This window comes from Ruegeria sp. HKCCD6604, assembly GCF_013110635.1.
Taxonomy (GTDB): Bacteria; Pseudomonadota; Alphaproteobacteria; order Rhodobacterales; family Rhodobacteraceae; genus Ruegeria.
The window spans coordinates 1-112906 of record NZ_WVQW01000010.1 but is presented as its reverse complement, the minus strand read 5'-3'; the positions used below and the strand labels follow the sequence as shown (position 1 = coordinate 112906).

At 58.4% G+C, this 112906-nt stretch carries 112 protein-coding genes (1 of these 112 cut by a window edge); 66 read left to right on the top strand and 46 right to left on the bottom strand.

Annotated features, from left to right (window positions below; translation table 11 throughout):
• Positions 1–1042: the 5' portion of an aldehyde dehydrogenase family protein gene (locus tag GS614_RS19050; protein WP_171727082.1), read on the bottom strand. The gene continues 401 nt to the left of window position 1, outside the view; the window shows 1042 of its 1443 coding nt (coding positions 1–1042); its start codon is at positions 1040–1042; its stop codon lies beyond the left edge, outside the window.
• A 103-nt stretch (positions 1043–1145) separates the two neighbouring features.
• Between GS614_RS19050 and GS614_RS19045 the strand changes: the two genes are divergently transcribed.
• The 3 genes from GS614_RS19045 to GS614_RS19035 all read left to right on the top strand — a co-directional run bounded on the left by GS614_RS19045 (position 1146) and on the right by GS614_RS19035 (position 6606).
• Positions 1146–2030: a LysR family transcriptional regulator gene (locus GS614_RS19045; protein WP_171617404.1), complete on the top strand. Its 885-nt coding sequence runs from the start codon at positions 1146–1148 to the stop codon at positions 2028–2030.
• Between the two features lie 116 nt (positions 2031–2146).
• A complete protein-coding gene (locus GS614_RS19040; RefSeq protein ID WP_171727081.1) occupies positions 2147–5422 on the top strand; it encodes an adenylate/guanylate cyclase domain-containing protein in 3276 nt (1091 codons plus the stop codon).
• A gap of 20 nt (positions 5423–5442) precedes the next feature.
• A complete protein-coding gene (locus GS614_RS19035) occupies positions 5443–6606 on the top strand; it encodes a hypothetical protein (protein ID WP_171727080.1) in 1164 nt (387 codons plus the stop codon).
• On the opposite strand, the gene GS614_RS19030 is transcribed toward GS614_RS19035, so the two are convergent.
• Positions 6603–10202: a flavoprotein gene (locus GS614_RS19030; protein ID WP_171727079.1), complete on the bottom strand. Its 3600-nt coding sequence runs from the start codon at positions 10200–10202 to the stop codon at positions 6603–6605. The genes GS614_RS19035 and GS614_RS19030 overlap by 4 nt on opposite strands.
• Before the next feature lie 331 nt (positions 10203–10533).
• On the bottom strand, positions 10534–12111 hold the full coding sequence (locus GS614_RS19025) for a DUF5928 domain-containing protein (protein ID WP_171727078.1): 1578 nt from the start codon (positions 12109–12111) through the stop codon (positions 10534–10536).
• 143 nt (positions 12112–12254) lie between these two features.
• Here GS614_RS19025 and GS614_RS19020 point away from each other — a divergent pair, with 143 nt between their 5' ends.
• Positions 12255–13073 carry a sulfotransferase family protein gene (locus GS614_RS19020; RefSeq protein ID WP_152459706.1) on the top strand — a complete coding sequence of 273 codons (819 nt, stop codon included), beginning with the start codon at positions 12255–12257 and terminating at the stop codon, positions 13071–13073.
• A 155-nt stretch (positions 13074–13228) separates the two neighbouring features.
• On the opposite strand, the gene GS614_RS19015 is transcribed toward GS614_RS19020, so the two are convergent.
• Positions 13229–13606 carry an NUDIX hydrolase gene (locus GS614_RS19015; protein ID WP_371809418.1) on the bottom strand — a complete coding sequence of 126 codons (378 nt, stop codon included), beginning with the start codon at positions 13604–13606 and terminating at the stop codon, positions 13229–13231.
• 179 nt (positions 13607–13785) lie between these two features.
• Positions 13786–15618: a dihydroxy-acid dehydratase gene (ilvD, locus tag GS614_RS19010; RefSeq protein WP_171120089.1), complete on the bottom strand. Its 1833-nt coding sequence runs from the start codon at positions 15616–15618 to the stop codon at positions 13786–13788.
• Positions 15619–15725: 107 nt separating this feature from the next.
• Here ilvD and GS614_RS19005 point away from each other — a divergent pair, with 107 nt between their 5' ends.
• The 4 genes from GS614_RS19005 to GS614_RS18990 all read left to right on the top strand — a co-directional run bounded on the left by GS614_RS19005 (position 15726) and on the right by GS614_RS18990 (position 18665).
• Positions 15726–16289: a helix-turn-helix domain-containing protein gene (locus GS614_RS19005; protein ID WP_152459708.1), complete on the top strand. Its 564-nt coding sequence runs from the start codon at positions 15726–15728 to the stop codon at positions 16287–16289.
• Positions 16286–16555 (top strand): hypothetical protein, encoded by a 270-nt coding sequence (locus GS614_RS19000; RefSeq protein ID WP_171206416.1) that lies wholly within the window; start codon positions 16286–16288, stop codon positions 16553–16555. Before GS614_RS19005 ends, GS614_RS19000 begins: the two co-directional genes overlap by 4 nt.
• Before the next feature lie 71 nt (positions 16556–16626).
• On the top strand, positions 16627–17481 hold the full coding sequence (gene sseA / locus GS614_RS18995) for a 3-mercaptopyruvate sulfurtransferase (RefSeq protein WP_152459710.1): 855 nt from the start codon (positions 16627–16629) through the stop codon (positions 17479–17481).
• Positions 17481–18665, top strand: coding sequence for an amino acid aminotransferase (locus GS614_RS18990; protein ID WP_171727076.1), 1185 nt, complete (start codon positions 17481–17483; stop codon positions 18663–18665). The genes sseA and GS614_RS18990 overlap by 1 nt, the downstream gene beginning before the upstream one ends.
• A 70-nt stretch (positions 18666–18735) precedes the next feature.
• On the opposite strand, the gene GS614_RS18985 is transcribed toward GS614_RS18990, so the two are convergent.
• Positions 18736–20058, bottom strand: coding sequence for an ammonium transporter (locus tag GS614_RS18985; RefSeq protein ID WP_152459712.1), 1323 nt, complete (start codon positions 20056–20058; stop codon positions 18736–18738).
• Positions 20059–20091: 33 nt separating this feature from the next.
• Positions 20092–20430 carry a P-II family nitrogen regulator gene (locus GS614_RS18980; RefSeq protein WP_152459713.1) on the bottom strand — a complete coding sequence of 113 codons (339 nt, stop codon included), beginning with the start codon at positions 20428–20430 and terminating at the stop codon, positions 20092–20094.
• 258 nt (positions 20431–20688) lie between these two features.
• Here GS614_RS18980 and GS614_RS18975 point away from each other — a divergent pair, with 258 nt between their 5' ends.
• The gene (locus GS614_RS18975) at positions 20689–22863 is read left to right on the top strand and encodes a transglycosylase domain-containing protein (RefSeq protein ID WP_152459714.1); all 2175 of its coding nucleotides are present in this window, start codon (positions 20689–20691) and stop codon (positions 22861–22863) included.
• 76 nt (positions 22864–22939) lie between these two features.
• Here the strand turns inward: GS614_RS18975 and leuB are convergent, their stop codons facing one another.
• A complete protein-coding gene (gene leuB / locus GS614_RS18970; protein ID WP_171120093.1) occupies positions 22940–24043 on the bottom strand; it encodes a 3-isopropylmalate dehydrogenase in 1104 nt (367 codons plus the stop codon).
• A 91-nt stretch (positions 24044–24134) separates the two neighbouring features.
• Between leuB and GS614_RS18965 the strand changes: the two genes are divergently transcribed.
• A complete protein-coding gene (locus GS614_RS18965) occupies positions 24135–24662 on the top strand; it encodes a redoxin domain-containing protein (protein ID WP_171727075.1) in 528 nt (175 codons plus the stop codon).
• Positions 24663–24665: 3 nt separating this feature from the next.
• Here the strand turns inward: GS614_RS18965 and GS614_RS18960 are convergent, their stop codons facing one another.
• Positions 24666–25559 (bottom strand): LysR family transcriptional regulator, encoded by an 894-nt coding sequence (locus GS614_RS18960; protein ID WP_171727074.1) that lies wholly within the window; start codon positions 25557–25559, stop codon positions 24666–24668.
• An 84-nt stretch (positions 25560–25643) separates the two neighbouring features.
• On the opposite strand from GS614_RS18960, the gene GS614_RS18955 reads away from it, so the two are divergent.
• Entirely contained in the window at positions 25644–26552 is a 909-nt protein-coding gene (locus GS614_RS18955) for a sugar nucleotide-binding protein (RefSeq protein ID WP_171171866.1), read from the top strand.
• On the opposite strand, the gene GS614_RS18950 is transcribed toward GS614_RS18955, so the two are convergent.
• The 6 genes from GS614_RS18950 to GS614_RS18920 form a co-directional block, all read right to left on the bottom strand.
• Positions 26544–27572, bottom strand: a complete 1029-nt coding sequence (locus GS614_RS18950; RefSeq protein WP_171727073.1) for an endonuclease/exonuclease/phosphatase family protein — start codon at positions 27570–27572, stop codon at positions 26544–26546. The two genes, GS614_RS18955 and GS614_RS18950, sit on opposite strands and share 9 nt — an antisense overlap.
• Positions 27569–28399, bottom strand: coding sequence for a hypothetical protein (locus tag GS614_RS18945; protein WP_152459720.1), 831 nt, complete (start codon positions 28397–28399; stop codon positions 27569–27571). The genes GS614_RS18950 and GS614_RS18945 overlap by 4 nt, the downstream gene beginning before the upstream one ends.
• 332 nt (positions 28400–28731) lie before the next feature.
• Positions 28732–29337: a 3-isopropylmalate dehydratase small subunit gene (leuD, locus tag GS614_RS18935; RefSeq protein ID WP_171171859.1), complete on the bottom strand. Its 606-nt coding sequence runs from the start codon at positions 29335–29337 to the stop codon at positions 28732–28734.
• 42 nt (positions 29338–29379) lie between these two features.
• Complete coding sequence (locus GS614_RS18930) at positions 29380–29934, bottom strand: HdeD family acid-resistance protein (RefSeq protein ID WP_152459722.1); 555 nt, start codon at positions 29932–29934, stop codon at positions 29380–29382.
• A gap of 37 nt (positions 29935–29971) precedes the next feature.
• The gene (leuC, locus tag GS614_RS18925) at positions 29972–31375 is read right to left on the bottom strand and encodes a 3-isopropylmalate dehydratase large subunit (RefSeq protein WP_171727072.1); all 1404 of its coding nucleotides are present in this window, start codon (positions 31373–31375) and stop codon (positions 29972–29974) included.
• Positions 31376–31418: 43 nt separating this feature from the next.
• Positions 31419–31514, bottom strand: a complete 96-nt coding sequence (locus GS614_RS18920) for an isopropylmalate isomerase (RefSeq protein WP_224857982.1) — start codon at positions 31512–31514, stop codon at positions 31419–31421.
• Positions 31515–31629: 115 nt separating this feature from the next.
• Between GS614_RS18920 and GS614_RS18915 the strand changes: the two genes are divergently transcribed.
• The 4 genes from GS614_RS18915 (at position 31630) to GS614_RS18900 (ending at position 34508) form a co-directional block, all read left to right on the top strand.
• The gene (locus GS614_RS18915) at positions 31630–32982 is read left to right on the top strand and encodes a mechanosensitive ion channel family protein (protein WP_171727071.1); all 1353 of its coding nucleotides are present in this window, start codon (positions 31630–31632) and stop codon (positions 32980–32982) included.
• Between the two features lie 164 nt (positions 32983–33146).
• Positions 33147–33506: a ribosome silencing factor gene (gene rsfS, locus GS614_RS18910; protein WP_058276550.1), complete on the top strand. Its 360-nt coding sequence runs from the start codon at positions 33147–33149 to the stop codon at positions 33504–33506.
• Positions 33507–33550: 44 nt separating this feature from the next.
• Entirely contained in the window at positions 33551–34021 is a 471-nt protein-coding gene (rlmH, locus tag GS614_RS18905) for a 23S rRNA (pseudouridine(1915)-N(3))-methyltransferase RlmH (RefSeq protein ID WP_171120101.1), read from the top strand.
• Position 34022: 1 nt separating this feature from the next.
• Complete coding sequence (locus GS614_RS18900) at positions 34023–34508, top strand: flavodoxin family protein (protein WP_171120102.1); 486 nt, start codon at positions 34023–34025, stop codon at positions 34506–34508.
• Positions 34509–34511: 3 nt separating this feature from the next.
• Here the strand turns inward: GS614_RS18900 and GS614_RS18895 are convergent, their stop codons facing one another.
• Together GS614_RS18895 and GS614_RS18890 are read right to left on the bottom strand one after the other, a co-directional pair.
• Entirely contained in the window at positions 34512–34859 is a 348-nt protein-coding gene (locus GS614_RS18895; RefSeq protein WP_171331677.1) for a hypothetical protein, read from the bottom strand.
• 35 nt (positions 34860–34894) lie between these two features.
• Complete coding sequence (locus GS614_RS18890; protein WP_152459727.1) at positions 34895–35605, bottom strand: DUF599 domain-containing protein; 711 nt, start codon at positions 35603–35605, stop codon at positions 34895–34897.
• A 79-nt stretch (positions 35606–35684) separates the two neighbouring features.
• Here GS614_RS18890 and GS614_RS18885 point away from each other — a divergent pair, with 79 nt between their 5' ends.
• The 7 genes from GS614_RS18885 to GS614_RS18855 all read left to right on the top strand — a co-directional run bounded on the left by GS614_RS18885 (position 35685) and on the right by GS614_RS18855 (position 44261).
• Positions 35685–37133 carry an FAD-linked oxidase C-terminal domain-containing protein gene (locus GS614_RS18885; protein ID WP_171727070.1) on the top strand — a complete coding sequence of 483 codons (1449 nt, stop codon included), beginning with the start codon at positions 35685–35687 and terminating at the stop codon, positions 37131–37133.
• Between the two features lie 24 nt (positions 37134–37157).
• The gene (locus GS614_RS18880; protein WP_171727069.1) at positions 37158–38258 is read left to right on the top strand and encodes an FAD-binding protein; all 1101 of its coding nucleotides are present in this window, start codon (positions 37158–37160) and stop codon (positions 38256–38258) included.
• A gap of 4 nt (positions 38259–38262) precedes the next feature.
• A complete protein-coding gene (gene glcF / locus GS614_RS18875; protein ID WP_171727068.1) occupies positions 38263–39576 on the top strand; it encodes a glycolate oxidase subunit GlcF in 1314 nt (437 codons plus the stop codon).
• A 119-nt stretch (positions 39577–39695) separates the two neighbouring features.
• Positions 39696–40487, top strand: a complete 792-nt coding sequence (locus GS614_RS18870) for a trypsin-like peptidase domain-containing protein (protein WP_171727067.1) — start codon at positions 39696–39698, stop codon at positions 40485–40487.
• Positions 40484–41299 (top strand): serine protease, encoded by an 816-nt coding sequence (locus GS614_RS18865; protein ID WP_171727066.1) that lies wholly within the window; start codon positions 40484–40486, stop codon positions 41297–41299. The genes GS614_RS18870 and GS614_RS18865 overlap by 4 nt, the downstream gene beginning before the upstream one ends.
• Positions 41300–41422: 123 nt before the next feature.
• The gene (locus GS614_RS18860; protein WP_152459732.1) at positions 41423–41890 is read left to right on the top strand and encodes an Hsp20 family protein; all 468 of its coding nucleotides are present in this window, start codon (positions 41423–41425) and stop codon (positions 41888–41890) included.
• A 145-nt stretch (positions 41891–42035) separates the two neighbouring features.
• Complete coding sequence (locus GS614_RS18855) at positions 42036–44261, top strand: tetratricopeptide repeat protein (RefSeq protein ID WP_171727065.1); 2226 nt, start codon at positions 42036–42038, stop codon at positions 44259–44261.
• Positions 44262–44370: 109 nt separating this feature from the next.
• On the opposite strand, the gene GS614_RS18850 is transcribed toward GS614_RS18855, so the two are convergent.
• On the bottom strand, positions 44371–45846 hold the full coding sequence (locus tag GS614_RS18850; RefSeq protein ID WP_171727064.1) for an NAD-dependent succinate-semialdehyde dehydrogenase: 1476 nt from the start codon (positions 45844–45846) through the stop codon (positions 44371–44373).
• 283 nt (positions 45847–46129) lie between these two features.
• On the opposite strand from GS614_RS18850, the gene GS614_RS18845 reads away from it, so the two are divergent.
• The 7 genes from GS614_RS18845 to GS614_RS18815 all read left to right on the top strand — a co-directional run bounded on the left by GS614_RS18845 (position 46130) and on the right by GS614_RS18815 (position 53579).
• The gene (locus GS614_RS18845; protein ID WP_171727063.1) at positions 46130–47209 is read left to right on the top strand and encodes a hypothetical protein; all 1080 of its coding nucleotides are present in this window, start codon (positions 46130–46132) and stop codon (positions 47207–47209) included.
• 222 nt (positions 47210–47431) lie between these two features.
• Positions 47432–48550, top strand: a complete 1119-nt coding sequence (locus GS614_RS18840; RefSeq protein WP_171727062.1) for a hypothetical protein — start codon at positions 47432–47434, stop codon at positions 48548–48550.
• Between the two features lie 57 nt (positions 48551–48607).
• A complete protein-coding gene (locus GS614_RS18835) occupies positions 48608–50539 on the top strand; it encodes an ATP-binding protein (protein WP_171727061.1) in 1932 nt (643 codons plus the stop codon).
• Between the two features lie 9 nt (positions 50540–50548).
• Positions 50549–51322, top strand: a complete 774-nt coding sequence (locus tag GS614_RS18830; RefSeq protein ID WP_171727060.1) for a hypothetical protein — start codon at positions 50549–50551, stop codon at positions 51320–51322.
• Positions 51319–52656, top strand: a complete 1338-nt coding sequence (locus GS614_RS18825; RefSeq protein WP_171727059.1) for a DUF6638 family protein — start codon at positions 51319–51321, stop codon at positions 52654–52656. The genes GS614_RS18830 and GS614_RS18825 overlap by 4 nt, the downstream gene beginning before the upstream one ends.
• Before the next feature lies 1 nt (position 52657).
• Positions 52658–52924, top strand: coding sequence for a hypothetical protein (locus GS614_RS18820; protein ID WP_171120117.1), 267 nt, complete (start codon positions 52658–52660; stop codon positions 52922–52924).
• Between the two features lie 10 nt (positions 52925–52934).
• Complete coding sequence (locus GS614_RS18815; RefSeq protein WP_171727058.1) at positions 52935–53579, top strand: DUF1523 family protein; 645 nt, start codon at positions 52935–52937, stop codon at positions 53577–53579.
• Between the two features lie 54 nt (positions 53580–53633).
• Here the strand turns inward: GS614_RS18815 and GS614_RS18810 are convergent, their stop codons facing one another.
• The 6 genes from GS614_RS18810 to GS614_RS18785 form a co-directional block, all read right to left on the bottom strand.
• Positions 53634–54728 (bottom strand): flagellar basal body P-ring protein FlgI, encoded by a 1095-nt coding sequence (locus tag GS614_RS18810; protein WP_171120118.1) that lies wholly within the window; start codon positions 54726–54728, stop codon positions 53634–53636.
• Entirely contained in the window at positions 54725–55732 is a 1008-nt protein-coding gene (locus GS614_RS18805) for a flagellin (RefSeq protein WP_171120119.1), read from the bottom strand. The genes GS614_RS18810 and GS614_RS18805 overlap by 4 nt, the downstream gene beginning before the upstream one ends.
• 2 nt (positions 55733–55734) lie before the next feature.
• Positions 55735–57186, bottom strand: coding sequence for a flagellar hook-associated protein FlgK (flgK, locus tag GS614_RS18800; protein ID WP_171727057.1), 1452 nt, complete (start codon positions 57184–57186; stop codon positions 55735–55737).
• Between the two features lie 32 nt (positions 57187–57218).
• Positions 57219–58514: a flagellar hook protein FlgE gene (locus GS614_RS18795; protein WP_171727056.1), complete on the bottom strand. Its 1296-nt coding sequence runs from the start codon at positions 58512–58514 to the stop codon at positions 57219–57221.
• A gap of 91 nt (positions 58515–58605) precedes the next feature.
• Positions 58606–59445, bottom strand: a complete 840-nt coding sequence (locus tag GS614_RS18790) for a flagellar motor protein MotB (protein ID WP_171120122.1) — start codon at positions 59443–59445, stop codon at positions 58606–58608.
• Between the two features lie 85 nt (positions 59446–59530).
• Positions 59531–60823 (bottom strand): FliI/YscN family ATPase, encoded by a 1293-nt coding sequence (locus tag GS614_RS18785; protein ID WP_371809419.1) that lies wholly within the window; start codon positions 60821–60823, stop codon positions 59531–59533.
• Positions 60824–60955: 132 nt separating this feature from the next.
• Between GS614_RS18785 and GS614_RS18780 the strand changes: the two genes are divergently transcribed.
• The 9 genes from GS614_RS18780 to GS614_RS18740 are packed head-to-tail and all read left to right on the top strand — an operon-like array spanning position 60956 to position 65500.
• The gene (locus GS614_RS18780) at positions 60956–61342 is read left to right on the top strand and encodes a FlgB family protein (RefSeq protein WP_171617378.1); all 387 of its coding nucleotides are present in this window, start codon (positions 60956–60958) and stop codon (positions 61340–61342) included.
• Positions 61343–61353: 11 nt separating this feature from the next.
• The gene (flgC, locus tag GS614_RS18775) at positions 61354–61740 is read left to right on the top strand and encodes a flagellar basal body rod protein FlgC (protein ID WP_170345698.1); all 387 of its coding nucleotides are present in this window, start codon (positions 61354–61356) and stop codon (positions 61738–61740) included.
• A gap of 12 nt (positions 61741–61752) precedes the next feature.
• The gene (gene fliE / locus GS614_RS18770; RefSeq protein ID WP_171727054.1) at positions 61753–62043 is read left to right on the top strand and encodes a flagellar hook-basal body complex protein FliE; all 291 of its coding nucleotides are present in this window, start codon (positions 61753–61755) and stop codon (positions 62041–62043) included.
• Between the two features lie 4 nt (positions 62044–62047).
• A complete protein-coding gene (locus GS614_RS18765) occupies positions 62048–62320 on the top strand; it encodes a flagellar biosynthetic protein FliQ (protein ID WP_171727053.1) in 273 nt (90 codons plus the stop codon).
• Complete coding sequence (locus GS614_RS18760; RefSeq protein WP_171617376.1) at positions 62320–63030, top strand: flagellar hook-basal body complex protein; 711 nt, start codon at positions 62320–62322, stop codon at positions 63028–63030. The genes GS614_RS18765 and GS614_RS18760 overlap by 1 nt, the downstream gene beginning before the upstream one ends.
• A 21-nt stretch (positions 63031–63051) precedes the next feature.
• On the top strand, positions 63052–63837 hold the full coding sequence (gene flgG, locus GS614_RS18755) for a flagellar basal-body rod protein FlgG (RefSeq protein ID WP_171206385.1): 786 nt from the start codon (positions 63052–63054) through the stop codon (positions 63835–63837).
• The gene (flgA, locus tag GS614_RS18750) at positions 63837–64253 is read left to right on the top strand and encodes a flagellar basal body P-ring formation chaperone FlgA (RefSeq protein WP_171206384.1); all 417 of its coding nucleotides are present in this window, start codon (positions 63837–63839) and stop codon (positions 64251–64253) included. Before flgG ends, flgA begins: the two co-directional genes overlap by 1 nt.
• On the top strand, positions 64253–64984 hold the full coding sequence (gene flgH, locus GS614_RS18745) for a flagellar basal body L-ring protein FlgH (RefSeq protein ID WP_171364230.1): 732 nt from the start codon (positions 64253–64255) through the stop codon (positions 64982–64984). Before flgA ends, flgH begins: the two co-directional genes overlap by 1 nt.
• Before the next feature lie 9 nt (positions 64985–64993).
• A complete protein-coding gene (locus tag GS614_RS18740; RefSeq protein ID WP_171120138.1) occupies positions 64994–65500 on the top strand; it encodes a flagellar basal body-associated protein FliL in 507 nt (168 codons plus the stop codon).
• 33 nt (positions 65501–65533) lie between these two features.
• Here the strand turns inward: GS614_RS18740 and GS614_RS18735 are convergent, their stop codons facing one another.
• The 8 genes from GS614_RS18735 to GS614_RS18700 form a co-directional block, all read right to left on the bottom strand.
• Positions 65534–65920 (bottom strand): hypothetical protein, encoded by a 387-nt coding sequence (locus tag GS614_RS18735; RefSeq protein WP_171727052.1) that lies wholly within the window; start codon positions 65918–65920, stop codon positions 65534–65536.
• Positions 65917–67005: a flagellar type III secretion system protein FlhB gene (gene flhB / locus GS614_RS18730; protein WP_171727051.1), complete on the bottom strand. Its 1089-nt coding sequence runs from the start codon at positions 67003–67005 to the stop codon at positions 65917–65919. The genes GS614_RS18735 and flhB overlap by 4 nt, the downstream gene beginning before the upstream one ends.
• On the bottom strand, positions 67002–67775 hold the full coding sequence (locus GS614_RS18725; protein WP_170345688.1) for a flagellar biosynthetic protein FliR: 774 nt from the start codon (positions 67773–67775) through the stop codon (positions 67002–67004). Before GS614_RS18725 ends, flhB begins: the two co-directional genes overlap by 4 nt.
• Positions 67772–69799, bottom strand: coding sequence for a flagellar biosynthesis protein FlhA (flhA, locus tag GS614_RS18720; RefSeq protein ID WP_216601210.1), 2028 nt, complete (start codon positions 69797–69799; stop codon positions 67772–67774). The genes GS614_RS18725 and flhA overlap by 4 nt, the downstream gene beginning before the upstream one ends.
• 69 nt (positions 69800–69868) lie before the next feature.
• Positions 69869–70567 carry a transglycosylase SLT domain-containing protein gene (locus tag GS614_RS18715; RefSeq protein ID WP_371809417.1) on the bottom strand — a complete coding sequence of 233 codons (699 nt, stop codon included), beginning with the start codon at positions 70565–70567 and terminating at the stop codon, positions 69869–69871.
• Between the two features lie 73 nt (positions 70568–70640).
• Positions 70641–71069 carry an Lrp/AsnC family transcriptional regulator gene (locus GS614_RS18710; RefSeq protein WP_152459759.1) on the bottom strand — a complete coding sequence of 143 codons (429 nt, stop codon included), beginning with the start codon at positions 71067–71069 and terminating at the stop codon, positions 70641–70643.
• A gap of 52 nt (positions 71070–71121) precedes the next feature.
• A complete protein-coding gene (locus GS614_RS18705; protein ID WP_171727049.1) occupies positions 71122–72441 on the bottom strand; it encodes an MFS transporter in 1320 nt (439 codons plus the stop codon).
• A gap of 3 nt (positions 72442–72444) precedes the next feature.
• Positions 72445–72702, bottom strand: a complete 258-nt coding sequence (locus GS614_RS18700) for a metal-sensing transcriptional repressor (protein WP_171206378.1) — start codon at positions 72700–72702, stop codon at positions 72445–72447.
• 133 nt (positions 72703–72835) lie between these two features.
• On the opposite strand from GS614_RS18700, the gene GS614_RS18695 reads away from it, so the two are divergent.
• The 7 genes from GS614_RS18695 (at position 72836) to ptsN (ending at position 77619) form a co-directional block, all read left to right on the top strand.
• The gene (locus GS614_RS18695) at positions 72836–73450 is read left to right on the top strand and encodes a ribonuclease D (RefSeq protein ID WP_171120154.1); all 615 of its coding nucleotides are present in this window, start codon (positions 72836–72838) and stop codon (positions 73448–73450) included.
• Positions 73447–74415: an SIS domain-containing protein gene (locus GS614_RS18690; RefSeq protein WP_171120156.1), complete on the top strand. Its 969-nt coding sequence runs from the start codon at positions 73447–73449 to the stop codon at positions 74413–74415. Before GS614_RS18695 ends, GS614_RS18690 begins: the two co-directional genes overlap by 4 nt.
• An 11-nt stretch (positions 74416–74426) precedes the next feature.
• On the top strand, positions 74427–75026 hold the full coding sequence (gene lptC / locus GS614_RS18685) for an LPS export ABC transporter periplasmic protein LptC (RefSeq protein WP_171727048.1): 600 nt from the start codon (positions 74427–74429) through the stop codon (positions 75024–75026).
• Positions 75027–75029: 3 nt separating this feature from the next.
• Complete coding sequence (locus tag GS614_RS18680; RefSeq protein ID WP_371807913.1) at positions 75030–75521, top strand: LptA/OstA family protein; 492 nt, start codon at positions 75030–75032, stop codon at positions 75519–75521.
• Positions 75521–76279 carry an LPS export ABC transporter ATP-binding protein gene (lptB, locus tag GS614_RS18675; RefSeq protein ID WP_152459766.1) on the top strand — a complete coding sequence of 253 codons (759 nt, stop codon included), beginning with the start codon at positions 75521–75523 and terminating at the stop codon, positions 76277–76279. The genes GS614_RS18680 and lptB overlap by 1 nt, the downstream gene beginning before the upstream one ends.
• 252 nt (positions 76280–76531) lie before the next feature.
• On the top strand, positions 76532–77095 hold the full coding sequence (gene hpf / locus GS614_RS18670) for a ribosome hibernation-promoting factor, HPF/YfiA family (protein WP_171120161.1): 564 nt from the start codon (positions 76532–76534) through the stop codon (positions 77093–77095).
• A gap of 59 nt (positions 77096–77154) precedes the next feature.
• Positions 77155–77619 carry a PTS IIA-like nitrogen regulatory protein PtsN gene (gene ptsN / locus GS614_RS18665; RefSeq protein ID WP_117872900.1) on the top strand — a complete coding sequence of 155 codons (465 nt, stop codon included), beginning with the start codon at positions 77155–77157 and terminating at the stop codon, positions 77617–77619.
• A 55-nt stretch (positions 77620–77674) separates the two neighbouring features.
• Here ptsN and GS614_RS18660 read toward each other — a convergent pair whose 3' ends face one another.
• A complete protein-coding gene (locus tag GS614_RS18660; RefSeq protein WP_171120163.1) occupies positions 77675–78190 on the bottom strand; it encodes a CAP domain-containing protein in 516 nt (171 codons plus the stop codon).
• A 169-nt stretch (positions 78191–78359) separates the two neighbouring features.
• On the opposite strand from GS614_RS18660, the gene GS614_RS18655 reads away from it, so the two are divergent.
• Positions 78360–78959, top strand: a complete 600-nt coding sequence (locus GS614_RS18655) for a L,D-transpeptidase (RefSeq protein WP_152459769.1) — start codon at positions 78360–78362, stop codon at positions 78957–78959.
• Positions 78960–79098: 139 nt separating this feature from the next.
• Positions 79099–79281, top strand: coding sequence for a hypothetical protein (locus GS614_RS18650; protein ID WP_117870963.1), 183 nt, complete (start codon positions 79099–79101; stop codon positions 79279–79281).
• Between the two features lie 72 nt (positions 79282–79353).
• On the opposite strand, the gene hemH is transcribed toward GS614_RS18650, so the two are convergent.
• Positions 79354–80403, bottom strand: a complete 1050-nt coding sequence (gene hemH, locus GS614_RS18645) for a ferrochelatase (RefSeq protein ID WP_171727047.1) — start codon at positions 80401–80403, stop codon at positions 79354–79356.
• A gap of 55 nt (positions 80404–80458) precedes the next feature.
• Entirely contained in the window at positions 80459–81289 is an 831-nt protein-coding gene (locus GS614_RS18640) for an SAM-dependent methyltransferase (RefSeq protein WP_171727046.1), read from the bottom strand.
• On the opposite strand from GS614_RS18640, the gene GS614_RS18635 reads away from it, so the two are divergent.
• Genes GS614_RS18635 through GS614_RS18620 form a run of 4 tightly spaced genes read left to right on the top strand, consistent with a single transcriptional unit; the run spans position 81240 to position 83613 of the window.
• The gene (locus GS614_RS18635) at positions 81240–82034 is read left to right on the top strand and encodes a ComF family protein (RefSeq protein WP_171727045.1); all 795 of its coding nucleotides are present in this window, start codon (positions 81240–81242) and stop codon (positions 82032–82034) included. The two genes, GS614_RS18640 and GS614_RS18635, sit on opposite strands and share 50 nt — an antisense overlap.
• A 38-nt stretch (positions 82035–82072) precedes the next feature.
• Entirely contained in the window at positions 82073–82330 is a 258-nt protein-coding gene (gene grxC, locus GS614_RS18630; protein ID WP_152459773.1) for a glutaredoxin 3, read from the top strand.
• Entirely contained in the window at positions 82330–83160 is an 831-nt protein-coding gene (locus GS614_RS18625) for a carbon-nitrogen hydrolase family protein (RefSeq protein ID WP_171727044.1), read from the top strand. The genes grxC and GS614_RS18625 overlap by 1 nt, the downstream gene beginning before the upstream one ends.
• Before the next feature lie 12 nt (positions 83161–83172).
• A complete protein-coding gene (locus GS614_RS18620; protein ID WP_171120173.1) occupies positions 83173–83613 on the top strand; it encodes a MarR family winged helix-turn-helix transcriptional regulator in 441 nt (146 codons plus the stop codon).
• A 4-nt stretch (positions 83614–83617) separates the two neighbouring features.
• Here the strand turns inward: GS614_RS18620 and ubiG are convergent, their stop codons facing one another.
• Positions 83618–84364, bottom strand: a complete 747-nt coding sequence (gene ubiG / locus GS614_RS18615; protein ID WP_171727043.1) for a bifunctional 2-polyprenyl-6-hydroxyphenol methylase/3-demethylubiquinol 3-O-methyltransferase UbiG — start codon at positions 84362–84364, stop codon at positions 83618–83620.
• 48 nt (positions 84365–84412) lie between these two features.
• On the opposite strand from ubiG, the gene pip reads away from it, so the two are divergent.
• From pip to infB, 6 genes are all read left to right on the top strand, one after another.
• Entirely contained in the window at positions 84413–85390 is a 978-nt protein-coding gene (gene pip, locus GS614_RS18610; RefSeq protein ID WP_171727042.1) for a prolyl aminopeptidase, read from the top strand.
• Positions 85387–86208 carry an ABC transporter substrate-binding protein gene (locus tag GS614_RS18605; protein WP_171120179.1) on the top strand — a complete coding sequence of 274 codons (822 nt, stop codon included), beginning with the start codon at positions 85387–85389 and terminating at the stop codon, positions 86206–86208. The genes pip and GS614_RS18605 overlap by 4 nt, the downstream gene beginning before the upstream one ends.
• Positions 86209–86368: 160 nt before the next feature.
• A complete protein-coding gene (gene rimP / locus GS614_RS18600; protein WP_010442531.1) occupies positions 86369–86959 on the top strand; it encodes a ribosome maturation factor RimP in 591 nt (196 codons plus the stop codon).
• Positions 86959–88578, top strand: a complete 1620-nt coding sequence (gene nusA, locus GS614_RS18595) for a transcription termination factor NusA (RefSeq protein ID WP_171120181.1) — start codon at positions 86959–86961, stop codon at positions 88576–88578. The genes rimP and nusA overlap by 1 nt, the downstream gene beginning before the upstream one ends.
• Positions 88579–88600: 22 nt before the next feature.
• On the top strand, positions 88601–89224 hold the full coding sequence (locus tag GS614_RS18590; protein ID WP_171727041.1) for an RNA-binding protein: 624 nt from the start codon (positions 88601–88603) through the stop codon (positions 89222–89224).
• Positions 89225–89232: 8 nt separating this feature from the next.
• Complete coding sequence (gene infB, locus GS614_RS18585; protein WP_152459782.1) at positions 89233–91707, top strand: translation initiation factor IF-2; 2475 nt, start codon at positions 89233–89235, stop codon at positions 91705–91707.
• A 69-nt stretch (positions 91708–91776) separates the two neighbouring features.
• Here infB and GS614_RS18580 read toward each other — a convergent pair whose 3' ends face one another.
• From GS614_RS18580 to GS614_RS18555, 6 genes are all read right to left on the bottom strand, one after another.
• The gene (locus GS614_RS18580) at positions 91777–92604 is read right to left on the bottom strand and encodes an alpha/beta hydrolase (RefSeq protein WP_171727040.1); all 828 of its coding nucleotides are present in this window, start codon (positions 92602–92604) and stop codon (positions 91777–91779) included.
• A 3-nt stretch (positions 92605–92607) separates the two neighbouring features.
• Complete coding sequence (locus GS614_RS18575) at positions 92608–93492, bottom strand: tryptophan 2,3-dioxygenase (RefSeq protein WP_171727039.1); 885 nt, start codon at positions 93490–93492, stop codon at positions 92608–92610.
• 64 nt (positions 93493–93556) lie between these two features.
• On the bottom strand, positions 93557–94585 hold the full coding sequence (gene tdh, locus GS614_RS18570; protein WP_171727038.1) for an L-threonine 3-dehydrogenase: 1029 nt from the start codon (positions 94583–94585) through the stop codon (positions 93557–93559).
• Positions 94586–94604: 19 nt separating this feature from the next.
• The gene (locus tag GS614_RS18565) at positions 94605–95555 is read right to left on the bottom strand and encodes a PLP-dependent cysteine synthase family protein (protein WP_171727037.1); all 951 of its coding nucleotides are present in this window, start codon (positions 95553–95555) and stop codon (positions 94605–94607) included.
• Positions 95552–96739 (bottom strand): glycine C-acetyltransferase, encoded by a 1188-nt coding sequence (locus tag GS614_RS18560; protein ID WP_171727036.1) that lies wholly within the window; start codon positions 96737–96739, stop codon positions 95552–95554. Before GS614_RS18560 ends, GS614_RS18565 begins: the two co-directional genes overlap by 4 nt.
• Before the next feature lie 110 nt (positions 96740–96849).
• Positions 96850–97413: a helix-turn-helix domain-containing protein gene (locus tag GS614_RS18555; protein WP_171171757.1), complete on the bottom strand. Its 564-nt coding sequence runs from the start codon at positions 97411–97413 to the stop codon at positions 96850–96852.
• A 116-nt stretch (positions 97414–97529) separates the two neighbouring features.
• On the opposite strand from GS614_RS18555, the gene GS614_RS18550 reads away from it, so the two are divergent.
• Positions 97530–98705, top strand: coding sequence for an acetyl-CoA C-acyltransferase family protein (locus GS614_RS18550; RefSeq protein WP_171666654.1), 1176 nt, complete (start codon positions 97530–97532; stop codon positions 98703–98705).
• A gap of 96 nt (positions 98706–98801) precedes the next feature.
• On the opposite strand, the gene ubiB is transcribed toward GS614_RS18550, so the two are convergent.
• Positions 98802–100331, bottom strand: a complete 1530-nt coding sequence (gene ubiB, locus GS614_RS18545) for a 2-polyprenylphenol 6-hydroxylase (protein ID WP_171727035.1) — start codon at positions 100329–100331, stop codon at positions 98802–98804.
• Positions 100332–100334: 3 nt separating this feature from the next.
• A complete protein-coding gene (ubiE, locus tag GS614_RS18540) occupies positions 100335–101087 on the bottom strand; it encodes a bifunctional demethylmenaquinone methyltransferase/2-methoxy-6-polyprenyl-1,4-benzoquinol methylase UbiE (RefSeq protein ID WP_171727034.1) in 753 nt (250 codons plus the stop codon).
• 86 nt (positions 101088–101173) lie between these two features.
• Between ubiE and mutM the strand changes: the two genes are divergently transcribed.
• The 6 genes from mutM (at position 101174) to recF (ending at position 107798) form a co-directional block, all read left to right on the top strand.
• On the top strand, positions 101174–102025 hold the full coding sequence (gene mutM, locus GS614_RS18535; protein ID WP_171171749.1) for a bifunctional DNA-formamidopyrimidine glycosylase/DNA-(apurinic or apyrimidinic site) lyase: 852 nt from the start codon (positions 101174–101176) through the stop codon (positions 102023–102025).
• Between the two features lie 66 nt (positions 102026–102091).
• Positions 102092–102868 (top strand): enoyl-CoA hydratase, encoded by a 777-nt coding sequence (locus GS614_RS18530; RefSeq protein ID WP_117870917.1) that lies wholly within the window; start codon positions 102092–102094, stop codon positions 102866–102868.
• A 221-nt stretch (positions 102869–103089) separates the two neighbouring features.
• Complete coding sequence (gene rpsT, locus GS614_RS18525) at positions 103090–103353, top strand: 30S ribosomal protein S20 (protein WP_152459792.1); 264 nt, start codon at positions 103090–103092, stop codon at positions 103351–103353.
• A gap of 555 nt (positions 103354–103908) precedes the next feature.
• Positions 103909–105294 carry a chromosomal replication initiator protein DnaA gene (dnaA, locus tag GS614_RS18520; protein WP_170345655.1) on the top strand — a complete coding sequence of 462 codons (1386 nt, stop codon included), beginning with the start codon at positions 103909–103911 and terminating at the stop codon, positions 105292–105294.
• A 225-nt stretch (positions 105295–105519) separates the two neighbouring features.
• Complete coding sequence (gene dnaN, locus GS614_RS18515) at positions 105520–106641, top strand: DNA polymerase III subunit beta (RefSeq protein WP_171727033.1); 1122 nt, start codon at positions 105520–105522, stop codon at positions 106639–106641.
• A gap of 59 nt (positions 106642–106700) precedes the next feature.
• On the top strand, positions 106701–107798 hold the full coding sequence (gene recF / locus GS614_RS18510; protein ID WP_171727032.1) for a DNA replication/repair protein RecF: 1098 nt from the start codon (positions 106701–106703) through the stop codon (positions 107796–107798).
• Here recF and GS614_RS18505 read toward each other — a convergent pair.
• A complete protein-coding gene (locus tag GS614_RS18505) occupies positions 107795–108361 on the bottom strand; it encodes a carboxymuconolactone decarboxylase family protein (protein WP_171641906.1) in 567 nt (188 codons plus the stop codon). The two genes, recF and GS614_RS18505, sit on opposite strands and share 4 nt — an antisense overlap.
• Before the next feature lie 100 nt (positions 108362–108461).
• Here GS614_RS18505 and GS614_RS18500 point away from each other — a divergent pair, with 100 nt between their 5' ends.
• Positions 108462–109034 (top strand): TetR/AcrR family transcriptional regulator, encoded by a 573-nt coding sequence (locus GS614_RS18500; RefSeq protein WP_171727031.1) that lies wholly within the window; start codon positions 108462–108464, stop codon positions 109032–109034.
• Between the two features lie 114 nt (positions 109035–109148).
• Positions 109149–111566 (top strand): DNA topoisomerase (ATP-hydrolyzing) subunit B, encoded by a 2418-nt coding sequence (gyrB, locus tag GS614_RS18495; protein WP_171233629.1) that lies wholly within the window; start codon positions 109149–109151, stop codon positions 111564–111566.
• 238 nt (positions 111567–111804) lie between these two features.
• Here the strand turns inward: gyrB and GS614_RS18490 are convergent, their stop codons facing one another.
• Entirely contained in the window at positions 111805–112476 is a 672-nt protein-coding gene (locus GS614_RS18490) for a hypothetical protein (RefSeq protein ID WP_171727030.1), read from the bottom strand.
• Positions 112477–112906: the final 430 nt, after the last annotated feature.

Below are 112906 nucleotides of genomic sequence, written 5' to 3'. Positions count from 1 at the left end.
CACAGGCCAGCTCGGCGCCTTCGGTTTTGCCCAGTTCGACATAGGCAAGGTTTTCATTCAACTGCTGCTGGCTGACGACCGGACCCATCTGGACCCCGTCCTCCAGCGCGTGGCCGACCTTGATGGCCTGCGCACCGGCGACCAGTTTTTCGACGAAGGCATCATGGATGCCGGCGTGAACGACCAGACGCGACGAAGCCGTGCACTTCTGACCGGTGCCGCCGAATGCCCCGCCCAGCGCCAGCGTCACCGCCAGATCCAGATCGGCATCATCCATAACGGCCAGCGCGTTCTTGGACCCCATTTCCATCTGCACCTTGGTCAGGTTCTGGATGGCCGCAGTAGCAATGCCCTTACCCACGGGAACCGATCCGGTGAATGAAATCGCATTGACCTTGGGGCTTTCCACCAGACGCTGACCGATGGAACGGCCCGAGCCCATCACCAGGCTGAACAGACCCTTGGGGATGTCTTGCCGCGCGATGATTTCGGTCAGGGCCACGGCCGAGGCAGGGGTGATGTTGGCGGGTTTCCAAACAACCGCGTTGCCATAGCAAAGCGCCGGGGCGATTTTCCACGAAGCCGTTGCGGTGGGGAAGTTCCACGGGCTGATGATGGCAACCACGCCAACAGCCTCGCGGCGCACGTCAACCTCGATGTCCGGGCGCACGGAATCGGCGTTCTCTCCGATCTGTCGCAGACATTCGGCCGCATAGTAGGTGAAGAACTGACCGGCGCGGTAAACCTCGCCCTTGCCCTCGGCCAGCGGTTTTCCTTCTTCACGGCTCAGCAATGTGCCGAGTTCCTCGGCGCGGGCCATCAGTTCATTGCCGATGGCGTTCAGTACGGCCTGCTTGCGCTCCAACCCGTAAGCCGCCCACTCCAACTGTGCCACACGCGCCTGATCCAGCGCAGCCTCAAGCTGATCGGCACTGGCCTGCGCGAATATGCCGACCAGATCGCTCAGATCCGATGGGTTGCGGTTTTCGATTTCGCTTTCGCCGGCCAGCCATTCGCCGGCAATCAGATTCAGTTTGGTCACGTCAGGCCCCAAATTCGCAAATTTCAGTTTGCGAAAGAATGGAACTTGCCGGCGACATCAGTCAAACTCAAATAACTTTAGAAAACTTCAGAAAGATTGAAGCATGGCCGTGAAAATAGAAATGCTGCGGTGCTTTTGCACTGTGGCCCAAACCGGAAACCTTACCGAGGCAGCCAGCCGTTTGGGCCGCACGCAATCCGCGGTCTCAATGATGTTGAAACAATTCGAAGAGCATCTTGGCAAGAAACTGTTTGAAGGCGAACGGAAAAACCACCTTTCACCGCTGGGTCAGCAAGTTCTCGAGCTTGCGCTCAAACAGGTGCGGGATTTCGATCAGGCCGTTCAGAATATTGAACTGGCGGCACAGGCCGAGCATGGGCTGATCCGTATCGTATCCGTGCCGTCCGTGGGGGCGTTGGTCTTTCCTGCCCTGCTGGATCATATGACGTCTCGCTTTCCCGGCCTGAAGATCGAGCTGCGCGACGGAGATTCGCAGCAGGTTCTGGATGCGGTTGCCGGCGACACGTCTGATATCGGGATAGCGTCAGGCCACTTTCCGCTGAATGGGGTCAGTGCAGAGCCGCTGTTTCAGGACCGTTTCGGCTTGGTTGCAGCGTCCGATCATCCGCTGATGACACGGGCGGAACCGCCAGCCATTTGCGATCTGGTGGCTCAGCCTTTCGTGCGAAACGCCTTGTGTGACTTTATCGAGTCCGCGCCTTTCCGAGAGATTTTGGACAGGGCCGAGGTTACCATCCACAACACGCATTCCCTGATCACGACTGTCAGGGCAGGCCAGTGGATCACGGTCCTGCCGCAGACCGTCGCGCAATTCATTCCGGACGCAGTCGCCTTTCGTCCGATTTCAGATTTGCCGGACAGGCGCGAGGTGTATCTATACGTTCGGGAAAGGTCGCGATTCCGAGAAATCTCGGAGGCCTGCCGTTCATTTGTCCTGTCGAGTGGATTTGGAAATTCAAGCCTGTGAATGCATCAAAAGGGGATTAACCCTGCTCAAAATCACAAATTAATTTGGTTTTTGCAGACTCACGTCCGCTGCCATGCTAGGTTCTCGTTTGAAGTGGGGGACTTCAGAGGGGCGATATGTCTCAAGACCTGAGGGGCTGGTTGAGCGCAAATGGATTAAACGAGTACGCGCAGGCCTTCATTGATAACAAGATCGACTTTTCCATTCTGCCTGACTTGACGGCCGAGGATCTGATCGAAATCGGTGTGACCGCTGTCGGCGATCGTCGGCGGCTTTTGCGTGCCATCGAGCAACTTGATTCCTCGCAGATCGCCGCAGAGCCTGAACCCGCAGCGCCGCACGAACCTGCGCGGCGGCAGGTCACGGTGATGTTTGCGGACCTGACCGGGTTCACGAAAATGTCCAGCAAGCTGGATGCCGAGGATCTGCACGCGCTGCTCAACCAGTTCTTCAGCAAAGTGGACAATGTGGTCGAAAAATACGGCGGACGCATCGACAAGCATATCGGTGATGCGGTCATGGCCGTTTTCGGAGCGCCGATCTCACATACCAATGACACGGAAAGGGCAGCACGGGCCGCAGCTGAAATTCATGCGGTTCTTCCGACGTTATCACCGCCGCTGTCCTGCCATATCGGTATCTCTTCGGGTCAGGTCATCGCCAGTACGACAGGCAGCCAGTCGCACACGGAATATACAGTGACAGGGGATGGGGTGAATCTGGCGTCTCGGCTGACAGATATCTCAGGGGGCGGCGAGACTCTGGTCTCACATGACATTCAACGCGCGCTGGGCCCGTTGTTCGTGGGCGAATCCATCGGGGTCAAGGCGATCAAGGGGCTGAACGAGCCGGTTGAGGTCTGGCGTCTGGACCGGCTGGCCAGGAACATTCGGACCAGACGGCACAAATTCATCGGGCGCGAGCGCGAGATGTCGATTTTCTCGGCCACATTCGACCGATGCCAACGCCATGGAAAAGGTGAAGTGCATATCGTTCTGGGCGAACCCGGAATTGGAAAAACCCATCTGTCCGAGCAAGTGGCGGAACTGGCGACAAGCCTGTCGTACACGATCCACAACGGCGTTGTGATGGATTTCGGCGCGCGCGAAGGTCATTCAGCCATTCAGACCGTTGCACGCAGCATTCTGGGGCTTGAAGCGTCGGACGGGGCGGAAACCGGGGCGGCCGTTGCTAAAGAGGCCATTGCCAAAGGCTGGGTCAGCCCTTCCAACGCTGCGCATCTCAATGCTTTGCTTGAACTCGAGCAGGATCCGGGCCTGGCCGAGGTCTATGCGGTGATGGACAACAAAACCCGTCTGCGGGGGCGGCGTCAGGTGCTGGAGGAGCTGCTTTCCGCCAGCAGTCGGGAATCGCCCCTGCTTATTCAGATTGAAGACATCCACTGGGCGACGCCCGACATCCTGGCGGCGTGTTCTCATATCGCCGCGGTGACGCGGAACACGCCCTGTGTGTTGATGATGACCAGCCGGGCCGAGGGCGATCCGATCGACAGAGACTGGCAGATGGCCACGGATGGCGCGCTGGTGTCAAAACTGGAACTGGCACCGATGGGAGAAGAGCACGTCAGGCAACTGGTCGAGGAGTTCCGGGCCATCGATCGCGACTTGCTGGAAACATGCGTCCAGCGCGCCGGTGGAAATCCGTTGTTTCTGGAACAGCTGTTGCGAAATACGGATGTGCTCAAACAGGAAACTGTGCCGGGCAGTATTCAGGGTATCGTTCAGTCGCGATTGGATGCGCTGGATCGCGCCAGCCGAACCGCCATTCAGGCCGCATCGGTTCTGGGTCAACGGTTCTCGCCCGAAGTTCTGAATTTCATTCTGGGTGAAGGGCATCTGGATACAAGCAACCTGATCCGCTCGGCGTTGATCCGAGAGGCAGGGCCCGATTTCATGTTTACCCACGCGCTGATCCGGGACGGGTCCTATGCAACATTGGTCAAATCCGAACGTGCCCGTCTGCACCGACAGGCGGCTCAGTGGTTCGAAGACAAGGATGCAACCTTGCGCGCCCAGCATCTGGACCGGGCCGGGGCCAATAACGCGGCACAAGCCTATCTGGAAGCAGCCGACAAATTGATTCAGGCCTTCCGGTTCGACGATGCCAGCCCGCTGATCGAGCGTGCTTTGGAATTGCCGTCCCCGGCGGGTGTCCGATTTGACCTGCTGTGCGCGCGGGGCGAAACCCATCGGTTGCAGGGGTTGTCAAACGAAGCTTTGGACGAGTTCAAAGACGCCGCCCGTTTGGCTGAAACAGACGAGCAAATCGCCCGGGCCCATATCGGGCTTGCGCAGGCGGCGCGGCAAGCAAGCCTGTATCAGGACGCGCTGGAAGCGCTCGACACGGCCGAGGCAGCAGCACAGCGCTGCGGGTCCGAGGAAGATGAGGCCCAGATAAGCTATGTGCGCGGCAACGTCTATTTCCCGCTGGGCCGGAACAAAGAAGCGCTGAAGGCCAACGAGCGGGCGCTCTCGCTTGCCCGCAAGCTGGAATCCCCGCGCCTTGAGGTTGGGGCGCTGAGTGGATTTGGCGACGCCAATTTCATGAAAGCCTCGATGAAGACGGCGGCGGGGTTCTATACCCAAGCCGCTGAAAGGGCGCGCGAAAAAGGGCTGGTTCGGGACCTTGCGGCCAATCTGCACAATCTCAGCGTGGCACGCAGCTATACTGGGGATGTCGGGCAGGGCCGAGCAGATGCCAATGAGGCGATTGAAATCTCGCAGACCTATTTCGCCTTCGTTCCGGAATGTGTCGCGCAAACATGCCTTGGTGTGGCCGAGACCTTTCTGGGCAGCCTCGACCGTGCGCTGGAAGCCTTTGGCGTTTCTGCCGAAATCGCAGAGCGCGTGGGCGCAAAACGCCTTGAAGCGCAGGCGTTGGAACATCTGGCCAGAACGCAGGTTTATGCTGGTCAGGTCGGGCGCGCACGTGAAACCGGTCTGCGAGCGGTCGAAATTGCGCTTGAACATGGCCGCAACTTTGTTGGACCCAAGGCCCTTTCAGCCCTGGCGATGGCCGAAACGGACCCGGATGAGCAAACGCGCCTTTTGAAACTGGGTTCCGAGATCATCGCCGAGGGATGTGTCGGCCACAGCCATCTGCACTTTTTCCCCGATGCCAGCGCCGTCATGCTGGCGCGTGGTGATTGGGATGCCGCACTTGAATATGCGGATGACCTTGCCGCGTTCACCAGGAACGAGCCGTTGCCGATGGTTGACCTGTCCATTCGTCAAACACGGCTGTTGGCCGAGAGCGGAAGGCAGATTATTCCACCGTCAGAGCATAGCGGTTTTGCCGGTATGACCGAGCATTTTGCCGCGATGGGCATTACCCAATCCTTGCTGGGCCGCGCGGATTTTCTGACCGGTTAGGCGGCAAGGCAGGAGGCTGAATGAGCGTCGAAAAAAAGGTTTGGCTTATCTCTGGCCTGCTGACCTTTGGGTTGGCCGCTTTGTTGCTCAAGCTTTGGATCGAACTGAACCACTTCGAAGGAGACCCGACGCAACTGCCTGACCAGGCTGCGGTAGATGCATATCTGTGCAAGCTGGACGTTGCACCGGACTACCGTTTGAGAACGGGGATTTTCATAAAGTCTTTCAGCTTTCTTGGTGCCAGCGATATACAGCTTACCGGCTATATCTGGCAGCACTACAAAGCAGGTGAACATGACGCGATCCTTCCTGCCGAAGGTGAGGCCGGGTTTCTTCTGCCCGAAGCGGTCGATACGGCAAACGGCCTTATCGAACAGGCCTATCGATTGCCGCAACCCGACGGCGTTTTGATTGGTTGGTATTTCGAACAAACTCTGCGCCAGAGCTTCGACTACACCAGTTACCCCTTCGATCACAAAACGGTTTGGGTACGGTTCTGGCCGACCTCTTTTGAGGTCAATGTCGCGCTGGTGCCCGACTTTGAGGCTTATCCGGCGACCGGACCGGATGACATCTTTGGGATCGACAACCGGATCGTGATGGGCACGTGGGAGCGTGAAAACACCTATTTCGATTACAAGTTGTCAAATCTGGATACGACGCTGGGCATACGACAGAACGCATACCAAACCAACGCGCCCGAGTTGCATTATAACTTCGTTATCAAGCGCAATTTCGCAAACGCGTTCATCGTGCACATGATTCCATTGCTTGTTGTGGTGATGCTGCTGTTCGGTGCGATCATGACCGTCACGCGCCGCGAAGGTCTGGTAGAGCGGCATGACTTCAGCACGTCCAGCGTGATCGGCACCTGTTCGGTTCTGTTCTTCGTGATCCTGCTGGCCCATGTGCAACTGCGCGAAGGATTCGCCGGATCGCCCGTGATCTACATGGAGTCGTTCTTTTTCCTCATGTATTTCATGCTGCTGGCGGTTTCGATCAACACCTACCTTTTCGCGTCCGAGGCGGTGCCGTCGCTGCGGATCATCCATTATCGGGACAACCTGATTCCAAAGGCCAGCTTCTGGCCCTTCGTGCTGCTGTGCATGGTGGCGATCACGGCCTATAATCTCAGCATCAAGGACAGTTCCGAACCGCCACCGATCAGCACGCGAGAGTGTTAGGCCACCGGTTCAAACCCGGGTTTGGGTTCGCCTTGCGCCATATCCAGCGTGTAGTCGCTCACCACTTCGGACGTACCCTCGCGCCAGCTTTTCAGGTATTTTTCCGGATCCGCGATCACATAGGCATATGCGGGTTTCATCGCCCCGTCGATGACGACGTTGATTTTCTTGCGCACATAGACATTCTCGGGTGAGCCGGGGCCGTGATACCCTTCCAGCCTGTCCAGTTCGCGGAGACCGGATTCGGTGACACGGTAGACCTCTCCACCCACTTGCTTGCCCATCCCCTGCTGATCCACAAGGGTTGCCATGCGATGCAGATACCCGCAGTTGGGATTGTCGCAGAATGGTTCCTTCGGGATGATCAGGGGCATTGGTTGCCGGGTGCGCGCCGTTCCCACGAATTCATTCAGGACCGCGCTGTGTGCGTCATGATTGGGGAACCCCTGCTTCAGTGATCCATAGGTGAAATACAGGTAAGAGGGTTCGTTCACCGCCACGAAGCTTTCGTCACGCCCCTGTTCGGGGTCTGCCATCTTCAGGTTGTGATCTTGCGCCCAGGCGTCCAGCATGGAACGGATTTCCGGTTCGATCTGCATGCCCTGAACGAATTCGATGCACGGGGTCGCATCCATGTCTTCAGCCCGCAGCAGGATTTCCACCATCTTCGGTGCCTTGTTCATCACCGCCACATGCAATGCGGTGAACCCGTGATCGTTGACAATGTTGACGTCGATATCCCTGTCGATCAGGTCTTGGGCAGCCTCATAATCCGGCCTGCCCAGATCATGGCCGCTTTCGCCCAGTTCGCCTTCACCGCCCGCCGCATAGTGCAACAGTGAATCTCCATGGGCCTCGTCCACGATGTTGACCCCGACGACCCCTTCGTCGATAGCACGGAACACGCGTTTCCATTCGTTGATGTCATCGGCGGCAGCGGCCTCGCGCGCCCATTTGCAGACGCGATACTTCTGGTCGTCCAATTCCTCGAACGCATCCGCCAAAGCTTCCATGATCTGGTCCGGCGTTGCCATCATGCCGATGCCCATCCGGCCGTTCGACAGGCGGCCTTCGCGCGGTCCCACGAAATCGACCCCAAGCGTCTTAAGCTTGTCGACGTTGTTCTGCGTGGTGATATTGTTCCACATATTCGTATTGCACGCGGGGCAGAGGATCACGGGTTTCTTCTGGTATTGCCAAGCCACGAAGACCGAGGTCAAAAGATTGTCGGCGATGCCATTGGCAACTTTACCCATCGTGTTGCAGGTGATGGGGGCCACGATGACGCAATCTGCCCAGTCACACAGTGCCAGATGCGAGGCGCGCACCGGCATGTCGAAATTCAAATAACGGAAATTCCACTCGTCATCATCGCGGTAGTAGTCATTGTGGGTGATCTTGGCGTCGATCCGTTCGGCACCGAAATCCCGAAAGAATTTCTCGGCCGAAACAGACGGGATCAGTTTCACGTTATGCCCCGCGTCGACAATACGTTCGACAAGCTCGGGGATCTTGTCCGCCGCCGACGACCCGCAGGCACAGAGCAATACGTTTCGCTTTCCGGCGTTCACTTGATTCATCACCCCCTTGGGGTAGCCGAACGGGTTCTTCTCAAGGCTTGGGGTTTCATTCAGTTCGGATACCGGCAGCCCTTCCTTGCGCATCCTGGCCTGCAATTCACCGGCCTGGATCATGTCTACGATATCTTCCAGCTTTTCACTTTTGCTGATGCATTTCCCTTTGAAAAACAAATACGGCACGTCCGGTCTTTCGCCCAGCGTCACCAGTTGCCGCCGCATCCTGATCATATTGGGATCGCGCCCGCCCACGTCGATCTGCTTGACGGTTGTTGCCCCGATATTCGAAAGAATGCTGCGCAGCATATAGGACCACGGGTCCTCGTCCTCGTAGAACAGAACCATCGTATTGTGCTTGATGATGCTGGCAACATCGCTTGGGTTTTCGGGCGGTTCGACCTCTTCGATCACCAGCAATGCAGGGTCTTCGAGATCCCGCAGACCACGGAAAATGTTGCCCCGCGGCGCTTGCCAGACCTGCGAGGTTGCCGGACTCATATCGACTATGGTCACAACGTCTTCATCCTCGTCATAGTCTATGCACAGGCACCAGAACTCTTCGAGCAACGCAGTTTCCCGGAACACGTTGTCCGGCGGGCGGATCGCCTCGATCCCGGTGACGCGATTGAAGTCGATGTTGATCATCAGGTGGCGATTGCTGTCGGGGGTCAGGCTTTTCAACTGCGCCTTGAACCAGTCTTCGGGGGTTTGGATTGATTTGTCGTCGCGGGTCTCAAAGCTCTGGAACGAACTGCTCAGATGCAGGTTCTCGGATTGTCTGATATACTTTTCGACCATGTCGTGCATGTCTTTGGCGGTGGCGACCCGGCGGACAGTATCCGTGAACGACACCTGGGCCGCCCGCAGCAACTCGTCCTCGTCCACCCTGTAGTCGCCGTGAATGGCGAGGCTTTCCACCAAAACGCCGATCGAGTTCATGTTGGGCGTTGCCCGGCGGAACAGGTTGCGGCGTTTCTTGGGATCTTTCGCCAGATAACGTGTGCTGTCGACGTAATTGCACCGCTGCTTGAAGGTCTTCAGGTGCGTCTTGACCGCGGCCCGTGCCGAAAACCGCAAAAGGCCGCGGGACCGCATCGAGGTTCCGTCACGATCCGACATGGCTTGCCACAACCGTTCGACGGTTGTCACCCAAAGCTTGCCGTATTTCTCAGGGTGCACATCCATCATATGCACCAGCCCCGTGCTTGGATTGCACTTGGCGATGACGGCAAAATGGCCGCCGGGCATAGTCTCGTTGCCATGGGCAAGACCGACCTGGAAATTCGCCACCAGAATGTCGTTGTCACCGCCCAGCCGGTTGGATTCGTCGATCGCCTCAAGCAGCAGCGGCACATTGGTTGTGTCTGCGTCCATGAAATAGGCCTGAACCTGAACCCTCTCGCGCAGCCCCTGCGTGTGAATGTAGGTGCAGGCGACGTCAAAAAGCTCGCCCAGCGAGATTCCGTCGTTCACGACAAAGGACGAGGGCAATGCGCATTCGCGGAAGATGTCATTCACTTCGCAGCTGAACCCCAGCGCCGACATGCTGAGAGCGGCCGCCGTGACACTGCAACAATTGATCGGCTGCTGAAAATTCTGCAACTGAACGCTGACCAGATCACCAAACATCGTTGCAAAACAGGGTTGCCGGACGCTCTCTGGTATCTGAAGCCAGTTCTGGCTGGATAGATACGCCAACCGGGTTCCATCCAGCGCAAGCGCTTCAAGGCTGACAGGGATATCCGAGATCTGAAGGTGTTCTTCATAGAAGTAATCACCGACATCCGCGCTGGCCAATGGTTTCCCGTTCTGGCGCAACTGAACCACGCCACGCAGCACGATATACATGCCGTTCGCTGGCAGAACCGCGTTTCCGGTCACCTCGATACATTCGAATTGTGGGTTGATGACGGCTGGGTCGGCGATCTGAGCCTTGCCCGGAAGAACATCATATATCATCTTCCAGTCTGCGTCGCTTGGGGTGTAAGGTCTGGATTTGGAAATTTCATCTATGGTCACAACTGTGTCCCCCCGGAGTTGCGTTGCAATACTTCAATCTTCGGTCAGCCAGTGCCTCTGGTTCTTCGAAGCTCGGACACCGGTCATTCAGAATAAAAGACCTGCCTGTTATCTGTGTTTGTTCCTGGCAAGGGCCGTGTTGCTGATGGAAAAAGTATGAACAAAATGGCCCAATTGGCTGCACAGTATCCGATATTTGAATAAAAATCACGAGTGCAGTTGCGGCGGCGGCTGCTGCCTTGCGTGGCGGAACACCTGCCATCCGCGATTTGGATTGCGCGGGTCACGGGTGCCAGCCTTTGGGCAGACAATCTGTGAAGGGCTTTGGGGATCAGTCGAGGAAAAGGTAATCCAACTGCATGATGGCTTGGGCTTTGTCGTCACCAACCCCAAGAAACTTGGCAATAACCGCTTCATTGTCGGCGCGCGGGGCAGTTTCCCGCAGGCGCAGGTAATTGTCCAGCCGGGCGGCGCGGATCCGTTCGGATTCATAGCCCAGATCGTTGCGAAGGGTCGGCAGCAAGGAAGCAACGGTTTCCGTTGGGCTGTTGTCTCCGGCCAGCCCGACGCGACGCGCGTGGCCGATCAGATAGTCGTCCGAGTATTCGCATTCGATCTCAAGCACGTGAGTTTTGGCCTGGTCGCCGCAGAAATCCTCGAGCGCGTCAAGATTGGCCGGGTCAAGGCACAGCACCAGCTGATCCGAGCCGAAACTGTCGAACAACAGGCGCAGAACGGCGCGCCGGTGACGAGAGCGCTTGGTCAGTGTGGATTCGATCCCGCCCAGGTCCGGCAGCAACGTATTTTCTTCGTTGAACAGGTATTCTACGCAAGGAATACCCGTTTCAGATGCGATCTGATCGACGAGACGTTTGGCGACATGCCATTTCTTGCAGACGATCACGAACAGTTCCCGTTCCGGGCCGAGTACGCTTCCGGCTTCCCAGAAGCGTTGTCCGAACCGGCGGCCGATGCGCCCGCGGCCGGTGAGAAACGCGTACAGATTGCGCCCCTCGTTCGAGATCGGGAAATCGACACCCTCACTGGCATAGAGCGAGCCGAGCCGGGCCTTCAACTCATGCGCCTCTGCGCTGATCTTGCGTGCGAACAGATAATCCTGGCCCAGCAACATGTCATAATGGTCATTGTAGAACGTGACCGGCATTCCATAGTCCGAGAACATCAGGAATGTCGGCGTTCGGTTTTCAATCTCGTTTTTTGGGATCAGGTGACGCACCAGCGTCTGAAAGAAGGTTTCATCAGGGATCCACGTGGTTGAAAAAAAACGGATCACATCCCGGCGCTGACGCAGGAAATCCAGAATCATTTCGACGGTTCTGCGACGCAGGCACCACCATTGGCTGCCGATCATCATCTGAATGTCGTGGGGGATGTCCCGCGTCAGACCGAGGCGCTTTTGCAATTCATAGGCGGCATAAAACAGCTTGGACTGCGTGCGCTCGTTGAAGTAGTGGCGATAGATCAGCCGGTCTTCCTTCATGCCGGTCTTGATCCAGTTGCTTTCAAAGAAATCGTGACTTTCGATGAAATCCTTGTCGTTATCGTCGAGGTAACGGTGCGTGTATTCAGCGGTTTTAATCGCCATGCAGTCACCCGACAGCATGTAGAAATGTGTGGCGCGGGGGAAATTTTCCACGGCGGCTTCCAGGGCGTTCAGCGTGGCCCGGACCAGCGACCATTCTCCCCAGCCGCATCTGACGCGTTTTTTTGCAAAGGTCACATTGGGGTTCTGATCCAGTGCGGAACGAATGCGCTCATAGGCTTCGGCGCTGGCGCTGGCGTCAAAATGGATGGCCATGCAATCGCCGACAGCGGTCAGTTGTTCGGCCTGTGCAATGATGGCTTCAGGGTCCTTGTGACACAGCAATATATAGGCGACTTTTGCCATTGAGATTACGCAATATCCGTTTCTGCCTGATTTCAACCGTGATACTGAGGATGAACGATTGAATAAACAGAATAATTTTGGTTCTTTGTAACCAAAAGCTGGCGTGTCGGATCGAGACCTGGCCAGCGGAGGAGGCACAGCAGATGGGGTTTCCCGGTACCTGGATGACCGAGAGCGAAAGCATGGTGTACCGCGTGGTGCCCAAATGTGCCTGCTCGACCATTGGTCAGATCATGTATTTCTCGGATCATGGTCAGTTCTTCGACGGTGATATCCATGATGCCAAGGACGGCATGCACAAATGGGCATTTGATCAGAGCCAGGAGCTGATCTCGAACAATGTGCGCAATCACGCGTCCTATTCGTTCACTTGCGTGCGCAATCCCTACACTCGCATCCTCAGCTCATTCTTTGACAAGATCTGTGGCATTCAGCGCAACGGCAAGAGATACCGCGGCAATCTGGTGCCGACGCTGATCTATAACTACGGGATCGAAGTGGGCGGCGACGACGGCAAGGGAGAGTTTGACCAGATCGCCAGCTTCCGCCGGTTTCTGCTGTTTGCGCGTGATACGATCCGGTGGCGGCGCCCGATGGACCCGGACATTCACTGGTCTGCGATGTCAGGCCACGTGTCCACTTTCATCGTGAACGGCGGTCACTATGACCGGATATTCTGGACAGAAGCGTTCAATGACGGGATGCAGGATGTTCTGGACAATGTCGAGCTGAAGCACCCGGTCAATTTGTCCGAGATTCCACGGTTCAATGAATCCGAAGGGCACGGGCCAAAACGTGCGCATCCGGTCGAGGATTACTTTGACGATCTGTCAATGCATCTGGTCTATGAGATCTACAAGCAGGATTTCGAGCTGTTCAAATACGACTTCGAAAACCCGGCGAACAAGATGCCGATCGGTGAAATCGATCTGGACGAAATCCACGCCAAATTGGGCGACTGACGGTGGGGTGCTCCCGCCCGTCGTCGATATTTCTTGCGAAACATCTCCTCCGGTTGGGCCCGGCGCCGCGCGTTGCGCGGCGCCGGGCCCAAGGCCAAACGTGGCATCAGCGAAGCTGATGGTGCGATTTGGGCGCGGGAGGGTCTTTTTGCGTTTCAGTCTGAGCTCAGGTGCTGTTTGAGACCGTTGGGAAAAAGCTGCGGTCCGTCACGTGTGCCCAGTTTGCGGATGTCGCGCCAACGGGCGGTGCAGATTACCCCGTAGTCTTCGCGGAACGTGATGGGTGCATCCGGCAATTCTGCTGGATTTGCAAGGCGCACGTCCGCAGCGAAAATGATCTCATGCCCAAACGATCCTTCGTGGGTGTAGATGTTTTCGAGCACCAGCGGCGCATCTGATACTTCGACATCAACTTGGAGTTCTTCACGAAACTCGCGTTTCAGCGCAACTTGCCAGGTCTCGCCAAACTCGATGCTTCCGCCAAGCGGGTGCACACCTTTCAACAAGTTGTCGTCGTCACGAACATCTGCCACAAGCAGCCGGGGTCCCCGCCAAAGCAAGCCAATGGCTGTGACACGAATACTATTTTGTGGACGCCAGATAGTCATGTCTCAGCACCGGAACAGCTGATTGGACGGAAGAAGGCCCCGCTGATTTTGAATAGCGAGGCCTTTGAAGCTATTGCGGTTTTGATGATTTGAAAACCAATTCGTCAGACTTGACGCACAGCACCTTTCGCAGCGCTTGTCGTCAGCTTGGCATAGGCCTTGAGCGCAGTGGACACTTTACGTTTGCGCGGCGCGGCGGGCTCCCACCCCTTTGCGTCCTGTTCCGTGCGGCGGGCGGCCAGCTCTTCATCCGAAACCGCCAGATGAATGGTGCGGTTGGGGATGTCGATCTCGATCGTGTCGCCATTCTGAACCAGACCGATTTCACCGCCTTCTGCCGCTTCGGGTGAGACGTGGCCGATCGACAGGCCTGATGTGCCGCCCGAGAAACGGCCATCGGTCAGCAACGCGCAGGCTTTGCCAAGTCCTTTGGACTTCAGATATGACGTCGGATATAGCATTTCCTGCATCCCCGGGCCTCCGCGCGGGCCTTCATAGCGGATGACGACCACATCGCCTTCTTTCACCTTGCCCGTAAGAATGTCGTTGACCGCCTGATCCTGACTTTCGCACACGTAGGCCGAGCCAGTGAATTTCAGGATATTGGCGTCCACGCCGGCGGTTTTCACGATGCAGCCGTCGCGGGCGATATTGCCGAACAGAACGGCCAGACCACCATCCTGGCTGAACGCGTGTTCTTTCGAGCGGATCACGCCGCCTTCGCGGTCGGTGTCCAGTTCCTTGTACCGGTTGGACTGGCTGAACGCCTGTGTGGTGCGCACACCGCCGGGGGCGGCCTTGAACAGCTCCTGCGCCTTTGGATTGTTGGCGACCTTGATGTCCCAGTTGGCGATCGCTTCACCCATTGTGGCCGAATGTACCGTGTTGCATTCCTCGTGCAGCAGGCCTGCGCGGCTGAGCTCTCCGAGGATCGAGAAGATACCTCCGGCGCGGTGGACGTCTTCCATGTGCACATTTTCGGTGTTGGGCGCGACTTTGCACAGGCAGGGAACGCGGCGGCTCAGGCGGTCCATGTCGGACATGGTGAAATCGACGCCACCCTCATGCGCGATGGCCAACAGATGAAGCACCGTGTTGGTGGACCCGCCCATGGCGATGTCGAGGCTCATGGCGTTTTCGAATGCTTCGAAGGTGGCAATCTCGCGTGGGAGAAAACCTTTTTCATCCAGATCATAATGGCGCTTGGTGATCTCGACGATGCGGCGGCCTGCCTCAAGGAACAGCTCTTTGCGGTCGGCATGTGTCGCCAGTGTCGAGCCGTTGCCCGGCAGAGCCAGGCCCAATGCTTCGGCCAGACAGTTCATCGAGTTCGCAGTGAACATGCCAGAACAGGACCCGCAGGTCGGGCAGGCATTCTCTTCGATGTGTTGAACCTGTTCGTCGGTGAATCTGTCGTCCGCCGCGGCGACCATGGCGTCGACGAGGTCGATTTTCTTGGCATCCAGATCTGCGATATCGATCTTGCCGGCCTCCATCGGCCCGCCCGAGACAAATATGGCAGGGATGTTCAGGCGCATCGCGGCCATCAGCATGCCGGGGGTGATCTTGTCGCAATTCGAAATGCAGACCATCGCGTCGGCACAATGCGCGTTGACCATGTATTCGACCGAATCCGCAATGACTTCGCGCGAGGGCAGCGAATACAGCATCCCGTCATGGCCCATTGCGATGCCGTCATCCACCGCGATCGTGTTGAATTCTTTTGCAACACCACCGGCGGCCTCGACCTCGCGCGCAACCATCTGACCCAGGTCCTTAAGGTGGACGTGACCGGGCACGAACTGGGTGAACGAGTTGACGATGGCGATGATCGGCTTGCCGAAATCATCGTCTCCCATGCCGGTGGCGCGCCAAAGGCCGCGTGCGCCAGCCATGTTGCGGCCATGGGTTGAGGTTCTGGATCGGTACAATGGCATGATGCTGTTTCCCTGTTGCCTCGGGTTGCATGTCTTGGGGTTCGTACGTTATAGCGCACGTACCACATGTGCGCTATAACGCACAAGAGGATTCGCGGGACGACGAGATGAACTCTGACGATATAACGCTGAAACTGCGAGACGTGCGCGCGGCATCGGGCCTGAGCCTGTCGAAAGTGGCCGAGATGACGGGCGTGAGCAAAGCTATGCTGGGGCAGATCGAGCGCGGCGAATCCAGCCCGACCATCGCAACGCTGTGGAAAATTGCCAAGGGGTTTCAACTGCCGCTCAGCGCGCTGATCGATACGATGAACGGGGATCCTTCGGTTTTTCAGACCGTAACTTTCCCCGGCACGATCGAGGTCAAGATCGTCTTTCCATTCGATCCCGCTCTGGGGGCCGAGACGTTCCACGTCAACCTCAAGCCGAACCAAAGCCACGAGTCGCCCGCCCACGCGACAGGCGTGACCGAGGAGGTCTTTGTTCTGAACGGCACGCTTGAGATCCTGCGCGGAGACGAGTGGGTTTCCCTACAGGCCGGGCAGGGGTTGCGTTTCGCGGCCGATCTTCCGCACGGGTATCGGGCCGGTCCAACGGGGGCGGCCTTTCTGAACATGCATCATTACGCCCAACACACCGAATTTGTAGAGAACGGCAAGGCCCATTCATGACCGCATTTTTCGACAGCCTGACCATCGTCGACGCCATCGGCTCTTTCGGGGCCTTGATCGTGGTCGCCGCGTATTTCGCAACACAGATGCGGATGATGAACTCGGATGATCTGGCCTTTCCGGTGATCAACCTGCTGGGCTCGGTGCTGATCGTCTATTCCCTGCTCCAGAACTTCAATCTCGCATCAATGTTGATCGAAGGGTTCTGGATTCTGATCAGCCTCATTGGGATTATCCAACATTTCCGCCTGCGCAGCGTCAAGTGAGCGCTATCCAGCCTTGAACCCCTATGCCGCCGGGTATAGGGAAAAATCAAGCGCGCTTAGGGGAGGCTTTGATGCAGGACGATCCAAAAACCCTCGTATCCACCGAATGGCTGGCCGCGCATATGAAGGATCCGGATCTGCGGATTCTGGACGGGTCGTGGTACTTGCCCGCGCAAAATCGTGATGCACGGGCGGAATATGACGCAGGCCACATCCCCGGGGCGCGGTTCTTTGACATAGACGAGATATCAGATCACCGTTCCGACTTGCCGCATATGGCGCCTCCGGTCGAGAAATTCATGTCGCGCCTGCGGGCGATGGGTGTGGGCGACGGTCATCAAGTCGTGGTTTACGATGGTGCTGGGCTGATGTCGGCTGCGCGCGTCTGGTGGCTGTTCCGTCTGATGGGGCAGGAAAACATCGCAGTTCTGGATGGTGGATTCCCCAAATGGCAGGCGGAAGGGCGCGAGGTTGAAGACCTGCCGCCGGTCATCCGTGATCGTCATATGACCGTCCGGGTGCAAAATCAGCTTGTCCGGGATGTCACGCAAGTTTCCGCCGCCGCCAAGCTGGGTGATCATGAGATCATCGACGCCCGCTCTGCCAGCCGGTTTTCCGGGGCCGAGGCCGAACCGCGCGAGGGGCTGCGCTCGGGGCATATTCCGGGTTCACGCAATGTCCCCTTTGGCCAGTTGCTGAACGCCAATGGTACCATGAAGTCGCCGGAAGAGTGCCGCGCCATATTCGAGGCCGCGGGCGTCGATCTGTCGAAACCGGCGATCACCTCGTGCGGGTCTGGCGTGACCGCCGCGATCCTCAGCCTTGCGCTTGAGCGCATGGGCAAGAAAGACCACTCGCTTTATGACGGCTCATGGGCTGAATGGGGCGCCTTCCCGACCCTGCCCGTCGCAACCGGAGAGACCTGATGTTCGAGAACCTGAAACCGCAGCCTGCCGACAAGATCCTGGCGCTGATGCAGATGTACCGCGAAGACCCGCGTGATCAGAAGATCGACCTGGGCGTCGGCGTCTACAAAAACGCGGAAGGCATCACCCCGGTCATGCGCGCCGTCAAAGCGGCCGAGCAGCGCGTCTGGGAAGAGCAGGAAACCAAAGCCTATACCGGGCTGGCCGGCGACCCGGCCTATGCGGATGCGATGATCGGGCTGATCCTCGGCACGTCGGTTGAGCGCGGCAACATCGCCGCCGTGGCGACACCGGGCGGCACCGGCGCCTGCCGTCAGGCCTTCGAGATGATCCGTATGGCCAACCCGTCGGCCCGCGTCTTCGTGTCGAACCCGACATGGCCGAACCACTTGTCGATCCTGAACTACCTGGGGATCGAGACGGTTCCATACCGCTATTTCGATGGTGACACACGTGGCGTCGATTTCGACGGCATGATCGAAGACCTGAAGACCGCCAAGGCGGGTGACGTGGTTCTGCTGCACGGTTGCTGCCACAACCCGACCGGCGCCAACCTCAACATGGTTCAATGGCAGGAGGTCGTGAACCTGATCAACGCACTTGGCCTCGTTGCGATGATCGACATCGCCTATCAAGGCTTCGGCGACGGTCTGGAAGAGGATGCGCAAGCAACACGTCTGGTCGCGTCTTCGGTCAAGGAATGCCTGATAGCGGCGTCATGCTCGAAGAATTTCGGCGTGTATCGCGAACGCACCGGTTTGCTGATGGCCATCAGCGCCGATGCCGGGCAGACCGCTTTGAACCAGGGTACATTGGCATTCCTGAACCGCCAGAATTATTCCTTCCCGCCCGATCACGGTGCGCGTGTTGTGACCACGATCCTGATGGACGAAGCCCTGCGCGCCGACTGGATGGCCGAACTGGAAGAGGTGCGCCTGTCAATGCTGGGCCTGCGTCGCCAACTGGCCGACGAACTCCAGCGTCTGAGCGGTTCGGACCGCTTCGGTTTCATCGCCCAGCACCGCGGCATGTTCTCGCGCTTGGGTGCGGCCCCGGAACTGGTCGAGAAACTGCGCGTTGAACACGGCATCTACATGGTTGGCGACAGCCGCCTGAACATCGCCGGTCTGAACACCAACACCGTTCCGATCCTTGCGCAGGCTATTGTCGACGTCGGCGTCTGATTTTCAGGCATTGCCAAACAAGAAACCCGGGCACGAATGCCCGGGTTTTTTTGTTTGGGTGGAAGTGGGCTCAGCCTTTCGAGAACTCGGGATAGGCTTCCATGCCCAGTTCGCCCATGTCGAGCCCGTTGATCTCTTCTTCCTCGCCCACCCGCAGGCCGACGGTGGCCTTGAGGATTGAGAACAGGATGAAGCTGACCACGAAGACGAAGATGCCGATGGCCGCGAAGCCGATGATCTGGGTCACGAAGGACGCATCACCGTTGGTCCATGCCACGATGAAGGTGCCCCAGAAGCCTGCGATCAGGTGAACCGGGATGGCGCCGACCACGTCATCAATCTTCATCTTGTCCAGCAGCGGCACGGTGTAGACCACGATCACGCCGCCGATGCCGCCGATGATCAGCGCCTGGAACAGCGACGGTGCCAGCGGTTCAGCGGTAATCGAAACCAGCCCGGCCAGCGCGCCGTTCAGAACCATGGTCAGGTCGACCTTGCCATACATCACCTGCGTCAGGATCAGGGCGGCGACGGCACCGGCGGCAGCGGCCATGTTGGTGTTGGCGAAGATACGGCTGATATCGGCCATGTCTCCGATCGTGCCCATGGCCAGCTGCGAGCCGCCGTTGAAGCCGAACCAACCCAGCCACAGGATGAACGTCCCCAGGGTTGCCAGCGCCAGGTTCGAGCCGGGGATAGGCACAACTTTGCCTTCCTTGTTGTATTTACCGATGCGCGGGCCCAGTACGATGGCACCGGCCAGAGCTGCGAAGCCACCTGCGGCGTGAACCAGGGTCGAGCCGGCGAAGTCGCTGAAGCCCATCTCGGACAACCAGCCGCCACCCCACTGCCAGGACGCTTCGATCGGGTAGATGATGCCTGTCAGGACGATCACGAAAAAGAAGAAGGGCCACAGTTTGACGCGCTCGGCCATAGTGCCCGATACAATGGACGCGGTGGTGGCGCAGAACATCAGCTGGAAGAAGAAATCCGATCCGACGGACGCATAGGACAGGTCGGTTTCGACACCTTCCAGACCAACCGGTTCCAGTGACGTTGGCGAGAACGCGCCCAGAATGCCGGTGATGGTCCAGCCGTCGCCCGGATACATCAGGTTGAAGCCCACCAGCCAATACATGATGGCTGCAAAGGAAAACAGGCCCATGTTCTTGATCAGCTGCATGGCAACGTTCTTGGAACGCACCAGGCCGGCTTCGAGCATGGCAAAGCCCGCAGCCATCCAGAATACCAGAAAACCGCCGACCAGAAACAACAGCGAAGTCAGGATGTATTGGGTATGCTGCGCAGTCTCGCCGGTGGCCTCTTGCGCCAGGCCCATCTGCGGCAGCGCGACGATCGCCGCGGCAGGAATGAGAGATTTCATCAGGTTCATGTTCAGTCCTCGAATGATTGTCGGTCGCGGCGCCTACAGCGCCTCTTCGTTGGTTTCCCCGGTCCGCACGCGCAGCGCCTGCTCGACATCGAGGACGAAAATCTTGCCGTCGCCGATCTTTCCGGTCTTGGCGGTTTTGGTGATGGTCTCGACGATCTGGTCGGTCATCGCGGCAGGCACCACGATTTCCAACTTGATCTTGGGCACGAAATTCACCGCGTATTCGGCCCCCCGATAGATTTCGGTGTGGCCGGATTGCGAGCCGAAGCCCTTGATCTCGGTTACCATCATGCCGCGCACGCCGGCCTCGGTCAGTGCCTCGCGCACCTCCTCCAGCTTGAACGGCTTGATTGTCGCAATGATCAGTTTCACGTCTTTCCCCTCTGGTTCTCCGGTGGAACCGGTTTGTTTGCACCTGCAGAAAAATGCGCGACTGATCGTGGTAAGAAACGGCTCTTGAGGGCCAAAGGATCGCCAAACGGCGAAAAATTGCACATTATTTGCACAAAATAGGCACGCTGATTAAATAATAGGCAGTATTGTGAGGGGAAATTTCGGAAATTCGGACCTCTACATACTCAGATCACCGGGGTATGGTGGCGCAAAAGAAAACCCGGGCAGAGTTTGAGCATGACTGAGTCCAAGCGACGCAAGCCGAAACTGGTTGCGGATAAAAGGTACCCGTCAAAGGGTCGTAAACCGTCGGCATCCAAGCGCCCGGCGGGCAAGAAGGCGACGGCTCGCAAAACCACCTCACGCAAAACTGCGCGCAAAAAGACGCGCAAGAGATCGGGGGGCAAAGGCGGCGGCATCTTGCGTCGTTTCTTCCGTTGGGTCTGGCGCATGGTCTGGGGTCTGACCTGGCGGGTCGGAGCGGTCGTGGCCATCCTGATCGCCTTGGCGGTGGGTGTCGTCTATTCCTCGTTGCCTGACTTGGATGCCTTGTTGGACGGCCGTGCGCGCGGGTCTGTCACGCTGCTGGACCGCGACGGCAAAGTGTTTGCCTGGCGGGGCGACCAGTTTGGCGGGGTGATCACTGCTGATACGGTGTCGCCGCATCTGAAAAACGCCGTCATCGCGACCGAGGACAAACGGTTCTATCGCCATTTCGGGGTCAGCCCGCGCGGTGTGGCAAGCGCCGTGCGTATCAACCTGAGCGAAGGGCGCGGCCCGTTGTCCGGGCATGGCGGGTCAACCATAACGCAGCAAACGGCCAAATTGCTGTGTCTGGGCGTGCCTTATGATCCGACAGAATGGGAATCAGAGGCCGCCTATGAAGCCGATTGCCGTCAGGGATCGCTGTGGCGCAAGGCCAAAGAGGCCATTTATGCAATGGCGATGGAGGTGAAATACTCCAAGGATGAGGTTTTGACGATCTACCTGAACCGGGCTTTCCTTGGTGCAGGCGCGCGCGGGTTCGAGGCCGCGAGCCAGCGGTACTTTGGCAAGTCCGCCGCCGAAGTCTCGCCGGCCGAGGCAGCGATGTTGGCCGGGCTGTTGGTTGCGCCCACACGCTATGCGCCGACGAACAATCTGCAACGGTCGCAGGACCGGGCCCGCCTTGTAATCGGTCTGATGGAGGATCAGGGCTATCTGACCGCTGCGCAGGCCAGCGAAGCGCGGGCGCGCCCGGCCCAACTGTCCGAGGCGGCGGCTGCGCGGGCCGGGGGGTATTTTGCAGATTGGGTCATGGCCAGCGGGCCCGAGTTCTTTACCCGCAACACGACCGAAGATGTGGTGATCCGGACCACCTTGGATCAGCGCATTCAGACCTCAGCGGAAGAGGCGCTGAAATTCATCTTTCAGGAAAAAGTGCGCGAAGGATCAAAGGCACAGGCGGCCATTGTGGTGATGTCGGCCGACGGTGCGGTGCGCGCGATGGTTGGTGGGCGCAAGACACGCGTGTCTGGCGCGTTCAACCGGGCGACGCAGGCGTTGCGACAGACGGGATCATCGTTCAAGCCATTCGTCTATGCCACCGCGCTGGAACTTGGATATTCGCCGCTGGATACGGTGATGGATGAACCCTATTGCGTCGATATTCCGGGGTCAGGCCAGTGGTGCCCCAAGAACTACACCAACAAGTATTATGGGCGGGTGACCTTGGCGGATGCGCTGAAAAACTCGCTGAACATACCGGCGGTGAAAGTGGCCGAGATTTCCGGCCTGGACAATGTTCGGACGGTCGCCAGCGGCTTTGGGATTGCCAGCGACCTGGCACAGGGGCCTGCGCTGGCGCTTGGTGCATCTGAAAGCACGTTGATCGAGATGACCGGGGCTTATGCGGGCATCCTGAATGGTGGGTCACAGGTTGAACCTTATGGGCTGACCGAACTGAAGCTGCTGGGCGACGAAACACCCGTCATGGTCACGACGACCGGTATTGGCGAGAGGGTGATCAATGAAAAGGCTGCCAAACAACTGACCTGGATGATGGAGCGCGTGGTCTCTGAAGGAACCGGCGGGCGGGCCAAATTGCCCGGCTGGCAGGTGGCGGGCAAGACCGGCACGACCCAGGCCGCGCGCGATGCGTGGTTCATCGGGTTCACGGCGGATTATGTGACCGGGGTCTGGATGGGGTATGATGACAACACGCCCTTGTCCGGCGTGACCGGTGGTGGCTTGCCGGCCGAGATCTGGAAAGAAACCATGCTGCGCGTGACCGAGGGCATGACGCCCACGCCCTTGCCGATGATGGCGCCGGAACCACCGGTTCAGGTTGCCCAGCCGCAGCCCCGCCGAAAGCGCGGAGGTTTTGCCAATGACATCAACAATCTGCTGAAGAACATTTTCGGCGGCAACTAAAGCAATCTCGAAACGCCAAAACAAAAAAAAGGCGGTGCCCGGTGCACCGCCTTTTGTTTTTTCTTACTTTCGTTACTCAGACGCTTGCGTCCAATGCAGATAGGATCGCGTCGCCCATTTCGCTGGTCGAGACGGGCTGAACGCCCTCATCCGCAAGCAGGTCGCCGGTGCGAACGCCGTCGGCCAGAACTTTCTCGATCGCAGCTTCCAGCCGATCGGCTTCCTCACCCTGATCAAAGCTGTAGCGCAGAGCCATCGCAAAGCTGAGGATACAGGCGATCGGGTTGGCTTTGCCCTGACCCGCGATATCGGGGGCGGATCCGTGTACGGGCTCGTACATCGCCTTGGGGCGTCCATTGGCCATCGGAGCGCCCAGCGACGCCGACGGCAGCATACCCAGAGACCCGGTCAGCATCGCGGCGCAGTCGGAGAGGATGTCACCGAACAGGTTGTCGGTCAGGATCACGTCGAACTGTTTCGGCGCGCGCACCAGCTGCATGGCACCGTTGTCGGCGTACATATGGCTCAGCTCAACTTCGGGGTAGTCAGCGGAAACGCGGTTGACCACTTCGCGCCACAGGATGCCCGATTCCATCACGTTGGCTTTTTCCATCGAGCACAGCTTTTTGTTCCGGCGCATCGCCAGTTCAAAGGCCGAGCGTGCGGCGCGTTCAATCTCGGATTCGGTGTAACGCTGGGTGTTGATGCCGACGCGTTCATTGCCTTCCTCGAAGATGCCGCGCGGTTCACCGAAGTAGACGCCCGAGGTCAGTTCGCGCACGATCATGATATCCAGACCGGCAACGATGTCTTTCTTCAGCGACGAGAAGTCAGCCAGCGCGTCAAAGCACTGGGCCGGGCGCAGGTTCGAATACAGGTCCATTTCCTTGCGCAGGCGCAGCAGGCCGCGCTCGGGCTTGAGGCTGAAATCCAGATCGTCGTATTTCGGACCACCGACAGCGCCCAGCAGAACCGCGTCGACCTCTTGCGCCTTGGCCATCGTCTCATCGGACAAAGGCTTGCCGTGGGCGTCATAGGCGGCACCGCCGACCAGATCCTCGCTCACGTCAAATTGAAGACCGCGATTGGCGCCGAACCAATCGATGATTCTGCGCACTTCGGCCATGACTTCCGGGCCAATTCCGTCTCCGGGCAGGATAAGGAGCGAAGGGTTGGACATGAAGGGTCTCCTTGCGTTTTGTTGCACAGGGCCTAGCGTCTGCGTTGCATCGGGTCAATGAGACGAACCTGCCAAAACAGAAGGAAAACACATGCTGACTCCTGGAAATCTGGTTCCTGCGCTGAAAATCGAAACTGTTGCCCATGGCAGCTTCGATCTGGACGCGGACAAGGGCGAAAACGGGACGCTGGTGATTCAATATCGCGGGCTGCATTGCCCGATCTGCATCAGGCAGATGGCCGAGGTCGAAGCGGCGCTGGATGACTTTGCGGCGCTGGGCGTCGAGGTTATCATGATCACCACCGATACAGCCGAGCGCGCGGCGGAAACCGCCGAAAAAGCCGGAGCGTCGCGCCTGCGTGTGGGTCACAGCCTTCCCCTGTCCGCCGCGCGGGATGATTGGGGTCTTAACATCTCGACCAAGCGCGAAGGCAGCGCCGAACCGGACCTGTTCGCAGAGCCGGGGCACTTCTACATCGCACCCGACCGCACGCTGTACTATGCATGGCAACAGACCACGCCTTTCGGTCGCCCGTCCATGTCGGATATTGCGGGTGGTTTGAAATTCACATTGGGCAACAACTATCCCGCGCGTGGAACTTATACCGGTCCGCTTTGACCCTCAAAGAGCGGCTTTGAGCCCTTCTGCCAACAAATCCCAGACTCTGCGGATGCGCGGGGTCTGGCGCATGGCCTGAGGTGCGGCCAGCCACACGGGTAGAATCGGGATGTCTACATCCAGCGGCAGGATTTCCACGTCGGGGTCAGCTTGGGCAACCTGTACCTGGCTGAAGCCTATGCCACAGCCCGCCCGGATCAGTTCCCAATAGGCGCTTTGCAGGTCACAGCGGGTGGCAAAGCTGTCGCGGCTGGCGGGCCATCCCTTTTCACGCATGGCCCTGATGATTTCCTGGTTCGCGTCAAACCCCACCAGGTCATGCGTAAACAGTTCTTCCGGCGTCTTGGGGCGCCCCTTCCGGTCCAGATAGGACTTGGCGGCACAAAAACACAGCGGCACATCCCCGAGATAGCGGGAAATGAGATCCACCTGAGCAGGGCGATACATACGCACGGCGATATCCGCCTCGCGATAGAGCAGATTCTCGGTGGTGTCGGTGGCCACCAGTTCAAGCTGAATCGTGGGTTCCTGCTTGCGGATGGACGCCAGTATCGGTGGCAGCAGTTGATGCGAGGCAAAGACCGATGCGGTGATACGCACCGAACCTTCAAGCTGTTGCGATTGCCCCGCGGCGGCAAGACTGAACGCGGTCATGGCGCTGTGCATCTGCTGGGCCATCGGCAAAAGCTGTGAACCCGCTTCGCTGAGTTTCAGACCACGCGCGTGGCGATCGAAAAGAGAGACGCCCAGCTCGTCCTCGAGGTTTTGGACCTGCCGCCCCAAAGTGGGTTGGCTGCGATTCAGATGCCGTGCGGCGGCGGACAGCGATCCCGTCTCGGCCACGGCCAGAAAGCATTGGATCAGAGACCAATCTGCATGTGTCAGAGCTTTGTCCATTCAGAAATGAATACACGTTCTGCAAATTGCGGCAATTCCTTGCGCGAAGTGAATGGCTAGATTGATCTCAGTCAGGAGGTAAACATGGCACAATCTGCACTGGTACTGGGCGCAACAGGTCGTTTTGGGCGCAATGCAGCCCTGGCGTTCAGGTGCGCGGGCTGGGATGTGACGGAATTTGACCGCAGGTCTGATTCGCTGTCACAGGCTGCGCGCGGCGTGGACGTCATCGTGAACGGGTGGAACCCGCCCTATCCCGATTGGGCACGCGATGTGCCGGTGCTGACCAAACGAGTGATAGATGCGGCCTCAGATACGGGGGCGACCGTGATCGTGCCGGGCAATGTCTACGTATTTGGTGGAAATACGCCGGGTCCATGGTCGGGCGGGACGCCGCATCGGGCCACCAACCCTCTGGGCCGGGTTCGGATCGAGATGGAAGAGGCCTATCGCGCGTCAACCGTGCGCACCATCCTTTTGCGCGCCGGGGATTTCATCGACACCAATGCATCCGGAAACTGGTTCGATCAGGTCATGATCAAGCGTCTTTCGCGCGGTCAGTTCGTTTACCCCGGCGATCCGCACGCGCCGCACGCTTGGGCCTTTCTGCCTGATCTGGCCCGCGCCGCCGTCGCGCTGGCTGAGATGCGGCAAGACCTTCCCCGTTTTGGCGATGTTCCCTTTGAAGGGTACACTTTGACCGGGACGCAGATGGCTCAATCGCTTTCGCAAGTCACCGGCCGGCCGGTTGCAGTGCGACGCATGAATTGGTGGCCGCTGCAATTGGCCCGCCCGTTCTGGCGCATGGCCCCTCATTTGATCGAGATGCGGTACCTCTGGCACGTGCCGCATCAATTGGATGGCGGCTATATGAAAGAATTGCTGGCCTCGTTTTCTGAAACGAACCTGGAGGATGCCTTGCGTTCCGCCATTCCGCCCCAACGTGCCGCTTCATCGTCAACAGCCGGGAACGGGGGCGAGGTTCTAGGGTAGGATTATGTCAACCCAGACCAGTCGATGTCTGCTGGCGCGTCGGGCACTGTCGTACAGCGTGTCACCTTCCACGGGCCAGACAATGCCGGTTTCCACGATTTGCAGATCACTGGATGGCAACACGTAGTCAACGCGCATTTCCCCGGTGGCTTTCCATTCGACCGTTGCTGATGACCCCGATGGGTCCATTGGCATCGGGTCCTGCACCTTGGGATCGGTCAAAAGCGCGCGAATGGCCTGTTTGTGGCCTTCTCCGCGGCTCGGGTCGAGATTGGCGTCCGCAGCTATCACGAAGGGGCCTTGAGGAACTGGCCCCAGACCGCCATTCAACAAAACCGACCACAGGCGAATCTCATCCCCGTTGCGCAGACCGTTGCGATCCTCGGGTCCGTCAAAAACCGGTGGGGCGGCGTGAAAGGTCATCAGGCTGAATCGCCCCTGCGGGGTTTCGATGGGAAGAACCCAATGCACGGTCGAGGACAGGCGCTGAATGTCGTGCGCAGCTTCAGACGGGAAGGGAAGCCCATCACTGCGTGGCAAAGCAGCCCCAGGCAGATCTTTCCACCGCAGATCGGTGTAATCCTGAACGTCATCGGTCATGATTTCGAAACGGGACAACACCGCCACCCCTCCATGGCCGGTGAACTTCCCCCAGCCCTGCGCGTCGCCGGGGCCTTGCGTTTTGCCATCACCGTCCAGATCCAGCGGCGTTTCCAGCCCAGCATTTGGTTGGGCGGAAAAGTGATAGGGGAAATCCAGGCCCGCCTCGCGCAGTTTCTCGGACAGGGCGCTCAGGGCCGCGCCTTCCAGATCCCAGTCGATGCCTTGCAGGGCAATGACATCAGGTCGCGCAGCGGCAATGACCTCGACAACGGCTTCAACCTGCGCATCATCCCGCTGGATGTCGCGCAGCAGCAGGCCGGGACCGTTTCTGCTGAGTTCAGTGTTGTAGGTGGAGATGCGATAAACCTCTGCCTGCACCGATAAAGGCAGCAGCAGCAGGGCAAGGGCACGGATCATGCGGCTTGCGTTGTCTCGCTAGTCGAATAGGCGCGGCGCTTTTCTACGATCAGACCCGCGATGCGAAGCGTCGCCATGCCGCGCATGATCATGCTGGCGGGAAGGAAGGCCCAAGCGCACATGGTCCAGATCAACGTTTGCGGATTGCTCAGCGAGATCGGGGCGACGACGCTACTCATGAGCTTGATGACGGCCGGAATGAGGAAGGGAAGCAGAACACCAATGCAGATATTCAGGCGACCATCGCGTTGCAGGCGGGTGACAACATCGCCGCCCTTGGTGGGATCAAACAACGGTAGATTGGTCCAAACGTTGAAGGCGCCATTACCCGTGGGCCAGCCACGCACTTTGACCGCATAGGCAAAGCTGGCGACGGTGACCAAGGCGGCCACATAGGCCACACTGGCTGCGATCCGAACCAATTCGATCAACGGCTGACCCGCATCCAAGGGCAGCATCAGCACGATCAACCGAACCGGGGAATAGGGAAAGTCCGCGACATTCGCGACGGCCAGACCCGCGGTGTAGGCAAACGCGGTCAGCTCAGTCGGCTCATAGGCGTTTTTGCAAACCAGGGTCAGAAAGGTGACCATCGACATCAGCCCGACAAACCGCAGACGGTTCACCGGCGGCGCATCGCGAAATTCAATAAAGCTGGGAAAGGCAGAATTGTACTCGGCGAATGTCAGGATGAACGCGAGAATCGCGAGGAAGACCAGAATCTCGGTCCCGTTCGTCGATGATACAGGCAGGTACAACGCGGGTGTCAGCACCATCAGTGCCACAAGTATTCCGCGTATCGCCGCCCCTGTTGTGCGCGCAATCACTATCCGAACCCTTTTTCAAACCGGATAAGTCGATCTTCGCCGACTTACATTCCAACTTGTGCCCATCGTCTCGAGTTTTTGACGGATGCCTCTTTAGCGCCAACATGGACGATAAGCGGCATTTCGCTCAAGACAGGGTGCAGAAAACACGTGATTTCGGGCAAAATGATGGCGCAACTGGTGCGGGATTGCATCATTTTCGACGCAAATCCGACGTGTATCTCAATGTGAGACCAAGATGTTGTGGTTCTGGTAAAATCAACCCCAAGAATGAGAACGGGGCCGCCTTGGCGACCCCGTTAGGTTGAGTATCCAAAGAATCGGCTAAGGCCTTACACCCAGGGGCGGGCCTGACTTGCGTGATCCTCGAATTTGTCGATGTGGTGATCTTTCTCCATGGTCAGGCCGATATCGTCCAGACCGTTCAGCAGACAGTGCTTGCGGTGCGGATCGATGTCGAATTCGATCACGACCCCATCCGAAGTGGTGATCTGCTGATCTTCCAGGTGCACGGTCATCCGGGCGTTCTCTCCCTTATGTGCGTCTTCCATCAGGATCGCGTGGTGTTCTTCTTCGACCACGATCGGCAGGACGCCGTTCTTGAAGCAGTTGTTGAAAAAGATGTCGGCAAAGCTGGTCGAGATCACGACTTTGATGCCGAAATCCTTGATCGCCCAGGGTGCGTGTTCGCGCGACGAGCCGCAGCCGAAATTGTCGCCGGCGACCAGAATTTCGGCCTCGCGATAGGCGGGTTTGTTCAGGACGAACTCTTCGTTTTCCTGCCCGTCATCATGATAGCGCATTTCATCAAACAGCACGACGCCAAGGCCGGACCGTTTGATGGTTTTCAGATGCACTTTGGGAATGATCATATCGGTGTCGATATTGATCAGTGGCATCGGGGCGGCCACCCCGTGGACTTTTTCAAACTTTTCCATGTCTGCACTCCTGCAGGAGAGGGCCGCGCCCGTATCCCGCGATTAAGCTTCTTTCGCTTCTGTTGTTTCGTCCTTGGGTGCGTTCTTGACGAAGAACGCCATGAACACCAATCCGAACCCGTTGAACAGCATCTCGATGCCCAGCAGGATACCCAGAAGGCTCAGCAAAGCTGCGGGTTCGCTGCTTGCATAAGACCAGATGATACCTGCGAGGATGATAGACAAGATGCCCGAGATCATCGTGGGCCAGAAAAACTGTGTTCCTTTCATCTGGAACGACAGAATGACCCGCGCGATGCCACCTGCCATGAACAGGATCAGCATCACGGTCGCCAGCGTCAGTGTTCCCTGAAGCGGATGATCCAGAAAGGACCAGCCCAGGAACAGCATGACCGCACCCATGATAAGTGACAGAATCTTGTTGCCTGTGCCTTCGACGGTGAAACCGCCGACCACTTGCATCGCGCCTGCAATCAGCAGCAGCGCACCGGTTACGACCGTTACGGCAAGCGAAGCCGCAATCGCATTGCCCAGCGCAAAGACGCCGAACGCAATTGATAGAAGCCCCAGCAGGAGCCATTTGACCCAGTCACTCATTTGTTCAATCCCTCAAATATCTAGATATGAGGGCACCTTACATCAATTCACGGACGTCTGTCAGCCGTCCCGTGATTGCCGCTGCGGCAGCCATTGCCGGGCTCAGCAGATGTGTGCGCCCGCCCCGGCCCTGACGGCCTTCGAAGTTGCGGTTCGAGGTCGCGGCACAGCGTTCGCCCGGTTGCAACTGGTCGGGGTTCATCGCCAGGCACATCGAACAGCCTGCCAGACGCCATTCGAACCCGGCCTCTTTGAAGATGTCGGCCAGGCCTTCTTCTTCGGCCTGGGCGCGGACCAGCCCCGAACCAGGCACGACCATGGCGCGCATCCCGTCCTTGATCTTCTTGCCTTTCAGGATTTCGGCCGCGGCACGCAGGTCTTCAATGCGTCCGTTGGTGCAGGACCCGATAAAGACGGTGTCAATCTCGACATCGCTCAGCTTCTGACCGGCCCTCAGACCCATGTATTCGATTGACCGGCGGGCCGCCTCGACCTTGCCGCCTTCGAAATCCTCGGGGTGCGGCACGGTTGCAGTGATCGGCAGAACATCCTCGGGGCTAGTGCCCCAGGTGACGACAGGCGCGATGTCTTCGCCACGAATCGTGACAACCTTGTCGAAATGCGCGCCTTCGTCGGTGTAGAGTGTTTTCCACCAATTCATCGCGGCTTCCCACTGCGCACCTTTCGGCGCATGCGGACGGCCTTTGACATATTCGAACGTGGTCTCATCCGGTGCAATCAGCCCTGCGCGTGCGCCGCCTTCGATGGCCATGTTGCAGACGGTCATGCGGCCTTCCATCGACAGGTTGCGGATGGCTTCACCGCAATACTCGATGACATAGCCGGTGCCGCCGGCGGTGCCGGTTTCGCCGATCACGGCCAGGGTGATATCCTTGGCGGTCACGCCCGGCTGCAATTTACCGGTGATTTCCACCTTCATGTTCTTGGATTTCTTCTGGATCAGGGTCTGCGTGGCCAGAACGTGTTCGACCTCGGACGTGCCGATGCCGTGGGCCAATGCGCCGAATGCGCCATGCGTGGCGGTATGGCTGTCGCCGCAGACGACGGTCATGCCCGGCAGGGTCCAGCCTTGTTCGGGGCCGACGATGTGCACGATGCCCTGACGGACGTCATTCACCGGGTAGTAGTGAATGCCGAAATCCCGGGCGTTTTTGTCCAGCGCTTCGACCTGAATGCGCGATTCCGGGTTTTCAATACCGTTCACCCGATCCGGTGTGGTCGGAACGTTGTGGTCCGGCACGGCAATGGTTTTTTCTGGGGCGCGCACTTTGCGGCCTGCCATGCGCAGGCCTTCGAACGCCTGCGGGCTGGTGACCTCGTGGACCAGATGGCGGTCGATATACAGCAGGCAGGTGCCATCATCGGCTTCGTGCGCGACATGGGCATCCCAGATCTTGTCATAGAGTGTTTTGGGGGACATGTGTCCTCTCCCGTATGTAATGAGAAATAGCTGGCGAGTTGGCTCAGGCGACGGGTAGGCGCGCCAGGACCGTGCGGGCAGCCCCAAAGAACCGTTCGCGCAGACGCGCGCGGTCTTCCAGATTCTGTTCTTGGGCCACATTGAGTCTCATGCGGTTCAGATATACCGCGCCTTTGCTGCAATCAAGGTTCAAAACTGGTGTCAGACTTGCATCGCCTAGCATTGCTGTCCAAGCTGCCGTGCAGGAGGCGCGTATGAACCAAGACCTGATCCCCAGCTCGCTGACAGACCTTTACAACAACATGGTCGCGGGGTTCTCTTCCGAGCTTCAAGAACTGGTCGAGTTGGTGGTTACGCCGGGCTGGCGGCAGTATCAGTTGGTCATCATCCTTTTCCTTTGGGCGCTGGCTTTCCTTCTGAAAGTTCTGACACAGCCGCGATGGGATGCTTGGACGCGCGCACGCACCGGATGGCCGAAATGGCGGCTTCGCACCATGGTACAGCTGATGCAGCGGCTGACACTGGTCTATTTCGTGCTGCTGTCCTGGCTCTTGTACCAGGTAATGCAGCATGTCACCTGGCCGTCGCGCAGTTATCTCATTGGGATCATTGCAACTCTGGCAACTGCGTGGCTGGCGATTGCACTGGTGGCGAGGCTTGTCCGCAACCGGACGCTGCGACGGATATTCAAGTGGGCAATGTGGGTCTATGCAACGCTTGTTGCGTTGAATCTGACGGATGACGTGGCCGAATTCCTCGATGGGGTCGCGATTTCCGTCGGTGACCTGCATATTTCCTTGCTGGGTATTCTCAAGGCCATCCTGCTGATCGGGGTCCTGTTGACGCTGGCCCGCATCGGCACCCGCGCGGCCGAGCGTGGATTGCAGAGCAATGACGACATCACCCCGTCCATGCAGGTGTTGTTGGCCAAGGGAATTCAGGTGCTGCTGTATGGCGCGGTCTTTCTGGCTGCGATCCGCACGCTGGGCTTCGATCTGACCGGCATTGCGCTGTTGTCGGGCGCGATCGGCGTGGGCATCGGGTTCGGCCTGCAAAAAGTGGTGTCGAACCTCATATCGGGGATCATTATCCTGATGGATCGGTCGATCAAGCCAGGCGATGTGATCTCGCTGGGCGATACGTTCGGTTGGATCAATGCGCTGGGCGCACGCTATGTCTCGGTTGTCACGCGGGACGGGCGGGAATACCTGATCCCGAACGAGGACCTGATTACCAACCAGGTGGTGAACTGGTCGCATTCCGACAAATTCGTGCGGTTGGATCTGGATTTCGGCACCAGCTATGAGGATGACCCCCACAAAGTGCGGGCAACGGCGATCCGGGCTGTAAAGGCAGTGACCCGCGTATTGAGTGGCGGAAAACATGAACCGGTTTGCCATATCACCGGTTTTGGCGACAGCAGCGTGGATTACGTTCTGCGGTTCTGGATCAGCGATCCGACCAAAGGGCTGACCAATATCAGGGGAAATGTCTATCTTGCGCTGTGGGATGCGTTTCAGGACGAAGGCATCTCGATTCCCTTCCCGCAGCGCGAGGTTCGGCTTTTGTCGGAAAACGCAAACATGCAACAAATCGCAGAAGAGTGATCAACCCTGCGCGGGGCCGGACGCGCTTTCATTGAAATGTTGCATTCCCCTTGTTACTTTATTAGTACCCCGGCGCCGGGGTTTCACGGCGCGCAGCAAAGGAGGACTATGTCCTGTCACTACATACACAGGCGGGTTTGCCTGCCGAAGACGGGTCCCGTGTAATGGCCCACTCTCAGTCAATCAGCGACAAGCTGCTTGAGCGTATCCTTTCCTCACTTTCCGATGACAAGGCCGAAGACGTCGTGCAGATCAACCTGCAAGGCAAGTCGTCTGTCGCGGATCACATGGTCATTGCTTCGGGTCGGTCGACCCGTCAGGTCTCGGCCATGGCGGAAAAGCTGACGGATCGCATCAAGCAGGAATTCGGTTTCACCTCGAAGGTCGAAGGCAAGGATGCCGGCGATTGGGTGCTGATCGATACGGGCGACGTGATCGTCCATATCTTCCGCCCCGAAGTGCGCGAATTCTACCAGCTGGAAAAGATGTGGCTGCCCCAGGGCGGCAGCGCCTCGGCGAACTGAGGCGCCATCCCGGCCCGTATTGAGGGGCCGGAGGCGAGAGAGATATGCGTATCAGCATAGTTGCGGTCGGGCGATTGCGCTCCGGACCGGAGAAGTCCCTGCTTGATGATTACCTGACCCGCTTTGACCGGACCGGCCGTGGCCCGGGCCTTGGTCCCGCGCGGGTGATCGAGGTCGAGGACAAGAAAAACGCAGGCATGGGGGCCGAAGCCGCGTTGCTGCGCAAGGCGCTGCCCAAGGGCGCGGTGATCTGTACGCTGGACGAACGCGGGCGCGTGATGTCCTCGCCCGATTTTGCCAAGAAACTGGGTAGTTGGCGCGATGCGGGGCGGCAGGATCTGGCGCTGATCATCGGCGGAGCGGACGGAATAGACCCTGCTTTGCGGGCGGAGGCCGACTTTTCCATCTCGTTCGGGTCGATGGTCTGGCCTCATATGCTGGTCCGTGTGATGCTGGCCGAGCAACTGTATCGGGCCGCGACCATTCTGTCAGGTGGCCCCTATCACCGGGTCTGACATGGCGCAGCTTCTGATCGTTTATCATTCGCGCACAGGTGGTGCCCGGCAGATGGCCGAAGCGGCGGCTGAATCGGCGCGGGCTGAAACCGAGGTTGAGCTTGTGCCTGCGGATCAGGCGGGGCCGGAGGATGTGCTGGCCGCCGACGGCTACATCTTCTGCGCGCCAGAGAATCTGGCGGCGATCTCTGGCTTGATGAAGGAATTCTTCGACCGCTGTTATTACCCAGTTCTGGGACAGATCGAAGGTCGTCCATATGCGCAGATGATTTGCGCCGGGTCGGACGGAGAGAATGCAGCCCGCCAGATCGCACGGATCGCCACTGGATGGCGGTTGAAAGAGGTCCAGTCGCCGCTGATTGTCTGCACGCACGCGCAAACGCCCGAGGTCATTCTGGCCCGAAAAACCATTCCGGAAGATCAGCTGGATCGGTGTCGCGAGATCGGCGCCGCGTTGGGTGCGGGCCTGGCCATGGGGATTTTCTGAAGGTCAGTTCAGTTCGACCAACGTCGTGTCTGCGTTCCAGCCATCCACATTGCACCGGGCCTGAATCTGCACCTGTGAAACGTTTTCCGGAATCACCACGCCGCCAAGCGAGCGGGTAAAAGGTTGTTCTGTCTCATGCGGGTGGTGCAGCACCCGCAGTCCCAGTTCATTCCCGTCCATGTCCAGAACGCGCCAGCCGTCGGCGTAATGATCCCAGCCTGTATCGGGATGCCGGATCGTCACGTCGAACCGCCATGTGTCACCGGTGGCACTGGCGCGGACCTGTTCGATTGTCGGCGGGTCGGCAAGGGCAGGTACAGCCAGAAGGGCGCTGAGAATCACATAACGCATGGTTCGAACCTAGGGTTTAATGCCGCGCTTGGGGATCACGTCTCTGTGTTCGACGTTTGGGCCATGAGGATCGCGCGGGAATGCGATGCAAACTCGCGGCGATACAGGACACCGAATGTGATCATCGTGCCCAACACCAATGCCATCGGTCCAAGAAACCACGCCAGCGAAGCAAGGGCGAAATAGGTGGCGCGAAGACCGCGGTTGAAGCTTCGGGCGGCGGTCACGCAGATCTCGGCCGCCTGACCGGCCCGAGGATAGGCGTTTGGGTCTTCAGGATCGTTTGGAACCGAGGCCATCAAAACGGCGCAATACCCAAAAAGGCGATGGGCCCAGACGTATTTCAAAAAAGCATTGGCCAGCAGCAGGACAACCACAAGTATCTTGATTTCCCAGACCATCGCCGGTGCGCTGCCGATGGCAAGATCCGTCGCCACCCCGGCCAATCGTTCGGTATTGCCCAACAGGGCCAGACCGCCCCCGATGGCAATCATCGTGGTCGAGGCGAAAAAGGTGCTGCCTTGCCGCATGGCAGCCACGACCTGTGCATCGAACATCCGTGGCTGACGCGTCACCATCTCGTGCATCCAGTCGCGGCGGTAGCCATCCATCACAAGGGCGACGGACGGCTTCTGTGGTGACGGGTGTTCGATCTTCCATCCGATCCACAGCCACGCACCCAGCAATATTGCAATGGCAGCATAATCCAGAGGGGAAAATAGGGCGGCACGTTCGATCCAGGTCATGGCGCGACAGTACGACCGGACATCGGAACTTGCCAGAGTGGTAAATTGGTAATATTATTTTACCAAAGGGAGGGATGCCATGGAAATGCCAAAGCCAAGCCCGGACGTACTGAACCGGAAAAGCGCGATCGTTTCGCGGCTGTCGCGGGTTTTGCCGGATACGGCAATTGTCCATGATCCGGCTGAAACCCGAGCCTATGAGTGCGATGCCCTGACGGCTTACAAATGCCCGCCGATGCTGGCCGTGCTGCCGTCGAGCACGCAGGAAGTCTCGGACGTTTTGCGCATCTGCCATGAAGAAGGCGTGCCTGTCGTGCCGCGCGGTGCGGGTACGTCGCTGGCCGGCGGGGCATTGCCAACGGCTGATTGCGTCATTCTGGGCGTCGCGCGGATGAATGAGGTGCTGGAGGTTGACTATGACAACCGTTTCATCAGGGTGCAGACGGGCCGCACCAATCTGAGCGTCACCGGCGCGGTCGAGGAGCAAGATTTCTTTTATGCGCCTGATCCTTCCTCGCAACTGGCATGCGCCATTGCCGGCAATATCGCGATGAATTCAGGCGGCGCGCATTGCCTGAAATATGGCGTGACAACGAACAACCTTCTGGGCGTGACCATGGTGATGATGGATGGCAGTGTCGTCGAGATCGGCGGCGCGCATCTGGATGCGCCCGGTCTGGACCTTTTGGGCGTCATTTGCGGCTCGGAAGGTCAGTTGGGCGTGGTGACCGAAGCAACACTGCGCATTCTGCGCAAGCCCGAAGGCGCGCGGCCGGTTCTGATGGGGTTCGACGACAACGAAGTCGCGGGTCAGTGTGTTTCTGACATTATCAAATCGGGCATTCTGCCGGTCGCGATCGAGTTCATGGACACGCTGTGCATAAAAGCCTGCGAAAACTTTGCACACGCCGGCTATCCCGACTGCCATGCGCTGTTGATTGTCGAAGTGGAAGGGTCGGAAGCCGAAATCGCCCATCAACTGTCGAAAATCATCGAGATCGCCAAGCGCCACAACCCGGTCGAGTTGCGAGAAAGCCAGTCAGCCGAAGAAAGCGCAAAAATATGGCTTGGCCGGAAATCCGCATTCGGCGCCATGGGGCAGTTGAACGACTATATGTGCCTTGACGGTACGATCCCGGTGTCGGCCCTGCCGACGGTGCTGCGCCGTATCGGCGAGTTGAGTGAAGAATTCGGTCTGCCTGTCGGGAACGTTTTTCACGCAGGGGATGGGAACATGCATCCGCTGATCCTTTTCGATGCCAACAAGCCGGGTGATCTGGAAAAATGCGAGGCATTCGGGGCCGAAATTCTGAAACTATGCGTGGACGAAGGCGGTTGTCTGACCGGTGAGCACGGCGTTGGCATCGAGAAGAGGGATCTCATGTCGCATCAATATGCGCTTGCCGATCTTGAAGCGCAGATGGCGGTCAAGGACGTTTTTGACCCCAAATGGCTGCTGAACCCTGCCAAGGTGTTTCCACTGAACGTTTCGGAAACCCGCCGCCACGCGCAGATTGCTGCCGAATAACAGGATCTAATAACGGATTTTGCCATGAAACCTGAATCAGAATCTGAACTGGCCGACATGGTGGCCGGATTGAAAGACCCTGTTCGCATCGTCGGTGGCGGAACGCGCGCGGTCACCGGTCCCGAAGCGAATATCGAAACCGGGGCTCTGCGTGGCATTTCGCTTTACGAACCCGGAGCACTTACTCTTGTGGCCAAGGCCGGGACATCATTGGCAGAGATCCAGGCCGTGCTGGAAGCGGAAGGTCAGCAACTGGCGTTTGAGCCGATGGATCACCGCAGTTTGCTTGATACTCAAGGTGAACCAACGATCGGCGGTGTCGTCGCGGCCAATATCTCGGGCCCGCGACGGATTCAGGTCGGTGCCTGCCGGGATTTCCTGCTGGGTGTGCGTTTCGTCGACGGGCGCGGGCAGGTGGTCAAGAATGGTGGGCGAGTTATGAAAAACGTCACCGGTTATGATCTCGTTAAATTGATGGGTGGGTCTTGGGGAACACTGGGAATTCTGACCGAAGTGTCGTTGAAGGTGCTGCCCAAGCCGGAAAGAGTGGCGACTTTGTCCGTCGCCGTTCGGGATGCCGGCAGCGCGGTGAAAGTTCTTTCCGCTGCGTTGAAATCACCTTTTGAAGTGACGGGTGCCGCCTATGACCCGGCGGGTGGAAATGCCCTGCTTAGGGTTGAGGGATTTGCAGAGTCGGTGACGTACAGGATCGGTCGGTTGACCGCCTTACTGGCAGATTTTGGTGAGGTGACAGACGAGGGAGACGCCACAGCGCTTTGGACCGGGATCCGCGACGTTCACCCATTTCAGGGCAAGGACGGGGACGTCTGGCGGCTTTCGGTAAAACCGAGTGACGCGGCGGAGATTTCGGCGCGCGCCGAAGCGGATCAAGCGCTGTTTGACTGGGGCGGTGGTCTTGTCTGGCTGCGGGTCCCGGCTCTCACGGATGTGCGTGCCCGGCTTGGCGAGTTTTCAGGTCATGCCACTTTGGTACGATCCGACCACGACACGATCAGAAAACTGGGGCGATTTCATCCGGAACCCCCATCAATATCGGCTCTGACAAAGGGCTTGCGTGCGAGATTTGATCCTCGGGGTTTGTTCAACCCGGGGCTGATGGGATAGGGCGATGCAGACAAAATTCACCGATGAGCAATTGCAAGACCCGGCAATCCAGCGCTCGAACGAGATTCTGCGAAACTGCGTCCATTGCGGATTTTGCACGGCCACGTGTCCGACATATCAGGTGCTGGGAGACGAGCTCGACAGTCCGCGTGGGCGCATCTACCTGATCAAGGACATGCTTGAAAACGAACGTGTGCCCGACGAAAAGACGGTCAAGCACATCGACCGCTGCCTGTCCTGTCTGGCGTGCATGACCACTTGCCCGTCAGGTGTGCATTATATGCATCTGGTCGATCACGCGCGTGAATATATCGAGGCCAACTACAAGCGTCCGCTGACGGATCGGGTGTTGCGCTGGGTTCTGGCGCAGATCCTGCCTTATCCGATGCGGTTCCGTTGGGCCCTGATCGGGGCCAGGCTGGGCCGTCCTTTCCGGTTCCTGATGCCTGATGCCCGGCTGCGCGCGATGTTGGAGATGGCGCCCAAGCATATCCCGCCTGTCAGCCGCAACGATGATCCGCAGAGTTTTGCGCCCGGCGGCGAACGAAAAATGCGGGTGGCGCTTATGACGGGCTGCGCGCAAAGGGCGCTGAACACCGATATCAATGACGCCACGATCCGCCTGCTGACTCGATTGGGGTGCGAGGTCGTGATCGCCGAAGGTGCCGGGTGTTGCGGAGCTTTGACCCATCACATGGGCAAGGTGCAAGACAGTCATATGGCGGCAAAAGCCAATATCAGAGCCTGGAAACGGGAAATGGACGGTGATGGGTTGGACGCCATAGTCATCAATACCTCCGGCTGTGGCACCACCGTGAAAGATTATGGACACATGTTTCGCAATAACCCGCTAGCCGAAGATGCGGCGCGTGTGTCTGCAATCGCCATGGATATCAGTGAACTTCTGATCAAGTTGGATCTGCCGACGGGCGAAAACCAAAACCTGACCGTCGCCTACCATGCAGCCTGCTCATTGCAGCATGGGCAGAAGATCAAATCTTACCCCAAAGAATTGCTGAAACACGCGGGTTTCTCGGTTGTCGAACCCGCCGACAGTCATTTGTGCTGCGGCAGCGCGGGAACGTACAACCTGATGCAGCCGGGAATATCGGGCCAGTTGAAACAGCGAAAAGTCAGAACACTTGAGGCGAAAAAGCCTGATATCATTGCCGCCGGCAATATCGGGTGCATGATGCAGATCGGTTCTGCCACGCAACTGCCGATCGTTCATACGGTAGAGTTGCTGGACTGGGCGACGGGCGGGCCAAAGCCACCGGCCTTGCACAGAAAAGGCAACGCCGTTCCTGTCTTGCGGTGAATCGTGCTGATGCCAGCGCGCATCATTTTCCAGGGAAATACCTTTGGTGCCTGACCGCCCTATTTTCGCCCAACGCGGCACGTAGGACAAAAGCTTCGAAGTGAGTCTCGGAGAACCGCGTGCGCAACTGGATCAAGGCGATCGTGCTCTGTGTCTTGCCATTGGCGGCCACGGCGCAGGACACCGGGCTGGAAAGCCTGGATACGTCGGATTCCGGGCGCGAGTGGATGGCTGTCGGGCGGTTGGATATCGCCGGGGCAGGGTTTTGCACCGGAACGCTGGTGTCGCCGACGCTTGTACTGACTGCGGCGCATTGCCTGTTCGACAAGAGATCCGGTCAACGGATCAACCCCGCGGATATCGAGTTTCTGGCTGGGTGGCGTTTGGGACGTGCGTTGGCCTATCGGACCGCGCGCCAGGCAGTGATCCATCCGGACTACCAATATGGCGTCGATTCAACGGCCGACCGGGTAAGCGCGGACGTGGCCTTGATCGAGCTGTGGCAGCCGATCCGTAATACCGCCGTCATTCCATTTGAGTCGGGCGATCAGCCCAAACGTGGCGCTGAAGTGGGCGTTGTGTCTTATGCGCATGACCGGTCAGAAGCTCCGTCGCTGCAACAGGTCTGCTCGGTCATGAACCGGCAGGCCGGGGTTATGGTCATGTCCTGCGACGTTGATTTCGGGTCTTCGGGGGCACCCGTTTTTTCTTTCACGGGCGCGCGCCCTCAGATCGTATCGGTGGTTGCGGCCAAGGCCAGCATGGACGGCCAAAGTGTCGCAATTGGAACCGCGGTTGAGCATTCGCTGCAATTGCTTCGTGACGAACTTTCTGCGGGGCGGGGATTTGGGCTTTCCTCGTCCGGATCGGGAACGAACAAGAACATAGGCGCAAGGTTCATTCGACCATGATGAGAGTCTTCTGGAGCCTGTTATTGGGCCTGAGCGTCTTGGCAACAGCGCCGCAAGCGCAATCCAACAAGCGCAAGCTGACCGACCGGGATGACCTTTATGGTTGGGAGGCTATCGGTCGGCTGGATGTCCGCGATGCCTCGTATTGCACCGGCACGTTGATCGCGCAGGACATTGTGCTGACCGCAGCCCATTGTGCGGTGGATCGTCGTACCGGGAAGACTTATGTGCCCGAAGACATCACGTTTCGTGCAGGCCTTAGCAACGGCAACGCCTTGGCCGAGCGTCAAGTCACGCAAATCGCCCTTCATCCCAGCTATGGGGCGCAGAACCCGCTGTCGCACCAAGGTGTCCAGTTGGACGTGGCCCTGATGCGGCTGAACGAGCCTATCCCGTATTCGGTCGCCGACCCTTTTGCGCTGCACAGCGGCCGTGTTCCGGGCAACGAGATCAGCATTGCCTCGTATGGGCGCGGACGGTCCGAGGCGATCACCCGAGAACGGTCGTGCCGTATCATCGACCGCAGGCAGGGTCTGATCACCTTTGATTGCGACATTACTTTCGGGTCTTCCGGGTCTGCAATTCTGGCGAAAAACGGTGCGCGCTGGCAGATCCTGTCCGTGGTATCGGCAGTAGGGACGAACGGCCGTAGAAAGGTGGGGTTTGGCATGGAGCTTGACGGGATCGTCGCCGAGCTCAAGGCCATCATGCGGCGCGACGCACCTCAGCCCAAGGCGTCGATCCGCCGATTGCAGGTCGGGTCCGGTAAGTCAGGATCTGGTGCGAAATTCATCAGTTCTGGCGGGGGTTGAACTCGGCGAAATCGCTACCCATGTGATGTGTATCGGACCGCCACAACGGGGTCCGGTACCTGAAATCGCCCGTCCAGTCGGAGGGCACTTATCGCAAATCGCTCAAGAATGAGGATATGACACATGCGTACGTTTGATTTTGCACCGCTGCACCGCGCCACCATTGGCTTTGACCAGATCGCCGACATGATGGATCGCGTTCTGACCAACGATGGGGCCCAGCCCAGCTATCCACCCTACAACATCGAAAAAACCGATGTCGACACCTACCGGATTTCGGTGGCCGTTGCCGGTTTTTCGGAAAACGACCTGACCGTGGAAGTGAAAGAAAATTCACTTGTCGTGGCAGGTAAAAAAGCCGCCGAAGACAAAGAGCGCACCTATCTGCACCGTGGCATCGCCACCCGCGCGTTCGAGCGTCGGTTTGCCCTGGCGGATCATGTCCGCGTCACCGGTGCGAGCCACGAAAACGGTATGCTGAACATCGAACTGAAGCGCGAGGTTCCGGAGGCTCTGAAACCGCGCCGGATCGAGATCACCTCGGCCAAAGCCATCGAGAAGGATGTGGTGGACGCCAAAGCCGTGAACTGAGGCTTCTGAATATCCCGCGGCAGTTCACTCCTCCCGGACTGCCGCAACACACGCCCCGCGTTCCTCCAGACGCGGGGCGTTGTGTTTTTGGGCGTGTACGAAAATTGGTTCCCAGCAAATTATCCGCCTGATAGTCTTCGGTATTATGGAAAGCCGACCAAAACGTCGACTAGCAGCTATCCTGGCAGCCGACATCGCCGGCTACTCAAGATTGGTTGGTCTGGACGAAGAAGGTACCATCGCAAGGCTTCGCCTGATCCGCAGCGACGTCATAGAGCCGGCGATCGCCCGGCATTCAGGGCGCATCGCGAACACTGCGGGAGACAGCTTTGTGATCGAATTTCGCAGCGCCGTCGATGCGGTTCACGCTGCCGTGGAAATTCAGGCCGACCTTGCAAAGAGAAACGCGGGTACCGATCAAGATAGCGTCATCACGTTTCGGATCGGCCTGAACGTCGGCGATGTGGTTTCGAACGGGGATGACATCCTTGGCGACGGGGTGAACGTTGCCGCGCGGCTTGAGGCACTGTCAGATCCCGGTGGTATCATTGTTTCACAATCCATCGTCGGTTATGCGCGCAACAAAGTGCCCTATGGTTTTGCCCCGATCGGGCCACAGAACGTCAAGAACATCGCAGACCCAGTTCAGGCCTTTCGCGTAGAAGCGGAAATTTTGCCTTCACCGCGAAAAAGCCGCACACTGAGGAAATCCCGCTGGCTGCCGCTGGCGGCTCTGCTCGTGATGTTGGCGGCTGTTGGGCTTTTTCTGACGAAACCGTGGAAGACTGGCCAATTGCGCGCCTCAGAGGCGCAGATGGTTTACCCTTTGCCGGATCTACCTTCCATCGCAGTGTTGCCGATTGCGAATTACACCGATGACGCATCCAAGGAAATGCTGATCAACGGTATCTCTGAGGATTTGATCACGGACCTGTCCCGAATATCCGGATTGTTCGTCATCGCCGGCAATTCATCCTTCGCATACCGCGACAGGAACATAGATATCGCTCGTTTCGCCGAAGAACTTGGGGTTCGCTACGTCGTTGACGGCAGCGTGCGACGTGCGGATGAAGATTTCCGGATCAACATTCGCCTGACCGACACATTGAACGGGCGATTGATCTGGGCGGACAGGTTTGATGGCGCGATTGATGACATCTTTGAAGTGCAGAAAACTATTGTTCTCGCAATTGCTCAGGAGCTGGATCTTCCGCTCGACCCTCAAAGCCGGCAAGCCATCGAAAGCGTGGAAACCCAGACCATTGCAGCACGCGAGGCCTTCCAGCGCGGGTGGGAGTTGTATTCGCAGTTCAACGAACAGGACAACCTTGCGGCAATTCCCCATTTTGAAAAGGCCGTGGAATTGGACCCGGATTATGGGCGTGCCTGGGCGACGCTTGCCCTGGCGCATTTGCGACCGCACATCTTTCATCATTGGAATGGGTTTGCAGAGTCAGGCGCGCAAATGCATATCGGCCTGTTTTACAGATATTACCGGGATGTGATGGAGCAGGACACCGCCCTGGTGCACGTTATCCGGGCTATTGTCAGTCTCAACCTTCCGGATTGGGACAGTAACCTACGGGTAGGTCGGGGGACGGAAGAAGCCAGACGAGAAGCAGCGAAAGCCATCGCGCTGCAACCCAGCGACCCCGAGGCGCATCTGACGATGGGATGGGCGCTGATTGCAGCCGGTGAGCCCGAGGAAGGATTGGCCTTTGTACAGGCCGCGACCCGGCTGGATCCCAATTATCCCAGCCACTACGCGCTGTTTGAAGCGGCGGCTCTTTACGCATTGAATGACCTGACGGGTGCGGCAGATGTGATCGAGAAAGAGTTGAACAGAAATCCGCAGGCAACTGAACTGATGCCATTTGCAGCCTCGGTTCTGGCCCTGAATGGAGATCGACGTGCGGGCAGGGCCATCATCGACCGATGGCAAAAGGGCAAGCATGCCGGTGTCATACAGGACGCTGTTCAGAATTACTTTTTCATCATTCGCTGGGTCGGTGAGAACCAACATTTGAACGCCCGGCTGAACGACGGGCTGCGTCTGGCGGCGTTGCCTCCGGAAAAAACCATAGCAAGTCTGAGGGCGGATCTGTCACGGGGGGATGCCAAAGATCAGAGGACGGCAGCCCAATCGCTGGCCCTGTTCGGTCCCGAGGCAGAGCCAGCGGTGCCGGAATTGATCGCGCTTCTTGAAAGCCCGTCGGTGTTTGTCCGCAAAGAGGCAGCTATTGCATTGGGGAAAATTGGTGGCGCGGCGTCCTCTGCATTGCCCGCGCTGGAAGCCATGGTTGACGGTTCGTTGCAGGGAAAGTTCGCGACCCGTGCAATCGAACAAATCCGCGACAAGTCCGCAGAATAGCCGTGTCAGCGTCGACTGGGCCGCCGCCATACACACTCAAAACACGACGCGATTGCGTTTCCGGACGCGGCGTCTCTGCCCACCGCAATGGGACAGAGACCGTATTGGATCAGACCGACATGCAGACGTACTTCATTTCCAGATAGTCTTCCATGCCGTGATGGCTGCCTTCGCGGCCCAGACCGGATTGCTTGACGCCGCCGAACGGGCCCAGCTCGGTCGAGATGATGCCGGTGTTCACGCCGACGATACCGTATTCCAAGGCTTCGGCCACCTTGTAGACGCGGCTCAGGTCCTTGGCATAGAAATACGAGGCCAGACCAAAAATCGTGTCATTGGCCATGGCGATCACGTCGTCTTCGTCCTCGAATTTGAACAGCGGGGCCAGCGGGCCAAAGGTTTCGTCCTGCGCCACCAGCATGTCCTGCGTCACGCCGGTCACGATGGTTGGCTGGAAGAACGTGCCGCCCAGATCATGAGGCAGACCACCAGTCAGAACCGCGCCGCCCTTGTCGGTCACGTCCTTGATATGTTCCTCGACCTTGGCGACCGCGTCGGCGTTGATCAGCGGGCCGGTGGTGGTGCCTTCGGTCAAGCCGTCGCCGATCTTGAGTGCCTCTACTGCCGTTTTCAGTTTGGCCGCGAATGCGTCATAGACGCCGGCCTGCACATAGATACGGTTCGCGCAGACACAGGTCTGGCCATTGTTGCGGAACTTGCACAGCATCGCGCCTTCGACGGCGGCATCCAGATCGGCGTCGTCGAACACGATGAACGGTGCGTTGCCGCCCAGCTCCATCGAACATTTCATGACCTGATCGGCTGCCTGGCGCAGCAGGATGCGGCCCACTTCGGTCGATCCGGTAAAGGTCAGCTTGCGCACACCGGGGTTTTCGCAGAACTCCTTGCCGATCTCACCGGCCTGCGACGAGGGCACCACGTTGAACACGCCCGCAGGTACGCCGGCCTGTTCCGCCAGCAGCGCCAGTACCAGCGCCGACAGGGGCGTTTCGGTGGCCGGGCGCGCCACAAAGGCGCAGCCAGCGGCCAAAGCCGGGCCTGCCTTGCGGGTGATCATCGCGTTGGGGAAGTTCCAGGGCGTGATCGAGGCCGCAACGCCGATCGGCTGCTTCATCACCATGATCCGCTTGTCGCGCTGATGGCCGGGAATGGTCTCGCCATAGACGCGCTTGGCCTCTTCACCGAAGAACTCGATGAAAGACGCGCCATAGCCGATCTCGCCGATGGCTTCGGCCAGGGGTTTGCCCTGTTCAGCGGTCAGGATCTTGCCCAGATCCTCGGCGTTTTCCATCATCAGATCGAACCAGCGCCGCAAGATGGCTGCACGTTCCTTGCCGGTCAGTTTGGCCCATTCCTTCTGCGCGGCTTCGGCCTGTGTGATTGCTCCGGCGACCTGAGCGCGGCTGACGTCTGCCACTTCGGCGACCACATCGCCCCGAGCGGGGTTTGTGACTTTGAACGTGCCATTGTCACCGTCTACCCAGTGACCGCCGATATAGGCTTTGGTTACAAGCAATTCGGGGTTCTTCAGGATTGACTTCAGATCGGTCGTTGCGTCCAGCATGATAAGCCTCCAGCGTGAATTGGGTTGCGCGCACCCAATCAGGTGATGTCTCAATTGTCTATGGCCACTCTGGATGTGGAATCAATCCAGATTTGATCAAAAAAATACTTAACAAGTTAAATTAATCGAGTCACCCGAAATCTGCGCGTTTCATTGGCCGGTCTCGCCTTTCTTTTTGCCAAGGAGTTTGCCAAAGTCTGAGTGAATTTTGAGACCCGGGGATGTAAATCAGTGTAACATTCCCTATCTTATTGGGTAATAGAAGAAAAAAGGGATAGAAGCGATGTCGAACCAGCAATTCGAAGCGTTGATAGAAGAGACTCAAGCCAAAGTACGCGAAAGCCAGTCTCAGATCGAAGGGCTGACTTCGCGCATTGAAGCGGCCCGTGCCAAGATCGGCACCGCCGAGGCGGATATCGACATCGAAAACGCCACGCTCGAGGATGTGCACGCCCATACCGAGGTGATGAACGCCAATATCGCCGAGCTGATCATGGGGCTGGACGACGTCACCAGCGCCTTTTCCAAAGATTTTGACGAGATGCGTTCGAAAACCGGGTGGGAGTCGTTTGTCGGCATCTTCTCGAAAGGTAAATCCGAGTCGATGCGGCAGGAGCGGATGCGCACCGCCAATATCGACGACAAGCTTCAGGACCTGATCGCCAAATCCGACGTGATCGTCAAACTGCTGCAAGGGCAATTGTCGGTGTTGGAAGAGCAGCGCGTCAAGGTCGAGGACAACCTGACCGTCACGCTGGACGATCGCGAGGCGACCGTGGCGGAACTCGAGGCGCTGCGCGCCGAGATTCAGGGTATGGATCCGACGATCATCACGCTGGAAAACAAGATCAGCGTCGAACAGGACGCCGCCGCGCGCACCCAGCTGGAAACCGAACTTGCCGAGTTGAACAAACAATACAACGCCAAGGTTCAGGAAGAACAGGTCAAGTTGGCCAAATCCCAAACGCTGGAGCGTTACATCGAAAAGGGCAAAACCTGGGTCGATTCACTGCAAAACCAGGCGGCGACGCAGATGGTGCTGATCAACAAGCTGCAAACAGACACGCAACAGCGCGTGGTGCTGTATGATGCCCTGACCAAATCGCTGAAAACCGCGCAGCAGCAGGACGTGGCCCACCGCATCAACGAGATCGGCGTGCAGACGGATCAGGAGGCTCAGACGGCGATGGCCGCCATCGGCACCGCGACCAACCAGAAGATGGCCGACATGCTCGAGGCGCACGAGGACCACATGGTCTTTGCCCGCGACGTGCTGGAGAAAAAGGCCAAGGCGGATGAGCGCTTTGCCCGCCGGTTTGCTTCGATTGTCGAGAAGCATGATAAGAATTTGTATGGCGGATGAAGATTTCGGAAATGAGATTAATTGGGCGACCGAGATCAGTGCCCGAATGGACTTACCAAATGGTTGTGGCAACTTTGTTTGTGCTCGGCCTAATTTGGATTTGGCCGGAATCAACAGCTAACTATGTTGGAATATACGCGGCAGTCTGTGTCGGTAGCCTAGTCAATTTTTACCTTATTGTTAAAAATAACAAAAAGGGGAAACCTGAAGAAGTCGCCGAGGATGACTGACCCCACCAAAGACCATGTCGGCCTGACCGACACTTTCGCCTCGCGCCGCTATTTCCGCAAATTCGAGGTGATCACCGTCCACCTCCTGCGCGTGGCTGCGACGATGGAGGCCGAGGGCGCGATCAGCAAACAAGAGGTTCGGATCGTGTCGCGCTATCTCTCGGGGCTGCTCTACACCTTCCGTGCGCTCAGCATGAAATACCTGCTGGTGGGGCGCGATACGGGGCGGTTCTTTGGCAGCCTCGCCATGGACAAGCGCGACAGCGGGTTTCCGGTGGCGGCCGAGTTGTTGACCATGGCCAATGACGCGCAGCAGGCGCAGGTGCATCTGGCGAACATGCCCTCGGAAGAGGATCTGAAAACCGACATGGTGCGGACAATTATTGGCGACCGGGAGATTCCCACCAAGCTGCAATTCGCGCTGTCCCAAAGGCTCTATTACGAGGAATTGTTGAAAGGTCAGCTGTTCTGGGCCCGCAACGATCCCGAATGCCACTGGATCGGGAATGAGGGCGAGCGGCGCAAGTTCCTGATCCACTGGGCGGTCTATGACAGCCAGATCAACCTGCCCGTCATCTATCTGATGCAGTTGGAGGACAGCGGCAAAACTGCCCTGCCCAAGGATCAACGCCGCTGGCCCGAGGTACAGGCGCATCTGATGGCGCAAAGCTTGGGCGGGCTGAAACTGGTGACGATCGCCAAGGGGTTCGATCAGGATTTCGACGACCTGCACCCCAAACACATGCGCCGCATCCATGTGGGCCCGATGTATTCCTCGGCCTATACCGAGCAATCCGGCCCCCTGCGGCAGGTGTTGGAGGACGCACAGGCGCCCGAAGGTCAGGATTGGGCGCTGGCCTGGACCACCGAGGAGCTGGAAAGCGAAGAGGTGATCGAAGAACGCGCCGGTTGGTTTTCCACCGTCGAACGCGAGGTCTTTGCACTGGACCCGTTCGGCGGGCAGGGGGCCGAGACTGGGGCTACGCGCACCCAGCGGTCGATCATCCTGCCCCAGCGGCCGTTTCAGGTGCTGGCCGAGCGCAACCCGCCAGGCTTTGCCGATGTGCGCAAGTTCGTCGTCAGCAAGACCGGGCAGGTGCTGAGATATTGAATTTTCCGCCTCCGGCGGGAGAATTTTTGAAAAGATGAAGCAAGGGCGGTTATTGAGATGAGTTTGACGTCAGATCAGATGGAATTGCGCGAAGACGACATTCGCAAGCATTATCCCGCAGCGACCGCCCTGTTGAACGGGTTCGAGCATGCACCGCGGATTGCCAAACCCGTTGAGGCCGCCGTCGAACGGTCTCCGGGTGTGTCGACGGGGCGGCGGTTTCGGTCGACGACACCGGGTTTGGTGACACGGCGCACGGTGCGCGCGGATGGGGTGCATCTGGTTGAACGAATCGAGGCGTCGGATGATGGCGATACGCTGGTCTCACCCCCGCAGGCGACTGCGCAGCAGGCCATCCGGCGCGCGATTGCCATCGCTCTGGCCGTGGCCGAGGCCTATACGGAGCAGACGCCGTTGGCCGATCTGAAACGTGCCAATTTGGCCGGGGATCTACCTGCCGCGCGCAAGACTGAATTCTCGGAATTGCTGACCGCCGAGGCTTTGATCACGCTCCATACGTTCGGCAACGCGCTGGCCTATCTGATGTCTTCGCATCTGGGCGAAACCACCGTTGATCTCGGTGAGATCGAAGAAGTTCTGACCGACAATGGCCAGCTTGCCCTGCATGGCGCGCTGTGGGAGCTGGATCAGGTGCTGGCCAAACACGCCCCCGACGACGCCCATCTGATCGCGGCTACCAGCGCTTATGCCGAACAACTGATGGAAAAGGCCGCCCTGCGTGCAGGGTCCGCAGGCCATCTGGCCCCGTTCCAGAATGCTGCCTGGCATATCGAGGCGGATGACCTGACCATCCGGGGGTTTGAGCCGGCCTCAAAAGCCAAATCCACCACGCTCACTATGACGTTCAAGAAACCGAATGAGGTGGTCGGCAACCATATCGCCAAATATCAGGCCATGAAACTGGCCAAGATGGTGATGGCCTACGACTTCGACCGCCGCCTGAACCCGTTCGCGGAACTGGGCGGGTTCATCTTTACCTTCATGGGCGACGGCAAGCCGGGCACCGGCAAGACCACCCTGATCCAGATGATGGCGGGGCTGATCAATGATTATTGCCAGAACGCGGGCTATCCGTTCCGCTATCAGAACCTGAGCACCGACAACATCGACAGCTATCAGGGCAAATCCGGCCAGAACGCCAAGGCGTTTATCAACACGATCATCGACCCCTCGGTAATCGGCTTCGGCACCATCGACGATATCGACCAACTGGCGGGTAAGCGCGGCGACCGGCAGTCGTCAGCCGGGCAACTGGAAATCACCGCCGTGCTGATGGAGAGCTTTGCGGGCGCCAACACCGTCGTGCGCGGCAACTGCACCTTTGGCATGTTCTCGAACTACCCCGAGAATGTAGATGACGCCCTTCGCCAGCGGGCGGGCGCGCGGTTCCTGGTGGACGGGCCGCAAACGCGCGAGGATTACATCGACATCCTGCACCTGCTGATGGGCCGCAACCACGACATTCCGCTGGGCGAGCACGAAGCCTATGCCGCGCAGGAAATCAAAAAGGCCGTCGTCGCCAGCTTCGAAAGCCATTCCCGCCCGCATGAGGACGCCTTGCTGCAGGTCTATGACAGGGTCTCGGGCGAGATCGGTAAGATGGACACGATCGCCAAGCTGGGCACCTACCTCAAGGCGATTCAACAGGCGGATGAGCGGTTCACCGGCCGCGCGATCAAGAACATCACCGACGCGGTCAAGGTCCGTGCGATGGATTTCGAACTGCCCGACGAATGGATGGAGAACCCGGACCTGTTCCTATTCCGCGACTACGACACCAAGAAGGCGATGATCGAGGACCTGCGCCAACCGATCACGGTCGAGATGGTGATCCAGGAGATCAACCGCTATGCCGACAGCGAGTTCCGCTATGCCGACAAGAGCGACGAGGTCGCCATCGAGAACGCCGTCCGCGAGATGGGCCGGATGGAAGAGGCCAAGCGACGGTATCTGGAGGGGAAGGGGTAGAATTCATTTATGAAAGCAATTGAGAAAATAGTCGAAATCCCAATCTATTGGGACGACCTGAAATCGCTTTCACTTGACGAGAAAGCCCTTCTTGCGTTGGCAAGCTACGCCGCTTCTGAGTCTAATACGATTAGCAAGCTGTACTTGTTTTCCACTCACAAGATGACGGGGGACGAAATCGTGGACTCGGCGATTTCAATTCAAATCATGGTTTTGCTAAGATACTGGTCTGCAAAACTCTTTGAGTTTTTTGAAAGCATCTCCGAGATATCCAATTCCCGCGGTACAAAAGACGATAACGTTATTCGTCTCGCCAAGGAATCCTTCGATGCGTTTTCAATACTTGAAGAACTTCGTGGATACGAAATTGCCCGCGCCATAAGGCACGAAGCTACCAATCACTATTCCTTCAAGGCCGCCAAAAAGAACATCGGTCACGTTTCAGATCGAGCGAACTGCAAGCTATACTTGCACAACAAAGATGGGAACTCATGGTATCCATTTGGCGAAGAAGTAATGTTTAGTGGGCGTCTAAACCGAGCCGGCGCATCCCTTAGGACTAAAGAGGAAAAAACCCAGCTACTGAAAGACTGGTTGGACTGGAACCTGAGTGCGACACGGTGGGCTAACAAAGCATACGAGTTGATCGCAACCGAATTGGTTTTGGATCGCTTGCCGGATAGAAACGCGAGACAAAAATTGCTATGGTTAGAACCCGAGCTTGTGGGTGAAATTGAAGGGCGAAAAACACCGGTCTTTCTGAGAAACGGGGTAGGCAGATGATCCGCCTCATTGAAAAAGGCCTGATGTTCGGCAATCTCGTCCACATCTCCAGCCCGGCTCTGGTCGAGCGGTATAATCGCGCGTTGCAGCATCTGGCGGGCAAGACCACGGCGCTGACGGATTTCCATGTGGATATCTCGGGCTATTCGCCGGAGGTGGGGATTGAGCTAGGGGATGAGCTCTACCTAAACCCCAACGGGGTCAACCGGCAGTTCATCCTGCTGACAACCGAGCAGAAACGCGCGCCTCTGTTGAACGTCAAATTCTCGACCTCGCGCGATATCCTGCGGGAATTCATCGAGATGAACGAGGCGCAGCTGTTCGCCCTGACCGCCACTGATGCGGTGGCCGGAGAGTTGGTGAACTCAGTCTTCAAACTCACCACACCGCGCGACCTGTTGAACCTGCGCAAGATCGAGATCGAGGCCGACACCACAGGCGGCACCCTGCGCAAGGCGCAGCAACTGGCGGGCATGGTCGAACGGTTCAAAACCGAAGAGGACGCCTGGTTCGACGATGTGCTGATCGCCAAGATGATCGAAACGGCCAGGGAAACCGGCGACGTCACCCGCAACCCGGTGCGCCTGCGCCATACGGATTTTGAGCAGCGAAATTTCTGGACGGCACATTTCGGTGGGCTTTATCTTTTTCCCGATGTTGATCACCCGGCAGCGATTTGCATGGGTGAAAAGCCTGACGACCTGCCGATCAAATACACGTTTGATCTGTCGCAGCGGAACCAGATCGCCAAATTTCTGGACTACAACGATCTGGTTGAGCCCATCGTCAAGGCGCGCGGCGTGGATGCGGCCGCGATCCTGCAACAGAAGATGGATTTCCTGACCGTCGATGCGGCGGCAGATGCCGATGTCAACCTGACCGGGCTGGATCGCAGCGACATGCGGCGGTTGGCCCGGAACCACGCGGATCGCCTGCCGCAGGCCTATCACGGGCTTGCGCAACTGCTGCGCTGGGCAAGTGACGGGGGTCCGTGGCCGCGCATCACCTCGGACCACCCGGCCTATTTCTACACGCTACGCGCCGCCGATACGCCGAACCGCGATCTGGTGAACATGCTGTTGTCCGAATTGGCCCCGCTGGACCCGCGCCAGATGTTCATCTGCCACAAAGAATTGTTCTACCGAACATATTCGGGCTGGCCCGAGAGCAAGAAGGCCTATGTGGCCGACTTCCTTGCGCGCGAATATCAGGTGGACAAGCAAGGCGCCCGCGCCGCCCTGTTCGGACATGAGCCGGATATGAGCGGCGACGATCGCGTCAGCGATGACATAATTGCCCGGGTCGGTCCGTGGGGTTCGGTGAGGAAAGGTTGAAATGATTGGATTGTTGCGCCTTTTGCTGATCTTGCTGGTGATCCAGACGATTGCCTATGTCGGGCTGTCTTTCTATTCGCGCGGCATACGCCGGCGCAAACTGGAGAACTGGTGGGACGAAAAGGGCAAGACGGGCAACAAAGAAGCCTTTGTCGAACGCGGATTGCATGTGTATGACAACTCGTTTCGGCGTAAACTGATCCTGGGTGTCTATATCGTGCCGTGGGTGGCGATCGGCGCGCTGATCTACATCGTGAATTACATGTGAGGGTTTAGGCATGGCCTATGTGAAATGGGCGTTCATTATCATTTTCTGGGGTGTGATTGCCGTGATCCTGCAATATTCTCTGCCCCAGCATGACATTGTGCGCATCGTCAACACCTATGAAGAACGGCAGGATCTGAATGACTGGACCCGGATCTTTTGGTCAGAGCCGGAAGATCAATCCACCAGCCTGTCCAACCGGGATGTGCAGTTCATTCAGGCGGTGCGGGCCAACGGAAAACCCATCGTGTACCGAAATGAGGATACCGGCTGGGGATGGCCCCCGTATTTCAAGTTCGACACGGCGAACCTGTATACCGAGGCCAATGATGCGAAATCCACCAAGGAAAACCCGAAATGGGTGGTCGTAACCCACTACGGGTGGCGCAACGAATTCATGTCGATCTTTCCCAACGCCATTTTCATCAAAGACGTTGAAGGGCCGGATGTTCGGATCATTCCCTGGTTCAATATCATCTTCCTGACGATCTTTGCGGCGTTCGTCTGGGCGATATGGGTGCGTTGGCGCAGGTTCCGGCAAGCACGGATTGATCCGATGATCGAAAACGTGGAAGATGGCCTATATGCGGCCGGTGACGCCATAGAAGAGCGACATAACAGATTTCGGCGCTGGCTGGACAGCTGGAAATCGAAATAGATACAAGCTTTGGTGGGCGTGCCAGCAGCACGCCTATCCCGCTGGCGGTGCCTTTCACCTGACGATGAATTCCGCATGCAGCGCGCCTGCTGCCTTGATCGTTTTCAGAATGTCGATCATGTCCTGAGGCGAGACCCCAAGCGCGTTCAGACCTGCGACAACCTCGGACAACGTGGTGGCCTCGGGGATTTCGGCGAGGCCGGTTCCCTCTTCTTCCTCGATACCTGCGATTGTACGTGGCACGACCACTGTTTCACCTCTGGCGAACGGGTTGGGCTGCACCGCAATCGGTGCCTCCTGAACCGTCAGAGTCAGGTTGCCTTGAGACACCGCAACACGCGAAATTCGGACCTCCTGCCCCATGACAATGGTGCCAGAGCGCTGATCGACAACAACGCGCGCTTTCGATTCAGGCTCGACCAGAATGTTTTCGATACGCCCTATGGCGTGGGCTGTCGAAACCGCCTGCGTCGCCGCGACGTTGATCTCAACCGTGCCGGAATCCCGCATGATTGCCACAACTCTGTTGAACTCGGTGTTTATCGCGGTTTCGATGCGCGCGGCTGTGGTGAAATCGGGCTCTCTGAGTGCAAGGCGCATTTGAGTGAGAGTTGACAAATCGAAGTCAATTTCACGCTCGACCCTTGCACCGGATGGGATCACGCCCGAAGTTGGCACCCCACGCACGACCGAGGCTGCCTCTCCTTCAGCCGAAACGCCACCTGCAAGGATTGTGCCCTGCGCGACCGCATAGATTTGGCCATCGGCTGCGTTAAGCGGGGTCATGATCAATGTTCCACCCAACAGGCTGCTTGAATCGCCTATGGCTGAAACCGTTACATCGATTTGCCCCCCCACCCGTGCAAAAGGCGGCAGGCTGGCCGTGACCAATACCGCTGCCACGTTTTTGGGCCGAAAATCCTCACCGGTGACGTTGACCCCAAGACGTTCGAGGATGTTGGACATGATTTCTTCGGTGAAAGGCGCGTTTCGTAACCCATCGCCGGTTCCGTTCAAGCCGACCACCAGGCCGTAACCCACCAGATCGTTGCCGCGTACACCGTCAAAATCCACGAGGTCCTTGAGACGGATTGTCCCAGCCCAAGCCATGCCGGGAAGGAGAAGCAGGAGAAAAATCAACGCCCTCATCTCAGAAAGTTCACCAGCGACAGGCTCGCATTGCGAACGGTTACGGAATACAGGCTTTCCAAGTGAAATTGCACCGTTTGCAGTTTCGCTGCCGTCTCATAAGGATCGGCCGCGATCAGTTCGTTTCGGCTGAAATCCAGGCTGGTTCGGGCCGACGAATTGCGTGTTGCCGCCTCTTCGATGCGGGCTTCGGCCGCACCGACTTTCGCCCGGAGCTTGACGGTGGCATCCTGTGCGTTGGCCAGATCAACCCCTAACTGCGTGAACAAAGCGGTGCGTTGATCGGGCGAAAGTGCCAATGCGCTGTCGGTGGCCAGCGCAGCAACGGCGACGTCCCTGAGTGCGGCCTTGAACGCCGGGTCCGTTGCCGTGATCGGCAGCGTCACGCTTTCATTTTCCGAAATCTGCATCGGAGACAGGGTGCTGTTTGACCCCTGATAAATCACGGCGTCGAAACCGGCTGGGTCATTGAACCAGTTTTCTGCCGCCAGCCTGATATCAGCGACCGTGGCAAGCCCCGTCAACTGCGATTTCAGCGCCGTCAAAAGATCGTTCGAAGATTGCAGGGGCGACACATCGGTGGCGGTACCGGAAAACAGGCTGCGCCCTCCTACGCGCGTGTTCAGTGCCGAGATCATCGTGTCCAGTTCATTCTTCGCCTGTTGGGACGCTTGTTCATGATTGACGGGCTGATTGGCAGTTCCGTAAGCCAGCAAAGACGCGGTCATGTCTCCGACCGAATCTCCGAAGGTTTTCAGGCTCAGTTGCATGGTATCGGTAAACAGGGCCGCTTCGGACGTTGCGATGCCAAAGGCGTCGAGTCTGGCGAGGCTGCGGTCGAGATCCAGAATTTGCGAATAATCCCCGCCAAGCCGCCCCGACACGTCCTGTACCCGCCCGGTGGACATTTCATAAGACAGGGTTTCGATCTGGGTTTTGATATCTGTTGCGCGGGTTCGCAAGGTCATTCCTCGCGCCAAATCGCCGATAGAAGTGATATTCATGGTCACAACCTCAGAAGAGTTTCCATAAGCTCGTCAACAACCGAGATGACACGAGCGTTTGCGGCATATGTCTGTTCGACCTGCATGAGCCGCTGTAGTTCCTGATCGGTATCTACTCCCTGCGCGGCCTCGATCTGCGCCATTTGCTGCTGGAAGCTGTTTGCAAAAGTCTTGCGTTGATCTGCGGCATGGGCGTGTGCGCCCGCTTTCGACAACAGGGCCTCGGTCAACTCGGCAGCGCGCATGTTTCCCGTGCCGAACAGCCCGCCGGGTACCGGACGTGCGTCGTTCAATATGTTCCCGAACGCGCGCAGTTGAGCAGCCTGCCCGGGGTCACCCGGAGTTGCGGCACCCAGACCCGCGCGCAGTTTCCAACTGTCCCCGCCATTGTCAGGGTCCACGGTTGAATTGAGTGAAATCCGTGATGCCAGCCCGACAACAGATGCAGGATCAAATCGGTTGCCATCGTCGGTGAACAGACCAGGATCTGTCGCAAGAGCCGACGAATCCAAACCGGGCGTTTCAAATCGTTCAATCAGGTCCCTTGCAACCGTGTCGAGCTGACCCTGCGCCTCGACTGCCAAGTCGTCGCGGATGGTGAACTGCGCCATCAGTGCCCCGCCGCGGATTTGAGCGTTGTCTCCGCTTGTCCGTACCGGGTTGCCGTTCATCTCCAGACCGGACAACAGACCATTTGCCACGGTCATGTGAGATTTTGTTTCGCCGGTCGTGGAAAAAGTGAACTCCGAGGCCGTGCCTTCCAGCAGGATCAGCCCGCCCTCCGAGTACAGGGATACCTGATCATTGGCGCGCGGCACGACATTGACCGGGATCAGGGTATTGACCTGTTCGATCAGGACATGCCGCTGATCCAGCAGGGCACCGATGTCACCGCCAGAGTTTTGAATGGCGGGAATCTTGGCGTTCAGGTCTTCGATATCTTTCAGAGTCTGATTCAGGGTGTTGATCTGGGCGCCAATTTTTCGATCAGCATCCGAGCGTGCCTGGCGTACGCCTTCGGACGCCGCGTTCAGCTCGTTGGTCAGATCGCGGGCCGAGCGCGCAACCTGATCCAGCCGTTCGATCGAGTCAGGCAGACTGGCCGCCTTGATAAAGGCGTTTTCCAACGAGGACAGACGGGTAGACAGCGAAGGGCCGTCATCAGGAGACCCCACCAGTTGTTCGAACCGTGCGTGAAAATCTGAAACGTCCGACCGAAAGGCGAGTTCGGTATCAGACGAACGTCTGTTGGCGGTCAAAACCGGATCCTGATGCCGGATCACGCCAACGGTGCGTACGCCATTTCCGGAAATTGGGCTTGTGGCAAGTTCTAGGGACCGGCGCGCATAGCCGGGGGTCAGCGCATTCGCGATGTTTCCGGACACCACAGCGGCCCCGCGACTGGCCGCAGTCAGCCCGCCCAATGCGTTATTGAGTGCTGTCGACATGTTCATGAGGCCGCTCCTTTCTTTGGGTCAGAGCTGGATTAACGTTTCAGGTTTGTCGTTTCCTGCAACATCTCGTCCACCGTCTGGATCACCGTGGCGCTGGAGGAGTAAGCACGTTGCGTCTGAATCAATGAGGTCAGCTCAGTCGCTACATCCGTGGTGGATTCCTCGCGCGCGAAAGAAACAAGATCCCCGGTCGGGCCTTCGCCGGCATTCCAAAGAAAGAACGTACCGCTTTCACGGGAAGGCGCGTAAGTCTGGCTGTCCAACGCGGTTAAACCGTTGGGATTCGGTACATCTGCCAACGGAATCTGGTACATCCGGCGACTGACGCCGGTGTCGTAGAACGCGTAGACATATCCTCTCTCATCGACCTGAACGCTGGTCATTGTTCCCACGGCAGAACCGTCACGTGTGATCGAAACAGGCGCGAACGTGTCAGACAATTGGGTTATCCCGTCTGCATCCCCGATCAGGCCGATATTGACCTCCATCGGTCCGCCGGCGACGTTGACCATGACACTGCCCGTTGCCGGATCATAAGCTCCGCCAGAAACAGGTGTGACGCTGGCCAGAGTGCCGCCTGCCGTTCGGTTGTCGGTGAATGTCAGCGTGTATTCACCGATGACCGCGCCACCCGACGCCGAGTCACGCAAGACCATGGTCCATTCGTTGCTGCTGCCGGTTGCGGGAACCGTTGGGATCAGCTGGATATCGACGCTTTCAGACTTGCCGAGATTGTCGAAATACTCAACCGACAAAGGTTGAACGTCGCCCGGCGCGCCCGCATTTGTCGCCGTGGCCGGAAGGTTCATACGCAGTTTCATTTCTGTGGTTGGTGAACCCGACAGCTGGTTCACGCTCAGCTGAATGGGTTCAAGCGCGGCGGGTGTATCTCGCGAAACCGGTGGAATAGTGCCATCAGGTGCCGCGGGCCACCCCAGAAGAACAAGGCCTGATTCGGTAACCAAATACCCTTCTTCGTTGGTGCGGAACGACCCGGTGGTTGTCAGCAGCATCTCGTTCGAATTATTCCCGATCTGCGAACTGGGGCGCACAGGCAACATGCCGCGCCCGCGAACTGCCAGATCGGTTGAGTTGCTGGTTGTGACCAGGGGCCCGCGTTGATCAATCATGCGCTGGCTTGTCGTCCGCACGCCGCCTGCCGAATAGCTGCCACCCTGGCCCGACGTGACCATTGAATGAAAATCCGTCTCGACCCGTTTATACCCGTAGGTTGAAGAATTCGCGATGTTGTCGGAAATCGTCGCCAACCTGTTGGCATTGGCTTTCAGCGCCGCCACACCGGCATTGAGCGAAGAGGAAATGGTCATGGGTGCGCCCTTCTGTTGCGTCCGTCTTTGATGCAACAGGTAACGCGCTGCCCCTTAACAGCGCGCTAACATGTAAAATACGCTCTATCATTTAGGGCTGGCGCAGAAAGATCACTTCGATCCTGTTGTTCCGCGCAGCCATGGGATTGTCGGCGAACAATTCTCGGTCTGCATGGCCCGTAACACGATCCATCCTTTGTGCCGCAACGCCCTTATCCTGTAGCAATTGACGCAATTTTTGGGCCCTTGCCGTGGACAGTTCCCAGGCAGTGTTGCGCGCCTGCACAACCGGAGACGCGCTGACATGCCCTTCGACGGCGATCGAATTGACGACAAGATCCGAGGCTCGGGCGATGATCAGGGCCAGGGACCGCAGAAAGCTGGTTGGCTTGTCAGAACCCGATTCGAACAATGCCTGATCGTCGGTGTCGAACAGTTCCACCACCAATCCTTCATCGGTGACCCGTGTGACGATATGCTTGAGCAGTTTGTCCGAGACCTCGCTTTCACCCGTGCGCCCCAGCAGTTGCGCCTCCAGGGTAGAGAAATCTTCCTTGGCCCCTTTGCCGCCGCCCTCGGCATTCACTCCGATCGAGCCACGGGCCTGATGCGATTCGGTCGGATGTGTGGTCGTGGCACCCTGACCGTCCCGCAGCAGCACTTCTTCAGACAGCATGCTGTCGCCGCCAAACGCCCCGTCCCCGCCGCCGGATTCCGGGCTTAGCGGGATTGTCGGCGCGAAATAATCCGCCAACCCTTTTCGTTGCTGTTCCGTTGTTGCGTTCAGCAGCCACATCAACATGAAGAAGGCCATCATGGCCGTCACAAAGTCGGCATACGCGACTTTCCACGCGCCACCGTGATGGCCATCGCCACCCGATACACGCTTCTTCTTGATGATGATTGGCGCTGCATTGGTTTGCGCACCCATCTCCACCACCTTTTTATCACCCGACTATCGGAATAGCAGTGCAGGTCTTAAGGCGGCCTTAATACTTAAAACTGTTCCGAGTTCACTAACGCGGCAGGCCGGCCGAGGCACGGCGCAGAATCAGGGACAAGCGGTTGAAGCTGTTTTCAATCCCTTCGGAATCGGGTTTGCCGAAAAACGCGTCCAACTCCTCATGAACGCGCACGGCCTGATCCAAGAGCGGATCTGATCCTTCTGAATACAGCCCGGCCTTTATCATGACTTCGGATTGTTCGTAGCTGCCGACAAGTTTGCGGGTTTCGTTGATCATCTGGTTCTCGGCCTCTGACGCGGCCTCAGGAAGGCTGCGGGATACGGATTTGCTGAGGTCGATGGCCGGGAAGCGCCCGCGTTCGGCAATCTCGCGGCTGAGCACGATATGCCCGTCCAACACACCGCGCAGAATGTCAGCGATGGGTTCATCCATGTCGGAGCCCGCAACGAGGACGCTGAACACGGCGGTGATATCACCCTGCTCCTGCGTGCCGGGGCCTGCGCGTTCACACAGATTGGCAATCAGGGGGGTGACAGAGGGTGGATACCCTCGGAGTGACGGGGCTTCGCCCATGGCAACGGCGATTTCACGGTGCGCTTCCGCGAAACGGGTTACCGAATCGGCCAGAAACAGGACGTTCAGCCCCAGATCCCGCAGAAACTCTGCCGCCGACATGGCCGACCACGCGCACCGTCTGCGCGCCAATGCAGACTGGTCGGACGTCGCGGCGACTACGATAGTGCGCTTCATGGCTTCCGGGCCTATGGCGCGGGCAACAAATTCGTTCACTTCACGCCCGCGTTCGCCGACAAGAGCCACCACAACCACGTCAGCCTGCATGAAGCGCGCCAGCGTCGACAGCAGCGTTGATTTCCCCACACCCGATCCCGCAAACAACCCAACGCGTTGACCGCGCACGATCGGCAGCATGGTGTTGAGAACGGATAGTCCGGTGGCCATCCGCTTTCCCAATGGCTTGCGCGCCACCGCAGGCGAGGGGGCTTGCATGATATCGCGATCCTGTGGCCCGTTCAGCAGGGGTTTTCCGTCCAGCGGTTTGCCAAACGGATCAATGACGCGCCCAAGCCAGTGCAATGCGGGCGCGAACCCCGGCGAGGGATCAAGGTACACACGGTCCCCGAGGCTGACACCGTCCGGGGCGGAACCCGGAATCATGTGGATATGGTCTGCACCGACATGCAGCACTTCACCGGCCAGATCGGGCCCCGCGCGCCGCCGCAATGTAAGCAAGTCTCCGATTCGCGCATGTTCGTTGAGGCCACTGATCTCGATCAACCCTTGTGCGACGCTACTGACCAGGCCCACGTGGCGGATCGAAGTCATCCGATCGAATTCATGTTTCAGAAGCATCGGGTCGAGATCGGACATCTTGGGTTCTCCAATTGGGTTCTGAAAACGGTTTCTAAAGGAATCGGGGTTAAGCCTTGATTGAAATTGATCGAGGGAGAAGCCCCGATGTTCTATGACTTGAACGTCCTTAAGACCGCGTACGCAATGGCAACCCATGCCGGGCAACGGCAGGCGGTGATTGCGCGCAACATGGCCAATGCGGATACGCCGGGCTACCAGCCGCGCGATATCGACCTCTTCCATAAAGCACTTGAAAACTCGGGACGCGAAGTGACCATGATGGCCACGCGGCGGGGTCATCTGCATGGCGGTACGGGTACGCAGCCTTGGGCAGAGCACCAGGCCGCTCCGTCGGGTGATCCAAATGGCAACGGCGTATCGCTTGAAGAAGAGATGCTGAAATCGGTCGAGGTCAAACGACAGCACGACCGCGCGTTGGCGATCTACAAATCCTCGATGAACATCCTTCGCACCAGTCTGGGACGTGGATAAGGGGGCCGAGGATGAGCGATTTTTCCCACTCACTTGCGGCATCCGCCAGCGCCCTGCGTGCGCAGGCAGCCCGTCTGCGCCACGTGTCCGAAAACATATCGAATGCGGATACGCCCGGGTATCGGCGCAAGACGGTGCCGTTTGAGACCATAGAAAAAGATGGTCAGAACGTGGTGCAAGCCGGCCGCGTAAAGCTTGATCGACGCGACCTGACACGAATTTTCGACCCCGGCCACCCGATGGCAGATGCCAGTGGTCACTATCTGGGATCGAATGTCGATCTGATGATCGAAATAGCCGACGCGCGCGAGGCGCAACGGAGCTACGAAGCCAACCTCAAGATGTTCGATCAAACACGGCAAATGTCGTCGTCGTTGATGGAACTGCTCAGAAAATAAAGGACAGCCAGAATGGACATCCGATCATTGAACGCCGCGCAGAATTATGCCGGCGCCCGTCCTGCAACCCAGGCCGACCCCGATCACTCGAGCATGGTGCAGGGGCTGAAGGCAAGTTTTCAGGACTTTGCATCCACGTTGAAACACAGCGAGCAGATGTCGCAGACCGCGATGGTCGGGCAAGCCGACCCGCACGCGCTGGTGCAGGCGCTGGCACAGACCGAACTGGCCGTTGAGACAGCTGTGATCGTTCGCAACAAGGTGGTCGAGGCCTATCAGGAAATCCTGCGGATGCCGGTCTGATACGATGCTGAGCGAAGGTCTTTTCTATGACATCGTGCGTCAGGCTCTTTGGATCGCCGTCATCACATCGGTCCCGATTCTGGCAGTTGCTCTGGTGTCAGGCCTGGTCGTTGGTCTGTTTCAGGCTCTGACGTCGATACAGGAAATGACGCTGACCTTTGTTCCCAAACTGATCGCCATCGTCGTCGTGTTCTGGATCTCGATGGGGTTCATGACTCAGGCCCTTGTTACGTTTTTCACCGGTACGCTTGTTCCATTGATCGCAGGAGGTCGCTGATGGACACCGCCTATGTCACCCTGTCCCGCCAGTCCGGGCTGATGAATGAAATGCGCCTGGTGGCGAATAACATCGCAAATGCCAACACGACCGGCTATCGCCAGCAGGGGCTGGTGTTCTCGGAATACATTCGAGATATGCCGAACAGCCCCTCCCTCTCCATGAGCCGGGCCGAGGCGCGAAATACGTCAATGCAACAAGGTGTGCTGACGCAAACCGGCGGGCAATTTGATTTTGCCATCGAAGGCGACGGTTTCTTCATGGTCGAAACCCAGGATGGCAACCGGCTGACGCGGGCTGGCAGCTTTTCTCCCAATGCCGATGGCGATCTGGTTTCAATGGATGGCGCGCGCGTGCTCGATGCCAATGGCGCGCCTGTGTTCATCCCGCCTGACGCTGCGTCAATCGATGTCGGCAGCGACGGAACGCTGAGTGTCGATGGTCAGCTTCTGGGTCAGCTGGGCGTTTTCAACGTCGCCGATACGAACGAACTTGTACGCGAAGGAAACACTCGTTTCCGCACCGACGGTGCAATTGAGCCGGTCGACGAGCCGGTGGTTTTGCATCGCTTTCTCGAAGGGTCAAACGTGAATGCGATTCAGCAAGTGACCCGTTTGGTGGAAATCCAGCGCGCCTATGAGCTGGGGCAAAGCTTTCTTGAGAGTGAAGATGAGCGCGTGCGTGGAGCACTCAAGGCGTTGATGCGCTGATTTGGATGAGGAGAGTTGGACATGCGGGCCCTTAAAATTGCCGCCACCGGGATGACAGCACAACAGATGCGGGTCGAGACGATCTCGAACAACCTCGCGAATATGAATACCACCGGCTACAACGCGCGACGGGCCGAGTTCGCCGACCTGCATTATCAACAGATGGCGCGGGCCGGCACCGTGAACGCGTCGGACGGAACGGTTCTGCCCACGGGTATTCAACTGGGTCTGGGTGTGCGACCGGCAGCGGTGACAGTGCAATTGGAACAAGGGGCCTTGTCGGCCACCGGGAGCGATCTGGATGTTGCAATCGAAGGTCGCGGATATCTGGAGGTGACCTTGCCCAGCGGTCAGGCCGCGTATACGCGCGACGGCAGTTTGAAGCGGTCGGCAGAGGGCCTGATCGTCACCTCTGACGGGTTTGCGGTTTCGCCGGAAATCACCATCCCTGACGATGCGCGTTCTGTTTCGATCAACGCGTCGGGCGAAGTCTATGCGTATTTTGACGATTCCCCCGAAGGTCAGTTGCTTGGGGAGTTTACGCTGGCCAGTTTTTCGAACGCCAAAGGCCTAGAAGCCGTCGGAGGCAATCTGTTCAAGGAAACCGAAGCTTCGGGTGCTCCGGTTCTGGGTACGCCGGGCGCAGACGGTCTGGGAACTTTGCGACAGGGTTATCTGGAAGACAGTTCGGTTGACGCCGTTCGCGAAGTTACCGAGCTGATCGAAGCGCAACGCGGCTATGAGATGAATGCCAAAGTCATCACGGCGGTGGACCAGATGATGAGCGCGACAACGCAGGTACGGTGATGCGACTTCTGGTTCTTTCTCTGGTGCTTCTGGCGCCAATTGCCGCCCAGGCTGAAATTGTGGTGCCGACACGTACGATACGGGCCAAGGAAGTCATTTCTGCGGCCGATCTCGAGTTGAAGCCAACAGATGTTGCCGATGCAATTTCAGACCCTGATCTTCTGATCGGACAAGAGGCCCGGGTGGCGCTCTACCCCGGTCGGCCAATTCGCGGCTCTGATGTCGGGCCACCTGCCATCGTGGATCGAAACGATCTGGTCGTGCTGGTGTTCAGCAGCCAACCCTTGTCGATCACCACCGAGGGCCGGGCCTTGGGGCGCGGCGCGGCGGGGGATCGCATTCGGGTCATGAACCTTTCATCCCGAACAACCGTAACAGGCCGAATCCGTCCGGACGGTCAAATCGAGGTACAGTGATGCACGGATTGCCAAAAACCCTTGTCCTCACGGCTTTTGCCTTGTCCGCATGTGGACGAATGGATCATTTGGGCAAACCGCCAAGTTTCACACCCAACGAGGATGCCCCGGAACAGGTTGCAATGTTGTGGCCGGGTTTGCCATTGCACACCCAACCCCAGCGAAACGTCGACCGGTCCTCTTTGTGGAGCGGCGGGCAGCATTCGTTGCTGGGCGACCAGCGGGCGATCAAGAAAGGCGACATCCTGACCGTCGTCATCGAGCTGGACGAGAAGGCAGAAATTTCGAACAATACCAGACGATCCAGATCTGGGTCCGAGACCCTCGAAGTCCCCAGCCTCTTCGGCCTGCCTCAGCGCGTGCAAAAGAACCTGCCCCAGGGCGCGTCATTGGATGAAGCCGTTTCGATTGAAGCGGATTCCTCGAGCTCTGGCCGGGGATCCGTCAGGAGAAACGAAAAACTGACTCTGCGTGTTGCCGCAACAGTGCTGGATGTGTTGCCGAACGGAGTTCTTTCAATATCGGGATCGCAGGAGTTGCGGGTCAACTTCGAACTGCGAGAGCTTCTTGTGACGGGATATGTCCGCCCGCAGGACATCTCGCGGCAAAACGAAATAACCTATGACAAAATCGCGTCAGCGCGCGTGTCATATGGCGGCAGAGGCCAGATAACGGATGTCCAGCAACCCCGCTATGGTCAGCAAGTTCTTGATTCCCTTTTGCCGTTCTGAGGTGAGATCGTGGTTGCGAAATTGATTCCCGTGATTTTTCTGATTGTTGGACTCGGTGCGGGTATTGGCGCGGGTCTGGTTCTTGCACCTGCAAAAAAACCTGAAACTGCCGTTGCCGAAAAAGAAGCAGTCAAAGAGGATAAGTCGGCCGGCAAAAAAACCGGGAAATCAAAGGAAAAAGGCGAGGGGGAAAGCTTTGGTTATCTGAAAATGACCAAGCAATTCGTCGTCCCCGTTGTAAAAGACGACCAGATCGAAGCCATGGTAACGCTGTCGCTGAGCCTTGAGGCGAACCCGGACATTACAGAAACCTTTTATGCAATCGAGCCTAAACTCAGGGATGGCTTTCTTCAGGTTCTTTTTGACCATGCAAACACGGGCGGCTTTGACGGGGCTTTTACAGAATCCGGGAACTTGGATGTATTGCGGAATTCCTTGCTGGAAGTGGCGCGCAAAGAATTTGGCGACGACGTGTCCAAAGTGCTGATCCTGAGTGTAAACCGACAAGACAGCTGACACTGACCGGCCCGATACGTCGGGTCGGTCAAGCTAGGGCCCGAAGTGCTTTTTGGCATTTGCTTTTCGGCTTGCCTGCTGAACTTTCTTTCGCAATTTTTCCACCGCTTGTTTTCGCCCAAAGGCAGTACGTAAAGCTTCCATTCCGGCCAGTTTCTGCGCGCGCGTTCGTGCCAGTTGCAGGTTCAATTGTCTCCGCGTCGCGGACTCCCAACTATTCCAGAGAACGTCGGTCCCTGAAACCTGATAGCCTTCGACCTTGGTGCTGTCTTGGCGCGCCTGACGGAGTTGACCGTCCAATCTGGCAAGTTGCTGCTTGATCCGTGCCTCGGCCTCCAGGATCGGTCGCAGCGCTTGAAACTGCTTCTGAAACGCTGCGTTGGTCACTTTTTCCAGATCGGGTAATTGCGTATGAGTCATCGAACTTGCTCCTTCGCGCGTTTTCGCATCGCTTCGGCAAACCGGATCGCGGCGGCAACAGGACGATAGTGCTCTTCGGCGATCTCCTGACCTATGTCCACGGTCGCGTGAAGGGCGCGAGCTGTGGGAGGGTCTGAATGGATCGGAACGCCTGCTTCTCCTGCGGCGGATCGGATGGTGGCGGCGATTTCGTCCACCCCTTTGGCAACGCAAACCGGGGCGCTGCCGGCAACCCGTGTCCATTTAAGCGCCACAGCATAATGGGTGGGGTTTACGATCACGACATCCGCGCCTGGAACATCTGCCAACATTTGGTTGGTTGCGATTTCCTGTGCGCGCTGGCGCCGGTGTTGTTTGACATGAGGGTCGCCCTCGGCATCCTTGGTTTCATCCATGATCTCCTTGCGCGACATACGGTTCTTGCGCATGTGTTCGGCATATTGCCAAAGGAAATCGACGACCCCGATGGCCAGTGCGATTCCGATCACGATGAACAGAAAGCGAAACAGCAGGTTCATCATGAGCAGAATGGATGACTTTGCCGGCGCCGCGCTGGCAGACAGAATCTCGGTTAGATTGGCCTTCAGAAACAGCGCAAGGCAGGTGCCGTAGATCAACAGTTTGGTGGTGCTTTTGGCAAACTCGAACAACCCGCCCCGCCCGAACTTGTTCTTTGCGTTCGAAATCGGCGAGATACGCGAAAGTTTTGGTTTCAATTTGCTTGGGGCAAAGATCAGCGCGCGCTGTGCGATCAAGTTCAGCAGAACAGCCGCGGCAGGAAGGCAGAACAGCAAAGCAACAGGTAGTAGGGCACTTTTCAAAACCCCAGCAACCGGAGCATGCGATGGCCCATCCGTCAGAAGCCGTGCAAATGCGTCGGACTGATCGATCAGGACCATGAACACGGTGCCCATATGCTCGACGGTGTATTGACCGACTGTAAGCAGGGCGATCAGAAGCCCGGTATATGCCGCCACAACCGACAAGTCGTTGGATTTTGGAACCTCACCTTTCTCGCGCGCTTTCAGCAGTTTTTGCGGTGTCGGTTCGTATGACTTGTCGCTTTCGTCATCACCTGCGCTCATCTTTGCGCTCCCATCGGGTTGGTGAAGAAAGCGACCAGCGCGTCAGCCCACACGGAAAGGATCAGCGGTGTGCCTGCGAACAGCAGAAACAGCCCAGCAAAGGTAATCGCCGGAGCACCGACGAAGGCTACCATCAACTGCGGCATTGCCCGGTTGATGACCCCAAGTGCCAGATTGTAGATCAATGAGGCGATGACGAACGGCGTTGCCAGTGCAAAAGCCAGCCCAAAGCTGTTGGCGACCTGATGCAATCCCCAGCGCGACACATCCGAGGCTTCGGGTGCCAAACCTATTGGAAACAGGGCATAACTCTGGATCAGGAACTGTGCGGCCCGGACGTGCAGGTCCATGATTACCGCGAGTGTCAGCCCTGCCAGGGTTAGCAGGTATCCCATGGCGGGGACCGGATCGGCCGCCGCGCCACCCAGCAGTTGCGACAATGACGTGGACTGAGCCGCAATAGACCCTGCGGTTTGCAGTGCGAGAACGAAAAGGCGCAAGCCTATCCCAAGGACAAGCCCGATCAGAACTTCGGTGCCGACCAGCCGCACGGTCGCCCAAAGGCTGGGGTCAATTCTTACGGGAGGCGCAGCGGGCAGTATGATCAGCGTGAAAGCAACGGAAGCACCAAGTTTTACCCGTGTCGGAATACTACGTTCACCGAAAGCTGGGAGCAGCGAGACAAGAGCGGAGACGCGCAGAAACACGACAAAGGCCTGCCACATTGCTTCGGCCAGCTGCGACAGCATTTCTGGCGGCAGGGCAATCACGCTGCAACAGTTCCGACCAAGGCAGGTTTGGCTTCCAGCCCGATTTCTTCGAAGGACAAAACCGGGTTGGACACGCCGCGTGCCTGCATGACGGTGCGCAGCAACCGACGGCGCCGGGTCGAGGTCACGACAGCCGGAAACAGGCCGTTGTCAGCGGATTTGGCGATGCTGCTCACAACTCCGTCGGCCAGTTTGTTGAACACGTTCGGGGGCAGCGCGACGTCCATGCCGGTATTTGGGGCGTCGATCTGGTAAGAGGCGAATGTGTCCTCCCATTCCGGGGCCAACTGGATCAGAGGGATCGAACCATCCTCGCGCTTCATGTCCGCGAACAGCTGAAAGCCAAGACGCTGACGCACCAGTTCACAGATGCCTTCGGGCTGGGTTGTGGTCAGCCGCGCCTCGGCGACACTTTCAAGGATCAGCGCCATGTTCCGGATCGACACACGTTCGTCAAGCAGCAGGCGCAGAACCGCGTGCAAAGTGTCGATCGGCACTTTGTCGGGGATCAGTTCATCCAGCAGTTTGCGGTTGGCTTCGGCGCGTACCGGGTCGCTCAGACGGGTCATTTCCGACAGCAGGCGACGGAGGGATTTCAGGGTCAGCAGGCGCGAGAAGTTCTGTTTGATGATCTCCAGCAGATGGGTGGCAAGAATTTCGGGCGGTGAGACTATAGTGGCTCCATTCAGCGCGGCGTCCTCCTGATCCTTGGGCAGGATCCAGCGTGCCGGAGCACCATAGACCGGCTCGGTCACGTCATTGCCCTCCGGCAAAAGGTCAAAACCGTCCTGCACGAGCGCCAGGATCAGATCGGGGTGCAAGACACCGCGTGCCTGTTCGACGCCCTGAACCTTGATCACATACGTTCCCGTCGGCAGGTCGGCGCGGTCGGTCAAGCGGATTTCGGGCAGGATCAGGCCAAAGGTCGACGCCACATAGGTCCGCATATTGGCAATACGAGCGTCCAGCCCCGTGCCAGGATTCAGAACCATGCTGACCAGATCCGGAGCGAATTCCAGATGGACATCATCCAGGTCCAAGATGTCGCCGATAGCCTGGGATGTCGGCGCTTCGGTTTCGGTCGAGGGCAGGTTTGCCGACGCGTCTGCGTCTTGCTGCTTTCGGTGAACATTGTAAGCCGCATATCCCAGAATGGCCGCGCCGAGGATGAACGGCAGAAAAGGGAGACCGGGCACCAGAGCGAACAGGACCATGAGCACCGCGACGGTGGACAATGCTGCCGGGTGGCGGCCAAGTTGAGAAAAGATGGCGTTGTCCGTGGCCCCCTGCGTGCCGCCTCGTGCCAGCAGAAGGGCAGACGCTATGGAAATGATGACGGCGGGAATTTGGGACACCAACCCATCGCCGACGGTGAGAATCGCATAGGTTTCGAACGCCGAGGCCAAGGGCATTCCATGTACGACGACGCCCATGACCAGGCCCATGACAAGGTTCAGCAACGTGATCAGAAGCCCGGCGACAGCGTCACCTTTCACGAATTTCGACGCACCGTCGAGCGAACCGAAGAATGTAGTCTCCTGCTGTTCCAGCTCTCGCCGTTCCTTGGCCTGCTGATGATCGATTGCCCCGGCTGACATGTCGCTGTCGATCGCAAGTTGTTTGCCGGGCATCCCGTCCAACGCAAAGCGCGCGCCGACTTCGGCCATGCGGGCGGCGCCTTTGGTGATGACCATGAAATTCACGATCAGCAGCACGCCGAACACCACCAGGCCAAGAAAAATACTGCCGCCCATGACGAAACTGGCGAAACCTTCGATCACGTCTCCTGCCGCATTCGGGCCGGTGTGCCCCTGCCCGATGATCAATTTCGTCGACGACACATTCAGCGACAGGCGCAACATCAAAGACGCCAGCAGAATCGTCGGGAAGGACGAAAAGTCCAGCGGGCGTTCAATGAACAGGGTCAGGGTGAAGATCAGGATGGCCAGCGCAAAGGAGGCCGCCAACCCCACGTCCAGAACCCAGGCTGGCATGGGCAGGATCATCATGACGATGACCGTCATCAGCGCAATCGCCAGCAGGACAGTAGGCGAAAACAGCGACTGGATGTTTACCTTGGGCACGCGAAACTCCTAGTTGAAGGCGATAAACGCGGTTGCGGCGCCTGCGGCCGGCACCAGAGACCCAAGCGCGCCGGTGCGGGGCGAGGCCGTCGGAATGGAGATCAAGGGGAGGCCGGCCTCGGTGAACGGATCCCGAGACGTGCCCGCAACCCGGGTTCGGGGGGCCCCTTCAAGCTGTGCCAGCACCGTTTGAAACCGCTCTTTGTAAGCTTCGGCAAGGGGTGTCGTGCGGGAATGATAAGCCCCCGTGGCTGCGGGCCACGATCCAAGCTCGGCATGGAGTTCCTTCAGGAACCGGGCGGCGTAGGTCGCGTTCTCATCTGGATCGAACATCGCGTCGATTGAACGGAAGGCTTTGCCGTGCCAGCGATAATTGATCTGAAAACAGCCGACATCAAAGCTGCGAGTGCCCGATTTGAAGATTTTGAACGCATAGGCCTTGGCTTTGACCTCGGACTTGAACCAGTACCCCTGGCCGCCGACGTTGATCGTCCAGGGCCAAGGCTGCAACCGGCCGTCCAGCCTGCGCCCTGTTTCAACGCGCGAGATGGCGCGCAGCACGTCCAGGGGCACGCCTTCGGACAAAGCGGCGCGGCGCGCGGCATGATCGCACAGGTCACCGGTTTTGGCATCTGGCATGGCAAACCCTGCCTGCGCCAAAAGCACATGCACCAACATGAGTAACAGCGGGAATTTCTGATTTGGCATTCTGCCGGTCCGGGATTCTGATCTCTCCCGGCCAAGCTAGCCAACGATCGGTTTACAGAGAGTTATCGCCGCTTCAGTTTCGATCTATCCTGCGCCCGAAAACAACGCTGGTATTGGTGCGCAAGACACCGGGAATTTTCGCCAGGTCATCGACCAGAATGTCCAGATCCTCCAGCCTCGGCGCCTCCGCCGACAGCATAAGGTCGAACTCTCCGTTGATCGACAGGCACAGTTTGACTTCGGGGTAGGCTTCGAGCCGCTTGATGATCCGGCTGGTTTCCTTTTGCTGCACTTCAAGCATGACGATGACCTGCACTTTCGGGGTGTCTTCGGTGGACCCGAGGCGCACGGAATATCCTTCGATCAGGCCGCGCTGTTCCATCCGGTTTATTCTCTCGTGCACGGTTGTCCGGGCCACACCCAGCGTGGTCGCAATCTGCGTGGTCGAGGCGCGCGCGTTGGCTTGCAGGGCGGCGATGATGCGACGGTCAAGCTGGTCCATTGGGGTTCTGGTTTGTGGTCATTGCGGGTTGAGATCAGGTCCAAGCGCCCGCTCAGGGTTCGCGCGGGATGCGCGGGTGCAGATCGTCGATGATGATCGGATGCGCGTGCGGGCCTGACCCGGCCAGATGTGGATGATCGGGCGGCAGGTCGGGGTGATCATGGGTGATCGGTTCCTGGTCGAGGCGCGGCCAAAGGCCGATTGCACCGACGACGCCGGCCACGGACAGCGTCGCCATGCTGCTGAGTGTCACGGTCGGACCAAACACGGTCATCAGCCACCCTGCCAGCGGGTAAAGAACCAGCCAGCAGCCATGCGAAAGGGTAAACTGTGCGGCGAAGACGGCAGGGCGATCCTCGGGGTGGGCCGACCGGGTCAAAAGGCGGCCCGAGGGTGTCAGGGTGGTGGAATATCCGAAACCGGTGAATGCCCACAACGCGGTCAGCAACCCGAGCGACAGAGGAGCAATTGCGGCCAGCATCGCGGCGACGGCCATGGAACCAGTGGCAAAAGCGGCGCCCGCGACCATGACCCGACGGTCCTCGATCCGATCCAGAAGGCGGGGCAAGGAAAAGGCCGCCAGCATCGATCCGCCCCCGAACCCGGCCAGGGCAATGGCCACGGCGCTTTCCGACAGGCCCAGATTGGCACGCACGATGACCACGGTGTTCACGATCACCATCGAGCTCAGCGCCGCCGCGCTCCAGCTGAGTGCAAGCAGCCCGCGCAACCGGGGTGTTTTCAGATAGATACGTATGCCACGTGTTGTGCGGTCATAGATGCCGCGGGGTCGGCTTGGCTTGGGTGACGGGAGCACGACCGAGACAACCAGCATTGCCGATGCGACAAAACCCAGCGCAGTACCCCAGAACAGGCTGTTGAAGCTGACCAGCAGCAGCAATGCGGCGGCGAACATCGGGCTCAGCAGGCTTTCCATATCGTAGGCCAGGCGCGACAGCGACAAGGCACGCGTGTATTCAGCTTCGTCCGGCAGCACGTCCGGAATCGTGGCCTGAAAGGCGGGCGTAAAGCCCGCCGACGCAGATTGCAGCACGAAGATCAGCACGTAGATTTGCCAGACTTCGGTCACGAACGGCAGGCACACTGCCACCGCAGCGCGGATCAGGTCCAGCACGATCAGCATCTTGCGACGATCCAGACGCTCGGCAAAAGCAGCGGCCAGCGGTGCAACGGTGACATAAGCCACCATTTTGATCGTCAGTGCCGTGCCAAGGACAAGGCCCGCAGCATTCCCGGCCAGATCAAAGGCGAGCAGCCCAAGGGCGACCGTGGCCAGCCCGGTTCCGGTCAGAGCAACGATCTGGGCGGCGAACAGGTGGCGGTAGGTGCGGTGTTTCAGAATACTCAGCATGGCTCAGAGGTACTTTGTAATCGCCTTGAAGTCTTCGATCCCGCCGCCATCGTCGTCAGCGGACAGGCAGTGTTCGATATGATCGTGAATCAAAGCGCGTTTGGCATTGGTGACGGCTTTTTCTACTGCAAACAACTGTTGGGCGACGTCCGAACAGGGCGCGTGCTCCTCGAGCATGGCAATGACCTTGGCCAGGTGCCCATGGGCCCGCTTCAGCCGGGCCGTAATCTGTGGATGTGACTGGTGGGCGTTGTCTGACATGGCTTATCCATATCCCCCCGATGGGGATATGGTCAAGGATTTGGCATCGAATGGCCCGCGACTTTCGGACGGCGTTGAGTTTGGAGACCAAACCGCCTATCTCGGAGGCGATATCGCACAAAGGAATAGTCGCGTGGCGAACCATTTGTACAAAAACGATCTGCCGGATGGGCTGGATCTGGGCCCGGTTGTGGCCATTGACTGTGAAACCATGGGGCTGAACCCGCATCGCGATCGCCTGTGCGTGATTCAAATTTCAGGCGGTGACGGAAACAGCCATATCATCCAGGTGGACAAGGGCCAGACCGAAGCCCCGAACCTGAGTGCCATGCTGGAAAACCCTGATGTCCTGAAGCTGTTCCATTTCGGGCGGTTCGACATCGCCGCGATGTATCACACCTTTGGTGCCCTGGCCGCGCCGGTTTACTGCACCAAGATCGCCAGCCGGCTGGTGCGCACCTACACCGACCGCCACGGGTTGAAGAACCTGTGCCAGGAACTGATTGGCGTGGATATCTCGAAACAACAGCAGATGAGCGACTGGGGCGCTGATACCCTCACGGATGCTCAGCTGGACTATGCGGCCTCGGACGTTCTTTATCTGCACCGCCTGCGGGACGAGTTGAACAAGCGACTGGCGCGCGAGGGCCGGACCGAGATGGCGCAGGCCTGTTTTGATTTCCTGCCGATGCGTGCGAAGCTGGATCTCGCCGGTTGGCCCGAAACGGATATCTTTGCACACTCATGACCGACACCGAAGCATTCCTGAGAACCGCCCGCCAGGTCGTCACCGACGAGGCCCGCGCGCTGGACGTGCTGGCCGACAGCCTTGACGAGCATTTTGCAGAGGCGGTGCATCTGATCCTGAAAGCCACCGGGCGCATCATCATCAGCGGCATCGGAAAATCGGGCCATATCGGCCACAAGATTGCCGCCACTCTGGCCAGTACCGGAACGCCTGCCTATTTCGTGCACCCGGCCGAGGCCAGCCATGGCGATCTGGGCATGGTTTCCAAAGGCGATGTGGTGCTGGCGATTTCGAATTCGGGCGAAGCGCCCGAGCTGGCCAACCTGCTGGCCTTTACGCGCCGCTTTGGCATTCCGCTGATCGGGCTATCCAGCAAGCCAGAAAGCACGTTGATGAAACAGGCCGATGTGCATCTGCTGATCCCGTCGATGGGCGAGGCCTGCGGTTTCGGCATGGTGCCTTCGATCTCGACGACGCTGACCCTAGCCATGGGCGATGCGCTGGCCATTGCGCTGATGAAGTATCGCGACTTCCGCCCCGAGGATTTTCGCGCCTTCCACCCCGGCGGAAAACTGGGTGCGCGGCTGAGTACGGTGCGTGACCTGATGCATACCGGCGACGCTCTGCCTCTGGTCGCGGCGAACACCCCGATGAGCGACGCGCTGATCGAAATCAGCCAAAAGGGTTTCGGCGTGGCCGGTGTAACGGATGCGCAGGGGCATTTGTCGGGCATCATTACGGACGGTGACTTGCGGCGGCATATGGACGGTCTGCTGGACAAAACGACCGAGCAGGTCATGACCGCCAATCCGACCACCATAACACCGGGCGCATTGGCCGAAGAGGCGGTGGCGATCATGAATGATCGCAAGATCACTTCGCTGTTTGTGGTCGACGAGGCTGCATCCGGGCAGGCGCTGGGTCTTCTGCATATCCACGACTGTTTGCGCGTCGGTCTGGGCTGAGGGAGGCCGAATTGGACAGGTATTCCCGCATGGTACAGTTCCTGAAGGTTCTGTTGCCGCTTGCGGCCATTCTGATGCTGTCCACAGTGTTCCTTCTGTCCCGCAGCATCGAAACCAACGTAACGGTGCCATTCGCCGAAAAAGACATTGACGAGCGGTTGGCGCAACAGGTGGTCACACAGCCGCAGTACCGCGGGACAACCCGCAAAGGCGAAGATGTCCAGATCGAAGCTATCCAAGCCAAGCAGGGCGACGAAGACGAAACCCCGAACGCATCCGAGTTTCGGGGCCGTCTGGGGCTTCTCAGTGGTGGAACGATATTTCTGGATTCCAATTCAGGTTTGATCCGCCCTGATGAGCGTACGGCAACTTTTGTCGGCGACGTGGTGATTACCACTGCCGACGGACTTCAAGTCACGACTGACCTGCTCAACACGTCGCTGGACGAAATCCGGGGCGACACGCCGGGGCGGGTGAACGGAACCGGGCCGATCGGCAATTTCTCCGCCGGACGCATGACCTTTGGGACTGAAAAAAAGGACGGACCGGTCCATATTGTTTTTACAGACGGCGTGAAGCTGGTATACGAGCCTGAAAAAGCAGAAAGATAACCTGTGTTCGATTTTCGTTTTGTTCCTTTGTGCCTTGCTCTGTTTGCAGGTGCCGCAACCGCGACAGCGCAGGAGGCGCAGGTGGCTTTTGGTTCCGCAAATGCCGACCCGAGCCTTCCGGTCGAAGTCACGTCCGAAACGTTGAACGTCAACCAGGAGGACGGTTCTGCCGAATTCCTCGGAAATGTCGTTGTCATTCAGGGCGAAATGCGGCTGACTGCTGAGCGGGTTCTCGTGATCTACAACGAGGAACGCTCGGCGATTGAACGGATGGAAGCCACCGAGAATGTTGTTCTGGTCAGCCCGCCGGATGCGGCAGAGGGCGATTGGGCGGAATACACGATAGATTCCGGTGTGATCGTCATGAAAGGCAATGTCCTGCTGACGCAAGGCCCCAGCATCATCAGCGGCGATCAGATGAACGCCAATCTGACAACGGGCACAGCGACCATGACCGGGCGCGTCAAGACGATCCTTCAGCAGGGAAACAACTGATGGCGCGACCCGACTTGTCAGTGGCCGAAGGCAATTCCGGGCTGCGCATCGAGAAACTGCGGAAATCCTACCGTAAGAAAACGGTGATCCGCGATGTCTCGATGACACTGGACCGGTCCGAAGTCGTTGCCCTGTTGGGACCCAACGGGTCGGGTAAGACCACGACCTTTTATTCCGTGGCGGGGCTTGTTTTCCCAGAGGCCGGCAAAGTCACGATTGACGGCCAGAATGTTACGACGTTGCCGATGTACCGGCGTGCGCGGATGGGCATCGGTTACCTGCCGCAGGAGATGTCGATCTTTCGCGGCATGAGCGTCGAAGACAATATCGCCGCGGTGCTGGATATCACGGTTCCTCATGCTCACAGGCGGAAAGAACGGCTGGAAGAGCTGTTGTCAGATTTCTCGATCGAACATCTGCGCCGCGCGCCTGCTCTTGCCCTTTCCGGCGGTGAGCGCCGCCGCGTTGAGATAGCGCGATGTTTGGCCGCAGACCCGAAATATCTTTTGTTGGACGAACCATTTGCGGGTGTTGATCCCATCAGCGTTGGCGATATCCGGCATCTGGTTGCCGACCTTAAAAAACGGGGGATCGGTGTTCTGATCACCGACCATAACGTGCGGGAAACGCTGGAAATTGTCGACCGCGCCTATATCCTGCATGACGGGCAGGTTCTGATGTCGGGCACACCGGACGAGGTCGTCGAGAACGAGAATGTCCGCCGTGTCTATCTTGGCGAAAACTTCCGTATTTCATAGGCTTGTTATGGTCTGCGTCGGATGCATGGCGGAAATCGCGTATATACACACCTGTTTTGATTGACTCTTCCGTCGTCTCTTGCCTCAATTGTCCCATGGCATTTACCCGGTTCCAGTCTGGAGATCGTTGTCCCTTCGTTGAAGGGCTGGAGTTAAGACAACCGCGGAAAGTGTCTCGACCCCCCACCCGATAAAAACAAGTTCGTCGCGTAACGTGACGTCAGAATGGGTGTGAATTGTGAAGGAGATCACATGCGTTACCAAATCAGCGGAAAACAGATCGACATCGGTGCGGCGCTTCAGACTCACGTGCAGACCGAATTGGGCGAGGTTGTGAGTAAATATGCTCAGCGGCCTACCGATGCCAACGTCGTCTTTTCCCGTTCAGCGCATGAATATGTATGCGAAACAACAGTGCACCTGTCCACCGGGCTGACCGCTCAGGCCAAGGCGCATGCAACCGAAATTTATGCGGCGTTCGAGGCATGCTGCGACAAAATGGAAACACAGCTGCGGCGCTACAAACGTCGTTTGAAGGACCACCACAAGGATCGGTCCGAGCCGGTTGAACTCTTTGGGGCGTCCTCTTATATCCTCGCCTCTGACGAATCGGACGCGGCCGATGAACCCGAATCGCTACAGCCCATGATTGTGGCTGAGATGGAAACAAAAATCCCATCTTTGAGCGTTGGTGAAGCCGTGATGCAAATGGAACTTGCCGGTGCCCCGGTGCTGGTGTTCAGAAATGAGAACAAGGATGGATTGAACGTCGTGTATCGTCGCGAAGACGGTAACATCGGCTGGATTGATCCTTAACAGGCAAGGATACGGGGCCGCACCCGCCGACGCGGGTGCCGTGCCTATGGAGCGTGATCATGGAGCTTTCGAGCATACTGAAGCCCGAAGCAGTGCGTGTACTATCCGCCGCTTCCAGCAAGAAGCGGTTGTTTCAGGAAATCGGCGATGTCGCAGCCGCCAATCTGGGGCTCGATTCTCAGGCCGTCGTCGACTGTCTGCTTGAACGGGAAAGCCTAGGCCCGACCGGCGTTGGGCATGGCGTTGCACTTCCGCACGCGCGGTTGCCCGAGCTTGATTCGGTTTCGGGCGTGTTCGTCATGCTGGAAAAGCCCATCGACTTTGGATCGGTTGATCGTCAACCCGTGGACATCGCCTTTGCACTTTTTGCGCCGGAAGAGGCCGGCGTCGATCATCTCAAGGCGCTGGCCCTTGTGTCACGTACGCTGAGGGACACCTCGGTGTGCACCAAGCTTCGGGCGAACCCCGATCCGGTCAAGCTTTATGCGATCCTGACCGAAGCGCAGTCCATGCAAGCAGCGTAGTCTGAAAAAAAGCCCCCGGATTTCGGGGGCTTTTTTGTGTGTACGGTGATCGGGGTCAGCCGCCGGTTCCCATTTCCAGCGTCCACCAGATTTTCCCGCCTTTTTCCTGATGCCAGGCGAACCCCATCTGCGTGGCCTTGGGGTCCATGATCACGGCGCGCGGTCCGGGTTCCTGCATCCAAGCGGCGAGGGTTTCGGTTTCGGTTTCGTAGGTCTCGGAAATTGCTTCACCGAGGAACGTGCCGAAATATCCGACCCGTGCAGCCCGATCGATCGGAGAGGAGCCGTCGGACCCGAAGTGCCAGGGCCGGTTCTGTCTGGCCATGTCCTTGGAATGGGTCGCCGCTGCTGCGTTCAACTGCGCGTTCAGCTGGACAGGCTGCAATCCTTGGGCCTGACGCAGGGCATTGACCGAATCAACCATACGGAACTGCAACTTTTCCGGGTTGCCGCGAATTTTGTAGACCGTGGGCAGCGGGCGACCGTCTGCACCGATGGTCGTGGTGCCGGTGTCTGTACATGCCGCCAGCGCGACAAAGCAAATCAAGAGTAAAGAAACGATACGCGTCATGATCGACCTGGTTATTGTGTCATTACAGGGCATAGCGCGCCTGACAGCTCTGAGCAAACGCGCAATAGCCTAAACTTGCGTGATTCTGCCGGTTTGATTTGCGACTGAAGCATTCTGGCAATAGAATGTCACGGATTTCAGACCTCACTTGAACACAGGACCCGTTGTCATGGTCAAAAAGCGCATTCAAACGTCCACACGCAGGGGTTTTCTGGCTGGGGCCACTGCAACGCTGGCAACACCCGCACTGGCGCAGTACATCCCCGGTGATCCGCTGCGCCCTGCACCCGAACCCGAACCGTCGGTGCGCCGCAACGTATCGGGTTTCCGGGCGCTGGATTGGCAACCGTATTTTTCGAACACCAGAAACGGTGCCATTCTGGTCGATACCGTGTCGCGCGCGCTGCACTATTGGTCAGATGATCAAAGTATATACAAACTCTATCCTTCATCGGTTCCCCTGACCGAGGAACTGACCCGCCGGGGGCGTACCAGCGTGATCAGAAAGGTTGAAGGGCCCAGCTGGTCTCCGACACCGTCCATGAAAAAGCGAAACCCGGAATGGCCAGACTATATCCCTCCGGGGCCGGATAACCCGCTGGGAACACATGCTTTATACCTGAGTTGGAAGTACTATCGCATTCACGGAACGCACGATACGCGAAAAATCGGACGTCGGTCGTCGAATGGCTGTATCGGTCTGTTCAACGAAGACATTGCCGAGCTGTTCTCGATGGCGAAGGTCGGCACGCAAGTGTTGCTAATTTGACGACATTTTCGTGTGGGAACCCGCTTAGCGGTCAAGTTGCAATTGCATTCCAGCGTCAATGCTGATTAGAAAAAACCACGAGGTAAGTCTTAGATGTGTGGTTCCGGGCATTGGAACTGCGCAAATTCTGGAGGTTAATATGAAGAAACTCGTTCTCGCTGCTGCACTGACTGCTGCTGCTTCGACCGCTTATGCTGGTAACCTGGAAGAGCCGGTTGTTGAAGCACCTGTTGTTGTAGAAGAAACTCAGGGTTCGTCGCAGGGCATCCTGCTGCCGCTGATCCTGCTGGTCGTTGTTGCTGCTGCTGTTGCTGCAAGCTAATCCGACACGGAATTCATGAAAAAGGCGGTGGAGCAATCCACCGCCTTTTTTATTTTCCCAAGGCTGTGCAGGTCAGTCCAGCCAGCCGCGCAAGTTTTCTTCGATCACTGTGCCCAATGCAGCTATGTGCGCCGCATCGTCATTGAGACATGGAATATAGGTGAAGGTTTCGCCGCCCGCTTCTTCGAAGCTTTCCTTGATCTCTTCGTTGATCTCTTCCAGCGTTTCGATGCAGTCGGCCGAGAAAGCCGGCGCGATGACCGCTATGTTCTTTTTGCCCTGTTTGGCCAAATCCGCCACATGATCCACTGTATAGGGTTTCAGCCATTCCTCGGGGCCGAATCGCGACTGGAACGTTGAAACCAGTTGATCGTCAGACCATCCCAGCCGTTCCTTCAGCAGCCGTGTCGTCTTGGCGCACTGGCAATGATAGGGGTCACCCTGTTGCAGATACCGTTCCGGCATCCCGTGATACGAGCAGACCAGAATATCGGGTTTTATCTCCGCCGCTGCATAAGCACGTTCAACGGATTGCGCCAGGGCGTCGATATAGGCGGGTTGGTCGAAATAGGCGGGTACGGTTCGCGAGGCGGGCTGCCAGGCCTCATCCATCAGTGCACGAAAGAATTGGTCATTGGCGGTGGCCGTGGTTGCGCCCGCGTATTGTGGGTAAAGCGGGAAGAACAGAATACGGTCACAGCCCGCGGCAACCATCTCGCGCACTTTGGATTTTGTTGATGGGTTGCCGTAGCGCATGCAGAAATCGACCATCACCTGATCCCCATACCGATCCTGCATCGCGTCGCGCAGCTTGGCAGTCTGGTCCTTGGTAATCGTCATCAGCGGGCTTTCGCCCTTTTCATGATTCCAGATCGATTTGTAGGCTTCACCCGAACTGAATGGCCGCTTGCTGAGGATGATTCCCTGAAGAATCGGTTGCCATTTCCATTTCGGATAGTCGATGACCCGCTGATCCGACAGAAACTCGTTCAGATAGCGACGCATCGGCCAATAGGTGTAATTGTCCGGTGTGCCCAGATTGGCCAGCAAAATGCCAACACGGCCCATCTTGACCTTGGGATGGTCGGCAGGGGCATGAGCGGGACGAGTGGCATCAAACATTGGGCATTCCTGAATTTTCGTGTTCCGACCTGAGATAAAGGGATTTGGTTGCGCGTCAATCCGACAGTTTGCCCTCTTCCGTGCGCAGGGCATCTGCCAGGCGCATTTGGGCTGACCCCGGGCGCAGCGGCTTTGGTTGGCTGTCATCGGGGGACCAACCGGTCAGGCAAATCAGTTCGAAGGTTGCGGCAAGACGGCCTGTTTCCGTCGAAAAGTGATCCGAATAGACGCGCTGCGCGGCTTCGAACACTTTGCGTCGGGTCGGACATTTCAACCGGGCAGCCAGAGCGTTGGTCTCACCCATGTCCCTCAGATCATGCATCAGGTGCCAGATATCGCGGTATTCTGCCGTCAGCGGTACGGCATCGGCCACTGGCAATGCCAGACCGGCCCGTTGCAGCAACCCACCCAGATCGCGCAGTTCGGCCATGGGGGCGATGCGGGGGCTGAGCCCGCCCGTGACTTCGATTTCGGCCTGACCCAGCGCGGCGCGCAATTCGTGAAGGGTCTCACCCCCAAGGCATACAACAAGAAGCAACCCATCCGGTTTCAAAGCCCTTTTGCATTGGATCAACTGTCCGACCGGGTCATTGGCGCAGTGCAGCGCCATCGCATGAATCACCAGATCATGCGCACCGAGTTGAAGTGACAGCACATCGTCATCCGCGACAATGGCGGCATCCGGAAAAACGTCTGCCCAAAGCTGTGGGAAAGGGGTCACAACCGCAGGTGCCGTAAAGGTTCTGTTAACCATGGAGAGCCGATCCTGAACCTCATCAATGGCGGCGCGGTGCAAGAACAGGGCGTCGTCCTTCGCGCGGGCGCGATGATGCAGAATGGCGTTACGGTTGAAAAGAGAGGGTGCGGTGGGCTCGGGCAGTTTCATAGGTCGCAAGTATCGCATTGCGCAGCGGATTCAAACTGCCCTTGCATTGATCTATCCGCCGCGTTGCATGGGCTGCGGAGAGCTGACGGAATCCGATTTCGGCCTGTGTGGGGCGTGTTGGCGGGATACGCCGTTCATCGGTGGCACGGTTTGCGAAAGCTGTGGTGTGCCCGTGATCGGAAGTGCAGACAGGTTCCGGACCGAGTGCGACGATTGTCTGAAAACCCCTCCGCCCTGGAACACGGGCCGCGCTGCGCTGATGTATGATGGGAAGGCGCGGTCACTTGTTCTGGCTTTGAAACATGGTGACCGGACCGAACTGGCCCGCCCCGCTGCCCGTTGGATGGCGCAGGCCGGGCGCGAGTTGCTGCGTCCCGGGATGGTGATCGCTCCGGTGCCGTTGCATTGGTCACGCCTGCTGAAACGGCGATACAATCAGTCTGCGCTGCTGGCACGCAACCTGGGGCGAGAAACCGGGTTGGACTACGTGCCGGATCTGCTGGTGCGCAAACGGCGGACCCCTGTGCTGGACGGAAAGACCGCGCGGGAAAGGGGCGAAGCCTTGGCAGGCGCAATTGACATCCACCCAAGGCGGGCGCTGCATTTGAAGGGGCGCGATGTCCTGCTGGTGGATGACGTGATGACATCCGGCGCGACGTTGGCGGCGTGCACGCGTGCGTGTCAGGCCGCAGGGGCAAATCATATTTTCGTGTTGGCACTGGCGCGCGTTGCCAAGGATGCCTAATTCGCCCAAGATCGCACGAAACCCAAAGGGACCGGAACATGAAGCCCGTAGAAATCTATACCTCGCCGCTCTGTGGTTTTTGCCACGCGGCCAAACGTCTGCTGAAGCAGAAAGGCGTTGAGTTCAAGGAAGTTGACATTCTGATGCACCCCAAACGTAAGCCCGAGATGATCCAGCGCGCAGGCGGCAAACGCACCGTGCCTCAGATTTTCATCGGGACACAGCATGTGGGCGGCTGCGACGACCTTTACGAGCTGGAGCGGCAAGGCAAGCTTGACCGTCTGCTTGCCGCCTGATGAAGACCGCGCTGCTGCAAATCACCTCGTCGGATGATCCGGTCGAAAACCTGGACATGGTGCGCGCCATGGCAGCCGACGCGGCAGGGCAGGGCGCGCGGTTTATCCTGACGCCAGAGGTCACGAATTGCGTGTCAAACAGTACGACGCGGCAAAACGAGGTTCTTCAGCACGAAGAAGACGACATCACCTTGGCCGGCCTGCGGGCTCAGGCCGCCCGACTGGGCGTGTGGGTGTTGATCGGGTCACTGGGGATCAAGACTCATGACGCTGACGGGCGGTTTGCCAACCGGTCTTTCATGATCGATCCGCAAGGTCGGATCGTGGCGCGTTACGACAAGATCCATATGTTCGACGTGCAGGTCACCGAGACCGAGACGTTCCGCGAATCAAAGAACTACCGCCCCGGCGAAAAGGCGGTCATAGCCGAAACTGATTTTGGCGAGGTGGGTTTGACCATCTGTTATGACATCCGGTTTCCGTACCTGCATGCGGCTTTGGCGCAGGCAGGCGCGCGAATCCTGACCGTTCCGGCAGCGTTTTCACCTGTTACGGGCGCCGCGCATTGGGAATCGCTGTTGCGGGCCCGGGCGATTGAGACAGGCTGTTGGGTCTTGGCCCCCGCGCAAACGGGGGAACACCCATCAACGCGCGGAAAGACGCGTTTTACCCATGGGCACAGCATGGTCGTCGACCCCTGGGGAAAGGTGCTGATCGACGCAGGTACCGATCCGGGCATTCACATTTTCGATTTGGATGATAGTTCTGTGACAGAGGCACGCCGCCGCGTGCCGTCGTTGACACACACCCGGTCTTTCACTGGACCCTGACAGAATTGAACAATGACGGAAGACACCAACGCCCTTGCGGTCACGCTGTTCAGCGAGATCCTGACCGCGGATCAGTTGTTGCGCAACCGGCTCAGCCGGGTGCTGCCCAAGGGTATGGAAATTTCGCATTTCTCGGTGCTGAATCATCTGGTTTTCGTCGGGGACGAACGTAGCCCGGCGCAACTGGCCAACACATTCCACGTGACCCGTGGCGCGATGACCAATACTTTGGCCAAGCTGGAATGGGCCGGGTACATCCACATCCGCCCCGACTGGGACGACGCCCGCCGCAAGATGGTGGCGATCAGCCCCGCAGGTCGACGGGCGCGGGATCAGGCGATTTCCTCGATTGCCCCGCTGATCAACCGCGTGGTCGGAGAGCTCGGGCCGGACCGGGTCCGCAGCGCCCTGCCAGTGCTTCGGGATTTGCGCATGCAGTTGGAGGGGGAATAACCCCCTACTGTGGCTTCACGCTCGCCGTCACGTAATTCACGCTCAAGTCCCGATCCGAGATAGACCAGCTCCAAAGGATCGGGTTGAACACGAACCCTTTGCGGTCCACCGGGTCCAGCCCGGCCTGACGCAGCAGGTCGAACAGCTCGTCCGGCGTGATGAACTTGTTCCATTCATGCGTGCCGCGCGGCAGCCAACGCATGACGACCTCGGCCCCGAAAATCGCCATGGCGTAGGATTTCGGGTTGCGGTTGATGGTTGAACAAATCTCCAACCCGCCGGGTTTGAGCAAGTGACGCGTGGCGGTCAGATAGGACAGGGGATCAGCCACGTGTTCGACCACTTCCATGTTCAGCACAACATCGAATTGCTCACCGGCAGCGGCCATGTCCTCGGCCGTGGTATGGCGATAGTCGATCTTCAGCCCGGACTGTTCAGCGTGAATGCGCGCCACGGGCAGATTGCGTTCCGCGGCGTCGGCGCCCACAACGTTGGCCCCAAGACGCGCCATCGGTTCGCTCAGCAGCCCACCGCCGCAGCCGATATCCAGCAGGCGCAGACCTTCGAACGGCACAGGCGACTTTAGGTCGCGATCGAATTCTCCGGCGATCTGCTGCGTTATATAGTCCAGCCGGCACGGGTTAAGCATGTGCAATGGTTTGAATTTTCCGTGCGGGTCCCACCATTCCGCGGCCATCGCCTCGAATTTTGCGATCTCGGACGGGTCCACCGTGTTCGGATGCGCTTGCATTCCTGTCTCCGTGTGCTCTTTTACGCTTAAGGACTATATAGGGCGATAATGGACAAGTACCCGGACCAAAAGCGCGCAGTTCAATATCTGTACCCGCCGATCGACCCTTTTGACCAGCGGATGGTCGATATGGGCGATGGGCACCGTATTTATGTGGAACAATGCGGTAATCCTGACGGCATACCCGTCGTGATCCTGCACGGGGGGCCGGGTGGGGGGTGCAGCCCGGCCATGAGGCGATACTTCGATCCACAGGCCTACAGGGTGATTCTGTTTGACCAGCGCGGATGTGGCCGGTCGCGCCCCACCGCCTCGGTCGAGGACAACACGACGTGGCATCTGGTGGCCGACATAGAGCGGCTGCGCAAACTCTTCGAGATCGAAGAATGGATCGCTTTTGGCGGAAGCTGGGGGGCGACTCTGGCGTTGATCTATGCCCAGACTCATCCCGACCGCGTCAGTCGACTGGTGTTGCGCGGGGTGTTCCTTGCGACTCAGGCCGAGCTTGACTGGTTTTACGGCGGTGGCGCCGGGCGGTTCTGGCCCGAGCAATGGCAGAAATTCACCTCGCTGCTGCCCGAGGTTGAACTGGACGACACCATTGCCGCCTATAACAAACGTCTGTTTTCGGGCGACCGCGCGACAGAGATCCTGTATGCGCGGGCCTGGTCGCATTGGGAAAACGCGCTGGCCTCGATCCACACCAACGGATCGGTTGGCGAAAGCCCCGGCGAATACGCGCGCACCTTTGCGCGGCTCGAGAATCACTATTTCTCCAACAAGGCGTTTCTGGAAACGGACGGGCAGATTCTGGATCAGATGGACCGGATCGCGCATATCCCCGGCCATATCGTGCAGGGGCGCTATGACATGATCTGCCCGCCGCAGGCCGCGTGGTCCCTGGCGGAACGCTGGCCGAATGCTGAACTGAAGATGGTTCGTCAGGCGGGGCACGCCCTGTCCGAGCCGGGCATCAGCGCGGAACTGGTGCGAATCATGGACCGTGTGGCGGAGGGTGTCGCATGACCCGAATCGATCGCCGTGCTCTCTTTGCCTCTGGTGCCGCTGCCGCATTGCTGGCGGCGACAGGAGCATCCCTTGCTGGTACGCCCAAAAAAGGCGGGACATTGCGTCTGGCCGTTCCGCGCGATGACAGCCTCGAGCAAGTGGCGCGTGGGGCCGTTTTCGACACAATGACTGAAATCGCCCCGGATGGTACGTTGCGCGGTGAGCTTGCGACCGGCTGGCAAACCGACGCAGACGCACGGGTCTGGAACTTTGATCTGCGTGATGACGCGGTCTTTCACGATGGCGAACCGTTGCAGATTGCTGATGTCATGGCCGTTCTGGCCGAAATCGGAAGGCCCGAGGCGCTTGCCCCCAACCGCCTGCGGCTTGAACTTGCCGAGGCAAATCCCGGATTGCCTTTCCTGCTGGCCGACAGCCGCTTTGTTGTTGCGCGCGCCGGTGAAACCGTATCCCCGTTGCGCAAAGCCTACGGCACCGGCTGCTATCGTGTCGAACGGGCAGAAGATGGCCGCCATTTTCTGGGCCGCCGCGTCGAGGGGCATTACAAAGATGGTCAGGCCGGATGGGCTGACGCGGTCGAGGTCATTGTAATCCCGGACCCCGCCGTGCGGGCCGAGGCGCTGCGGGACGGGTATGTCGATATCGCGGCGCTTCCGGATCGGGCCGGAATGCGAGGCACGCGCGGTGTCCGGTTCCACCCGTCCGAGGCCGACATGGCCCTTGCCGTATCGGATGCTGTCGGGATGCCGCGACAGATTGCCGGGAACGGTGCGCTGGACGATGGCCGCATCGCCGAACGGTGGTGGATGGTGTAAATCCAAATGCGAATCCCTCTGGGGGTTGCAGACTCGGGCCATCCTGCGTATATGCAGTTTCAACAGCGGCGCGTTGGACTTCTGGTCCAAGGCTCCACCGGAAAATTTGACGGGCCGCGCGCCCGTTTTTTTGTGCCCGACTGACAGGGTAGAGTACCAGATGACAAACGACCTGATAGCAAAAGCTGCCATTGACCGGCGACTGGCCGAGATCATCACCCCAGTGATCGAGGATCTGGGGTACGAACTCGTCCGTATCCGCTTGATGAGCGGCAAGACCACTACGATGCAGATCATGGCAGACAAGCCCGATGGCGGCATCGAAGTGGATGATTGCGCCGAAATCTCTAACGCGGTCAGCGCTACACTGGATGTCGAGGACCCAATCCTTGATGCCTATACGCTGGAAGTGTCCAGCCCCGGCATCGACCGCCCGCTGACCCGTCTCAAGGACTTTGAGACCTTCGAGGGATATGAGGCCAAGATCGAAACCGCCGAACTGATCGATGGCCGCCGCCGTTTCAAAGGTGAACTGGCCGGGATCGAGGGTGATGAGGTTCTGATCAACATCCCCGAGGGGGACGAGACCATCACCATCGGTCTGCAATTCGACTGGCTGAGCGATGCAAAGCTGGTCCTGACCGATGATCTGATCAAGGAAATGCTGCGCCAGCGCAAAGACGCCGGTGCCCTGAACGAAAACGCTTTCGACGAGATTGAGACCGAAGGGTCCGAAGAGGAGACGAACTGATGGCAATCACCTCAGCAAACCAGCTGGAGCTGTTGCAGACCGCCGAGGCCGTGGCCCGCGAAAAGATGATCGACCCCGGCCTGGTTGTCGAAGCGATGGAGGAATCGCTCGCCCGTGCCGCCAAGAGCCGCTACGGCGCCGAGATGGACATCCGCGTCAGCATCGACCGCAAGACCGGCAAGGCGACCTTTACCCGGGTCCGCACCGTGGTCGAGGATGAAGAGCTTGAGAACTATCAGGCCGAGATGACCGTCGAGCAGGCCAAGCAGTACATGGAGGCGCCCGAGGTTGGTGACGTCTTCGTCGAAGAAGTGCCGCCGGTTGAAATGGGCCGGATCGCGGCGCAGTCTGCCAAGCAGGTGATCTTGCAGAAGGTCCGCGAAGCTGAGCGTGACCGTCAGTACGAAGAATTCAAGGATCGCGCAGGGACCATCATCAACGGTGCCGTCAAGCGCGAGGAGTTTGGCAATGTCATCGTCGATCTGGGCGGTGCCGAGGCCGTTCTGCGCCGCAATGACAAGATCGGCCGCGAAAGCTATCGCCCGAATGACCGGGTGCGCGCATACATCAAAGAGGTTCGCCGCGAAGTGCGTGGCCATCAGATCTTCCTGTCGCGCACCGCGCCGGAATTCATGGCCGAGCTGTTCAAGATGGAAGTGCCGGAAATCTATGACGGCATCATCGAGGTCAAGGCCGTGGCCCGTGACCCCGGTTCGCGCGCCAAGATCGCCGTGATCTCGTATGATGGTTCGATTGACCCTGTCGGTGCTTGTGTCGGTATGCGTGGCAGCCGCGTGCAGGCCGTTGTGAACGAACTGCAGGGTGAGAAGATCGACATCATCCCGTGGAACGAAGATCAGCCGACCTTCCTGGTGAACGCGCTGCAGCCCGCCGAGGTCTCCAAGGTGGTTCTGGACGAAGAAGCCGGCAAGATCGAGGTTGTCGTGCCGGAAGAGCAGCTGAGCCTTGCCATCGGTCGCCGCGGTCAGAACGTACGTCTGGCAAGCCAGCTGACCGGTCTGGACATCGACATCATGACCGAAGCAGAAGAATCGGCGCGTCGCCAGAAAGAGTTCGAAGCCCGCACCAAGCTGTTCATGGACAGCCTGGATCTGGATGAATTCTTCGCGCAACTCTTGGTCTCGGAAGGCTTCACCAACCTCGAAGAGGTTGCCTATGTCGAGATTGAGGAACTGCTGGTCATTGACGGCGTTGACGAAGGTACCGCGCAGGAACTGCAAACCCGCGCCCGCGAATTCCTGGAAGCACAGGCCAAGGCGGCACTGGATGCGGCGCGTGAATTGGGCGCCGAGGACAGTCTCATTGAATTCGAAGGTCTGACACCCCAGATGGTAGAGGCGCTGGCCAGGGACGACGTGAAGACTCTGGAAGACTTTGCAACTTGCGCCGACTGGGAACTGGCCGGTGGCTGGACGACCGTCGATGGTGAGCGTGTCAAGGATGACGGTGTATTGGAGCCTTTCGGTGTAACGCTGGAAGAGGCGCAAGATATGGTCATGACGGCGCGTATCCTGCTGGGTTGGGTTGATCCGGCCGAGCTGGAACAGGCGGAAGAAGACGTCGACGGCGACGCAGCAGACGAGGAGGTCGAGGCCTGATCTCGGGCTTCGGGTGGCGTGTATGAGTCGCGGTGGCGCCCATAAGGATCGGTCCGACGGACCCGAGCGCAAGTGCATCGCCACGGGCGAGGTGCAGCCCAAATTCGGGTTGATCCGCTTTGTGACGGGGCCGGACGGTCAGGTTTTTCCGGATGTCGCGGCGAAATTGCCCGGGCGGGGGGTCTATGTGGCGGCGGATCGTGCCGCCCTGGACAAGGCCGTTGGCAAGAAACTGTTTGCGCGGGGGTTCAAGGCGCAGGTGTCTGTGCCGAAGGACCTGGCGGAAAAGGTTGAACAGCAGATCGCGCGCCGCGTTGTCGAGCTGCTCAGCCTGGCGCGCAAGTCCGGCGACGCGGTTGCCGGGTATGAAAAGGTCAAGACGTGGCTGGATCGGGAAGAGGCGCAGGTGCTAATTCAGGCCGCTGATGGATCGGGGCGCGGCAAGTCCAAACTGAGCACGCCGCACTTCGGGAAATACATAGGTTGGCTGACGGCAAACGAATTAGGACAGGCATTTGGGCGCCAAACGGTGATTCATGCGGCCTTGGCCTCTGGCGGACTCGCCAAACGTGTTGTAGAGGAAGCGCAGCGCCTGCGTGGCTTGCGCGAAACGGATGACGGCGGCAGGGGCCGCGCGGAAGGGTAAGTAGCTTTATGAGCGATAATGACGGCAAAAAGACATTGGGTCTTCGTGGCGGGGCACGCCCCGGAAATGTGAAACAGAGTTTCAGCCACGGACGCACCAAGAATGTCGTGGTGGAAACCAAACGCAAACGCGTGGTGGTTCCCAAGCCGGGCGCAGCAAAGCCGGGTGGCGGTGCTGCACCTTCGGGTGATCCGTCGCGTCGTCCTGCGGGCATTTCCGATGCGGAAATGGCGCGCCGCATGAAGGCGTTGCAAGCGGCCAAGGCACGCGAGGCCGAAGAGGCCGCGGCGCGCGAGGCTGCTGAAAAGGCGCGCGAAGAAGAGCGCGCGCGCCGCCGTGCGGAACAGGAAGCCAAAGAACGCGAACAGCGCGAAGCCGAAGAGCGTGCGCGTCAGAAGGCTGAGGAAGAAGAACGCAAGCGCAAAGAGGCGGAAGAAGCTGCCAAGCGCGCGGCTGCCGCGCCCGCACCGGAAGAGCCCAAAGCGGCTCGCGCCCCGGCCAGCAAACCTGCGCCGGCAGCCACGCCGCGCAAACAGGATCGCGAACGTGAGCAGCGTGGTCGTGGCAAAGGTCGCGACGACAACCGCCGTTCAGGCAAGCTGACTCTGGGTCAGGCGACCGGTGGCGAAGGCAACCGTCAGCGCTCGATGGCCGCGATGAAGCGCAAGCAGGAGCGTGCGCGTCAGAAAGCCATGGGCGGTGCCGTTGAACGGGAAAAGGTGATCCGCGACGTACAGCTGCCCGAGGCGATCATGGTCTCGGAACTGGCCAACCGTATGGCCGAGCGTGTGGCTGACGTGGTCAAATCGCTGATGCAGATGGGCATGATGGTCACGCAGAACCAGACCATCGACGCAGACACCGCGGAACTGATCATCGAAGAATTTGGCCACAAGGTCACTCGCGTATCCGATTCGGATGTTGAAGACGTCATCAAAGAGGTCGAAGACAGCGAAGACGATCTGCAGCCGCGTCCGCCGGTCATCACCATCATGGGTCACGTTGACCACGGCAAGACCTCGCTGTTGGATGCAATCCGCGACGCGCGCGTTGTGGCGGGTGAGGCCGGTGGCATCACCCAACATATCGGCGCGTATCAGGTGAAAACCGATGGCGGCACCACGCTGACCTTCCTGGACACTCCGGGCCACGCGGCGTTTACGTCGATGCGCTCGCGCGGCGCTCAGGTTACGGATATCGTGGTTCTGGTCGTCGCGGCTGACGACGCGGTGATGCCGCAGACGATCGAAGCGATCAACCACGCAAAAGCGGCCGAAGTGCCGATGATCGTGGCAATCAACAAGGTCGACAAGCCGGATGCAAACCCGGACAAGGTGCGCACCGATCTGCTGCAGCACGAAGTGATCGTTGAGAAAATGTCCGGTGACGTCCAGGATGTCGAAGTGTCCGCAATCACGGGTCAGGGTCTGGACGAATTGCTGGAAGCCATCGCGCTTCAGGCCGAGATTCTGGAACTGAAAGCAAACCCGAACCGCGCCGCCCAAGGTGCCGTGATCGAGGCGCAGCTGGACGTGGGTCGTGGCCCGGTTGCCACGGTTCTGGTTCAGAACGGCACGCTGCGTCAGGGCGATATCTTCGTTGTAGGTGAGCAGTACGGTAAGGTCCGTGCGCTGATCAATGACAAGGGTGAGCGCGTCAAGGAAGCTGGCCCCTCGGTTCCGGTCGAGGTTCTGGGCCTGAACGGTACGCCCGAAGCGGGCGACGTTCTGAACGTGACCGAGACCGAAGCGCAGGCCCGTGAAATCGCCGCTTATCGCGAACAGGCCGCCAAGGACAAACGCGCCGCGGCAGGTGCCGCGACCACCCTTGAACAGCTGATGCAGAAGGCCAAGGAAGACGAGAACGTGGCCGAGCTGCCGATCCTCGTCAAAGCCGATGTGCAGGGTTCTGCCGAAGCTATCGTTCAGGCGATGGAAAAGATCGGCAACGACGAAGTGCGCGTGCGCGTGCTGCACTCGGGCGTGGGTGCGATCACCGAGACGGATGTTGGTCTGGCGGAAGCCTCCGGCGCGCCGGTCTTTGGCTTCAACGTCCGTGCCAACGCATCGGCGCGGAACACGGCGAACCAAAAGGGTGTCGAGATCCGCTATTACTCGGTGATCTATGACCTGGTCGACGACGTGAAAGCAGCCGCATCCGGCCTGCTGAGCGCCGAGATCCGCGAAAAGTTCATCGGCTATGCCGAGATCCGGGAAGTCTTCAAGGTTACCGGTGTCGGCAAGGTTGCCGGGTGTCTGGTGACCGAAGGTGTTGCCCGCCGTTCGGCAGGCGTTCGCCTGCTGCGCGACAACGTGGTGATCCACGAAGGCACGCTGAAGACCCTGAAGCGCTTCAAAGACGAAGTGGCCGAGGTCCAGTCGGGTCAGGAATGTGGTATGGCGTTCGAGAACTACGACGATATCCGTCAGGGCGACGTGATCGAGATATTCGAGCGCGAAGAAGTTACCCGCACGCTGGATTGATCCCAAGCGGGATGGACTCAAAAAAAACAGCGGCACAGATGGGGCCGCTGTTTTTGTTTGAAAAATGCCTCATTGCGTGTCGGGCAGGAATGTCCCGGAATGCAGGATGATGTCGAAATGGTGCATTCCGTGTTTCAAGGCAAAGCTGACCGAGTGCCCGGCCTTGCGCAGCCGTTCCGCATAGTCGCGGCTTTGACGAATGAATTCGCCGGTGTCCCGTTCCCCCACTGAAACATGATAGCGGGGGCCCGGTGGGGGCAGGTTGCGGATCGGGGACAGATCGTTCACTTCGACCGGGGTCAGGTGCAGCGGATCATTCACGGATGTCAAACTGATGGGTTCCAGATCATATACACCGCTGATCAGAAGCACGTCACGCACACGCAGCCCGGCGCGGGCCAATGCGCCGGCCGAGGTTGCCATGACCATGCTAGCCAGATGAGCGCCGGCACTGTGCCCTGACAAGGTGATCCGCGTCGGGTCGAATCCCAGTGCCTCGGCCTGTGACGCAAGCCACAGAAGGGCGTCGCGGCATTCGTCGACCATTTGATCCAGCCGCGCATCCGGGGCAAGCGTGTAGTTCAAGGTGGCAAAGGATTGCTCGGCTTCGATCAGCGCCGGGGCCATCATGGCCGATTCGCGCTGGCTGAGATCCTGCCAATACCCACCGTGAATAAAGACATGCAACGGGGCGCCGGCCCCCTTCGCGGGAAAGAAATCCAGCACCTGGGCCGGGGCGTCGGCATAGGCCAGGTTGGCCTGAACGGGCAGCTCGGCACGGGCTTGCGCACTCAGCGTTTGATAGCTGGCCAGATAAGGGGTCAGGTCGCCACCGATCATCGAACTGGGAGAGTATTCCCGCTCCAGTTCGGCTTGTGAAAATCCGCGATACAGCATGGCTCAGCCCTGCCCGCTGTACATCAATTCCGTCCGCACATCATAGAGGTCATGGAAGAACCGCAACTCAAGTGCTTTTCGCAAGAAAGCCACGCCGCTGGAACCTCCGGTACCGGGTTGCATTCCGATCACACGTTCAACCGCCGTGGCGTGGTCAAAGCGCCAGCGTTGAAACAGGCTTTCCACATCCATGAGTTTTTCGGCCAGCGCATACAGATCCCAATACTTGTCTGTGTTGCGGAACACGTCGACCCAGATCTGAACCACGCGCGGATCACCAGAATAGGGTTCAGAGTAGTCCCGCTCGATCAAATCCCTTGGAACGTCGAACCCCTGTCGGGCCAGCATGTGCAACACTTCGTCATACAGGGACGGTTTGGTCAGGGCGGCGTTCAGCATCTCCATCACCTCGGGGTCATGCTCGTGCACTTTCAGGGTCGAGGCATCCTTGTTGCCCAGAATGAACTCGATCTGCCTGTACCCATAGCTTTGAAACCCGGAAGAGTTGCCGAGGACCTGCCGAAACGTCATATAGTCGGCCGGCGTCATGGTCAGCAGGGTTTCCCAGGCCGCAATCAATTGCCGTTGAATGGCCTTGATGCGGTCGAGGTTTTTCATGGCGGGTCCGAATTCGTCTTGTTGCAGGAACCGACGCACCTCGACCAGTTGGTGATGCATCAGTTTCAGCCACAGCTCACTGACCTGATGAATGATGATGAACAGCATCTCGTCAGGTTGTGCGGGGTCCTGAAAGGTTTTTTGCAGGTTCAGCAGCGTCTTCAGTTGCAGGAAGTCGCCATAGCTTTTGCGGTGCGTTTCGGCGAAATCAGTGACCAGGGTGTCTTCGACCCCCCGTTGCAACAGACGATCGTCTTTGTTCTCGCCCATCTCATGCCTCCCTTGTGCAAGTTCTGCACCTGTCTAGGGGCTGAGGTTGCAACTTTCCAGCGCGTTAGGTCCAGTCCAGAACAACCTTGCCGGACAGACCTGATTTCATCGCGGAAAACCCTTTGGCGAAATCATCAACCGCAAAGCGGTGCGTGATCACGCGGGACACATCCAGACCGTTTTGCAGCATGGCGATCATCTTGTACCACGTCTCGAACATCTCACGCCCATAGACCCCCTTGATTGTGATCGCCTTGAACACGATGCGCGACCAGTCGACCGGAGATTTGCCCGGAGGAATCCCCAGCAACGCGATCTTTCCACCCATCACCAACGCTTCGACCATCTGGTCCAGGGCGGCTTGCGAGCCGGACATTTCAAGCCCGACATCGAATCCTTCTTTCATCCCAAGCTCGGCGATGACGCCCTGCAAGTCCTCGGTGGATACATCGACGGTCCGCACCGAGGGAACCACATGTTCGGCCAGTTTCAATCGGTCTGCGTTGATGTCGGTGATGACCACGTTACGTGCACCCGCGTGACGAGCGACGGCAGCGGCCATGATGCCGATGGGGCCCGCACCCGTGATCAGAACGTCCTCGCCCAGCAAATCAAAGCTGAGGGCAGTATGCACCGCATTGCCCAGCGGATCGAGGATGGCTCCGATCTCATCCGGTATGTCGTCGGGCAAGGGAACCACGTTGAAGGCAGGCAGTTTCAGGTATTCGGCAAATGCGCCCTGTTCGTTCACTCCAATGCCCCGGGTTCCCGGATCCAGGTGAAACTTTCCGGCGCGGCTCTGACGGCTGTCGGTGGTGATCAGATGGCCCTCGCCCGAGCATCGCTGGCCGATTTCAAGCCCTGTCACGTTGCGCCCGATCTCGACGATCTCTCCGGCAAACTCATGGCCAGTGATCATCGGAACCGGCACGGTATGAGACGCCCATTCATCCCAGTTCCAGATATGGATGTCGGTGCCGCAGATACCCGTCTTGTTGATGCGGATCAGCACATCATCGGGGCCAATTTCGGGGATCGGGGCCTGCACCATCCACAACCCTTCTTCGGGTTTGGATTTTTCCAGTGATTTCATTGTGTTGGGTCGCATATGTTTACTCCCACAAATCGGTCGACAGGTATTTCAGGCCGCTGTCACAGATGACGATGGCGACGCAGCCGCCTTCTTCGGGGCCGCGCAGCAGTTCAATCGCCGCAGCAAGATTCGCGCCTGCCGAATAGCCGGCGAATATCCCTTCGGTCCGGGCCAGAAGCCGGGCGCAGTCCCGCGCGGCCTTCCCCGAAACAGCAAGGTGTCCGGCCAATTGGCTATCCTTCAAATGCACCAGATCATCCATGGCGTAACCGCCGCCCTGAATGGGATGGTCCGGGGTCGAAACCGGCTCACCGGCCAAAGCGCGCGCGCCCGCAGGTTCCACGGCATAGCATCGCACGCCGTGCCGGTTCAGATACTCTGCCGCTCCGGCCAGCGTTCCGCCCGACCCTGCAAAGTCGCAGAATGCCGTGACGGTGCCTTCGGATTGCGCCCAGATCTCGGGCCCGGTCCCGGTTTCGTGGGCCTTGGGGTTTCCCGAATGGCCAAATTGATCCGCACGAAACGCGTTGCGTGCGGTCGTGATGCGTTTCGCCTCGACATCGACCAGTTCAAGATCGGCCCCAGAGACTTCGCCGGGTTTGCTGCCGGGGGCCTGGGGCACGATGACAACTTCGGCCCCCAGGGCCCGCATCATACGCGCGCGTTCGACCGAGTTCCCCGCGCTCATGACTGCCACGAAAGGATGGCCCAGAATACCGCAGACAATGGCCAGCCCGGTGCCCATGTTGCCTGAGGTCAGCTCGACCACCGTTTGCCCCGGTGACAAAGTCCCGTCTGCGCGCGCCGTTTCGATGATGGACTTCGCCGCGCGGTCCTTTTTCGAAAATCCCGGCAGCAAATAGTCAAGCTTGGCGATGATACGCCCGTTCAGCTTCTGCTGGGCACACACGCGCGACAGTTCGACCATGGGGGTGTCGCCGATCACATCGATGACCGATGGAAGGATCATTCGATGACCCCCAGCTCTTTGCCGACCTTGCCAAATGCGGACAGGGCGCGGTCCAGTTCATCCCTGGTCAGAGCCGCATTCAACTGCGTTCTGATCCGCGCTTGCCCGCGTGGGACGACCGGAAAGAAGAAGCCCGAAACATAGACGCCTTCGTCGAACAGCCGTGACGCCATGTCTTGTGCCAGCGTCGCCTCACCCAGCATCACCGGGATGATCGGGTGTTCCCCGGGCAGCAGGTCAAAGCCAAGCTTTTCCAGCCCGGCGCGCCAATACTTGGCGTTGCCGAAGAGTTGCGCGCGCAGCATGTCGCCTTCTTCGACCAGACGGATTGCCTCCAACCCGGCAGCGACGATCGAGGGCGGCAGCGAGTTTGAGAACAGATAGGGCCGCGCCCGCTGCCGCAGCAGGTCGATCACTGGCTGCGGCCCGGCGATATAGCCGCCGATTGCCCCCCCAAGTGCCTTGCCCAAGGTTCCCGTCAGAATATCCACATCGACGCCGAAATGATCGGGTGTGCCGGCCCCGTTCGGCCCCATGAAGCCGGTCGCATGGCAATCGTCCACCATGACAATCGCATCGTATTTATCGGCCAGTTCCCTGATTTTCGGCAGGTTGGCCAGATAGCCGTCCATCGAGAACACGCCATCGGTGGCGATCATGATATGCCGTGCCCCGTCCTCGCGCGCCTGTTTCAGCCAGGCTTCGAGGTCGTTCATGTCATTGTTCATGTAGCGATAGCGCTTGGCCTTGCACAGCCGCACGCCGTCGATGATCGAGGCGTGGTTCAGGCTGTCTGAAATGATGGCGTCTTCCGGTCCCAGCAGAGGTTCAAACAACCCGCCATTGGCGTCGAAACAGGCGGCAAAAAGGATGGAGTCGTCCTTGTTCAGGAAATTGGCAAGACGTTGTTCCAGTTCGCGGTGAATGTCTTGCGTGCCACAGATGAACCGAACCGACGCCATGCCGAATCCTTTGGGTCCCATCGTTTGTGTCGCGGCCTCGATCAGCGCCGGGTGATCCGCCAGACCCAGATAGTTGTTGGCACAGAGGTTGATCACCTGCTTGCCGCCCACAGTGATCTCACCGCCCTGAGGCGAGGTGATCATTCGTTCGCGTTTGTAAAGACCCTCAGATTCGATCTGCGCAAGTGTGTCCGTGATATGGGACAGGAATGCATCTGACATGGCGACCTCCGTTCAACTGAGTCGCACATCTAACATAGCGGATGAAATTCCCAAATAGGGGAAATTCAATATGAAGGAAAAATATCCGTGAAGGCGGAATTTCGCGGATGTCAGGCGTTTTTTACGATCAGAAATACTCGGGCTGGCCCTTGGGCACAGATGGAATGCGCAATGTCGGCGGCGTATCGGGCCGTGTCCCCCTGGTTCAACTCGGACACCGCATTGCCTGAAGTGACTTTGACCGCGCCTTCCAGCACGGTGAGCTGTTCACGGGCACCGCGGGCGTGGGGTTGGCTGTTCAGGGCCCCGTCCTCGTCAAATTCGATATCATAGACTTCATGACCCCCGGCCTCTTCCGGTGGTGACAGGATGCGAATTCGGCAGTTCTGCCCCATATTGTCGATGCTGGGCACTTCGGAGTTTCTGAGTACCTCGATCTGGTCCGTGGCCTTTGTGCCCTCCAAGAGACCGGCGAAATCCACCTGCAAGGCGCGTGTCAGGTTCCACAAGGTCGAGATCGTCGGGCTGCTTTCGCCGCGTTCGATCTGACTGACCATGGACCGGGACACACCGCTGAGATTGGCGACCGCTTCCAGGGACAGGCCTTTGGCCCGGCGTGCCTCTTTCAGGCGAGCGGGCAGGAGGTTCAGGATATCGTCTGTGTCTTCCGTCATGACGGAATCCATGGGGGGTGTGCAACGCAATGTCAATTCCCGCCGTGACGGGACGTTTGGGGCGACAGTGCCATTCTGCGCATGCATAATGCAGCGAAATTCAGGAGGAGTAGCTCATGAGCGATATCGTTATTCTCGACGGTGCCCGCACCGCAATTGGCACCTTTGGTGGTGCGCTGGCTTCAACCGCGCCGATTGATCTGGCCACTGTCGCGACCGAAGCGGCGCTTGAGCGATCGGGGGTTGAGGGGGCGCAGATCGGGCATGTTGTGTTCGGTCATGTGATCAACACTGAACCGCGTGACATGTATCTGTCGCGCGTCGCCGCCATGCAGGCGGGCATCCTCAATGGTACGCCGGCCATGAACGTGAACCGCCTGTGCGGATCGGGCGCGCAGGCGATCGTGTCAGCCGTTCAGTCCCTGATGCTGGGCGATGCTGACTTTGCCGTAGCAGGCGGAGCAGAAAGCATGTCACGCAGCCCCTATATCGTTCCGCAGGCGCGCTGGGGTGCAAAGATGGGCGACGTCACCTCTCTGGACATGATGCTGGGTGCGCTGAACTGCCCCTTCGGCACAGGACATATGGGGGTGACGGCCGAAAACGTGGCGGATGAGCATCAGATCAGCCGTGAACAGATGGATGCGTTCGCATTGGACAGCCAGACACGTGCGGCAGCGGCGATCGAGGCTGGGTACTTTGAAAGCCAGATCACTCCGGTACAGGTCAAGATCAAGCGGGACATGGTCGATTTCAGAGTCGACGAGCATCCAAAGGCGACGACCGCTGAAGCGCTGGCGGGGCTGCGCCCGGTGTTCAAGAAGGATGGGCGTGTGACGGCCGGCAATGCCTCGGGCATCAATGACGGCGCGGCGGCGATGGTGCTGGCGACAGCGGATGCGGCCGAAAGGGCCGGTTTGAAACCGAAGGCGCGTGTGATTGGTTATGCGCATGCAGGCGTGCGGCCGGAAGTCATGGGCATCGGTCCAGTTCCGGCAGTGCAAAACCTGTTGAAGAAGACGGGCCTGTCAGCGGAAGATTTCGACGTGATCGAAAGCAATGAAGCCTTCGCCGCGCAGGCTCTGGCCGTGAATCAGGAGCTTGGATTGGACGCAAACAAGGTGAACCCCAACGGCGGTGCGATTGCGTTGGGGCATCCGGTGGGGGCCACGGGTGCGATCATTACGCTGAAAGCACTGTACGAGCTGGAACGTACCGGCGGATCCAAAGGGTTGATCACCATGTGCATTGGGGGCGGTCAGGGGATTGCCATCGCCATCGAGCGGCTCTGACCCGGAAGGGGTGCGGGGGGGCTGTCTGCCCCCCATCGCGCCAGGGCGCGATTCCCCCCGAGGATATTTGTGGCCAGATGAAGCAGGCGGGTTGGTTCAGCTGAGCGCGTTGATCAGCAAGACCAGCGCCGCACCTGCTGCGGCGCCGATCGTGGCGGGCAGAGCAAAGGACCAAAGAGTGGGCGTCTGCGGTTCGTCCTTCTGGGTCTGCGCGATCAGTGCGTTTTCGACCAGTGCCGGAAGACGCGGGCCGAAGCGGGCCAGCACCATTGCGGTTTTCCCAAAATCACGCAGGGCCGCCCGGGGGCCGATGGACTGTTTGATGTAGTCTTCGACCACGGGTCGGGCGACTTCCCAGATGTTCATATGAGGGTCGAGTGAGCGCGCGACGCCTTCGACGACAACCATGGTGCGTTGCAGCAGGATCAGCTCGGTTCGGGTTTCCATCCCGAACCGTTCGGTCACTTCGAACAGATAGCTCAGCAACCGCCCCATGGAAATATGCGTGGCGTCCATGCCGAAGATCGGCTCGCCCACGGCACGCAGAGCGCGTGCGAACTCGTCCACGTCCTGGTTGGCGGGAACATAGCCGGCTTCGAAATGCACCTCGGCCACGCGTTTGTAGTCGCGTCGGATGAAACCAAACAGGATTTCGGCATAGACCCGGCGCGTGTATTCATCGATATGCCCCATGATGCCGTAGTCATAGGCTATGATGTCTCCGTTCGCGGCGACCTTCAGGTTGCCCTGATGCATGTCGGCGTGGAAAAAGCCGTCGCGCAGGGCATGCAGAAGGAACAGGCGCAGGACACGTTCGGCCAGATCATTGCGGTTGTGACCTGCGGCATCCAGAGCATCATTGTCACCCAGCGCGATCCCGTCCGCCCAGCTGAGCGTCATGACGCGCCGCGCGGACAGTGACCACACAACGGGCGGCAGCCAGAAGCCGGTGTCGTCCTTTGTGTTAGCGGCATATTCTGAGGCCGCCGCGCTTTCCAGACGCAGATCCAGTTCGCCGCGTACGACACCGTCAAAATGCTCGATCACTTCCATCGGGCGCAGACGGCGCGCGCCAGGCGCGCAGAGTTGCACCATGCGGGCGGCAAAATAGAACGCATCGACATCTTTGCGGAACGCGCGTTCGATCCCCGGGCGCAGGACTTTGACAGCGACATCCTCGCCCGTGCTGGTCAGCTTGGCCTTGTGAACCTGCGCAATAGATGCAGCGGCAATCGGCTCGCTGAATTCGCTGAACATGTCCGAGATCGGCTGACCCAGTTCTTTCTCGACTTCGGCCATCGCGTCGGCTTTGGAGAAAGGCGGTAGCTTGTCTTGCAGAACGCGCAGTTGCTCGGCCAGTTCATTTCCAACGACGTCCGGGCGGGTCGAAAGCACTTGACCGAATTTTATATAGGCGGGGCCAAGCGCCGTCAGGGCGCGCGTGGCGGGCGGCATCCCGGGGTCGCCCTTGTAGCCAAGCCATTGAAAGGGTTTGCCCAATGTGTGGGCCAGGATGCGAACGGCGCGCGGGGCTTCGAACGCATCCAGTACCACGTTCATGGCGCCTGTGCGCTCGAGCGTGGCGCCTGTGCGGATCAGGCGGATGATGTTATGGGGACCACGCATGTGTCAGATCTTCCAGCCGGAATGCAGCGCGGCGATACCCATGCTCAGGTTCCGGTATTTGGCGTTTTCGAAACCTGCGGCGCGAACCATGTTCAGAAACGTTTCCTGATCGGGGAATTTTCGGATCGATTCGACCAGGTACTGATAGCTGTCATAGTCATTGGCGATCAGTTTTCCCATGCGCGGGATGACGTTGAAGCTGTAAAGGTCATAGAGCTTTTGCAGCCCCTCATTGGGCAGCTGGCTGAATTCCAGCACCATCAGGCGGCCTCCGGGTTTCAGCACGCGGTAAGCCTCGTTCAAAGCTTCTTGCGGGCGGGTGACGTTCCGAATGCCGAACGAGATCGTGTAGACATCGAATGTATTGTCTTCGAAGGGCAGGGCCATGGCATCGCCCACGACCCAGTTCAGGCTGTCCGACATCTGATCTGCCTCGGCACGTTGCCGCCCTTCGATCAGCATCGGCTCGGTCAGGTCCAGCACCGTGGCGTGGCCGTGACCCGCGCGCTTGAGGAACCTGAACGAGATGTCGCCCGTACCGCCGGCCACGTCCAGCAGCCGCTGGCCGGGGCGTGGCGCCAGCCAGTCCATCATCGCGTCCTTCCAGACCCGGTGGATGCCCATCGACATGACGTCGTTCATCACGTCATATTTCGAGGCAACCGAGTTGAAAACGCCCTGCACGCGCCCGGCCTTTTCGTCCTCGGGGACGGTTTCGAAACCGAAATGAGTGGTCTTGTCGATGTTGTCGGACATTTGCCTTGCCGTTTGTCGAATTTCGCCTCTGTTATAGGGCCAAGAGAGGCGGGCACAATGCGGCCCTTTGAATTAGGAGCCCTGTAATGCCCGAATTACCTGAGGTCGAGACAGTAAGACGCGGCCTGAGTCCCGCCATGGAAGGGGTCTTGATCGAACGGGCTGATGTGAACCGCCCCGATCTGCGCTGGCCGTTCCCTGAACGTATGGCCGAACGGCTGACCGGACAGCGGGTGGAGCGGTTGCGGCGGCGGTCGAAATACATTCTGGCGGATCTCAGCAGCGGTGAGACGCTGTTGATCCATCTGGGTATGTCGGGGCGGATGACGGTGTCGGGTGACCCGTTGGGGCAATTCGCACATAACCATCCCGCCGTGCAAAAACATGACCATGTGGTCTTTCATATGGCCAACGGCGCGCGCATCACCTTCAACGATCCCCGCCGGTTTGGCGCGATGGACCTGTTGCAAACGGCCAACGCCGAAGATCACAAGCTGCTGTCGGTTCTGGGGCCTGAACCCTTGGGCAACGATTTTCACGACCAACACCTGATCAAGGCGTTCAAAGGCAAGAACACCCCTGTCAAATCCGCCCTGCTGGATCAGGGAATCGTTGCCGGTCTGGGCAATATCTATGTTTGCGAAGCTCTTTATCGCGGCCGGGTGTCGCCACGTCGCAAAGCCGGACAGATTTCCGAACCCCGCGTGGCGGCGCTTGTTCCGATCATCCGGCAGGTGTTGCAGGACGCCATCGAAGCCGGTGGGTCTTCGCTGCGGGATTTCCGCCAAGCCGATGGAGAACTTGGATATTTTCAGCACAAGTTTGATGTCTACGGCCGCGAGGGCGAGGCCTGCCGGACCGAAGGGTGCGGAGCGCCGATCAAGAGAATCACCCAGTCCGGTCGCTCATCCTTCTATTGTGCGCAATGCCAAAGATAGCTTGATCCAAGTTTTTCGCGTGGTAAGGAATCGTACCTGAACGGAACAACCGGAAGCTTTCTCCTCATGGCTTTTGAGACGATCATCGTCGAAATCGAAGACCACGTCGCACTTATCAAACTCAACCGACCGGATGCGCTGAACGCGTTGAACACCCAGTTGCTGGGTGAGCTCTGCACCGCGCTGGAAGATGCGGACAGCAACGACAAGGTGCGCTGCATCGTGATAACCGGATCGGACAAGGCCTTCGCCGCCGGCGCGGACATCAAGGAAATGTCCGAGATGAGTTTTGTCGACGTCTACAACATCAACCTTTTTGCCGATGCGAATGATCGTGTGACCGCAATTCGCAAGCCGATCATTGCGGCCGTTGCAGGTTACGCGCTGGGCGGTGGATGTGAACTTGCCATGCTGTGCGATTTCATCATCGCGGCGGACACCGCGAAATTCGGCCAGCCCGAGATCAATCTTGGCGTCATTGCCGGTCTGGGGGGAAGTCAGCGTCTGACGCGGTTCGTGGGTAAATCCAAATCGATGGACATGAACCTGACCGGGCGTTTCATGGATGCCGACGAAGCCGAGCGTGCGGGTCTTGTCAGCCGGGTGGTGCCGGCAAAGAAGCTGATCGAAGAAGCCGTGAGCGCAGCGCAGAAGATTGCCGAGAAATCGCAGCTGACCGCAATGGCCGCGAAAGAAGCGGTGAACCGCAGCTACGAGCTTCCGCTGAGTGAAGGCATGTTGTTCGAGCGTCGTGTCTTCCACTCGATGTTCGCGACCGAAGATCAGAAGGAAGGCATGGCCGCGTTCCTGGAAAAGCGCACAGCGCAATTCCGCGACAAGTAAAGCGCGGAACCTCTGAGGCGGGTGTTTTAAGCCCGCCCCATATTCTTGGCCATGGTTCCAAGAATCACCTTGGCAATCTCTTTGAACTTGGCTAAAGACCCCAGTTATACATGCGCGTGCGGCCCGCTTGGCCCGACTCACACTCGTGATTTCTGATCCGGTGCGGATATGTCCGTGGCGCGCAACCCAAGATTAACGTACCGAACGAAGGTCAGATTCACATGGCAAACTCGCCTCAGGCAAAAAAACGCGCTCGTCAGAACGAAAAGCGTTTTGCAATCAACAAAGCGCGTCGTTCGCGCATCCGCACCTATCTGCGTAAAGTCGAAGAAGCGATCGCATCCGGCGACAAGGACGCGGCGACTGCTGCTCTGCGTGCGGCTCAGCCCGAGCTGATGCGCGGCGTCACCAAGGGTGTTTTCCACAAGAACACTGCTGCCCGTAAAATGTCGCGCCTGTCCTCGCGCGTCAAAGCACTGGGCTAAGCTTTGGGGTGACCCTAGGTCACGTCAGAAAGGCTGAACCATTCTGAAAAGGCGCCGCACATCACGGCGCCTTTTTTCGTGTTGCCAGAAAACCGCGCCTTCACAAAACCGAGAGATTCTTTCGCCCAAAGACCCGAGTCAATATCAGAGTTTCGTTGCCGCGCCCCTCTCGGAATTGCTACGACTGATGTCAGCGATTCACTCGCTTGGGGGGACAGGCTGTTTTCCCGATCGAACTGACGGGCATCAGAGCGATCAGGGGACAATTGTCGACGACTGGCTTGAGCCAGGCTGCCGATCTGCCATGGAAGCCGGAATAAACCCGGTGATCTTGGCCCTGTCTAAAAATTGAGATTGCGACGTGCAACCCGATTTTCGGGACGTTCCGTTATTGCTGAGCGTCAGAACTGGGGTTGCCGAGCTCTTCGGGATGGTCCCGCCAAGCCGACTGGTTTGGCGACTGGATACCTATTGCGTGTGAATACAACACCGGGGAACCGGCTTCGTATGAATAAGGCTGACAGGCCAATAAGAATGGGATGCGTGAGGCGCTTAATGACACAAGAGAAATGGGGACTACTGCGTAACAAGTTGCTGAAGGCCATCGGTCGGAACAATTATACGACCTGGATCGAGCCTTTGGAATTCAAGGAGCTTCAGGACGGCGTGGCGGTTTTCTCGGTGCCGACCAATTTCATGGGCAATTACGTCAGCCAGAATTTTGCGGACCTCATTTTATACGAGCTGAACACCGCAGGTGAAACTGTGCAGCGTCTGGATTTCCGCGTCGCTGCAAACTCGCCTGCCCGACCCAAGCCAGCTGTCGATACGCCGCCGGTGGCAAAGCCTGAACCTGTCGCCGCGCCGAGCGAGGACCCGGCGCAGGATACATTGGAATCGCTTCAGGCCGCCCCGTTGGATTCCCGCTTTACCTTTGACAGTTTTGTCGTCGGCAAGCCCAATGAACTGGCCCATGCGGCTGCGCGTCGGGTATCCGAGGGCGGGCCGGTGACCTTCAATCCGCTGGTTCTGTACGGCGGCGTAGGGCTGGGTAAGACCCACTTGATGCATGCCATCGCATGGGAGCTGAAAACCAAACATCCGGAACTAAATGTTCTGTACCTGTCGGCGGAACAGTTCATGTACCGGTTCGTGCAGGCCCTGCGCGAGCGTCGGATGATGGATTTCAAACACCTGTTCCGTTCGGTTGACGTTTTGATGGTTGATGACGTGCAGTTCATCGCCGGCAAGGATTCCACTCAGGAAGAGTTTTTCCACACGTTCAACGCGCTGGTGGATCAGAACAAACAGATCATCATCTCGGCCGATCGCGCCCCGGGTGAGATCAAGGATCTGGAAGATCGGGTGAAATCCCGCCTGCAATGTGGTCTGGTGGTTGACCTGCACCCGACCGATTATGAACTGCGTCTGGGCATTTTGCAGAACAAGGTGCAGCAATACAGCTCATCCTATCCGGACCTGGCGATTGCTGATGGCGTTCTGGAATTTCTGGCGCATCGCATCTCGACGAATGTTCGGGTGCTGGAAGGTGCCCTGACCCGTCTGTTCGCCTTTGCCTCGCTGGTTGGTCGCGAGATCGACATGGAACTGACGCAGGATTGTCTGGCGGATGTGCTGCGCGCCTCGGAACGCAAGATCACCGTTGAAGAGATCCAGCGGAAGGTGTCCGAGTATTACAACATCCGGCTTTCTGACATCATCGGCCCGAAGCGCCTGCGCTCTTACGCGCGTCCGCGTCAGGTGGCGATGTATCTGTGCAAGCAGTTGACCAGCCGGTCGCTGCCCGAGATCGGCCGCCGTTTTGGCGGGCGCGATCACACGACGGTCATGCATGGCGTCAAGCGCATTGAAGAGTTGAAACTGACCGACGGTCAGATCGCTGAAGATGTGGAAATGCTGCGCCGGTCGCTTGAAGCCTGATCCGCGCCTGTAGTCTAGGAAACCGCCCCGGTCCCCCGGGCCCGGGGCGTTTCTTGTGCGCATTAGTCCACGGTTGGATCAGAACTGGTGCCTGTCAGGCACGCTGCCCTTGACGCTGGACGCAATCCAACCCAGAAATCCGTAAAAAATCCTTGTGCCTCAGGGTGGAACCGCTAACGTGCCAGTCCCGCCCATGTCGGTACGCAAGTCAGAGGAATTGAGGGTATGAAGATCAGCATCGAACGCGGCACCCTTCTCAAGGCCGTTTCGCAGGCCCAATCCGTAGTGGAACGCCGCAATACCATTCCCATACTTGCCAATGTCCTGATCGAGGCGGAAGGCGATCAGGCGCTGTTTCGCGCGACCGATCTGGATATCGAAGTAGTCGACAAAGCCCCGGCGCAGGTCGAGAAAGCCGGTTCCACCACCGTGGCCGCCACCACCTTGCACGAGATCGTGCGAAAACTGCCCGACGGAGCGTTGGTCACGCTGACCGCCGACAGCGCGGCAGGGCGTCTGACGGTTGAGGCCGGTCGGTCAAATTTCTCGTTGGCGACGCTGCCGAAAGAGGATTTCCCGGTCATGGCGTCGTCGGAGTATCAATCAAATTTCACGGCTTCGGCTGCCCTGCTGCGTCGGTTGTTCGACAAGTCGAAATTCGCAATCTCAACAGAAGAGACACGGTATTATCTGAATGGTGTCTACATGCATGTGGCCGACGGATCCGATGGCGGCAAGGTGCTGCGCTGCGTGGCCACTGACGGCCACCGGCTTGCTCGGATCGATGCCGATTTGCCGGATGGTGCAGAGGGCATGCCGGGCGTTATCGTCCCGCGGAAAACCGTAGGCGAACTGCGCAAGCTGCTGGACGATGATGAAATGGATATCGCGGTTTCGGTCAGCGAAACCAAGGTGCGTTTCGCCACGCCGGATATCACGCTGACCTCGAAGGTCATCGATGGCACTTTTCCCGACTACACGCGCGTTATCCCGCAAGGGAATACGCGCAAGCTGGAAGTGGATGCTGCCGAGTTCGCGCAGGCCGTGGACCGGGTGGCAACGGTGTCTTCCGAGCGTTCGCGTGCGGTAAAGCTGCAACTGGATGGCGACAAGCTGGTCCTGTCGGTGAACGCTCCAGACAGTGGCGCGGCCGAGGAAGAACTGGCGGTCGCCTATGGTGATGAGCGTCTGGAGATCGGGTTCAATGCAAAATATCTGCTGGAGATCGCGTCTCAGGTGGATCGAGAGAATGCGGTGTTCATGTTCAATTCAGCTGGCGACCCGACCCTGATGCGCGAAGGCAATGACCAGAGCGCGGTTTACGTCGTCATGCCAATGCGCGTCTGATCGCGCGGACGCGCGATGCCTCCGGCGGGAGTATTTTTGAAAAGATGAAGGGAGGGGTCATGGGATTGGCCCTGACCGAGCTTACGGTCTCGCATTTTCGGTCTCACAAGCTGGCGCGGTTGTCTCTGGACGGGCGGCCGGTGGCGATTCACGGGCCGAACGGGGCTGGCAAGACCAATATTCTGGAAGCGGTATCCTTGTTTTCACCCGGTCGCGGAATGCGGCGGGCAAGCGCGGCCGAGATGACGCGGCGGCCCGAGGCGTTGGGCTGGAAACTGTCGGGACTGTTGCAATCGCAGGGTCAGAATTTCGAAATCGAAACCTGGTCTGAGGGTGGTGCAGCACGGCAGGTAAGGATTGACGGAAAATCCGCCACCCAGATTGATCTGGGTAAACTTGCCCGGGTGGTCTGGCTGGTTCCGTCCATGGACCGCCTGTGGATTGAAGGGGCCGAAGGCCGGCGCCGGTTTCTTGATCGCATTGCGCTCAGTTTTGATCCGTCTCATGCAGAGGCCTCGCTGACGTACGAAAAAGCGATGCGCGAACGGAACCGTTTGCTGAAAGAGCAGGTGCGTGACGCGCATTGGTATGCTGCGCTTGAGGGTCAGCTGGCTGAGATGGGGCATCGTATCCACACAGCGCGATTAGCGGCGTTGAGCCATCTGCGGGTGGCGCAGGATCAGGCGAAAACGGCTTTTCCGTCTGCCGAGTTGGAATTGGTGCAAACCGAAGGCGCGATGCCCGAAACGGCCGAGGATTTGCGCGAGGCGTTGAATGAAAGCCGGCTCAGGGATCTGGCTGCGGGTCGGACTTTGGTTGGGCCGCATCGGTCAGACTTGTATGGCGTCTTTGCTGCCAAGGGTGTTCCCGCCAAGGATTGTTCGACCGGTGAGCAGAAGGCGCTGCTGGTTTCATTGATCCTGTCCAATGCCCGAGCTTTGGCCGCAATGGTGGGTGCGCCACCGATCGTGTTGCTGGATGAGGTGGCCGCTCATCTGGACGCGGGTCGGTGCGCTTCACTTTATGACGAGATTTGTGCGTTGGGTGCTCAGGCCTGGATGACGGGCACCGGGCCTGAACTGTTTGAGGAGTTGGGTGACCGGGCCCAGACGCTGATCGTGACCGAAGGCGATGAGGGGTCGGTCGTGGCGGCTTAGGCCGGTTCGTTGACTTTGCGCTCCCACAGGAAACCGCGCATGACTTCATCGACCGGTGTTTTGGCCATGTGGTTGACGTAGTTTGACATGGTTTTTTGTGCCAGGCCCAGCACCACGTCCAGAACCGCACGATGCGAATAGCCCGCGTCGAAGAACGCCTGAAGCTGTTCCTCGGTCGGGTTGCCACGGGTTTCCATCACTTGCAGGGTGAAGGTGCGCAGCGCTTCGAGCTTGGGCGAAGGCAGTGGGGTTTCATTGCGCAAAGCCTCAGTTATCTCGTCTGATACCTTCATGATCTTTGCGATGCCGGTGTGCGCGGGCACGCAGTAATGGCATTCGTTTTCCACATTGATGGTCTGCCAGACGACGGTCTTCTCATCGTTGTCAAAATCGGTCTGCAAGAACAGGCTGTGCAGAACTTGATATCCTTCAAGGTGCTGTGGGCTTTCTGCCATCACCTTGTGCAGGCCCGGCAAACGGCCAAAAGCGGCCTGGGACTTTTCTAACAGCGGTTTGGATGCTTCGGGTGCGGATTCGAGGTCATGAGACGGGAAAGTGGCCATGTTGGAACTCCTGTTTCTGGCGCGATGGGCGGTATTTAGGGTTTCTTGAGCGATCGCTCAAGTATATATTTGAGTGAATGTTCAAGAATTGGTGATGCCGATGCCCCGTAAACCCGCATATGATCGCGACGCGTTGATCGAGAAGGCCCGTGACATCTTTTGGCGTCAGGGTTGGGCTGGTACGTCGCTGAAGGACCTTGAGCGGGAATTGAAGCTGAAACCCGGCAGTTTCTACGCGGCTTTCGGGTCGAAGGATGCGCTCTATGCGTTGACGCTGGAAAGCTACACGCAAGAAGGCGTGGCGCGCCTGAAAGCCCTTGCTGAAAGACTGGGGCCGAAGGAAGCGCTCAAGACGCAACCTCGTTTGGTCATCGAAGCGGTCGAGAACCCGGCAAAGGCTTGCATGTTGGCAAAGACATATGCCGAGTTGCAGGCGAAGGATCATGCGCTTGCGGATCAGGCCGCGCTTCACATGGCGGAAATGAAGGCGTGTTTCGCCTACCTGTTTCGCAGCGCCCAGGCTGCCGGTGAAATCCGGCCTGAACATGACCCGGATCGGCTGGCGGCCCGGTATCAGTCGGACATTCTGGGGCTTCGGCTGTCGGCCGAACGCAAGGATGTCGATGCGCTGGAAATCGCGGCGGATATCGCTTCTGACATCGACCGGTTATGAGGTGGATTCAGATGGGCAGAAAACGACCCGAGTACACACAAAATATTGGGGGATCGCGTGACAATCCCCACCAGAAAACGTATAAGGTACCAAAATAATATAGGTACTGACTGAATGTCCGAAGACGCACAGGCTCCTCAAGAATACGGCGCAGATTCCATCAAAGTTCTCAAGGGTTTAGAAGCCGTTCGCAAACGCCCCGGGATGTATATCGGGGACACGGATGATGGATCGGGCCTGCACCACATGGTGTATGAGGTTGTCGACAACGGAATTGACGAAGCGCTGGCGGGTCACGCCGACCATGTGACCGTGAAAATTCACGCGGATTCCAGCGTTTCGGTCAGCGACAACGGCCGCGGAATTCCTGTTGATATCCACCCGGAAGAAGGCGTTTCAGCGGCAGAGGTCATCATGACCCAGCTGCACGCGGGCGGCAAGTTCGACAGCAACTCTTACAAGGTGTCGGGCGGCCTGCATGGCGTGGGTGTTTCGGTGGTAAACGCGCTGTCGGATTGGCTGGAGCTGCGCATTTGGCGCGCGGGCAAAGAGCACGTGGCGCGATTTGAGGGCGGTGAAACGGCAGAGCATCTGAAGGTAGTCGGCGAATGCGGCGATCGTACGGGAACCGAAGTGCGGTTTCTGGCGTCGACCGACACGTTCTCGAATCTCGAATACTCGTTCGAGACGTTGGAAAAACGGCTGCGCGAACTGGCATTCCTGAACTCGGGCGTGCGGATCATCCTGATCGACGAACGCCCTGCCGAGCGGCTGGAGACCGAGCTGTTCTACGAGGGCGGCGTAAAGGAGTTCGTCAAATACCTCGACCGATCCAAAACGCCGGCCATGCCCGAGCCGATCTATATCAAGGGCGAGCGCGACGATATCGGTGTCGAGATCGCCATGTGGTGGAATGACAGCTACCACGAAACGGTGCTGCCATTCACCAACAACATCCCGCAGCGCGACGGCGGGACCCACGTGGCGGGGTTCCGGGGGGCTTTAACCCGGACGATCAACAACTATGCGCAGTCCAGCGGGATCGCGAAAAAGGAAAAGGTCAGCTTCACCGGTGACGATGCGCGCGAAGGTTTGACCTGCGTGTTGTCGGTGAAAGTGCCCGACCCGAAATTCTCGTCCCAGACCAAGGACAAGCTCGTTTCCTCCGAGGTCCGTCCGGCTGTCGAAGGTCTGATGAACGAAAAACTGGCCGAGTGGTTCGAAGAAAACCCCAACGAGGCCAAGAATATCGTCGGCAAGATCATCGAGGCTGCGTTGGCCCGGGAAGCTGCGCGGAAGGCGCGCGAGCTTACCCGGCGCAAGACGGCGATGGATGTGAACTATCTGGCGGGCAAGCTGAAGGATTGTTCCGAGAAAGATCCGTCGAAAACCGAAGTTTTCCTCGTCGAGGGTGACTCGGCAGGTGGATCGGCACAGACCGGCCGGGATCGTCTGACGCAGGCGGTTCTGCCCTTGCGGGGGAAAATCCTGAACGTGGAACGCGCCCGGTTCGACCGGATGCTGTCGTCTCAGGAAATTGGCAACCTCGTCATGGCGCTGGGTACGGGCATTGGCCGCGATGAATTCAACATCGAAAAGCTGCGCTACCACAAGATCGTCATCATGACCGATGCGGATGTGGACGGCGCGCATATCCGGACCCTGTTGCTGACCTTCTTCTATCGGCAGATGCCTGAGCTGATCGAGGGCGGGTACCTCTATATCGCGCAACCGCCGCTGTACAAGGTTTCCCGCGGAAAGTCAGAGGTTTACCTGAAGGACCAGGCCGCTCTGGATGACTATCTGATCAATCAGGGCGTCGAAGGCGCGGTTCTGAAACTGGGCTCGGGCGAAGAGATCGTCGGTCAGGATCTGACCCGCGTGGTGGACGAAGCGCGCCAGTTGAAACGTGTGCTGGACGCGTTTCCAACGCATTACCCGCGTCATATTCTGGAACAGGCCGCCGTGGCTGGGGCTTTCGTGCCGGGTGCGGTGGACGCCGATCTGCAAGGTGTGGCTGACAAAGTCGCCGCACGGCTGGATCTGATCGCGTTGGAATACGAACGCGGTTGGCAGGGTCGGATCACACAGGATCACGGCATCCGGCTGGCCCGTATCCTGCGCGGTGTCGAAGAGGTTCGCACGCTGGATGGCCCGATGCTGCGCTCGGGCGAGGCGCGCAAGACCGGTAGCTTTACGCAAAGCCTGCAAGAGATCTACAACTCTCCGGCCACTTTGAACCGTCGTGATCGCAGCCAGATGATCCACGGTCCGCTGGACTTGTTGCGCGCCATTCTGGAAGAGGGTGAAAAGGGCTTGTCCTTGCAGCGCTATAAAGGCCTGGGTGAGATGAACCCTGACCAGCTGTGGGAAACGACACTGGATCCGGATGCGCGGACTCTGCTGCAAGTGCGCGTGGATGACATGGTCGAGGCGGATGATCTGTTCACCAAGTTGATGGGTGACGTCGTGGAACCTCGTCGGGAGTTCATCCAGAAAAACGCCTTGAGTGTTGAGAATCTGGATTTCTGATAATGTTGTAGGTGCGCCCAAAGCTTTGCATTTTGCCTAAAGATTTGCATCTTTGGCCCAAAACCTTGGGCGCAATAGCTACCCACTGAATTTCGAATTCAACGTTAGTTTCGCACAGTGCAAAAATTGGTTGGCCCCATGCCATGGTCGTGGGCCACGTGAAGCTTGACGAAGGCCGCTTTGGCCCCAAAGCAGCCATTCGTTCTTGAGGTGACATCAGGTTCAGCTGCCAAGCAACTCACCAAAGTTTCAAATAAACGTCTCCGACCACGGCCTGCGTTATGTCCAGCGTTGGAATTGCCAATAGTAGGATTCCGGTGATGCCCAGACTTAGTGACACGAAGCGCGCCGAACGAAATGTGTGCATCTCTTCTGTCCACCATTCTCGCGCCAAGTAGCTGATATAGTCGCCATGTCGCGAAATCATATGAGAACGAACATCAGGTCTGTAGCCCGAAACCACCGGTTTCCTACTCCTGAACTTGTCATGCACCTTCCAGAACAAAGGTAATCTGGGCTTCCAATGGTCGGAAAAAACATGTGCTTCCATGTCCGCAAGCTCGTGGACGCTGTAACGTTCTCCAACTCTGGCAGCAAACTCAATGTCACCTTTGGCAAGCCCTAAAACCTGTGGACGAAAGATCTTAAAAATTAAATTTGAAATCAGCAGAAGCAAACTGCCAAAGAAGACCAGCCTCATCTTGGCTATACCAGTTAGGTAAAACGGTGTTTCCACACCCGGTTCAACTCCAGCTATCATTCGAAATGAAGCTATTTCTGCAATTTGGTCGTTGAACAGGATCAGATACCCAATGATCGGCACCAACGCGACGACACGCGTTAAGTCATTGTTGGCAACTCTTTCGACTGACTGCCATTGCGTGAGTTTCCAATCAGAATGGAACTTCATTGAAAAACGCTACTCCTTGACAACTGTAGTCACTCAACGACGCGAGAAGCAGTATCCCTCAACGTTTTGTGGACGATACTTTATTGAAAACTTGACGGAAAGCTGAGTCGACTGTCTATTTGAGACATGATATTCAATTTCAAGTTGTAGGCGTATAGATGACTGAAAAGCTGCCAGATTATCTGGCTCAGGGCGAAGCCGCCCGTTTGTTCCCTGTTCTCTCAACCACCTCAAAGGAAGGTCGCACAACGTCTATTGTGCTGGCTTGTATGGTTCAGATTGAAGAGTTGGGAGCCGCTTTGCTTCAATCAGTAGGCCAGAAGCGCGGGAAACGGGCTTGAGCAGCCTCATCTGACTGGTCCAAATTGATTGTTAGTGCATTGTCGGCCTGCGATCCATTGGTATGATGGTTTCGGGCGCTGGCGGGCGA

What these genes read in the sequence shown, in the direction of transcription:
- GS614_RS19045 (WP_171617404.1), top strand. Translation starts at nt 1,146, where the DNA reads ATGGCCGTGAAAATAGAAATGCTGCGGTGCTTTTGCACTGTGGCCCAA.
- GS614_RS19040 (WP_171727081.1), top strand. Translation starts at nt 2,147, where the DNA reads ATGTCTCAAGACCTGAGGGGCTGGTTGAGCGCAAATGGATTAAACGAG.
- GS614_RS19035 (WP_171727080.1), top strand. Translation starts at nt 5,443, where the DNA reads ATGAGCGTCGAAAAAAAGGTTTGGCTTATCTCTGGCCTGCTGACCTTT.
- GS614_RS19025 (WP_171727078.1), bottom strand. Translation starts at nt 12,111, where the DNA reads ATGGCAAAAGTCGCCTATATATTGCTGTGTCACAAGGACCCTGAAGCC.
- GS614_RS19020 (WP_152459706.1), top strand. Translation starts at nt 12,255, where the DNA reads ATGGGGTTTCCCGGTACCTGGATGACCGAGAGCGAAAGCATGGTGTAC.
- ilvD (WP_171120089.1), bottom strand. Translation starts at nt 15,618, where the DNA reads ATGCCATTGTACCGATCCAGAACCTCAACCCATGGCCGCAACATGGCT.
- GS614_RS19005 (WP_152459708.1), top strand. Translation starts at nt 15,726, where the DNA reads ATGAACTCTGACGATATAACGCTGAAACTGCGAGACGTGCGCGCGGCA.
- GS614_RS19000 (WP_171206416.1), top strand. Translation starts at nt 16,286, where the DNA reads ATGACCGCATTTTTCGACAGCCTGACCATCGTCGACGCCATCGGCTCT.
- sseA (WP_152459710.1), top strand. Translation starts at nt 16,627, where the DNA reads ATGCAGGACGATCCAAAAACCCTCGTATCCACCGAATGGCTGGCCGCG.
- GS614_RS18990 (WP_171727076.1), top strand. Translation starts at nt 17,481, where the DNA reads ATGTTCGAGAACCTGAAACCGCAGCCTGCCGACAAGATCCTGGCGCTG.
- GS614_RS18985 (WP_152459712.1), bottom strand. Translation starts at nt 20,058, where the DNA reads ATGAACCTGATGAAATCTCTCATTCCTGCCGCGGCGATCGTCGCGCTG.
- GS614_RS18975 (WP_152459714.1), top strand. Translation starts at nt 20,689, where the DNA reads ATGACTGAGTCCAAGCGACGCAAGCCGAAACTGGTTGCGGATAAAAGG.
- leuB (WP_171120093.1), bottom strand. Translation starts at nt 24,043, where the DNA reads ATGTCCAACCCTTCGCTCCTTATCCTGCCCGGAGACGGAATTGGCCCG.
- GS614_RS18965 (WP_171727075.1), top strand. Translation starts at nt 24,135, where the DNA reads ATGCTGACTCCTGGAAATCTGGTTCCTGCGCTGAAAATCGAAACTGTT.
- GS614_RS18960 (WP_171727074.1), bottom strand. Translation starts at nt 25,559, where the DNA reads ATGGACAAAGCTCTGACACATGCAGATTGGTCTCTGATCCAATGCTTT.
- GS614_RS18955 (WP_171171866.1), top strand. Translation starts at nt 25,644, where the DNA reads ATGGCACAATCTGCACTGGTACTGGGCGCAACAGGTCGTTTTGGGCGC.
- GS614_RS18950 (WP_171727073.1), bottom strand. Translation starts at nt 27,572, where the DNA reads ATGATCCGTGCCCTTGCCCTGCTGCTGCTGCCTTTATCGGTGCAGGCA.
- leuD (WP_171171859.1), bottom strand. Translation starts at nt 29,337, where the DNA reads ATGGAAAAGTTTGAAAAAGTCCACGGGGTGGCCGCCCCGATGCCACTG.
- GS614_RS18930 (WP_152459722.1), bottom strand. Translation starts at nt 29,934, where the DNA reads ATGAGTGACTGGGTCAAATGGCTCCTGCTGGGGCTTCTATCAATTGCG.
- leuC (WP_171727072.1), bottom strand. Translation starts at nt 31,375, where the DNA reads ATGTCCCCCAAAACACTCTATGACAAGATCTGGGATGCCCATGTCGCG.
- GS614_RS18915 (WP_171727071.1), top strand. Translation starts at nt 31,630, where the DNA reads ATGAACCAAGACCTGATCCCCAGCTCGCTGACAGACCTTTACAACAAC.
- rsfS (WP_058276550.1), top strand. Translation starts at nt 33,147, where the DNA reads ATGGCCCACTCTCAGTCAATCAGCGACAAGCTGCTTGAGCGTATCCTT.
- rlmH (WP_171120101.1), top strand. Translation starts at nt 33,551, where the DNA reads ATGCGTATCAGCATAGTTGCGGTCGGGCGATTGCGCTCCGGACCGGAG.
- GS614_RS18900 (WP_171120102.1), top strand. Translation starts at nt 34,023, where the DNA reads ATGGCGCAGCTTCTGATCGTTTATCATTCGCGCACAGGTGGTGCCCGG.
- GS614_RS18895 (WP_171331677.1), bottom strand. Translation starts at nt 34,859, where the DNA reads ATGCGTTATGTGATTCTCAGCGCCCTTCTGGCTGTACCTGCCCTTGCC.
- GS614_RS18890 (WP_152459727.1), bottom strand. Translation starts at nt 35,605, where the DNA reads ATGACCTGGATCGAACGTGCCGCCCTATTTTCCCCTCTGGATTATGCT.
- GS614_RS18885 (WP_171727070.1), top strand. Translation starts at nt 35,685, where the DNA reads ATGGAAATGCCAAAGCCAAGCCCGGACGTACTGAACCGGAAAAGCGCG.
- GS614_RS18880 (WP_171727069.1), top strand. Translation starts at nt 37,158, where the DNA reads ATGAAACCTGAATCAGAATCTGAACTGGCCGACATGGTGGCCGGATTG.
- glcF (WP_171727068.1), top strand. Translation starts at nt 38,263, where the DNA reads ATGCAGACAAAATTCACCGATGAGCAATTGCAAGACCCGGCAATCCAG.
- GS614_RS18865 (WP_171727066.1), top strand. Translation starts at nt 40,484, where the DNA reads ATGATGAGAGTCTTCTGGAGCCTGTTATTGGGCCTGAGCGTCTTGGCA.
- GS614_RS18860 (WP_152459732.1), top strand. Translation starts at nt 41,423, where the DNA reads ATGCGTACGTTTGATTTTGCACCGCTGCACCGCGCCACCATTGGCTTT.
- GS614_RS18855 (WP_171727065.1), top strand. Translation starts at nt 42,036, where the DNA reads ATGGAAAGCCGACCAAAACGTCGACTAGCAGCTATCCTGGCAGCCGAC.
- GS614_RS18850 (WP_171727064.1), bottom strand. Translation starts at nt 45,846, where the DNA reads ATGCTGGACGCAACGACCGATCTGAAGTCAATCCTGAAGAACCCCGAA.
- GS614_RS18845 (WP_171727063.1), top strand. Translation starts at nt 46,130, where the DNA reads ATGTCGAACCAGCAATTCGAAGCGTTGATAGAAGAGACTCAAGCCAAA.
- GS614_RS18840 (WP_171727062.1), top strand. Translation starts at nt 47,432, where the DNA reads ATGACTGACCCCACCAAAGACCATGTCGGCCTGACCGACACTTTCGCC.
- GS614_RS18835 (WP_171727061.1), top strand. Translation starts at nt 48,608, where the DNA reads ATGAGTTTGACGTCAGATCAGATGGAATTGCGCGAAGACGACATTCGC.
- GS614_RS18830 (WP_171727060.1), top strand. Translation starts at nt 50,549, where the DNA reads ATGAAAGCAATTGAGAAAATAGTCGAAATCCCAATCTATTGGGACGAC.
- GS614_RS18825 (WP_171727059.1), top strand. Translation starts at nt 51,319, where the DNA reads ATGATCCGCCTCATTGAAAAAGGCCTGATGTTCGGCAATCTCGTCCAC.
- GS614_RS18820 (WP_171120117.1), top strand. Translation starts at nt 52,658, where the DNA reads ATGATTGGATTGTTGCGCCTTTTGCTGATCTTGCTGGTGATCCAGACG.
- GS614_RS18815 (WP_171727058.1), top strand. Translation starts at nt 52,935, where the DNA reads ATGGCCTATGTGAAATGGGCGTTCATTATCATTTTCTGGGGTGTGATT.
- GS614_RS18810 (WP_171120118.1), bottom strand. Translation starts at nt 54,728, where the DNA reads ATGAGGGCGTTGATTTTTCTCCTGCTTCTCCTTCCCGGCATGGCTTGG.
- GS614_RS18805 (WP_171120119.1), bottom strand. Translation starts at nt 55,732, where the DNA reads ATGAATATCACTTCTATCGGCGATTTGGCGCGAGGAATGACCTTGCGA.
- flgK (WP_171727057.1), bottom strand. Translation starts at nt 57,186, where the DNA reads ATGAACATGTCGACAGCACTCAATAACGCATTGGGCGGGCTGACTGCG.
- GS614_RS18795 (WP_171727056.1), bottom strand. Translation starts at nt 58,514, where the DNA reads ATGACCATTTCCTCTTCGCTCAATGCCGGTGTGGCGGCGCTGAAAGCC.
- GS614_RS18790 (WP_171120122.1), bottom strand. Translation starts at nt 59,445, where the DNA reads ATGGGTGCGCAAACCAATGCAGCGCCAATCATCATCAAGAAGAAGCGT.
- GS614_RS18785 (WP_371809419.1), bottom strand. Translation starts at nt 60,823, where the DNA reads ATGACTTCGATCCGCCACGTGGGCCTGGTCAGTAGCGTCGCACAAGGG.
- GS614_RS18780 (WP_171617378.1), top strand. Translation starts at nt 60,956, where the DNA reads ATGTTCTATGACTTGAACGTCCTTAAGACCGCGTACGCAATGGCAACC.
- flgC (WP_170345698.1), top strand. Translation starts at nt 61,354, where the DNA reads ATGAGCGATTTTTCCCACTCACTTGCGGCATCCGCCAGCGCCCTGCGT.
- fliE (WP_171727054.1), top strand. Translation starts at nt 61,753, where the DNA reads ATGGACATCCGATCATTGAACGCCGCGCAGAATTATGCCGGCGCCCGT.
- GS614_RS18765 (WP_171727053.1), top strand. Translation starts at nt 62,048, where the DNA reads ATGCTGAGCGAAGGTCTTTTCTATGACATCGTGCGTCAGGCTCTTTGG.
- GS614_RS18760 (WP_171617376.1), top strand. Translation starts at nt 62,320, where the DNA reads ATGGACACCGCCTATGTCACCCTGTCCCGCCAGTCCGGGCTGATGAAT.
- flgG (WP_171206385.1), top strand. Translation starts at nt 63,052, where the DNA reads ATGCGGGCCCTTAAAATTGCCGCCACCGGGATGACAGCACAACAGATG.
- flgA (WP_171206384.1), top strand. Translation starts at nt 63,837, where the DNA reads ATGCGACTTCTGGTTCTTTCTCTGGTGCTTCTGGCGCCAATTGCCGCC.
- flgH (WP_171364230.1), top strand. Translation starts at nt 64,253, where the DNA reads ATGCACGGATTGCCAAAAACCCTTGTCCTCACGGCTTTTGCCTTGTCC.
- GS614_RS18735 (WP_171727052.1), bottom strand. Translation starts at nt 65,920, where the DNA reads ATGACTCATACGCAATTACCCGATCTGGAAAAAGTGACCAACGCAGCG.
- flhB (WP_171727051.1), bottom strand. Translation starts at nt 67,005, where the DNA reads ATGAGCGCAGGTGATGACGAAAGCGACAAGTCATACGAACCGACACCG.
- flhA (WP_216601210.1), bottom strand. Translation starts at nt 69,799, where the DNA reads ATGACGGTCATCGTCATGATGATCCTGCCCATGCCAGCCTGGGTTCTG.
- GS614_RS18715 (WP_371809417.1), bottom strand. Translation starts at nt 70,567, where the DNA reads ATGCCAAATCAGAAATTCCCGCTGTTACTCATGTTGGTGCATGTGCTT.
- GS614_RS18710 (WP_152459759.1), bottom strand. Translation starts at nt 71,069, where the DNA reads ATGGACCAGCTTGACCGTCGCATCATCGCCGCCCTGCAAGCCAACGCG.
- GS614_RS18705 (WP_171727049.1), bottom strand. Translation starts at nt 72,441, where the DNA reads ATGCTGAGTATTCTGAAACACCGCACCTACCGCCACCTGTTCGCCGCC.
- GS614_RS18700 (WP_171206378.1), bottom strand. Translation starts at nt 72,702, where the DNA reads ATGTCAGACAACGCCCACCAGTCACATCCACAGATTACGGCCCGGCTG.
- GS614_RS18690 (WP_171120156.1), top strand. Translation starts at nt 73,447, where the DNA reads ATGACCGACACCGAAGCATTCCTGAGAACCGCCCGCCAGGTCGTCACC.
- lptB (WP_152459766.1), top strand. Translation starts at nt 75,521, where the DNA reads ATGGCGCGACCCGACTTGTCAGTGGCCGAAGGCAATTCCGGGCTGCGC.
- hpf (WP_171120161.1), top strand. Translation starts at nt 76,532, where the DNA reads ATGCGTTACCAAATCAGCGGAAAACAGATCGACATCGGTGCGGCGCTT.
- ptsN (WP_117872900.1), top strand. Translation starts at nt 77,155, where the DNA reads ATGGAGCTTTCGAGCATACTGAAGCCCGAAGCAGTGCGTGTACTATCC.
- GS614_RS18660 (WP_171120163.1), bottom strand. Translation starts at nt 78,190, where the DNA reads ATGACGCGTATCGTTTCTTTACTCTTGATTTGCTTTGTCGCGCTGGCG.
- GS614_RS18655 (WP_152459769.1), top strand. Translation starts at nt 78,360, where the DNA reads ATGGTCAAAAAGCGCATTCAAACGTCCACACGCAGGGGTTTTCTGGCT.
- GS614_RS18650 (WP_117870963.1), top strand. Translation starts at nt 79,099, where the DNA reads ATGAAGAAACTCGTTCTCGCTGCTGCACTGACTGCTGCTGCTTCGACC.
- hemH (WP_171727047.1), bottom strand. Translation starts at nt 80,403, where the DNA reads ATGTTTGATGCCACTCGTCCCGCTCATGCCCCTGCCGACCATCCCAAG.
- GS614_RS18635 (WP_171727045.1), top strand. Translation starts at nt 81,240, where the DNA reads ATGGCGTTACGGTTGAAAAGAGAGGGTGCGGTGGGCTCGGGCAGTTTC.
- GS614_RS18640 (WP_171727046.1), bottom strand. Translation starts at nt 81,289, where the DNA reads ATGAAACTGCCCGAGCCCACCGCACCCTCTCTTTTCAACCGTAACGCC.
- grxC (WP_152459773.1), top strand. Translation starts at nt 82,073, where the DNA reads ATGAAGCCCGTAGAAATCTATACCTCGCCGCTCTGTGGTTTTTGCCAC.
- GS614_RS18625 (WP_171727044.1), top strand. Translation starts at nt 82,330, where the DNA reads ATGAAGACCGCGCTGCTGCAAATCACCTCGTCGGATGATCCGGTCGAA.
- GS614_RS18620 (WP_171120173.1), top strand. Translation starts at nt 83,173, where the DNA reads ATGACGGAAGACACCAACGCCCTTGCGGTCACGCTGTTCAGCGAGATC.
- ubiG (WP_171727043.1), bottom strand. Translation starts at nt 84,364, where the DNA reads ATGCAAGCGCATCCGAACACGGTGGACCCGTCCGAGATCGCAAAATTC.
- pip (WP_171727042.1), top strand. Translation starts at nt 84,413, where the DNA reads ATGGACAAGTACCCGGACCAAAAGCGCGCAGTTCAATATCTGTACCCG.
- GS614_RS18605 (WP_171120179.1), top strand. Translation starts at nt 85,387, where the DNA reads ATGACCCGAATCGATCGCCGTGCTCTCTTTGCCTCTGGTGCCGCTGCC.
- rimP (WP_010442531.1), top strand. Translation starts at nt 86,369, where the DNA reads ATGACAAACGACCTGATAGCAAAAGCTGCCATTGACCGGCGACTGGCC.
- nusA (WP_171120181.1), top strand. Translation starts at nt 86,959, where the DNA reads ATGGCAATCACCTCAGCAAACCAGCTGGAGCTGTTGCAGACCGCCGAG.
- GS614_RS18590 (WP_171727041.1), top strand. Translation starts at nt 88,601, where the DNA reads ATGAGTCGCGGTGGCGCCCATAAGGATCGGTCCGACGGACCCGAGCGC.
- infB (WP_152459782.1), top strand. Translation starts at nt 89,233, where the DNA reads ATGAGCGATAATGACGGCAAAAAGACATTGGGTCTTCGTGGCGGGGCA.
- GS614_RS18580 (WP_171727040.1), bottom strand. Translation starts at nt 92,604, where the DNA reads ATGCTGTATCGCGGATTTTCACAAGCCGAACTGGAGCGGGAATACTCT.
- GS614_RS18575 (WP_171727039.1), bottom strand. Translation starts at nt 93,492, where the DNA reads ATGGGCGAGAACAAAGACGATCGTCTGTTGCAACGGGGGGTCGAAGAC.
- tdh (WP_171727038.1), bottom strand. Translation starts at nt 94,585, where the DNA reads ATGAAATCACTGGAAAAATCCAAACCCGAAGAAGGGTTGTGGATGGTG.
- GS614_RS18565 (WP_171727037.1), bottom strand. Translation starts at nt 95,555, where the DNA reads ATGATCCTTCCATCGGTCATCGATGTGATCGGCGACACCCCCATGGTC.
- GS614_RS18560 (WP_171727036.1), bottom strand. Translation starts at nt 96,739, where the DNA reads ATGTCAGATGCATTCCTGTCCCATATCACGGACACACTTGCGCAGATC.
- GS614_RS18555 (WP_171171757.1), bottom strand. Translation starts at nt 97,413, where the DNA reads ATGACGGAAGACACAGACGATATCCTGAACCTCCTGCCCGCTCGCCTG.
- GS614_RS18550 (WP_171666654.1), top strand. Translation starts at nt 97,530, where the DNA reads ATGAGCGATATCGTTATTCTCGACGGTGCCCGCACCGCAATTGGCACC.
- ubiB (WP_171727035.1), bottom strand. Translation starts at nt 100,331, where the DNA reads ATGCGTGGTCCCCATAACATCATCCGCCTGATCCGCACAGGCGCCACG.
- ubiE (WP_171727034.1), bottom strand. Translation starts at nt 101,087, where the DNA reads ATGTCCGACAACATCGACAAGACCACTCATTTCGGTTTCGAAACCGTC.
- mutM (WP_171171749.1), top strand. Translation starts at nt 101,174, where the DNA reads ATGCCCGAATTACCTGAGGTCGAGACAGTAAGACGCGGCCTGAGTCCC.
- GS614_RS18530 (WP_117870917.1), top strand. Translation starts at nt 102,092, where the DNA reads ATGGCTTTTGAGACGATCATCGTCGAAATCGAAGACCACGTCGCACTT.
- rpsT (WP_152459792.1), top strand. Translation starts at nt 103,090, where the DNA reads ATGGCAAACTCGCCTCAGGCAAAAAAACGCGCTCGTCAGAACGAAAAG.
- dnaA (WP_170345655.1), top strand. Translation starts at nt 103,909, where the DNA reads ATGACACAAGAGAAATGGGGACTACTGCGTAACAAGTTGCTGAAGGCC.
- dnaN (WP_171727033.1), top strand. Translation starts at nt 105,520, where the DNA reads ATGAAGATCAGCATCGAACGCGGCACCCTTCTCAAGGCCGTTTCGCAG.
- recF (WP_171727032.1), top strand. Translation starts at nt 106,701, where the DNA reads ATGGGATTGGCCCTGACCGAGCTTACGGTCTCGCATTTTCGGTCTCAC.
- GS614_RS18505 (WP_171641906.1), bottom strand. Translation starts at nt 108,361, where the DNA reads ATGGCCACTTTCCCGTCTCATGACCTCGAATCCGCACCCGAAGCATCC.
- GS614_RS18500 (WP_171727031.1), top strand. Translation starts at nt 108,462, where the DNA reads ATGCCCCGTAAACCCGCATATGATCGCGACGCGTTGATCGAGAAGGCC.
- gyrB (WP_171233629.1), top strand. Translation starts at nt 109,149, where the DNA reads ATGTCCGAAGACGCACAGGCTCCTCAAGAATACGGCGCAGATTCCATC.
- GS614_RS18490 (WP_171727030.1), bottom strand. Translation starts at nt 112,476, where the DNA reads ATGAAGTTCCATTCTGATTGGAAACTCACGCAATGGCAGTCAGTCGAA.